The following is a 115,343-nucleotide window of genomic DNA, read 5'->3' as shown; positions in this document are numbered from 1 at the left end:
GTCTGGGCAACCCTCGGAGAGAGCCCGCCATGAGCGAGAACGAACGCCGCATCTACAAGCCCAGCCGCCAGCCGGTCCTGTTCCAGCCGATCGCCTTCCGCTCGGTCACCGCGCGCAACCGGATCATGCTCTCGCCGATGTGCCAGTATTCGGCCGAGGACGGCATGCCGAACGAGTGGCATGTCGCCCACCTCACGGCGCGTGCGGCGGGCGGCGTCGGCATCCTGTGCGTCGAGGCGACCCACGTCTCGCCCGAGGGGCGGATCACCCCCAACTGCCTCGGCCTGTGGAACGACGACCAGCGCGACGCGCTCGCACGCATCGCCGCCATGGCGCGGCGCCTCGGCGCCGTGCCGGCGATCCAGATCGGGCATGCGGGGCGCAAGGCCTCCGTCTCGCGGCCCTGGGAGGGCACGAAGCCCATCCCCGTCGGCGCCGGCGGGTGGGAGACGATCGGCCCCTCGGCGCTGCCCCAATCGCCGGACGCGCCGCCGCCGCGCGCCATGGACCTCGGCGAGATCGCGCGCGTGACCGAAGACTTCCGCCTCGCGGCGCGGCGCGCGCGCGACGCGGGGTTCGCCGTGCTCGAGGTCCACGCCGCCCACGGCTACCTGCTGCACGCCTTCCTCTCGCCGCTCTCGAACGCGCGCGAGGACGCCTATGGCGGGCCGCTCGAGAACCGCGCCCGCTTCCTGATGGAGGTGCTCGACGCCGTGCGCTCCGAATGGCCAAACGACCTGCCGCTCTTCGTGCGCATCTCCGCGACGGACTGGGTCGAGGGCGGGCTGACGATCGCGGATTCGGTGGCGCTCGCGCGGCGGCTCGCCGCCCGCGGCGACGTCGACCTGATCGACTGCTCCTCCGGCGGCGTCTCCGCGGCGCAGCGCATCCACCCCTATCCGGGCTATCAGGTCCCCTTCGCCGAGCGCATCCGCCGCGAGACCGGGATCGCGACCGGGGCGGTGGGGCTGATCTCGGCGCCGCAGCAGGCCGAGGAGATCGTGGCCGGCGGGCGCGCCGATCTCGTCGTCCTCGGCCGGGTGATGCTGTTCGACCCGAACTGGCCCCTCCACGCCGCGAACGCCCTGCGCGCGGAGGGCGTGAGCTGGCCGGTCCAGTACGAGCGCGCCAACATCTTCTGACCGGGCGCGGACCGCCGACGCTCATCGCGCCGGGAGCAGGAACACGTCGGCGGTGCGGCTCGCGACGCCGCTCGCCGGGTCCCTCGCGACGATCGCGACGTCGCGCGCGGTCTCCGCCGGAGCGCTGGCGACGAGCCGCAGCGTCCGCCGCGCGCCGGGCTCGAGCGCGACGCGGTTGCCCGCCTCGGCGCCGGCCACCGTCACCTCGGCCCCGGGCAGGCCCTCGATCGCGAGCACGACGGTGCGCGCCGCGAGAGACCGGTTCGCCAGCGTCACCGCATAGCCGTTGCGCACCCGCCCGTCGCTGAGGAGGACGGCCGCGGGATTGCGGTCGTGGACGGAGACGACGGCGAGGTCGGTGCGCGTCGCCAGGGTGCCGACCATCGCGCCGGCGATGGCGAGGATGCCCGCCGCGAGCGCGAGCGTCTTCGGACGCAGGAGGCGCCAGCGCGGAGCGGGCGCCCCGGCGCGCTCGGCCTCGATCGCCTCCCACGGCGCGTAGGCGATCAGGCCGCGCGGGCGCGAGATCCGGGCCATGACGCCGTCGCAGGCGTCGACGCACAGGCCGCAATTGATGCAGGCGAAGTTCGGGCCCTCGCGAATGTCGATGCCGATGGGGCAGACGGCGACGCATTGGGCGCAATCGACGCAATCGCCGGCCGGGTCGCCCTTGGCCCGACGCTCCAGCGCGCGCTTGGCCGGAAGGCGCGGCTCGCCGCGCGCGTCGCGATAGGCGACGCAGAGCGCCTTCGGGTCGAAGATGGCGTTCTGCAGCCGCGGCCAGGGGCACATCCAGGTACAGACCTGCTCGCGAGCGTGACCGGCGAGGACATAGGTGGTCAGCGTCAGCGCCGCGACGGCGCCGTAGGCCGCCGCCGGGGCCGCGCCGGTGGCGAGGCCGACGAGGAGCGTCGGCGCATCGACGAAATAGAGCGCGAAGGCGCCGCCGGTCATGACCGCGACGAGGAGCCAGAGCGCGTGCTTCGCTCCGATCTCGACGACGCGGCGCAGCGTCGTCGGCCCTTCGCGCTTGCGCAGCCGCTCGCGGCGATCGCCCTCGATGCGCCGCTCGATCAGGAGGAAGAGGTCGGTCCACACCGTCTGCGGGCAGAGATAGCCGCACCACAGACGCCCCGCGAGGGCGTTGACGAGGACGAGCCCGAGCGTGGCGGCCACGAGGACGCCCGTCACCAGGACGACGTCGCTCGGCCACAGCTCGAGGCCGAAGAGATAGGCGCGCACATGGGCGAGGTCGAGGAGGACGGCCTGGTCCGGCTGTCCGGGGCCGCGGTCCCAGCGCAGCAGCGGCAGGGCGTAGTAGAGCCCGAGGCAGGCGACGAGCATGCCCCACTTGATCCGGCGATAGCGGCCCGAGACCGCCTGCGGCGTCACCCGCCCGCGCATTCCCTCCGCCTTCGGCTTGCCGAGGCGGGCGGCGCGCGCCGCATGCGAGACGTCGAGAGCGACCATGACGGCCTCCTGAAAAGGGGTATTTTCTATGCCTGTTTTTGGCCGTCCGCCCACGACGCGCCAAGTCCGGGGGAGCCCTTAGGACGCGACGGCGGCGTCGAGCCCGAGCTTCGCGCGCATCGCCGGCCCGCGCCCGGCGAGATCGGCGAGCGTCAGGCGGTCGAGCTCGGCGAAGAAGGCGTCGAGCGCCCGCGCCAGCGCGCCGGTCAGCCGGCAGGCGCCGGCGAGGGCGCAGGAGGCGGGGCCCTCGCCCAGGCACTCGACGAGGGCGACGTCCTCCTCGAGCGCGCGCACCACGCCGCCCATCCGGACGCTCCGGGGGTCGACCGCGAGCCGCAGCCCACCGGCGCGCCCGCGCACGCCGGCGACGAGCCCCATGCCGACCAGCGTCTGCGCGACCTTGCGCAGGTGGTTCTCCGAGACGCGGTGACGCCGCGCCAGCTCCTCGATCGAGACGACGCGGCCCTCGAGGACGGCGAGCGTCATCAGCACGCGCAGGGCGTAGTCGGTGTGCAGGGTGAGCTTCATCGCGACGCGTCCGTGAAAACAAGTATCGACAATACCTGTTTCGACGCGTAGATGCAAAGGTGCATCCGCAATGCCTTTTTTCGGAGGGCGCCGTGACCGATACGCGCATCCGGCTCGTCGAGCCGAAGGCCGAGATCTCGGAGGCGGACGTCACCCGCCTGGTGCACGTCTTCTATGGTCGCGTGCGCGCGGACGCCGTGCTCGGCCCGGTCTTCGAGGCGCGCCTCGCCGGGCGCTGGGACGGACATCTGGCGAGGATGGTGGACTTCTGGTCCTCGGTGGCGCGCGGCACCGGCCGCTACCAGGGCAAGCCGCACCTCGCGCATCGCGGCATGGGCCTCGACGCGGCGATCTTCGCGCGCTGGCTCGCCCTGTTCGAGGAGACGGCGCGCGACGTCTGCGCGCCGGACGCCGCCGCGTTCTTCGTCGACCGCGCGCACCGTATCGCGGACAGCCTGATGATCGGGCTCGGCATCGGTCCGAAGGCGCTGCGCCTGCCGGGCTGACGCGCGCCCCTCAGACCACGGCGCCGGCCTCGAAGAAGAAGGCGTTGGGGCAGAAGTCCGGCGCCTCGTCCCCCGGCGTCTCGAGGTAGGCGCGGCAGGCCTCGGTGCGGCGGCAGAAGACGCAGCGCCGCGCCGCGAGCGCGAAGGCGAGCGGATGCTCGCCCGCGCGGGCGGTATCGTAGCCGACGCGATCGCACATGCGCCGGAAGCTGTCGGCGTTGGCCTCGGTGCGGGCGGTCAGGGTCGCGAGCATGAATCACCTCCGATCGTCGCGCGCATCCTAGCGCCCTGGCGCGGGAGCGAATTGCGCTGGCGCAACGTGCCGGGAGTCGGAGGCGAGGCGCTCGCGCGGTCCGGCGCGGCCGCGGCGCATCGGCTGGGAGCCGGCGCAGCGTCCGCCGGGCGCGCCAGCACGCCCGCGCGAGCGTCTCCTCGTCCAGGCCCGCATAGCCCGGATCGGCCTCGTGCAGGGCGCAAGGCGCCGAGGACGGCTCTGCGACGGGGTCGTCGGAACGCCACCTGCAACGCGCCATCGGTTCGACCCTCCCCCACACTGTACTTGATAATTGTCAATCCACGGATCTCCGGGAATCCCAGCTGCGAAACCCTCTCTCGCCCCGGAAAAACGTCGTCAGACGAAGCTGAGACCTAAGGAGCGTTCCTTAGGTAGGAGCGCGATCGGCCTTCGGAAGGTTCCTTTGCTTGATGGAAGTCAAGTCTGGAGCCGTGCGCCCCGTGACATTCTCCGCGCATCCTGGACCCCAGAGGACTTCCGTCCTGCGCGGAGCTCGCCCATGCACCTGATGCTCGCCTACGACCACTCGCGCAACGCGCGCATCGCCCTCGAGGCGGTGAAGGCGCTGTTCGCCGAGGCCAAGCCCGAGGTCACCCTGATCTCCGTCATCGAGGACGTCGGCTCCTCGACGAGCGCGACGGACGAGCTGTTCGAGGAGCAGTACCGCGAGCAGCGCGCCGGCGCGGAGGCCGCCGCGGCGGAGCTCACCGCCGCCGGGCTCGAGACCCGCGTCCTCATCGCCGAGGGCGACGCGCGCAAGATGATCCTGCGGGCGACGCAGGAGCGCCGGCCCGACCTCCTCGTCATGGCGCGCCACAGCCACAAGCCGGACCGGGGCTTCTTCGCCGCGAAGCTCGACGCCTTCGTGGAGGAGTTCGACCACATGACCTTCGGGTCGGTGAGCGCCTTCCTGGCCCGGCGCGTCCAGTGCCCGCTGATGATCGTTCCCGCCCCCTGACGACACGCCGCGCACGTCCGTGCGCGCTCGCCGCCTTTCCCAAAGGCGAGGTCTTTCCGAGGTCAAGTTTTTCCGAGGTAAAGCTCGATGAAAGTCTCAGACGTCTTCCGGTTCAAGAGCCGGGACATCCGGGCGCTCCACCTCACCTGGATCGCCTTCTTCATCTCCTTCTACGTCTGGTTCAACATGGCGCCGCTGGCCTCCAGCATGCTGCGCTCGGTGGACTGGCTGACGGCGGAGGACCTCAAGCTCTTCGCCATCGCCAACGTGGCGCTGACCATCCCGGCGCGCATCATCGTCGGCATGGCGCTCGACCGCTTCGGCCCGCGCCGCGTGTTCTCAATCCTGATGGTCGTCATGGCGATCCCGGCGCTCGCCTTCGCCTTCGGCGATACGCGCGAGCAGCTCTTCGTCTCGCGGCTCGTCCTCTCCTCGATCGGCGCGAGCTTCGTCGTCGGCATCCACATGGTCGCGCTCTGGTTCAAGCCGCGCGACATCGGCTTCGCCGAGGGCCTCTATGCGGGCTGGGGCAATTTCGGCTCCGCCGCCGCGGCGATGACGCTCCCCACAATCGCGCTGACCCTCTTCGGCGGCGACGACGGCTGGCGCTGGGCGATCGCGATCTCGGGCCTGGTGATGGCCGCCTACGGCGTCTTCTACTGGTTCGCGCTCTCCGACGGCCCGAACCCGGAGAGCCACCGCAAGCCGCGCAAGGCGGCCGCGCTCGAGGTCAGCACCTGGAGCGACCTCGTGCTGCTCGTGCTCTTCACGGTGCCGATGGTCGGCATCCTCGCGATCCTCGTCTGGCGCACCCAGAACCTCGGCTATCTCGACACCATGACCGCGAGCTTCGTCTACGCCGCGATCATCGTCGTGATCCTCTACCAGATCGTCCAGGTTCTGCGTGTCAACGTGCCGATCCTCAGGAAGGGCGTGCCCGCCGACGACCGCTATCCCTTCAAGTCCGTCGCCGCGCTCAACACGACCTACTTCGCCAATTTCGGCGCCGAGCTCGCCGTCGTGTCGATGCTGCCGCTGTTCTTCGAGCAGACCTGGGGGCTCAATGCGGCCGTCGCCGGCGTGATCGCCGCCTCCTTCGCCTTCGTGAACCTGTTCGCCCGGCCGATGGGCGGGCTCGTCTCCGACCGGTTCGGGAACCGCAAGTTCGTGATGCTGTCCTACATGCTCGGCATCGCGGTGGGCTTCGGCCTGATGGGCCTGATGAACTCGAGCTGGCCGCTCGTCATCGCCATCGCGATCACGATCTTCTGCTCCTTCTTCGTGCAGGGCGCGGAGGGCGCGACCTTCGGCATCATTCCCTCGATCAAGCGCCGGGTCACCGGCCAGATCTCGGGCATGGCCGGCGCCTACGGCAATGTCGGCGCGGTCTTCTACCTCTTCGTCTTCACGATGGTCACGCCGAGCCAGTTCTTCCTCATCATCGCGGCCGGCGCCCTGATCTCGTGGGTCGTCTGCCTGATGTGGCTGAAGGAGCCGGAGGGCGGCTTCGGGGACGAGTACGTCATCTCCTCCGTCGACGAGGCGATCGCGCTGGAGGCGCGCCGCCGCCGGGAGGCCGAAGCCGAGCTCGCCCTCGTCTTCGCCGGCTCCCAGAAGGTGGACGTCGTCGAGAAGGGCGAAGGCCTCACCGTGACCGCCCGCTTCGGCAGCCTCGACGATTTGCGCTCGGCGCTCGCCCGGCTCTCCGCTCGCGGGCCCGCCATCACCGCCCCCGCCGAATGACCCCGCGCCGTCGGAGCGCCCCGGCGCTCCGACGGGCACGCCACCCCGATCGAAAGGAACCGGACCCATGTCCGTCGCAGCCACCCCTGTGAAGCCGCAGGACCAGCAATCGGGCCCCGAGACGCGCGGAACCCGGCTTTCGCGCTGGGAGCCGGAGAACGAGGCCTTCTGGGCCTCCGGCGGCTCGCGCCTCGCCTGGCGCACGCTCACAATCACCACCGCGAACCTGATCCTCGCCTTCGTGATCTGGTTCCTGGTCTCGGCGCTGGTCGTGCGCCTCCCCGCGATCGGCTTTCAGCTGACGACGAGCCAGCTGTTCTGGCTCGCGGCCATGCCGGGCCTCGCCGGCGGGACGCTGCGCCTCGTGCACATGTTCCTCGTGCCGATCTACGGCACCCGCGCCGTGGTGGGCTGGTCGACGCTCTCGCTGCTGCTGCCGGCCTTGGGGTGGTTCTTCGCGGTGCAGAACCCGCAGACTCCCTACGTCGTGCTGATGGGTCTCGCCTTCCTGGCCGGCCTCGGCGGCGGGAACTTCTCGTCCTTCATGCCCTCGACCTCCCTGTTCTTCCCCAAGCGCCTGCAGGGCACCGCGCTCGCCATCCAGGCCGGCATCGGGAATTTCGGCGTGTCCGTCGTCCAGTTCGTCACGCCCTGGATCATCACGGTGGCGCTCTTCGGCGGGGCGACCGTCCTCGGCGAGGCGCAGGTGCTCACCAGGAACGGCGTCGAGACGCCGGTCTACCTGCAGAACGCCACCGCGGTGTTCATCCCCTTCATCGCGATCTTCGGCCTCTCCGCGCTCGCCTTCCTCAAGAGCGTGCCGGTCAAGGCGAACATCCGCGAGCAGATGGACATCTTCGGCTCGCGCCACACCTGGTCGATGACGAGCCTCTACATGATGACGTTCGGCGCCTTCGCCGGGCTCGCGGGCACCTTCCCGCTGCTCATCGCCAAGTGCTACGGCGGCCTCGAGAACGCGCCCGACCCGCTCGCCTGGGCCTTCCTCGGCCCGCTCGTCGGCTCGGCTCTGCGCGTCGTCGGCGGCCCGATCTCCGACCGGTTCGGCGGAGCGAAGGTGACGCAGGTTGCCGGGCTCGGCATGGTCGCCTGCGCGGCGACGGTGCCGATGTTCACGACGCCGGACTCGATGGCGCAGTTCCCGTTCTTCGTCGGCGCGATGCTCGGCCTGTTCGCCTTCTCGGGCGTCGGCAACGCCTCGACCTTCAAGCAGATGCCGATGATCTTCCCGCCGCGCCAGGCGGGCGGCGTGATCGGCTTCACGGCGGCGATCGCGGCCTACGGCCCCTTCGTCTTCGGCATGATGTTCGCCGGCGCCTTCGCCGCCTACGGCAACCCGAACGTCGTCTTCTACGGGCTCGCCGTCTTCTTCGCCTTCAACGTCGTCCTGAACTGGTGGATGTACGCCCGCCGGAACGCCGCGACGCCCTGCTGAGGCGCCGCCGGAGGGGGGCGCCCCCCTCCGGACAGGGCCTCGCGCCCGCGCATTCGAGACCCCTTCGAGACGAGGCTCCTTCGAGACGAGACTCCCGCGCCCGCGGCGCGCCGTCCGAGCCTCGCCAGAGACACCCCAGAGGACCATCCCATGAGCCACTTCCTCGACCGGCTGACCTTCTTCACCCGCAAGGACGAAGCCTTCTCGGACGGCCACGGCATCACCACCCGCGAGGACCGCGGCTGGGAGGACGGCTACCGCAAGCGCTGGCAGCACGACAAGGTCGTGCGCTCCACCCACGGCGTGAACTGCACGGGCTCGTGCTCGTGGAAGATCTACGTCAAGGGCGGGATCGTCACCTGGGAGACGCAGCAGACGGACTACCCGCGCACGCGGCCCGAGCTGCCCAACCACGAGCCTCGCGGCTGCGCCCGCGGCGCCTCCTATTCCTGGTATCTCTACTCGGCCAACCGGGTGAAGCACCCGCTGGTGCGCGGCCGGCTCCTGCGCCTGTGGCGCGAGGCGCGCGCGGTGCGCACGCCGGTCGCCGCCTGGGCCTCGATCCAGGAGGATCCGGCCAAGCGCAAGTCCTACACCTCGATCCGCGGTCACGGCGGCTTCGTCCGCGCGACCTGGGACGAGGTCAACGAGATGATCGCGGCGGCGAACGCCTACACGGTCAAGACCTACGGGCCGGACCGCGTCTTCGGCTTCTCGCCGATCCCGGCCATGTCGATGGTCAGCTACGCCGCCGGCGCGCGCTACCTGTCGCTGATGGGCGGCGTCTGCATGTCGTTCTACGACTGGTATTGCGACCTGCCGCCGGCCTCGCCGCAGACCTGGGGCGAGCAGACCGACGTGCCCGAGAGCGCGGACTGGTACAATGCCGGCTTCCTGATCCTGTGGGGCTCGAACGTGCCCCAGACCCGCACGCCCGACGCCCACTTCTACACCGAGGTGCGCTACCGCGGCGCGAAGTCGGTGGTGATCTGCCCCGACTACTCGGAAGCCTCGAAGTTCGCCGACATGTGGGTGTCGGTGAAGCAGGGCACCGACGCGGCGCTCGGCATGGCCATGGGCCACGTCATCCTCAAGGAGTTCCACGTCGACCGGCAGGTCCCGTACTTCGTCGACTACGCCAAGCGCTACACCGACATGCCGATGCTGGTGCGGCTCGTGCGCCAGGCGGACGGCAAGCTCGTGCCCGAGCGCTTCCTGCGCGCCTCGGACCTCGACGGCGGGATGGGCGAGACCAACAATCCCGAGTGGAAGACGCTCGCCCTCGACGAGACCACCGGCGAGCTCGTCGTGCCCAACGGCTCGGTCGGCTTCCGCTGGGGCGAGACGGGCAAGTGGAACCTCGAGGCCAAGCGCGCCGACGGCGCGCCGGTGGACCTGCGCCTCTCGCTCGCCGGCGCCGAGGATACGTTCGAGGAGGTCGCCTTCCCCTATTTCGGCAACATCGCGCACGAGCACTTCGCGAGCGACGCGCACGCGAGCGTGCTCGAGCGCCGCATCCCGGTAAAGACGCTGCAGACGGCAGAGGGCGAGGCGCTCGTCGCCACCGTCTACGACCTGTTCCTGGCGAATTACGGCGTCGACCGCGGCTTCGGCGGCGAGAACGTCGCGAAGACCTTCGACGACGACGCGCCGTATTCCCCCGCCTGGGCGGAGGCCATCACCGGCGTGCCGCGCGACCAGATCGTCACGGTGGCGCGCGAGTTCGCCCGCAACGCCGAGAAGACCAATGGGCGCTCGATGATCATCATCGGGGCTGCGATGAACCATTGGTACCACATGGACATGAACTACCGGTCCGCCATCAACATGCTGGTGATGTGCGGCTGCGTGGGGCAGTCCGGGGGCGGCTGGTCGCATTACGTGGGCCAGGAGAAGCTCAGGCCGCAGAGCGGCTGGGCGCCGCTCGCCTTCGGGCTCGACTGGGGCCGCCCGCCCCGCCAGCAGAACTCGACCTCGGCCTTCTACGCCCACACCGACCAGTGGCGCTACGAGCAGCTCGACGTCGCCGAGATCCTCTCGCCGACCGCGCCCGCCGGCCCGTGGGACGGCGCGATCATCGACTACAACATCCGCGCCGAGCGCATGGGCTGGCTGCCCTCCGCGCCGCAGCTCGAGAAGAACCCGCTCACCGTCGCCAAGAAGGCCGCCGAGGCCGGGCTCGCGCCGAAGGACTACGTCGCCAAGGCGCTCAAGGACGGCGAGCTGCGCCTCTCCTGCGAGGACCCGGACAACCCGAGGAACTGGCCGCGCAACCTGTTCGTCTGGCGCTCGAACCTGCTCGGCTCGTCCGGCAAGGGCCACGAATACTTCCTCAAGCACCTGCTCGGCACCAAGCACGGGCTGCTCGGCAAGGATCTCGGCGCCGAGGGCAAGCGCAAGTCCAAGGAGGTCGTGTGGCGCGACGAGGCGCCGGAGGGCAAGCTCGACCTCCTGGTCACGCTCGACTTCCGCATGTCGACGACCTGCGTCTACTCGGACATCGTGCTCCCCACCGCCTCCTGGTACGAGAAGGACGACCTCAACACCTCCGACATGCACCCCTTCATCCACCCGCTCACCGCGGCGGTGGACCCGGTCTGGGAGAGCCGCACCGACTGGAACATCTACAAGGGCCTGGCGGAGAAGTTCTCCGAGGTCGCGCCGGAGGTGCTCGGCGTCGAGACGGACGTGGTGCTCACCCCCATCCTGCACGACACCCCCGGCGAGATCGCGCAGCCCTTCGACGTCGCCGACTGGAAGACCGGCGCCATCGACCCGATCCCGGGGCGTACCATGCCGCAGGTGACGGTCGTCGAGCGCGACTACCCGAACCTCTACGCCCGCTTCACCGCGCTCGGCCCGCTGATGACGAAGGTCGGCAACGGCGGCAAGGGCATGGCCTGGAACACAGAGCACGAGGTCGAGGCCTTGAAGGCGCTCAACGGCGTGGTCGAGAGCGGGCCGACAAAGGGGCTCGCGAAGATCGAGACCGCCATCGACGCCTGCGAGGTGCTCCTCATGCTCGCGCCGGAGACGAACGGCGAGGTCGCGGTCAAGGCCTGGGAATCGCTCCAGACGTTCACGGGCCGCGAGCACGCGCATCTCGCGCTCCCGAAGGAGGACGAGAAGATCCGCTTCCGCGACGTGGTCGCCCAGCCGCGCAAGATCATCTCCTCGCCGATCTGGTCGGGCCTCGAATCCGAGAAGGTCTGCTACAACGCCGGCTACACGAACGTCCACGAGCTGATCCCGTGGCGGACGCTCACCGGCCGCCAGCAGCTCTACCAGGATCACCTGTGGATGCGCGCCTTCGGCGAGGGCTTCTGCGTCTACCGCCCGCCGATCGACATGAAGACGGTCGCTCCCGTGAAGGGCCGCGGGGCGGACGGCGCGCCGGAGATCGTGCTCAACTTCATCACGCCGCACCAGAAGTGGGGCATCCACTCGACCTATTCCGACAACCTGATGATGCTCACGCTGAACCGGGGCGGGCCGGTCGTGTGGATCTCCGAGACCGACGCCAAGGCGGCCGGCATCGCCGACAACGACTGGATCGAGGTCTACAACGCCAACGGCGCGATCTCGGCGCGCGCGGTCGTCTCCCAGCGCGTCAAGGACGGCATGTGCATGATGTACCATGCCCAGGAGAAGATCGTGAACACGCCGGGGTCGACCCTCACCGGCCAGCGCGGCGGCATTCACAACTCGGTCACGCGCGCGGTCTTGAAGCCCACGCACATGATCGGCGGCTACGCCCAGCTCTCCTACGGCTTCAACTACTACGGCACGGTGGGCGCCAACCGCGACGAGTTCGTGGTGATCCGCAAGATGGCGAAGGTGGACTGGCTCGACGACGAGCCGGTTCCGGCCGTCGCCGCGGAGTGACGCCGTCGCCTCGGCGCCCGCGCGCGACGCGGGCTCCGGGGCCGCCCTTAGGGGCTCGATCCGAGTGTCGCCTGGACCCGCTCCAGGCTACCGAAATCCTCGACAGATCAAGCGCTTCGAGAGCCGTATTCGGCCCGCCGCGCGAGGGGACAAGACGATGAAGATCCGCGCTCAGATCGCGATGGTTCTCAACCTCGACAAGTGCATCGGCTGCCACACCTGCTCGGTGACCTGCAAGAACGTCTGGACGAACCGGGAAGGCATGGAATACGCCTGGTTCAACAACGTCGAGACCAAGCCCGGCATCGGCTATCCGAAGGACTGGGAGAACCAGGGCAAGTGGAAGGGCGGCTGGCGCCGCAAGGCGTCGGGCGAGATCGAGCCGCGCATCGGCTCGAAATGGCGGGTTCTCGCGAACATCTTCGCCAACCCCGACCTGCCCGAGATCGACGACTATTACGAGCCCTTCGATTTCGACTACGAGCACCTCCAGACCGCCCCCGAGGGCCGCGCCTTCCCGACCGCGCGCCCGCGCTCGAAGATCACCGGCGAGCGGATGCAGAAGATCGAGTGGGGCCCGAACTGGGAGGAGATCCTCTCCGGCGAGTTCTCGAAGCGCTCCAAGGACGCGAATTTCGAGGGCGTCGAGAAGGAGATCTACGGCCAGTTCGAGAACACCTTCATGATGTACCTGCCGAGGCTGTGCGAGCACTGCCTCAACCCGACCTGCGCCGCCGCCTGCCCGTCGGGCGCGATCTACAAGCGCGAGGAGGACGGCGTCGTCCTGATCGACCAGGACAAGTGCCGCGGCTGGCGCATGTGCGTCTCGGGCTGCCCCTACAAGAAGATCTACTTCAACTGGGAGAGCGGCAAGTCGGAGAAGTGCACGCTCTGCTACCCGCGCCTCGAGGCGGGCCAGCCGACCGTCTGCTCGGAGACCTGCGTCGGGCGCATCCGCTATCTCGGCGTCGTCCTCTACGACGCCGACCGCATCGAGGAGGCGGCGTCCACCCCCGACGAGGGCGATCTCTACGACGCGCAGATGAAGGTCTTCCTCGACCCGAACGACCCGCGCGTGATCGCCCAGGCCCGCGAAGAGGGCATCCCGGACGCCTGGCTCGAGGCCGCCAGGCGCTCGCCCGTCTGGAAGATGGCCATGGAGTGGAAGATCGCCTTCCCGCTCCACCCCGAGTACCGCACGCTCCCCATGGTCTGGTACGTGCCGCCGCTCTCGCCGATCCAGTCGGCCGCGGAAGCCGGCAAGATCGGCGTCGACGGCGAGATGCCGGACGTCAAGAACCTGCGCATCCCCGTGCGCTATCTCGCGAACCTCCTGACCGCGGGCCGCGAGGAGCCGGTGGTGACCGGCCTCGAGCGCATGCTCGCCATGCGCGCCTACATGCGCGCCAAGACGATCGACGGCGTGCTGGACGAGGCCATCGCCGGCAAGGTCGGCCTCTCGGGCGCGCAGATCGAGGAGATGTACCGGATCATGGCGATCGCGAACTACGAGGATCGCTTCGTGATCCCGACGTCGCATCGCGAGGCCGGCCTGGAGGACGCCTACGACCTGCGCGGCTCGTGCGGCTTCTCCTTCGGCAACGGCTGCTCGGGCGGCGACACCACGACGGGCCTGTTCGGCGCCAAGCGCCGCAAGGAGCCCAAGACCCCGATGGAGGTCGCCTGAGGGCGGCCGGACGGGAAGGAACACGACCATGCTCACCCTGAAGGCGCTTTCCGCGCTCCTCACCTACCCCAGCCGAGAGCTCGTGCGTGCGATCCCCGCCATCCGCGAGGCGATCGCCGTCGCGGGCGCGCTCGACGGCTACGCCATGGCGGCGCTCGAGCCGCTCCTCGCGAGCCTCTCCCGCGAGGACCTCTACGATCTGGAGGAGCGCTACGTGCTCCTCTTCGATCGCACGCGCGCGCATTCGCTGAACCTCTTCGAGCACGTCCACGGCGAGAGCCGCGACCGCGGCCAGGCGATGGTGGATCTCCAGGCGCTCTACGAGGGCGCCGGCTTCTCCATCGACGCCGCCGAGCTGCCGGACTACCTGCCGCTCTTCCTCGAATACGCCTCGACCCTGCCCGAGGCGGAGGCGCGCGCGCTCCTCGCCGAGCCGGCCCACGTCTTCGAGGCCCTGCGCGAGCGCCTCGCCCGCAAGGAGAGCCCTTACGCCGCGGTCTTCGCCGCCTTGGTGGCGCTTGCCGCGCAGGCGCCGGAGGCCTCCTCCTTCGAGGCGCTCGCCGAGATCGAGGAGACGGACCCGAACGACCTCGAGGCCCTCGACCGCGTCTGGGAGGAGGAGGAGGTCCGCTTCGGCCCCGGCGCGGCGACCGCCGAATGCGGGGTCGACAGCCTCGCCGCGAAGGTGCGCCAGGCGCGCCGTCCGGCGCCCGGGCTCGAGACGCCGGCCATGATGGGCCCGCGCACCGTCTTCACCCATTCCTCCGCAACCGACCGCGCCTGAGGAGGCCAGAGCCATGGAGACCTCGCTCAATCACATCCTCTTCGGATGGTTTCCCTATCTCGCGCTGACGGTCTTCCTCGTCGGCTCGCTGCTGCGGTTCGACCGGGAGCAGTACACCTGGAAAGCGAGCTCGAGCCAGCTCCTGCGCCGCAAGCAGCTGGTGCTCGGCTCGGTACTTTTCCACGTCGGCATCCTGGTGCTCTTCCTCGGTCACGCCGCCGGGCTCCTCACCCCCGCCTTCATCTTCGAGGCGGTGGGGATCTCGAAGTCCTTCAAGCAGGGCATGGCGATCGTGGTGGGCGGCATCGCTGGCCTCGCGACGCTGGTCGGCATCTCGCTGCTCACGCATCGGCGCCTGTTCGATCCGCGCATCCGCGCGGCCTCGTCACCCGCCGACACCGCGATCCTGCTGATCATCTTCGCCCAGCTGCTGCTCGGGCTGGCCACGATCCCGCTCTCGCTCGGCCACATGGACGGGTACGAGATGCTCAAGTTCATGACCTGGTCGCAAGGCATCCTGACGCTGCAGCCCGGCGTCTCGGCGGTGGTCGCGAACGTGCACCCGATCTTCAAGGCGCACCTCCTGCTCGGCATGACGATCTTCCTCGTCTTCCCCTTCACCCGCCTCGTCCACATCTGGTCCGCCCCGGTCTGGTATCTCGGCCGGCGCGGCTACCAGGTGGTCCGCACCAAGAAGCCGGCGCCCGCGAAGCAGCCGGCCCCGGCGGCGCGCCCCGCGCCCGCCCGTCCCGTCCCCGCGGCCCAGCCCGCCGAGTGACGGCCCTCGCGCCGGCCCGGATGCTGCCGTCCGGGCCGGCTCTTTCCCATCTCCGCTCGCCCCCGAGGAGCGCTCCCATGTCCGCCTGCTCCGTCCGCCAGATCCCCAATGCCCCGCGCCGCCCGATCCGCGTCGGCGGCAAGACCCTCTCCCACGCCATGATCGCCCGCGAGGTGCAGAACCACCCGGCGCTCAGCCCGGTCGCGGCCTGGAAGCAGGCGGCGCTCGCCCTCGTCCTGCGCGAGGCGCTGGCCCAGGAGGCCGACCGCCTCGGGGTCGTGGGCGTCCCCCGTGCGGATGCGCAGGGCCGCCGCGAGACACAGGGCGAGGCCGACCAGCGCGCCCTCGTCGAGCGCGAGGTGGTCACCCCGGAGCCGACCGAGGACGAGTGCCGGCGCTATTACGAGACCCATCGCGAGCGCTTCCGCGCGCCGACCCTCTACGAGGCCGCCCACGTCCTGATCGGCGCGCCGCGGGAGAACGACGCCGCCTTCGCCGCCGCGCTGGAGAAGGCGCGCATGCTCGCGGCGCATCTGAAGGAGCGCCCCGGCGACCTCTCCGATCTGGCGCGGCTGCATTCCACCTGCCCCTCGGCGGAGGAGGGCGGCCATCTCGGCCAGGTCCGCCAGGGCGAGACCACGCCCGAGTTCGAGGCCGCCATGGACGCGCTCGCCCCCGGCGCGGTGTCCGATCCCGTCGAGACCCGCTACGGCGTCCACGTCGTGCGCCTCGACCGCAGGATCGCGGGCGCGATCCTCCCCTTCGAGGCCGTCGCGGCGCGCATCGGAGCGTACCTGCGCGAGGCCGTGCGCCGGCGCGCCGAGGCGCAATACGTCGCCCGTCTCCTCGCCCGAAGCGGCGTCGAGGGCCTCGAGATCCCCGCGCCCGGCGCGCTCAACGTGCATTGAGGAGACGGCCATGCTGCTCGGAGACCTCATCGCTCGCCTCGACGACGAGGTGGTCGCGCTCGAAGCCCTCCTCGGGCTCGGCGACCTCGCGCTCCTCGCCGAGGTCGAGACCGCCGCCGCCTGCGTCGGGCTCACGGCCGGCGCCTTCGCCGCCCAGGCGGTCGGCCTGTTCGCGTCGGGCGCGAGCGACGACGACTGGGTGACGCTCATCGGTTCGATCGGCCGCGCCGAAGACCCCGGGGCCGCGTGCCTGAAAGGCATGCTCGCCTATGCGCTCCGGCCCGCGCCGGCCGCGCCCGCCTGCGGGCACGCGGGCTGAGGGCGATCTCATGTCCTGCCCCGCCCTCTCGCCGCTGATCGACGGGCACGCACGGCGCGTCACCTACCTGCGCGTCTCGGTGACGGATCGCTGCGACCTGCGCTGCGTCTACTGCATGTCGGAGGCGATGACCTTCCTGCCCAAGCGCGAGCTGCTCTCGCTGGAAGAGCTCGACCGGCTGTGCTCGGCCTTCGTCGCCCGCGGCGTGCGCAAGCTGCGCTTCACCGGCGGCGAGCCGCTGGTGCGCCGCGACCTGATCGACCTGATCGGCGGCCTCTCGCGCCATCTCGACTCCGGCGCGCTCGACGAGATCACCCTCACCACCAACGGTACGCTGCTCGCCCGCCACGCCGAGGCGCTGGCGGAGCGCGGCGTGCGACGCATCAACGTCTCGCTGGATACGCTCTGCCCCGAGCGCTATCGCGCCATCACTCGCTGGGGCTCCCTCGACAAGATCCTCGCCGGCCTCGACGCCGCGCAGGAAGCCGGGCTTTCGGTGAAGCTCAACGCGGTCGCGCTGCAGGATTCCGACGAGGGCGAGATCGAGCGGCTCATGCGCTTCGCCCACGGGCGCTCCATGGATTTGACGCTGATCGAGGTGATGCCGCTCGGCGATGTCGGCGCCCACCGGGCCGACCAGTATCTCTCGCTCGAGGCCGTGAAGGCGCGCCTCGCCGCGCGCTACACGCTGGAGCCGATCGCGCACCGTACCGGCGGGCCGGCGCGCTATGTCCGCGTCGCCGAGACGGGCGGGCGGCTCGGCTTCATCACGCCTCTGTCCCATAATTTCTGCGAGAGCTGCAACCGCGTGCGGGTCACCTGCACCGGCCAGCTCTTCACCTGCCTCGGCCACGAGGGCGCCCACGACCTGCGCGCGGCGCTTCGCGGCTCGGAGGGCGATGCGCGGCTGCATGCGGCGATCGACGCCGCGATCGCGAGAAAGCCGAAGGGCCACGACTTCGTGGTCGAGCGGGGACGCGCGCCGACGCTCTCCCGCCATATGAGCGTCACGGGAGGCTGAGCATGGCCGAGACGACGCACCGCCCCGCCCGCATCGGCATCCTCACCGTCTCCGATCGCGCCAGCGCCGGGACCTACGAGGACGCGAGCGGGCCGGCCATCCGCGCCGCGCTCGACGAGATGCTGGCGACGCCCTTCGAGCCGATCGCGCGCCTTGTGCCGGACGGCGTCGAGAGCGTGCGCGCGGCCATCGTCGCCCTCGTCGACGCGGGCGGCTGCGATCTCGTCCTGACCACCGGCGGCACCGGCCCCGCCCCGCGCGACCTCACGCCGGAGGCGACGAAGGCCGCCTGCGAGAAGCTCCTCCCCGGCTTCGGCGAGCTGATGCGCGCGAAGAGCCTCGAGCGCGTGCCGACCGCCATCCTGTCACGCCAGACGGCCGGAATCCGCGGCCGCGCGCTCGTGATCAACCTGCCCGGCAAGCCGTCCTCGATCCGCACGACGCTGCTCGCGGTGATGCCCGCCGTGCCCTATTGCCTCGACCTGATCGGCGCGGCGCGGATCGAGACCCGGCCGGACGTGGTGACGGCGTTCCGGCCGGCGTCGGCCGGGTGACGCGCCGGAGGGCGCGAGGATCAGCCCTCGGCGATGCGCGCCAGCGCGACGCGGTCGCGCAGCGCGATGCGCCGGCGCCCGCCGGCGACGATCCCGTCCCGCTCCCAGGCGCTGAGGATGCGGCTCACCGTGTGGAGCGTCGAGCCGGTCATCTCCGCCACGTCCTGGCGCGAGAGCGGGAAGTCGATCTCGACGCCCTCCGCTCCGGCCCTTCCGGAGCGCTCGGCCAGCCGCAGCAGCGCATGCGCGATGCGCTGCTCCACGGGCTCCGTGGCGAGCTCGACGACGCGGGCATGCGCATCCTGCAGGCGCCCGCCGACGGTCTGGAGCGCGTTCGCGGCGAAGGCGGGGTTCAGCGCGAGGAGCCGCGGCCAGGCGCGCGTCGGCCAGGCGGCCGCGGTGCTGTCGACGATGGACGTGGCCGTCGCGGGATAGGTGGTGCGGCCGACCGCCGGCGCGATCCCGAAGAGGTCGCCCGGCGTGACGAAGCGCACCACGACCTGCTGCCCGTCCGACGTGAGCTTCGTCACCCGCAGCCGCCCGTCGATCAGCACGAAGAAGGCGTGCGCCTCCTCCTCCTGCGCGAAGACGGTCGCGTCCTTCGCATACCGCGCGGTCCGCCCGGCGGCGAGGATCTCCGCGAGCGCCCCCTCGTCCACGCCCGCGAAGAGGGGCATGGCGGCGAGCCGGGCGCGATCGGTCGGCGTCATGGGCGGGCTCCGTTCGGCGGCGTCCTGCCGCCGTCCCGGTGTAGCACCGCGCCGCGCGCGAGGTCGAGCGAGCTTGCGCCAGGACAACGACCGCCGCGCGCCCGCGCGCGAGCCTCGTCCACCACGGCAACGACGAGCCAGACCATGGCTTCGATCCCCCGCACCCGCGCCAGCGCCGGCCCGGCTCTCTTCTCCTGCGGCTTTCGCCCCTTCTTCCTCCTCGGCGCGATCCAGGCGGGGCTCGCCATGCTCCTGTGGGTGCCGGCCCATCTCGGCGCGATCGCCCTGCCCACGGCGTTCTCGCCCCTCGACTGGCATGTCCACGAGATGCTCTACGGCTTCGTCCCCGCCGTCGCCACGGGCTTCCTGCTCACCGCGATCCCAAACTGGACCGGGCGCCTGCCGCTCCAGGGCGCGCCCCTCGCCGGCCTCGTCGTCGCCTGGCTCGCGGGGCGCGTCGCGGTGGCCGCGTCCGCGACGATCGGCTGGCAGGCCGCGATGGCCGTCGACGTCCTCTTCCTCGCCCTCGTCGCGGCGGCCTGCGCACGGGAGATCGTCGCCGGACGCAACTGGCGCAACCTGAAGGTCCTCGCGCCCCTCGTCCTGCTCGGCGTCGGCAACGCCGTCTTCCATCTGGAGGCGGGCCTCGCCGGCGCGGCGGAGCACGGCCCGCGGCTGGGGATCGCGGCGACGATCCTGCTCGTCATGCTCATCGGCGGGCGAATCGTCCCGAGCTTCACCCGCAACTGGCTCGCCCGGGAGAATCCCGGCCGGCTGCCCGCCCCGTTCGGTCGCTTCGACGCCGTCTCCCTGATCGCCGCGGTCGGCGCGCTGGCGCTGTGGATCGCGGCGCCCGAGGCGGCCGTCACCGGCGCGGCGCTGATCCTCGCGGGGCTCGGCCAGGCGGCGCGTCTCGCCCGCTGGGCCGGGGACAGGACCGCGCGCGAGCCGCTCGTCGCGATCCTGCACGCGGCCTATGCCTTCGTGCCGCTCGGCTTCCTGCTCGTCGGCCTCGCCGCCTTCGGCCTCGTCGTGCCGAGCGCCGGCATCCACGCCTGGACCGGCGGCGCCGTGGGCGCGATGACGCTCGCGGTGATGACCCGCGCCACGCGCGGGCATACGGGCCGCCCGCTCGTCGCCGACCTCGGCACCGCGTTCCTCTACGGGCTCGTGATCGCCGGCGCGCTGGCGCGGATCGCGGCGAGCCTCGCGCCGGGTCACGCCGTCGCCCTCCTGCATCTCGGCGGGGCGGCCTTCGCCGCCGCCTTCCTCGGCTTCGCGCTGGTCTACGGCCCGCTCCTGGTGCGCCCGCGACGCGCGGCCTGAACGCGCCGTCCGCCCGGAGCGTTGGCGCCGTACAGGCACGCCACCCGCCGGCCCATCACCCGGAGATCTCGCATGACCACCGATCCGAAGACCCTGCCCTCGGGCGCCGGCGACGTCGCAGCCGCCTATCCGCGCGTCTGGGACGCCTACGCCGCGCTCGGCCGGGCGACGAGCGAGGCGGGACCGATCGACGGCCGCACGGCCCGGCTCGTGAAGCTCGCCCTCGCCATCGGCGCGCTCTCCGAAGGCGCGGTGCATTCCCACACGCGCCGCGCGCTCGAGGAGGGAATCGAGCCCGCGGCCTTGAAGCAGGTCGCCTTGATGGCGATCCCGACCATGGGCTTCCCCCAGGGGGTCCGCGCCCTCACCTGGATCGAGGACGTGACCGATCCCGGGTGACCCGCCGGACCGGCATGGGCGCCGCGGGGCTTGCAAAGGCCGGAAAACGGAAGAACAGATAGCGGGCGACGAACGAGCCAGGGAACGCGCCGGTCTCCATGCGCCCTCACGACAGCCCCGAAATCCGGCATCTGCCGCTGTTCCGCGACATGCTTCAGGCGAGCTACGACGCGCTCATGCACAGCACGCAGACGGAGCGCTTCGCCGCAGGCGGCGAGCTGATTCGCCAAGGCGACCCGGCCGATTTCCTGCACGTGGTGCTGGAAGGCGCGGTGGAGCTCTACGCGCGATGGGAGGGGCGCGAGACCACGATGGCGGTCGTGCGGCCCGTGGGCACCTTCATCCTCGCCGCCTGCATCCGGGATGCGCCCTACCTGATGTCGGCGCGCATTCTCGAGCCGGCGCGCGTGATGCGCATCCCGGCCTCGGACCTGCGCGCCGTCTTCCGGCGCGACCCGGAATTCGCCGTCTCCGTGATCCAGGAGCTCGCCGGCGCCTATCGCGCCGTCGTGCGCCACGCCAAGGGCCTGAAGCTGCGCACCTCGCGCGAGCGCATCGCCTCCTACCTCCTGCGTCAGTCGCGGCAGGCGGGCGACGCCGACAGCTTCGTCCTGCCGGTCGAGAAGCGGCTCCTCGCGAGCTATCTCGGCATGACGCCGGAGAATTTCAGCCGCGCGCTGCGCGCGCTGGAGCCCGAGGGCCTGCGGCTCGACGGCCTGCGCGTCACGATCACCGACCGCGCCAGGCTGATGGACGTGGCCCGGCCCGACTGGCTGATCGACGGGCCCGACCCCGAAGGCGCGAGCGCCGGCGCCAGCCTGCCGCCGGTGGCCGCTCCCGGCTGAGCCGCGCGGGCGCGTCGAGCGCTCAGGACCGCGCGGCCTCGCCGACGCCCGCCATCGCCCGCGCGCCCCGCTCGGCGGCCGCCGCGACGTCCCGGAACAGGAGCTTGAGCTCGCGGTAGACGCTCGCGTCCGGCTCGGCCAGGGGAACGTCGTCGAGCTCCGCCAGCAGCGCGAGCAGCAGCCCGATCCGCTCGCGCGCGTCGCGACCCTCGACCAGCGCCTGCCGGCGCGCCCGCTTCTCCTCCAGATCCGAGAAGCGCGTCAGCGCGCCGTCGAGACGCGCCTTGCAGTCGCAGCCGAGATCGAGGCCGGCGACGACGGCGCGGAGCCGGCTCAACGTCTGCCCCGCCTCGTCGGCGGGTCGCGATCGCGCGGCGAGATCGATCACATTCATCCTTGTCTCCCCTCGATCGGGTCTCGATCGACCCTGCCGCGGGCGGCGGAGCGCGACGTTGCGCTCGCGCAACGACCCCGCCGCGACGGCGGGGTAGGCAGACGGACGGACACGGGAGGAGCGCGTCATGAGCCTGATGGTCGATCTGCGCAGCTGGTGGGCGAGCCGCACGGCCCCGCAACCCCTCCGGTCCCTGAGCCGGGACGAGCGTGACGCGCTCGCGCGCGACGTGGGGCTCGACGTCGACGGCCTGGAGCGCATCGCCGCCCGCGGCCCGCAGGCCGGCCGCGAGCTCGGCCGCATGCTCGCGGCGCTGGGGATCGACGCCGAGGCCGTCCGGCGGCGCGACCGCGTGCTGATGCGCGACATGAGCGCCACCTGCTCGCGCTGCCTCAGCGTGCGCGCCTGCCGTCGGCACCTCGACCGCGGCGTCGCCCGCGCGGTCTACCAGCACGTCTGCCCGAACGCGGCCTCCCTCGCCCATCTCGAAGCGCGGTCGTGGTGGGGCGCGCCCGACGGCGAGAGCCGGCCCGGCTGACGCCTGCGCGTGGCGAACGCCTCGGCGGAACCGCGGGATCTCAGGACGGCGCGAAGGGGGACGGGCGCCCGAGCGATGGAGCTCCGCGTCGAGCAACGGCCGTGCCGCTCGAATGCGGATGTTGCGCTGCAGCAATCTACGATAATACAGCAGCCGGACCGGCGTAATACCCTGCTTCGGAAGTCCCGCTCGAACATGGGTCGGGCAAATACGGGAATTGGGTTTATCATGTAAACGTTAGACGCAGTAATTGCTTCAATTTTACTGAGGGTTGCTGCCCAATTCCGTGGCAAAAATATGGTTGATGAACGATCCGAGGCCGCTTTATCGGTCAACGCCGAATCGGGCGGCGATGGAAACGTGATGAGTTTCAAGAGCATGACCCAGGTGCAGATCATGGCGAAAAAACGATCACGGCAGACAATTGACTCTCGTGTAATAAATTCAGAACCATAAAAACGGATGCGGCAAAACCGGCAGCAAAAAGCATTGACGCAGCTAACGGATGTTGGGTGCGCGCGGCTTTCCGTTGCCAGTTCAGAGGTGCGACTATGCTGCGCTCGGTCGCGGTGGCTGTTACGGTGCTCGTCGGCGCCGTACTGACCTTCTTACTGTTTCAACCCGTCGGAACCGAGGCACAGTTCGCCATCGGGATCATCACGCTGTTGCTGATGCTAGCGATCAGATCGCTCGATTCGCAAGGGCTGTTTCGCCAGCTCTTCATGGTTGCCGGCGTCGTCCTGATCGGCCGCTACGTCTACTGGCGAGCGACGACGACCCTGCCGTCGACCGCGCAGGTTCCGGACTTCATCTTCGGGTCGCTGCTCTTCGCGGCGGAGATGTTCTGCATCCTGCTGTTCGCGCTCAACCTGTTCGTGATCATGCGCCCGTTGAAGCGCCCGCCGGCGCCGCGGCCGCGCCCGGACGACGCGCCGAGCGTGGACGTGTTCGTGCCGTCGCTGAACGAGAGCGTGGACCTGCTCGCCGCCACCCTCGCCTCGGCGAGGCGGATGGACTATCCGGCCGACAAGCTGACGGTCTACCTGCTCGACGACGGCGGCACCGACGAGAAGCTCGCCGATCCGGACCCCGCGATCGCCGAGGCCGCGGCCGAGCGCCGGCGCACCCTGCAGGCGCTGTGCGCGGATCTCGACGTCGTCTACCTCACCCGCGAGCGCAACGTCAGCGCCAAGGCCGGCAACCTGACGAACGGCCTCGCGCAGTCGCGCGGCGAGCTCGTGGCGATCTTCGACGCCGACCATGCGCCGTCCCGCGACTTCCTGATGAAGACCGTGGGTCACTTCGCCGGGGAGGAGAAGCTCTTCCTGGTGCAGACGCCCCACGCCTTCCTCAATCCCGACCCGATCGAGCGCAACCTGTCGACCTTCTCCCGGATGCCGTCCGAGAACGAGATGTTCTACGCCGTCATCCAGAACGGGCTCGACAAGTGGAACGCGGCCTTCTTCTGCGGCTCGGCCGCCGTGGTGCGGCGCGCGGCGCTGGAGGAGGCCGGCGGGTTCTCGGGCACCTCGATCACCGAGGATTGCGAGACCGCGCTCGACCTGCACGCCCGCGGCTGGAAGAGCGCCTATGTCGACGAGCCTCTGATCGCCGGGCTGCAGCCCGACACGCTCGCCGCCTTCATCGGCCAGCGCTCGCGCTGGTGCCGCGGCATGCTGCAGATCCTCATCATGAAGAACCCGCTCTTCGTGCGCGGGCTCACGGCGGCGCAGCGGATCTGCTACCTCTCCAGCGCGATGTTCTGGCTGTTCCCGATCCCGCGCGCGGTGTTCCTGATCTCGCCGCTGTTGTACATCTTCTTCGGCCTGCAGATCTACGACGCCACCGTCCAGGACTTCGTCGCCTACACCCTCGTCTACCTCGGCGCCGCCGTGACGATGCAGAGCTACGCCTACGGCCGCTTCCGCTGGCCCTGGATCAGCGAGCTCTACGAATACGTCCAGACCGTCTACCTGCTCCCGGCCATCGCCAGCGTCGTCGTCAACCCGCGCCGGCCGAAGTTCAACGTCACCGCCAAGGGCGTCACCATCGAGGACGACGTCCTCTCCGGGCTCGCCTGGCCCTACTTCCTGATCTTCGGCGTGCTCGCCGCGGGCGTCGTCGTGACCGGCGTGCGCCTGCAGACCGAGCCCGACGCGAGCGGCCTCCTGACCATCGTCGGCGCCTGGAACCTCTTCAACCTCGTCATCGCGGCGATCGCGCTCGGCGTGGTCAGCGAGCGGCGCGAGCGGCGCAGCCGCCAGCGCGTTCCCGCGTCCCGCAAGGCGCGTTTCGAGGCCGGCATCGCCCCGGTTCAGGTCATGCTCGAGGACGTCTCGCTCGGGGGCGTGCGGTTCCGTCCGCTCGGCCCCGTCAAGGACGCGGCGACACTCCAGGGCGCGGGCGCGATCGTGCTGACGAGCGACGGCTCGCTCGCCGAGACGACGCTGCCGGTGCGCATCGCCAACGTCCAGACGGTCGCTGGACGGCGCGTCTACGGCGCCGCCTTCGAGACGCTCTCGGCGCGCGACTACATGGCGATCGCGGGGCTGATGTACGCCGATCTCGGCCCGCTCGAGGCCTTCCAGGCGACCCGCCGCCGGGCGCGCGGCATCCTCCTCACCGCCGCGCGGATGGCGGTTTGGTCGCTGCGCGAGACCTGGCGCGGCTTCGTCTACGCCCTCGCGAAGCGCGCGCCGAAGACGCGCGGCGAGGCGGCCTGACCGTCCCGTGCGGCCGCGCCGGCGCGCCCCGCGCGGCCGCACGCTCCCGACCACGACCCGCCACGATCCGATCCCCGCACGGGAGAGACCCGCATGCGCACCTTCACCCTCGTCTCGATCCTCGCCGTCGCGGCCTGGACGGCGCCCGCCACGGCACAGACGACGACGTCCATCCCGCCGGCGGCGCCGCTCGCCGTTCCGGCGCTCGCGCCCGATCTCGCGGGCCCCGCCCGGGACTGGCGCCGCCGCCTCGGCGGAACGCCCGACGACCTCCTCTTCACCGGCGAGGCCGACACCCGCATCCTGCCCGTCTTCCTCACGCCCGGCGAGGCGAGCCGTCCGACGCGGCTCGAGATCGCGACGGTGAGCGCCATCTCGGCGAGCCCGGACGTCTCGCGGATCACGGTGTCGATCAACGGCGCGCTGCTCGGCGAGCGGCCCGTCCGCGGCTTCGACGCGCCCGAGACGCTGGGGTTCGACATCGCGCCCGGGCTGCTGCAGCCCGGCTACAACGCCGTTCGCGTCGACGTGCGCCAGACGCATCGCGTCGACTGCTCGCTGGAGGCGACCTACGAGCTTTGGACGCGGATCGTGCCGGAGGGGACGGGCTTCGTGTTCGACGGCGCGCCGAGCCGCATTCTCGACCTCGGCGCCCTCGCCGCCGTTCCCGCCGGCGCCGACGGGCGCACCGAGATCCGCCTGCGGACCGGCGACGCGCGCGATCCAGCGAGCCTCGACAGGCTCGCCCGCGCCGCCCAGGCGCTCGCCGTCGCGGGGCGCTACGCGGAGCCGGTGGTCTCGCTCGGGTCGGGCCGCGTCGAGACGCCGGGCGTCGACCTCGTCGTCGCCACGCGGGACCGCCTGCGCGGCCTCGGCCTCGGCGCTCCGGCGGCTCCCGGCCCGAGCGTGGCGCTCGTCGACGACGCGCGGACGGGGCGGCTCACGCTCGTCGTGACCGGCGCGAACGCCGACGAGCTCGACGACGCGCTCACCCTGTTCGAGCGCCGCGCGCTGAACCTCGCGCCGGTCGGCTCGCCCGCCGGCCTCGCCGCGCTCGACGCTTCGCCGCGCCGCCTCGAAGGCGGCGAGACGCTGCGCCTGACGGAGATCGGCCTCGACCCGCGCCCCTTCGCCGGCCGCTTCTTCCGAGCCGAGGCGGACGTGATCCTCCCGGCGGACTTCTACGCCGCCGACTACGATCGCATGACGCTCGCCCTCGACGCCGCCTACGCCCCGGGCCTCGCATCGGGGTCGGCGCTGGTCGTGCGCGTCAACGGCGCGGCGGTGGCGAGCGTCGCCATGGCCAACCCGCGCGGGGACGTGCTGCGCGATCGCGAGGTGCATCTGCCGCTGAAGGCGTTCAAGCCGGGCCACAACGTCATCGCCTTCGAGGCGAGCACCGCCGCGCGCGCCGACGAGGCCTGCCTGCCGGAGACGATCGGGCGGGGGCAGGACCGCTTCGTGCTCTCCCCGACGAGCACGCTGCGCGTGCCCCGGCTCGCGCGCATCGGCAGCCTGCCGGACATCGCCGGGCTCTCGGCCGGCTCGCTCGGCCTGCTCGCCGGGCGCGAGGGGCTGACCGTCTCGGTGCCGGGCGGCGACCGAGACGCGATCGCCGCCGCCATGACCGTCCTCGTGCAGAGCGCGGCGACCTCCCGGCGCACCACCCCGGTGCGGATCGGCTTCCAGACGCCGGCTCCCGGCGCCGGACACATGCTCGTGGTCGGTCCGATCGATCGCATCGGCGACCAGGTCCTCGCGGCGGCGGACCTCCCCGCGGCCCGGATGCGCAGCGTCTGGGCCGCGGAGGCCGCGCCCGCCACGTCGCGACGCGTCCCGCAGGGTCCCGCCCTCCCGGTTCGCGTCGCCTCGGCCGGGGAGGCGGTGCTGCTCGACCTCGGCGCACCGGCGCAGCCCTCGATCGCGCCCGACCCGGCGCCCGCCGACCCGGCGCAGGCGAGCCTTCTCGACGCGGGACGTCTCGATCTCGGGCTCGGCGACGACCCGCGCCTCGGATGGCTCGTCGCGCCCGTCGAGGCGGGCGTGGAGCGCCTTCTGCGGGTCGCGGCCGTCGACCTGCCGCAGCTCGGCCTCGCGCGCGCCGCCCCGCCGCCGCTGCCGGTCGACGCTTCCGCGACGCTCGTCGTCGCCCAGGGCGCGGCCCGGCAGGGCGGCTACGCCGACGCGGTCCGCGCCGCCGGCTTCGACCTCGCCGCCCTGAACGGGATCGGCGACCCATCCGGGACCGGGCTCCTGCCGCGGGCGAGCTCGGTGACGGTGATCACCGCGGCCGACGGCGCGACGCTGCGCGAGGGCGTCGCGGCGTTCTTCGGAAGCGGCGCGGCGCAGGAGCTGGTCGGCCAGGCGGCGATGTTCCAGGGCGAGGAGGCGCGGGTCGCCTCCCGGGTCGCGCCCGCGGACGTGCTGGTCGAGACGCAGGCCTTCTCCGCCGGGAACGCGCGACTCGTGCTCGCCGGTTGGCTGTCGCGCAACACGGCGGTCTATCTCGGCGTGCTCGCCGCGCTCGGCCTCGCCCTGTCGATCGCGGCCTACGCGGCGGTCCGGCTCTCGGGGGTGCGGAACTGATGGCCGGCTTCGCTCGCATCGCGACGCGGCGCCTCGCCGCCGGCCTCGCCCTCGCCGCCGGGCTCGTCGCCGCCGGCTCCGGCGAGGCGGCCGCCGCCCCACCCGCGCCCTGGCTCGTCGCCGCCTGGGAGGCCTACGCCGCGCGCTTCGTCGAGGACGGCCGCGTCGTCGACGACGCCAACGGCATCACCCACAGCGAGGGGCAGGGCTACGCCATGCTCATCGCGGTGCGCGCCGGCGACCGCGCCGGCTTCGACCGGATCTGGGACTGGACCCGCCGCTCGCTGATGATCCGGGAGGACGGGCTCGTCGCCTGGCGCTGGGAGGAGGGCGAGAGCCCCGGCGTCACCGACCCCAACAACGCGACCGACGGCGACGTCCTCGTCGCCTGGGCGCTCCTCGAGGCGGCGGAGCGCTGGCGCGTTCCGGCCTACGCCGAGGCCGCGCGGGCGCTCGCCGTCGCCGTCGGCGAGGCCACGCTGATCGAGACGCCCTACGGTCTCTCCATGCTCCCCGGCGCCGCCGGCTTTCGCGCCGGCGACCAGCCGGACGGACCGATCGCCAACCTGTCCTACTGGGTGTTCCCGGCTTTCGACCGGCTCGCCGGCATCGCGCCGGAATATCCCTGGGCCGCGTTGGAGGAGACCGGGCTCTCGCTCATCGCGCAGGCGCGCTTCGGCCCTCTGCGCCTGCCGCCGGACTGGATCGCGCTCGGCGGGGAGACCCTCGCCCCGGCGGACGGGTTCGCGCCGCTCTTCGGCTACAACGGCATCCGCATCCCGCTCTACCTCGCCTGGGCGGGCAGCGGCGGGCGCGAGCATCTCGCCATGTTCGCGGGAATGTGGAGCGAGCGCGACGACATCGGCCCCTTCGAGATCGACGTCGCCACCGGCGCCGCGACCGAGGAGATGGGCGGAGACGGCTACAAGGCGATCGCCGCCTTCGTCGGCTGCGCGCTCCAGGGCCGCCCGCTTCCGGAGCGGCTCCGCAGCGTGCCGATGCAGAAATACTACCCCACCACCCTGCATATCCTGACGCTCATCGCTATCGAGGAAAGGTTCCCGCAATGTCTGTGACGCGCTACGTCATCACGGCCGTCGCGCTGTTGTGCTCGACGACCGTCCCGGCGTCGAACGCGACCTGGGACGGCTTCGCCTCGGGGATCCCCGGGGCGCAGACCGGGCTCCAGCCGACCGCGCCCGCCCGACCGGCGCCGGCGCCCGGCCGGCTCGCCCCGGAGCCGGCGCCCGCGGCCCTGCTCGCCCCGCCCGCCGCGTCGGCTCGCGCCCCGGCGCCGGCCCAGCTCCCCCAGGGCGATCCCGCCGCCATCTTCTCGCTCGACACGCCGGGCGATCCGGTCGCGGCGGCCGAGACGTCCGAGACGTCCGAGCCGGCGCGGCCCTCCGGCCCGGACGACCGGGCGCTGCGCTTCTACGCCTCGCAGGGCGACATGGCGCGCGTCGCCGCCGAGATCCGCCGCATCCGCCTCGCTCATCCCGGCTGGGAGCCGCCGACCGACCTGTTCGAGCCCGGCCGCGACGACGCGCTCGAGCGTCCGCTCTGGGCGCTGCTCGAGGCCGAGCGCTACGTCGAGATCCGCCAGGCTGTGGCGCGTATCCGGGCCGAGCGGCCGAGCTGGCGGCCCTCGCACGCCTTCGCCGCGCAATACGAGGAGCGGGTGGCGCGCGCGACCATCGTCGCCGCCTCCGAGGCCGGCGCCCACGCCCGCGTCGTCCAGGCCGCGCAGGCGGCGCCGAACGTGCTCGCCTGCCGCAACATGGACCTGCTCTGGCGTGTCGGCGAGGCGCTGGCGCGCACGGGAGACGCGGCGCGCGCGGAGAGCCTCTACGCCTTCGTCCTGCGTTCGTGCCCCGATCCGCAGGAGCGGGTCGCGACCGTGCAGAAGGCCTCCGCGACGCTCGACGGCGCGGCCGTCGACCGGCTCGCCGCGCTCGGCGCCGCCCGCGCCGACGGCGCCGGGGAGTTCGACGAGGTGGTCTACGGCATCGTGATGGGCCGCGTCGGCGAGGCCACGGCCGATCCGCTCGGCGCGCGCGCCGATCCGCAGGACCTGCAGCGCCTTTCGGACTGGGCCGCACGCCGGCGCGACGGCGCCGGCATGGAGGTGCTCGGCTGGTACCACCACGTCGTCGAGAAGGACCACGCGACCGCCGCGGGCTTCTTCCGCGAGGCGATGTCCTACGAGCGCCGCCCCAAGGCGATCGAGGGCTACGCGCTGGCGCTGCGCGCGAGCGGGCGCGTCCGCGAGGCGGAGGAGGTGACGCACGAATGGCGCGGCGCCGATCCGCTGATCGAGAAGCTCTACGTCGAGATCCTGGCCGACCAGCTCACCCGGCCGGACGTGATCGACTTCCCGCGCGATCGGCTCCTGCGCTTCGAGGCGGCCGTGCTGGAGACCGAGAACGCCTACGGCGCCCAGGCGATCGGCTGGCTCTACTACAAGATGGAGGACGTCGAGGAAGCGCGGCGCTGGTTCACCATCGCCCACGACATCGCGCCCGACGACGTGAACACGTTCGGCCTCGCTCTGACCGCCCACGAGCTGGAGGACAGGGAGGCGGTGCTCTCGCTCGCGCGGCGCTACGGCGATCGCTACCCCGAGGTCGCGGAAGTGGCGACCTGGACGCGCGAGGCGCGGCCGGCGCCGCAGACCCGGCGCACCGCGCGCCGCTCCGGCGACGTCGGCGGCGGCGCGGCGGCGCGGGCGGTGGCGCTCTACGAGTCCGGTCGCTACGACGCCGCCGTGCGGGCGCTCGACACCGGCGGCGCGTCCGTGCGGCGCGACCACGGCCTGCAGGTGCTGCGCGGATGGGCGCTCTACAATTCCGGCAATTACGAGGAAGCCCGCCGGCAGTTCGCCCGGACGCACGAGCAGCGCCCGACCCGCGACACGCTGTACGGCATGCATTTCGCGCAAGAGAAGCAGCTGCCCACCGAGTGACGTGCTCGAGGAGTCGTGACCCGTGACCCTGCATCCCGTCGGCGCGGCCGAGCAGGAGGAGGCCCGCCGCCTCGTGCGCGAGGCGCTGGACCCGCATTCCTCCGACAAGCTCGTCGCCCTCGTCTCGCGCCTGCTCGCCGAGGCGCGGGCGGCGAACCAGGCCGCCCTGCGCGACGAGCTCACCGGGCTCGGCAACCGTCGCGCCCTGCACGAGGCCCTGCGGCAGGGCCTCGCGGCGGCGCGGCGCTACGGCGCTGCGCTGTCCCTGGTCCTCGTCGACCTCGACGGCTTCAAGGCGCTCAACGACCGCCACGGGCACGCGGCCGGCGACGCGGCCCTGCAGGCCGTCGCCCGGGCGATCCGAGAGGAGATCCGCGCCGAGGTCGATCTCGCCGCGCGGGTCGGCGGCGACGAGTTCGCCATCGTTCTGCCGCAGACCGACGCGGCCGGGGCCGAGGTCGTCGGCGCGCGCGTGACGCGGCGGATCGCGGCGCTGGCGCGCGTCGGCGGACCGCCGGTCGGAGCCAGCTTCGGGTCCGCCACGCTCGACCTCGAGGACGACGCGGCGACGCTCCTCGCCCGCGCCGACGCGGCGCTCTACCGCGCCAAGGCAGCCAGGCCGCAGCGTCCGAGGCGCGCGGGCGACGCACCGCCCGCCGCGCCGATCCGGGGCGACGGCCGGGGGAAGCCGATCTCCACGCGGGGAGACGACGCAGCCGATAGTGCGGGTTGAGAAGATCTTTGGCGGACAGGGCGGGATTCGAACCCGCGATACGGTTTCCCGTATACACACTTTCCAGGCGTGCGCCTTAAACCACTCGGCCACCTGTCCACGCCGCGGCGGCGGAGCCGTCGTCGGAGGCCGCTACATATATCGGGTGCGGCTTGCGACGCAAGCCCTTCCGCGCGCCGTCGAAACGACGGGAATTGGAGCGGATTCGGACATTTTCGCTGTTGCGCGTCGCGCCCGTCCGGGTAAGGCTGCGGGCGACCTGTTTCGAGTTCGCGAGATTTGCTTCATGATGCGTTTCCTGGTTCGAATCGTCGGCCTTCTGCTCGTCGCCGCCGGCTTCGTCGGCATCGTGATCGACGGCACGCGCTCGATCGCCAATCACGAGATCGCCTTCACCCCTCTGGGCGAGGTGCTGTTCCAGCTCTTCCCGCAGACCTTCCCGACGATCGAGCCGGCGATCACGCGCCACGTCTCGCCCGTCCTGTGGGACCCGGTGCTCTTGACGATCCTGCTCTGGCCGGCCTCCATCGTGTCCTTCGTGCTCGGCGCGATCCTGCTCTGGCTGTCGCAGAAGCGCCCCGAGCCCGTCGGCTACCTCACGGAGCGGTGAGGCCGCCGGCCCTCGACCGGGCGGGGGCGCGGCCCCATATCGGTGGCGACAGCCGACAGGAGGCGCGCCCCATGTTCTTCATGCGCAAGAAGACCACGATCCCGACCCCGGCCGAGGCCCTGCCCGGCCGAGACGCCCCGATCCCCACCGCCGAGCGTCACTATGTCTCCGGCCGGCCGCTGCAGGGCCCCTACCCCGACGGGATGCGGCAGGCCGTCTTCGGGCTCGGCTGCTTCTGGGGCGCCGAGCGGGCCTTCTGGACGCTGCCGGGCGTCTGGGTCACCGCCGTGGGCTACGCCGCCGGCCACACGCCGAACCCGACCTACGAGGAGGTCTGCTCCGGCATGACCGGCCACAACGAGGTCGTGCTCGTGGTCTACGACCCGAACGAGATCTCCTACGAGCGCCTGCTGAAGACCTTCTTCGAGAGCCACGACCCGACCCAGGGCATGCGCCAGGGCAACGACGTCGGCACCCAGTACCGCTCCGGCGTCTACGTCTTCGACGAGGCGCAGCGGACGGCCGCCGAAGCGGCCCGCGCCGTCTACCACGCGGCTCTGCAGGAGAAGGGCTTCCCGACGGTGACCACCGAGATCCGCGAGGCGGGACCGTTCTACTTCGCCGAGGACTACCACCAGCAATATCTCGCCAAGAACCCGGGCGGCTATTGCGGCCTGGGCGGCACCGGCGTGTCCTGCCCGGTGGGGGTGATCGCGCGCAGCGAGGCGTGAGGGGCGGGCGACCTCCCCTCTCCATCGGGGAGAGGGGGAATCCCGTCGCGCTCCTCGTCACGCAGCCCGGACGCCAGAGACCCGGAAACGCCGTTCGCCGCCGCCGGGCTTCACCCCATCGTCCGATCCAGCGTCTCCAGATAGCGGCCCACCTTCGCCCGCCCCTCCTGCGTCAGGCGCACCAGCACCCGGCGGCCGTCGCCGGGGTCGCGGCGGCGCTCGATCAGGCCGGCGGCGGCCATGTCGTCGAGCCGGCGCAAGGCGGTCGTGGTCGAGACGCCCGAGATCAGGCACAGGCTCGTCACCGGCACCTCCTGCCCGCGCGACGCGGCGTTGGCGAGATCGAGCAGCATTTCCCAGACCGGGTCCTCGAACAGGTCCGGCCCGAAGATGCGCTTGCGCTCCTTGCGGATGGCCAGCACCGTGGCGAGACGGTCGCCGGGGGTGGCGCGCGCGGGCTCCGCGACGGGGGCCGACGCTCCCGCGTCGTCGCGGCGCGCCGCCGCGACGCGCAGCGCGGCCGCGATCTCGTTGGCGTCCACCGGCTTCTGCAGGAAATCCACGGCCTCGACGCGCAGGGCGGCGACCGCGCGCTCCAACGTCGCCTCGCCGGTGAGGACGACCGTCGGCAGCGGGCGCTCTCGGCGCCGGTTGCGCAGCTTGCGCAGGAGCTCGAGCCCATCGATCCGCGGCAGGCCGACATCCACCACGGCGACGTCGATGGCCGGGTCGCGCTCCACCGCGGCGAGCGCCTGCGCCGCGTCGCCCGCGCACACGCAGACGACGCCGAGCCGGCCGAGGCCGTCGGCCAGCTCCTCCAGGAAATCGGCGTCGTCGTCGACGAGCAACGCCGTAATCGTCGCCTGATCGCCCGTCATGGCATCCCCCACCCTCGTCGCTTCGTCGCTCGGTCGCCGCAGCCGGGCGAGCAGCGTAGGCGGCGATCCTCAAGATATGGTTGCGTCACGTCCGGCGCGCGCCGAGGGCGAGCGCCGCGATGAGCTCCGCTTCCGGGAACGGCTTGCGCAGCACGGCGGTCGCGCCCGCGTCCAGCGCGTGCGCCGCGCCCGCCTCGCCCTCGTGGCCGGTCATCACCACGAAGATGCGGTCGCGCCGGGCGCACGGGTCGCAGCGGGCCGCACGCATCAGCGCGAGGCCGTCGAGCCCGGGCATGCGCCAGTCCGTCAGGATGCGGTCGATCTCCGGCCGCCGCGCCAGCAGCTCCAGCGCGCGGCGCGGGTCGCTCTCGCCGATCGCGGGAAGGCCCCGGCGCTCGAGCAGCTCCAGGATCTCCTCGAGAAGGTCGGCTTCGTCGTCGACGACCAGAATCACGCGCGCGCCCTCCTCATGCGGCGTCGCGCGCGTCGGCGCCCGAGGCCAGGATCGGCGCCGCCACCTCGAAGCGCGCGCCGCCGTCGATGTCGGCGTGCGCGATCCGTCCGCCCATGTCGACGACGATCTTGCGCGCCAGCGCCAGGCCGAGCCCGGTTCCCTCGCCCGGCGCCTTGGTGGTGACGAAGGCGTCGAACGGGCGCTCGGCGATCTCCGGGGCGAGGCCGCCGGCATTGTCGGCGACGACGATGCGCAGCCAGCCGTCCGCGACCTCGGCCGCGATGCGCACGCACGGCGCCGGCGCGGCGGGCGCGCGCGTCTCCGGCGGGCCGAAGGCGTCGCAGGCGTTGACGAGGAGATTGACGATCACCTGCTCGAACAGCGTCTGGTCGCCGGCGACCGACAGGCCGCGCGCCGCCTCGATGGAGAGGGCGAGCGGCACCTCCGCCTGCTGGAACTGCTCCGCCACCGCGCCGGCGGCGAGCTCGATCGCCTCCTGCGGCGAGAACGGCGTGCGCGGCCGCTCCGCGTCGCGCCGCACGAGGCGGCGGATCTGCTCGGTGATGCGTCGCGCCCGGTCGACCTGCGCGTCGATGCGCGCGAGCTTCGCGCGCACCCGCGCCGGCTCCGCGCCCTCGTCGATGAGCGCCAGCGCGTTGGAGGAGGCCATCTTCATCGTGGCCAGCGGCTGGTTGATCTCGTGCACGATCGCCGCCGCCATCTCGCCGATGGCCGCGAGGGTCGAGGCCTGGAGCGCCTGGCGCTCCGCGTTGCGGCTGCGCGTCGTCTCGACCAGCGCGTAGAGGGTCTGCTCGCGCCCGTTCCAGACGACGCGGCTCTGCATGACGTTGCAGCTGATCAGCCCGCCGCCGGGATGGCGCAGCGTCGCCGGCACGAAGGCCTCGCGCACGCCCGCCTGCACGAAGGCCCGGGCCGCGACGGCGCGGCGGCACTGGCCGACGGCCGCCCGCCAGGCGCTGGCGCGCGGATCGGCCTCGATCAGCTCGGCGGCGCTGCGATTGATGAAGACCACCGCGTCTGTATGCGGGTCCGCGACGACGAAGGCGACGGGCGCCGCCTCGACGATGCGGCGCAGGCTCGCCTCGTTCTCCGCCGCCTCGGCGCGGGCCACGCGCATCTGCTCGAGCCCGCGCTCGGCCCGGCTCACCTGCAGGAGCAGCATCAGCACCAGCACCGCGCCGGAGGCGACGAGGGAGCCGAGCGGCAGGAACGCCGCCGCCTCGCGCAGCTCGCCCTCCCGGCGATAGAGCCGCTCGTTGTAGGCGATCGTCTGCTGGAGCATGCGCTGCAGGTCGACCCCGAACGGCTCCAGCCGCGCGCGCCAGTCCGTCAGCCGCACGCCGATCGCCGGATCGTCGGCGTCGAGAGCGTAGAGCTCGTCGAGGACGGCCTCCACCTCGACCTCGAGCCGCCGGGCCATCTCCGGCACGCCGGGCAGCTGGCTCAGGAAGTCGCCCTCGTCCGAATGCGTGATCAGCGGCGCGCGCGAGAGCAGGATCTCGAGGCGCAGCGACAGCTCTCCCAGGCGCGCGGCCGAGGGCGCCTCGAGCGCGAGGTCGAGGACGCCCAGGCTCTTCACGTGCTCGAGCTGCGCCTGGTAGGCGGTCCAGCCCGAGGCGCGGATCGTCTCGGTGAGGAGCGCCTTCTGCTCGATCTGGCGCACGTAGACCGCCGCGGTCGCGGCGATGAAGAAGCCGCAGGCCGCGATCAGCGCGACGACGAGGGCGAGGCGCCCGGGACGACGCACGCGTCCGACGCTCACGGCCCGTCCACCACGAAGGCGATGCGCCGCACCTGCCAGATCATGCGGGCGTGGTAGCGCTGCGTCTGCAGGGCCGGGTCGGAATCGAGCGGGTACACCAGCCAGAACGGGCCGCGGTCGCGCACCCGCATGCGCGCGCCGTCGGCGCGGGAGGCCAGGACGACGTCGTAGGCGGCCCAGTCTTCCGCGGGGACGTCGATCGAATAGTCGTTGAGCGCCTGGAGCCGCGCCTCCACCACCTCGCCGCCCTCGAGCGCCGCGAGCGCGGCCAGCGTCGGGCCGGAGAAGCGCACCACCCCTTGCGTCCAGGGCGTCGACGTGGCGATCTCGACGGCGCCGAGCGCCTCCGCCTCGTCGGTGGAGAGGGTACGGCGCGCCTGCTCGGCTCCGCTGCGGTCGATCCAGACGAGCTCGAGCCCCGCGGCCCCGGCCGGCGCGGCGGACGCGGCGAGCAGAACGAGAACGGCTGTCGCGAGGGCGCGCAGCCGTGCGAGAGATGCGATCATGCGTGCGAAGCTCCGTTCGCCCCGCCGGCGGGGATGCGCGGGGAGCCGAGTGCGTTCATGTTTCTTGCGCGAAGAAAGCAGGAAAACCTTGCGGAATTCACCGCCGCACCTCTCCGAAACGGCGAGAAGGCGGCCCGATCCGTTCCATTTCGGATCGATCGGCCGGGCACGACAGGGAGCGTTCGATGATCCTCGACGATTTCGCCGAGAGCGAGGGCCGCGGCTGGCGGCTGATCTCGGACCCGGTCATGGGCGGCGTCTCGGAGGGGACGGCCCGGATCGAGACGGTGGCCGGCCGACGCGCCCTGCGCATGCGCGGGCGCGTCAGCCTGGAGAACGAGGGGGGCTTCGTGCAGATCGCCCGGGATCTCGCCGAGGACGGCGGGACGGTCGACCTCTCCGCCTACGCCGGGCTGGAGCTCGACGTGCTGGGCGCGGGCGAGGAATACGGCGCGCATCTGCGCACGGCCGACGTCGCGCGCCCGTGGCAGAGCTGGCGCGCCGTCTTCCGCGCCGAGCCGGGCTGGCGGCGCCTGCGCCTGCCCTTCGCCGAGTTCCGCCCGCATCGGATCGACGCGCCCCTCGACCTGACGCGGGCGCGCCGCCTCGGCCTCGTCGCCATCGGCCGCGCCTTCGAGGCCGACCTCGCGCTCGCCCGGGTGGCCGTCTACGCCTGACGTCTCAGCCGTGGAACGGGAAGCGGTCGAGGGGGATGCGCAGGACGCGCCGGCCCTTCGCGTCGGGCTCGGGCAGGCGCATGCCGTTCATGTTGACCTGCAGCGCCATGAGCATCCGGTCCGGCAGCGGCAGGGTGGCGTCGCGCTCGGAGCGGATGCGCACGAACTCGGCCTTCGACGGATTGCCGGCGAAATGCTTGTTCGCGGCCTTGTGCTCGGCCACCGTCGCCTCGCCTGCCGGGTCGCGCCCGCCGGGCTGGTAGTCGTGGCCGACGAAGAGCCGCGTGTCGTCCGGCAAGGCCAGGATCGCCATGATCGAATCGTAGAGCTCGCCCGCGTCCCCGCCGGGGAAGTCGGCGCGCGACGAGCCGGAATCGGGCATCATCAGCGTATCGTGCACGAAGGCGGCGTCGCCGACGACATAGGTGATCGAGGCGACCGTATGCCCGGTCGAGAGCATCACCCGCCCTTTCAGCGCGCCGATCTCGAAGGTGTCCCCGTCGGCGAAGAGCCGGTCCCATTGCGAGCCGTCGGCGGGGAAGCCGTCCATGGCGTAGAGGTCGCGCCAGATCTCCTGCACGCGCTTGACCCGCTCGCCGATGGCGATCGGCGCGCCGGTGCGCTCCTTGAGATAGGCCGCCGCCGAAAGGTGATCGGCGTGCGGATGGGTGTCGAGGATCCAGGCGAGGGAGAGACCCGTCTCGTCGACATAGGCCAGGATGTCGTCGGCGAGCGCGGTGCGGGTCGCCGCCGCCCGCGGATCGAGCTCGAGCACGGGATCGACGATCGCCGCCGTCCTCGTCTGCGGGCAGGAGACGACGTATTGCAGCGAGCCGGTGGCCGCGTCGTAGAAGGGCTGGACGTCGGGGCTGCCGGGGCCGCGGGAAGGCGAGTGCGGGAGGCGCATTGGGGGGGGCTCCTCGGTTTGTGTATGAACGTATCATGATATGCGCACGTAAGGGCGCGCCGTCAACGCGTGCAAGTGCCGACGGTTCTCCGCGCGGCCGAGGCCGCCTTCACGATGCGACGATAGCCCGCCCGTTCGGAAAGGCGCGCATTTTCGCGAGCACGGCCCGTCGCCTGTGCTAAGGAGCCGGCGACCTCATCGGAGCCGCCGAGGCTCGGACCGAGACGAAGACCATGACCGAGACCCTGCGCCTCGCCCCCGCCGACCTCGACCGCGCCGCCGCCCTGCTGCGCGCGGGGCGGGTCGTCGCCTTCCCGACCGAGACCGTCTACGGCCTCGGGGCGGACGCGACCGATCCGGAGGCGGTGGTGCGCATCTACGCGGCGAAGGAGCGCCCGCGCTTCAACCCTCTGATCGCGCACGTGCCGGATGCGGCGTCGGCGATGCGCGAGGGCGTCTTCGACGAGGCGGCGCGCGCCCTGGCGCAGGCCTTCTGGCCCGGTCCGCTGACCCTCGTCGTCCCGCGCGCGACGGAGGGGCGGGTCTGCGACGTCGCCCGCGCCGGGCTGGAGACGGTCGCCCTGCGCGTGCCGGCGCATCCGCTGGCCGAGCGCCTTCTCGCCGCGGCGGCGCGCCCGATCGTGGCGCCCTCGGCGAACCGGTCCGGCAGGGTGAGCCCCACGGCGGCCGAGCACGTCCTCGCCGATCTCGACGGACGCATCGCCGCGGTCCTGGACGGGGGCGAGACCGAGGTCGGTGTGGAATCGACCATCGTCGCCTGCACCGGCGGCGCGCCGCGGCTGCTGCGGCCGGGCGGCGTGCCGCGCGCGGCGCTGGAACGCGTGCTGGGGCGTTCGCTCGAGGGCGCCGGCCCCGGCATCCAGGCGCCCGGCATGCTCGCCTCGCACTACGCGCCCGCCGCGCGCGTGCGCCTCGACGTCGCGGCGATCCGTCCCGGCGAGGCGGCCCTGCTGTTCGGCCCGACGCCGCCGGCCGGCGTCGAGACCGCCGCGGCCCGGCTCAATCTCAGCGAGCGCGGCGACCTGGCCGAGGCCGCCGCCCGCCTGTTCTCGTTCCTGCGCCGCCTCGACGCCGCGGGCGTCGAGACCATCGCCGTCGCGCCGATCCCCGCCGACGGGCTCGGCGAGGCGATCCGCGACCGGCTCGCCCGCGCGGCGGCGGAGCGCTGACGCCGTTCGAAGCGGCCCGCCGATGCATGAATACGAAGGCTCTTCGACAATGCACAACGCTCATTGCCGAGAACGCGAACGACGTCCCCGCGGCGTCTTCTATGCATACGTGCATCCACTCTAGATTCGGCCGCGTTCCATGCTAGGGTGATTTCCGCCCGATTTTCGACGAGGCTCCCGTGCCCCAGACCCGCCTTTCGAACGCCCCGCGCCGGGTCATGCTGCTGACCGGCGCCAGCCGCGGCATCGGCCATGCCACGGTCAAGCGCTTCTCCGCCGCCGGCTGGCGCGTCATCACGGCGTCGCGCCACGCCTTCCCGGAGAACTGCCCCTGGGAGATGGGCCCCGAGGACCACCTCCAGGTCGATCTCTCCAGCGCCGAGGACACGATGCGCGCCATCGCCGACGTGCGCACGCGGCTCGAGGCCGAGGGCTCGATGCTGCACGCGCTCGTCAACAATGCCGGCATCTCGCCCAAGGGCCCCGGCGGCGCGCGCCTCTCCGCCCTCGACACGCCCTACGACACCTGGGCTCACGTCTTCCAGGTGAACCTGTTCGCCACCGTGCTGCTGGCGCAGGGCCTCAAGGCCGAGCTCGCCGAGGCCAAGGGCTCGGTCGTCAACGTCACCTCGATCGCCGGCTCGAACGTCCACCCCTTCGCCGGCGCCGCCTACGCCACCTCCAAGGCCGCGCTCGCCGCGCTCACCCGCGAGCTCGCCGGCGATTTCGGCCCGCTCGGGGTGCGCGTGAACGCCATCTCGCCGGGCGAGATCGACACCTCGATCCTCTCGCCCGGCACCGAGAAGATCGTCGAGCAGATCCCCATGCGCCGGCTCGGCACCCCCGACGAGGTGGCCAAGGCCATCTACTTCCTGTGCACCGACGCGTCCTCCTACGTGAACGGCGCGGAGCTGCACATCAACGGCGGCCAGCACGTCTGATCGGCCCCGCGCCGCCCGGCCCCTCGGGAACGGGCCGGCCTCCTCTCACGTTCGCCTCCCGCGAGAGCGTCGTCCCGCCGACGGGAATCCGGTCGGCGGAGGAGACGAGGCTCTGGGGACAGCCCCGGGTGCGCCCGTCCCGATCCCGTCGGGTCGGTAGAGCGCTCCGGGGATCGGGTGGGAGCGACCGTGCGCGATCTCGTCGCCATTCTCGTCGTCGGCCTCCTCGCCGCGGCGCTCGCCGGGGCGGCGGCGCTCGTCGAGCGCCAGGCGCGCGCGGTGAGCGCGCCGCAGGCGACGCCGTTCCTCGGCGGCGGCGCGCCGCAGACCCACGCCTGGCAGCGCTTCCACCTGCGCACCTATCCGATGACGCTGCTCTTCATCGCCTTCGAGATGGAGATGATGTTCATGTACCCCTGGGCGGTCGTGTACGTCGCCGAGGGCATGACGGCGATGGTCGAGATGGGGATGTTCCTCGCCATCCTCGCGCTCGGAATCGTCTACGGCTGGCGCGAGGGCGCCTTTCGCTGGCAATGAGCCTCCTCGCGCGCCTCGCCGGCGCCGCGCCGGTCCCGATCTTCCCCGCCATCGGCCGCGACGGGCTCGCCCGCGCCGAGCGGCTGTTCCTGTCGGGCGACCTGCAGCGGGCGCAGAGCCCGCGGCAGGCGGCTGCGCTCGTCGTCGTCGGCGCGCTGCGCGCGGAGGACGGCCCCGACCTCGCCCGCCTGCACGACCAGCTGCCGCATCCCCGCGCGACGCTCGCCTGGGGCGACGCCGCGCCGATCGCGCCGGGCGGACGCGCGCCGGAGACCGTCGCCGCCGGCGACGATCCGACGCCGGCGCTCGTGGCGCTCCATCGCGATCTCGTCGCCGGCCGCCGCGCGAGCGAGCCCGACCTCCTGCCGGACGAGCCGCCCAACCCCTGGCGCGGCCGCGGCGACTGGGGCCAGGGCGGCGAGGGCATGATGGGCGGCACGCCCTACGGCCGGCCGATGCCCATGACCGACGAGGACCTGCGCGACGGGCTGATGCTCGACGCCTACACGGCCCCGCTCGGCCCGTTCCTGCCGAGCCTGCCGCCGGGCCTCGTGCTGGAGACGACGCTCCAGGGCGATGTGATCCAGTCTGCCGCGGTGCGCCGCCCGCCTCACCGCCAGGCCGAGCCCGCCGGCCCGGCGGCGGCGCGGCTGCGGATCGCGCGGCTGGTCCGGCTCATGGGGCTCGACGCCGTGGCCGAGCGGCTCGTGCGCGAGGCGCTCGCCGGGCGCAGCGGCGACGCCCTCGCCCGCCGGCTCGCGCGCCACGGCGTCCTCGCCGCGATCCCGCCGGGGCTCGGAACGCTCGGGGGCCGCGACGTGCGCGACCGCCTCGCCGCCTGGTGCGCCGAAGCGGCCGGCGCGCCGCCCGCCCCCGGGCCGGAGGTCGTCGACGCGCGGCTCGTCGATCTGCTGCCCGGCCTCGAATGGCACGAGGCGACCCTCGTCGCGGCGAGCTTCGACCCGGCGGCTCTGATCCGCCTGTGCCCGCGCGCGCCGCGCGACGACGACGCGCTCGACGAGGAGGAGACGGCGGCATGATCCCCGTCCTCGCGATCCTCGGCCTGTTCGCCCTCCTCCTCGCCGGCGCGGCGGCGGCCGCCGTGCTCGACCGCCTCGCCTACGCCCTCGCCGCCGGCCGGCCGCTTTCGGGCGAGGCGGCCGCGCCCTTCCGCGCCGCGGCGGCGCAGCTCGCCCGCCAGCGCATCGCGACCGAGCGCCCCGACGCCGTCGGCGCGGCGCTCGCGCCCGCGGCCTACCTGGCGCTGGCGGCGATCGGGATGAGCGTCGTCCCCCTCGCGGAGGGCGTCGCCGTCGTCGAGATCGAGACCGGCATCGTGCTCTGGGGCGCCTGCGAGGCGCTCACGATCGTCGTCGTCTTCCTCCACGGCTGGTCCGCCAACGCGCCGCTGCCGCTGATCGGCGCCTATCGCTACGTCGCGATCGGCCTGCCCGCCATGCTGCTGTCCATGTTCGTCCTCATCGGCGTCGCGCTGCCGGCGCAGAGCCTTTCGGTGATCGAGGTGGTGCGCGCGCAGGAGGACGTCTGGAACGTCGTGCGCCAGCCGCTCGGGCTCGTGCTGTTCCTGATGCTCGGCCTCACGCTCTCGCTGCGCGGCCCGTTCGACTACGCCGATCCGGCCGATCTCGCCGGCGGCACCTCGGCGGACGCGTCAGGTCCGGCCTACGCCGTCTGGCGGCTCGCGCGGCTGTGCATGCTGGTCTCGGTCTCCGCCATGGCGAGCGCGGCCTTCCTGGGCGGGCCGCTCGGGCCCTGGCTGCCGGGCCCTCTCTGGCTCGCGCTGAAGATGCTGGTCGTGCTCGCGATCCTGATCGCCGCCGGGCGGCTTCTCGCGCGCACGCCGCCGGCGCGGATGCTCACGCTGATCTGGGTCGTGCTCCTGCCGCTCGCCTTCCTGCAGCTCGCGATCGCCGGCGTGGGGGCCCTGCCGTGACCCTCGACGACGTCCTCTTCCTCGCCCTCTCGGCGATCGCGCTCCTCAGCGGCTGGCGGGTCTTCGTCACCGACTCGATGGTGCGCGCCTCATTCCTCCTGATGACCTCGTTCATCGCCGTGGGGCTCGCCATGCTGCTGATGGCCGCGCCGTATCTCGGCATCGCGACGATCTTCATGATGGCCGTCGAGATGATGGTGATGGCGCTGTTCATGGTCGCGTTCATGATGAACCCGGCCGGCCTCAACCCGATGAGCATGGTGCACCAGCACCTTTTCGCCGTCGCCGCCGGAACGATCGCCTTCCTCGGCCTCGCCGCCGCGATCCTCGCGAGCGACCTGCCCTCGGACCCGGTCGACCCCGCCCGGCCCGTCGTCGCCGATCTCGGCCACGAGCTGCTCGGCGGCTCGATGCTGATCTTCGAGACGGCGGGCGTGACCCTGCTCGCCACCATGATCGGCGCCGTCGCCCTCTCGTCGCGGCGCGGCCGCTTCGGGGACGCGCAGGAGGGCGCGCGTCCCCCGGGCCTCGAGCCGGGCGGCGAGCCCGCGGGGCGCCGCCCCGACGAGGGCGGCGGCGACCATCACCATCATCACCACGATCGAGGCCGCCCGCGATGACGCTGACCACGATCCTCCTCGTCGCCGCCGGCCTCGTCGGCATCGGGCTCTACGGCGCGCTCTCCCAGCAGAGCTTCGTCATGCTGATGATGGGGCTCGAATTGATGCTCAACGGCGCGCTCCTCGCGGTCGTCGGCTTCTGGTCCCTCGCGCTCGGCGGGGAGCCGAAGGGGCAGCTCCTCGCCGTCATCGTCATGGCGGTGATGGCGGTGGAGATGGCGCTCGGCTTCGCCCTCGTCGTCGCCGTCTATCGACGCCGCAAGACGGACACGATCGAGGGGCTGACGACGTTGAAGGAGTGATGCCGTTCTCCCTCGCCCTCCTGCCGGCCCTCGCCGGCCTCGCGCTGATCCTCGTACGGCTCGAGAGCCGCACGGCGCTCGCCTGGAGCGCCGGCGCGGCGCTCGGCGCGACGCTGGCGCTGGCGATCGCCGCCGCGGCGGCGGGCTGGAGCGGGCGCCTGGCCTGGAGCGACGCGCTCGTGCTCGAGGCCGCGCTGACGCCCGGATCCGCGCTCGTCGCGATCCTGGTGCCGGCCATCGCGCTCCCCGTCGTCGTCTACGCGGCCTTCCACGAGGCGCGAGCCGGGCTCGCGCGGCTCGTCGGGCTCCTCCTCGTCTTCGTCGGCGGCATGGAGCTCCTCGTCGTCGCGGCGGACTTCCTCACGCTGCTGATCGGCTGGGAGATCGTCGGCGCGCTCTCCTGGGCGTTGATCGGGCACGACTGGCGCGAGGCCGAGAACCCGGCCTCGGGCCTCTACGCCTTCGTCGCGACGCGGCTGGGCGATCTCGGGCTCATCCTCGCGGCGATCGCGCTCTTTGCCGGGACGGGCTCGTTCGCCTATGCCGACCTCGCCGCGCTGGACGAGGCGACCCTGACCCTCATCGCCTTCGGAATCCTCCTCTCGGCCGCGGCGAAGGCGGGGCAGGTCCCGTTCTCGCCCTGGCTGTTCCGGGCGATGGCGGGGCCGACCTCGGTCTCGGCCCTCCTCCATGCCGCGACCATGGTCGCCGCGGGGGCGTACATCCTGGCGCGGCTGCAGCCGTCCCTCGCCGCGGCGCCCGGCTTCTCGCAGGCGACGCTCGCGATCGGGCTCGTCACGGCGTTCGCGGGCGGGATCGTCGCCGTGCTGCAGAACCATGCGAAGAGGCTTCTGGCGGCCTCCACCTCCGCCCAGTTCGGGCTGATGCTGGTCGCGGTCGGCGCGGGCTATCCCGGGGTCGCGCTCCTGCACCTCGCCGCGCACGCCGCCTTCAAGGCGCTTCTGTTCCTCGCGGCCGGCACCGCCGGTGAGCGGGTCGGGAGCTTCGCCCTCGACCGGATGGGGCTCGGCCGCGCGCTGCCGGGCGTCGCCGTCGCCGCCGCGATCGGGGCGGCGGCGCTCGCCGCGATCCCGCCGCTCGGCGCGGCCTGGACCAAGGAGGAGATCGTCGCCGCCGCGGGCCACGCCGACCCGCTCCTCGCCGGCGCCGTGATGCTGGCGGGCGCGCTCTCGGCGGCCTATGGCGCGCGTTTCCTCCTCCTCGCCTACGGCCCGGCGGAGAACCCGCCAGGGGGCCCGGCGCCGTCGCGAACGGAGGTCGCCGCGGCCTGGGCGCTCGCGCTCGCCTCCGTCGCCCTCGGCGTGCTGTGGCTCCCCGGCGCGCACGAGCCGCTCGCGACCGCGCTCGGCGCGGACCTGCCGCGGGGCGCCGCCTGGGAGGCGGCGCTCTCCCTCGTCCTCGTCGCGGCGGGCCTTCTCGCCGGGCGGGCGCTCGCCCGCACGACGCCTGCGCTCGGCACGCGCGGCGCGCCGGCCGCCGCCGCGGCGTGGCTCGGCCTGCCGGCGCTGATCGACGCCGCGCTGGTCCGCCCCTTCCTCGCCCTCGCCGACGCCGCGGATCGGGTCGACCGCGCCGTGCTCGACGCGATCCCCGGTGGCGCGGCACGAACCGGGCGCCGCCTGCGCGACGGGCTGGCCGCCCTGGACCGGCGGCGCGTCGACGCCGCTCCGCGCGGGATCGCCGGTCTCGGTCGCGCCGCCGCGGCCGCCCTCGCCCGCGCCGACGGCCGGGTCGTCGACGCCGGCATCCGCGCCACCGCCGCGCTGGCGCAGGCCTTCGCCGGGCTGTCCGACCGCATCGGCGAGCGGCTCGCCGACGGGCTGCCCACCGGCGCGACCCGCCTCGCCCTCCTCGGCGGACGCGACGCCCGGCGGCTGCACACGGGCCTGTCGCATCACTATTACGCGCTCGGCGTCGCCGGCGCGGCCGTCCTCGTCCTCCTTCTCCTGGTGCTCGCCTGACATGCCGACCTTCGCGATCCTCGCCCCGCTCGTCGCCGCCCTCGCGCTCGCCCTCGCGGGCGGCGTCGGCAAGGCGCGCGCGCGGCTCCTCGCGACGGTCTCGGCCGCGCTGCCGCTCATCGCGCTGATCGTCGTCTGGGCGCGCTTCGACGCCTCCCCCGAGGCGCCCGCCTTCCAGAGCGTGCTCGCGGTCCCCTGGGTGCCGACGCTCGACGTCGCCTGGCGGGTCGGCGTCGACGGCATGTCGCTGGCGCTCGCCCTGATGAGCGCGCTCCTGTTCGTCGCCGCGATCGCCTGGCCGGCCGACACGCAGGGACGCCACCGGGCCTACTATGCCTGGCTCCTGTTCCTGGAGGGCGTCTCGCTCGGCCTGTTCCTGACGCTCGACCTGCTCGTCTTCTACGTCTTCTTCGACCTGTCGCTGGTGGGCATGTACTTCCTCATCGGCCGCTTCGGGCACGGGGAGGCGCAGGCGGCGGCGCTGAAGTTCTTCGTCTACACGCTCGCCGGCTCGCTGGCGCTGCTGCTCGCCATCCTCGGCCTCGTGCTCGCCGGCGACGCGCCGAGCTTCGACATGCGCGCGCTGATCGCCGCCCAGCCGCTGGCGGGCGCCTCGCCGCTCGCGGCGGGGCTCGTCCTTCTCGGCTTCGTCGTCGGCTTCGGGATCAAGACGCCGCTCTTTCCCGTGCACACCTGGCTGCCGCCCGCCCATGTCGACGCGCCGGGGCCCGCCTCCGCCATCCTCGCCGGCGTCCTCCTGAAGATGGGGACCTACGGCCTCGCGCGCATTCCGCTCTCGATGATGCGCGAGACCTTCTCGGCCTGGGCGCTGTGGATCGGCGTCCTCGCGGTGGTCTCGATCCTGTGGGGCGCGCTCGTCGCCTTCGCGCAACAGAACCTCAAGCGCCGGATCGCCTACACCTCGGTGAACCACATGGGCTACGCCGTGCTCGGCATCGCGGCCGCGGGCGCCGCCGCGCAGGGCGCGCCCGAGGCCCGGGAGATCGCGCTCACCGGCGCGGTGATCGAGATGGTGGCGCACGGCCTGATCACGGGGGCCTTGTTCCTGATCGCCGGCTCGTTCTGGCTGCGCACGCAGGACTACGACCTGGGTGCCTATGGCGGGCTCGCGGGCGTCGCGCCGCGGCTGACCGCGGCGACGATCCTCGCCGCCTTCGCCTCGCTCGGCCTGCCGGGGCTCGCGGGCTTCGTCGCCGAGTTCCAGATCTTCGCCGGCACCTTCGCCGTGCACCCCTGGCTCGCCGCCATCGGCCTCCTCGGCATCCTGATCACGGCGGCGCTCTTCCTCGACATGGTGCAGAAGCTCTTCTTCGGCCCCCTGCCGGAGACGCGCCGCGGCTTTTCCGATCTCGGGCGCGCGGAGACGGCGGTGCTCGCCGCGCTCCTCGCCCTCGTCGTCGTCATCGGCGTCTATCCGCGCTGGCTGATCGCCATGATCGCGCCCGCCGCCTCCGCCATCGTGGGGCGGTGAGCCATGCCCGTCGGCGACATCTTCCCCGAGCTGGCGCTGGTCGTCGGCGCGGGGCTGGTCGTCCTCCTCGCCTCCTTCGCGCCGCTCGGCGCGCAGCGCTGGTGCGCCGCTCTCGCCGGCCTGACGCTCGCGATCTCGGCCGCGCTGCTCTCGCGCCAGATCGGCGCGGAGCGCCTCACCTTCCAGGGCGTCTGGGCGATCGACGACGCGAGCGTCGCCGCGCGGCTCGCGATCCTCGCCGCGACGGGCTTCGTCGTCCTCCTCACGCCCGCCTGGCTCGCCAGCGACAAGCGCCACGGCGAGCATTACGCGATCCTGCTCTTCGCGGCGCTCGGCGCCATGGCGCTCGCCGGCGCGGCGGACCTGCTCCAGCTGGTCATGGCGGTGCTGCTCTCGTCCGTCACCGGCTACACGCTCGCCGCCTGGCACCGCGACTGGCCGCTCTCGGTCGAGGCGGGGATGAAGTACTTCCTCGTCGGCGCGCTCGCCAACGTGGTGCTGGTGCTGGGCGTGATCCTCGTCTTCGGCCTCACCGGGGAGAGCGGCGTCTCGGGCCTCGCCGCGGCGCTCGCCGACCCCGCCCGCGCCTCGCCGCTGCTCACGCTCGGCCTCGCCCTCGTCGTCGCCGGCCTCGCCTTCAAGCTCGCCGCCGTGCCGCTCCACGCCTGGCTCCCCGACGTCGCGGAGGGCGCGCCCGCGCCGGCGGCGGCCTTCCTGACGGTGGCGCCGAAGATCGGCGCGGCGGTCGCCCTCGCGCGGCTCGTCGACCTCCTCCCGCCGGACGGGGACGCGCTGCGCCCGCTCATCGCGATCCTCGCCGCGGCGACGATGACGCTCGGCAATCTCGCGGCGCTCCGACAGGAGGACGTGCGCCGGCTGATCGGCTGGTCCTCCGTCTCGCAATCCGGCTACGCGCTGATGGCGATCGCGGTCGTCAGCGTCGGCGCGGGCGCGACGGGGGCGCTGATCGGCTTCCTGCTGGCCTACGCGGCGGCGAACCTCGCCGCCTTCGCCGTGGTGGCGCATCTGCGCGGCCTCACCGAGCGGGCGCATTATGCGGGGCTTCTCTCAGAGCGCCCGCTCGTCGGGGCGACGCTGGTGATCGCCTTCCTGTCGCTGGTGGGCGTGCCGCCGCTCGCCGGCTTCTTCGGCAAGCTCGGCCTGTTTCTGGTGACGATCGAGGGCGGCCATGCCTGGCTCGCGGTGGTCGCGGCGGCGAACACGGCGCTGTCGCTGGCCTATTACCTGCGCGTCGTCGCGCCGATGGCCTTCGGCGAGCCGAAGCGCCCGCGCGCGACCCTGTCCCGTGGGAGCGCGCTCGCGGTCGGGCTCGGCGCGGCGCTCGTCGTCGGCCTCGGCCTCGCGGCGGAGCCGTGGCAGAACGCGCTCGCCGGCGCGCGGCTGCTGCCGTAGGCGGGCGCTCGCGCGGCGCATCGCAGACGGCGCGCAGCGCCGAGATCATCGGCCGCGCCGGGTGAGGGCGCGACCGAGCGGCGCTCGAGGGGCTCAGTAGTCGTAGTCGCGCTTGTAGGTGCGCAGCCGGTCGATGCTCTCCGGATGGAAGCCGTGCTGCGGCGCCTGGCTGCGCGCCGAGAGCTGCGCGGCGTTGGACGCGAACACGTTGGGGTCGCGCAGCCGGTTGTAGTAGGACTCGATCGGCTCCCAGCCGGCGACGAGCGGCTTGTCCTCGCTCATCTTGATGTAGGTGTCGACCGTGTCCATGCTGCGCTGGTCGCCGAACATCGGCGGCAGGCCGGACATGATCCAGCTGAAGGCGCTCGGGCCCGCGCCGTGGGCGTTCATCAGCAGGAAGGTGCCGGTCACCGGCTCCTCGCGCCCGTCCGGATGCACGAAGCGGGTGTCGGGCACGCCCAGCAGCGATTCCGAGCCGCCGAAGCGCATCATGATCGTGCGATTCTTCACCCGCGGCCGGTTCTGGTAGTCGCCGTGGTTGCCGATGATCTCGGCGTCGTCGGTGAACTCGACCGTGTAGTCGTCGATCTGGTTGAGCTGGATCTTGGCCAGCGACGCGAGCAGGAAGGTCTGGTCGCTCTCCGGCCGATCGGCGAGGAAGCGCTTCACGGCCTCGTCGCGCGGATAGTGGTTCTCCTCGGTCCACATCACGGTGAGCTGCGTGACCTGGCATTTCTCCGCGTCGGTGAGGTCGTAGTACATGGTCGAGCGCGCGTTGGTGTGCCCGCCCGGCCCGGAGGAGGGCGTGCGCCCGCCGTTGGTGAAGCGATGGCGCATCTCCCAGGTGCCCTGGAAGCTGCGCGCCACCTTCTTGGCGCTGAGCGGGATCGGCGACATCAGCCCGGCCATGCCGAGCGTGGTGAAGCCCTGGAAGGAGCGCCGCACCTCCTCCTCGCTCATCGGCGTGTTGCGCGCCGCGTCGGCGAAGAGCTTGTTCAGCGAGGCGCGCACGCGCGTATTGCGCGAGGCCGTCGGGCGCTGCGTGAACAGCCGCATGTAGGCGTTGGTCGCCTTGGTCAGGATCGGCGCGAGAATCTGATAGCGCTCGAAGGCGGTCAGGTTGCTCGGCTCGAACTTGGAACTGAGATCGTTGACAATGGTCGCTACCATCGACCCCTCCCCCTGGTGACGTGATCGTGCCGGGACGCGGTCCGCGGCGGTGATGTCGACTCGTGGAGTGCGGCTGTTTCCCCATTTCCTTGTAGGAGCAACCCGAAGGGCGCGCTTGTCGCATTTTGCGCGGGGCCGGCGACCGACGCGACCCCGGTCGCGGAGCATGCGAGAGCCGCCGCGCCGCGTCGACCGGCGACCTGTCGCAGCCGAGGCGCACCCGCAGCCGCCTCGACGGCGCGATGACGACCGCCTTCGCAGCAAGCCTCTGGCCTGTATGCGCTTTCTCGCCAGCAGCCCGGGCTCCGGGCCGCTGGCGCGCGGCGGCTGCTGCGCCGCGGCACGCGAGGCGGCGACGGCTCGCCGCCGTGGGCGGACGCGGCATGGGCCGCCACCCGCGCCGCATGTCGCCGTGATCGCTCCGTGAGTTCCAGCGCACCGCGCCGGGTTCGCCGCTCGGCAACCTGCCCTCGCTTCGTCGGCGCGTTCCGGGAGGATCCGCGCGCGTCGGCGGTTCCGTCGATCGAGTGGCCAGCGTCGGTTTCCCGCATCCCGCTTTCATCCAATCGAGGCCGGCGACGGCCGAAACGAGGCACGTCATGCTCAAGAGCAGAGATCTTCCCGCACACGCGCCGAGCGAAACCTCCGACTACGCGGAGCTGATGCTGCGGACGCTCGACGATTACCGGTTCCCCGCGCACCTGCACGGCAGCTACGATCCCGCCATCCAGCGCGAGATCGACGCGTCGGTCGCCGCCTTCCGGGACGCCTCCGGGCGCTACAACAAGCGGCGCGTCCAGCGCATCCTGGTCAACGACAAGCCGCTGCGCGGCAAGCGCAACGTCGCCGTCAAGACCGACCAGCAGATCTGGGCGCAGGTGCGCAAGGCCAAGCCCGACATCGACTTCATCGAGGACCGCATCCTCGCCCTCGAGCCCGGCCGCGGCCGCATCTCGGCGTTGATCGCCCTGCGCAAGCTCCTCGACCGCGCCCCCGCGCGCATCGAGGCCTTCCTGGGCCGGCTCGCGGAGGACCGCACGCTCGGCGATCCCGATCTCGCCGAATGGGCGCGCATCTCGCTGCAGGAGCTCGCCCTGATGCAGGGCGCCGCGTCCGCGGACGTCCTGGGCCGCGCCGTGTCCGACCGGCCGGTGCGCTACACGGCGGGCCGGGTCTTCGACGTGACGATGCCGCTCTTCTTCGAGTGTCGCGCCATCACCCAGCTCGGCCGGCTCGAGATCGAGACCCAGATCTCGCCGCTGTGGTTCACCGAGATCTTCGGCGACGCCATGGCGATGATTCGGGCGCGCAGCTTCTCCAACCGGCTGGTGCTCGAGAAGGAGGTCTCGAACCTGCATCCCGACGGCTCGATGCACTACGAGCACTTCCCCTTCTTCGGCGAGACGCGCGAGCTCACGCCCTCGGTGCACGAGCACAATTACTGGGCCTCCGTGCAGCGGCCGTTCTACGCCTCCGGCAAGGTCGAGGACGTCGACGACGCGCATCCGGTCTATCGCGACAACGCGATGACCTTCTTCCGGCTCGCGCGCACCTTCACGCACGCGCGCTACGCGGTCGAGGACAAGCCGATGCCCGAATCGGTGCGCGGCCTGTTCTTCGGCTTCGGCCACGCCGAGCCCGAGCTGCTGATCAAGAAGGCCGGCAATCTCGGCGTCGGCGATTTCCAGATCTCGCCGCGGATCAACCCGCATACGGGCGAGCCGGCCAACACGATCTTCTTCGGCACCTTCTTCGGCAAGCTGCAGGGCCTGCCCGGGACCGGGGAGATCGCGCTCAACGAGAAGCCGGTCCATTGCGACGCCGAGGGCCGCCTCGACTATCACGGCGACGGCTCCATGGCGCCCGACCCGATCCGTCCCGACGACTGGCACTGATCGGCGGGGCCGGGCGGCGCGCGCCGCCCGGCCCTCCCGCCCGAGGAACCGCGCGATGCTCAGCCTCACCGACCAGCAGGACGCCCGTCTCCCGCGCGCGGAGCGTCTCCCCGAGCCCGAGCCGCTCGGGCCCTCGATCCAGGTCCCGCGCACCGAGGACCTGGTGCGCGCCGCGATCGCACACATGCGCGCCAACCTTTCGGACCGGCACACGCTCGGCACGCTCGCCGAGATCGCCGGCTGCAGCCCGTTCACCCTGATCCGCCTGTTCCGGCGCCTGACCGGGATCACGCCCATGCGCTTTCTCACGAGCCTGCGGCTCGCGGAGGCGAAGCGGCTCCTTCTCACCACCGAGGAAGGCGTCATCCACGTCTGCTACGAAGTCGGCTACGAAAGCCTCGGCAGCTTCAACAACCGGTTCCGGGCGCTGACCGGGCTCACGCCGTCGGACCTGCGCCAGCGCCTGCGCGGGCTCGATCCGGACGCGCTGCGCGACCGTGCGAGCGAGACCGGCGTCCTCGAGGCGGTGGCGATCTATCGGACCGGGGCGCCCTTCGCCGAGCTCGTCGCCTGCGCGCCGGCGGAGCGGCTGTGCGAGAGCCTCGTGCGAAGCGGCCGCTACGAGGCGGTGCGCTTCGCGGTGCCCTTCGACCCGGACCCGCGCCGGCTCCTCCTCCAGAGCCGCGCCCTGCGCTCGCCCTGCCTGCCGCTGGCGCGGCTGCCGCTCGGCACGCCGATCGCGACGCTTCGGCCGGTCGACGAGCTCGACCCGCCGGTGCTGCCCGTGATCGCCGCCGCGGCGAGCCTGCCGGACGGACGGGGCCTGCCCGCCCGTCGCGCCGCATGAGCGTTCCCGAGCCCATGGGCGGCACGGCGGAGGCCGACCGGGCCCGCTACGCCGTCGCCCGGCAGGAGGCGATCTACGACGGCGCCGACGCGCCGGTCTGGCGCAAGGCCATCTACGACCTGCTCCACGAGGGCTGGGAGCTCGCCTGCATCGGCGGCCTGCCCTTCCTGCGCGACATGGCCGGGCGCGCCGGGCTCGGGCCGGGCGCCCGCGCCCTCGAGCTCGGATGCGGGGCGGGCGCGGCCTGCCGCTACCTCGCGCGGCTGACCGGCTGCGATGTCGTCGGGATCGAGCGCAACGCCGCCCAGCTCGCCCGCGCCGAAGCGCGGCGGGGGGACGCGCCCGAGGCCGCGCGCCTGCGTTTCCGCGCGGGAGACGTCGCGGACGCCCCGCCGGACGAGGCGCCCGTCGACTGCGTCTTCCTGCTCGACACGCTGAGCCTCCTGCCCGATCCCCTTCCCGCCCTGAGGGCCGCGCGCGCCCTCGTCCGGCCGGGAGGCGGCCTGTTCGTCGCGGATCTCGGCGCGACGCCGCTGACCGCGCCGGACGTCCTCGCGGCCGCCCACGCCGAGGACGGCTTCTCGAGCCTGCTCGACTGCGCCCGCTTCCGGGATCTCCTCGCCGCGGCCGGCTTCGCGGAGAGCGCGGCGCGCGACCGGACGGACCAGGCGGCCGACGGCTTCGGCCGCGTCCTCGCCTGGCTCGACGGTCCCGGCACGGCCGATCCGGAGATCGCGCCGGAGGCCCGCGAGGCCTGGCGCGAGACCACGGCGTTCTACCTGCGCGCTTTCGAGACGCGTCAGCTGGAATATCGCTGGTGGTCGGCCCGGGCCGCCTGAGCGCCTGCGCGCCTCACGGCGAGAAGGCGTCCTCGGCGTCCTCCGGCAGCAGGTCGAGGAAGCTGTAGACCGGGCAGAACCGGTCGTGCGGACCGAAATAGGCGAGCGCGTGCCGACGGATCGTGCCGTCCTCGCCGCGCACGAAGGTGGAGGTCCCCGGGGTCAGACTGCCGTCGCTCGGGTCGACGAAGCCCGTCCGCGCGAAGAAGTCCGTCCCCGACGCGTCGGCCATGCGGAAGCGCCAGCCTCTCCGCCGGCTCGTCGCCTGCTGCGTCGCGACAGGGTCGTGGTTGAGCATGGCGACGGCCGCGCTCTTCTCGAGATACGGCAGGAGCCCGTTCAGGCCGTCGGCCCACATCGTGCAATAGCGGCACGCGGCGCCCATGTTGTGGATCACGATCAGCCGCTCGCGGTCGCCGAAGAGATCGGCGAGGGAGACCGGGCCCTCCCATCCCCGGAAGACGTGGTTCTCGACCGTCTCGCCGCGCACGGAGGCGCGCAGCGCGCGCACCTTCGCCTCGAGCCGGCCGAGCTCGTCCTCGAGCGTGTAGAGTTGCGCACTCGCGTCCTGGATCGTCATGAGCCTCGTCCTCCTCGCCTCGCCTGCGCGCGAATCGGGAGCGTGCGCAGGCCGCGCAGGCCGGTCGAGCCGGCGCGCACGACCGGCGTCTCGTCGCGCGCGAGCGCCGTCGTATGCTGCAGCAGAAGCCGCAACGCCGCCAGCGCCTCCATCCGCGCGAGCGCGGCGCCGGGGCAGGAATGCCGCCCGCGGCCGAAGGAGAGGTGCGGGTTCGGCGTGCGCCCGACGTCGAGCCGATCGGGATCGGCGAACACCGCGGGATCGCGGTTGGCCGCGCCGATGACGATGCCCACGGGATCGCCCGGCGAGAGCGTCGCGCCGCCGAGCCGCAGCGGCTCCATCACGAAGCGGAACGTCATCTGCGAGGAGGAATCGAAGCGCGACAGCTCCTCGATCGCCCGCGGCCACGAGGCCGGCTCGGCGCGCAGCCGGGCCTGCGCCGCGGGATGATCCAGCAGCGCGAGCATGCCGTTGCCGATCAGGTTCACCGTCGTCTCGTGGCCCGCGAACAGGACGAGCGCGCAATTGGCCACGAGCTCGGCCTCGCCGTCCGGGCGCCCGTCCGTCGCGGCGACGAGACGCCCCAGAAGGTCGTCGCCGCCGACGGCCCGGCGCCGGGCGATCGCCGCGCGCAGATGGGCCTCGAGCTCCTCGGCCGCCCGCGCCGCCGCGGCCCGCAGGGCGTCGGCGTCCGCGTCGCGCTTCAGGTCGATGCCGGCGAGCAGCGCCTTCGAGGTGCGGGCGATCAGCGGGTAGTCGGCCTCGTCGAGGCCGAGCATGCGGGCGACGACCAGGGCGGGAAGCGGAAAGGCCACGTCGGCGATCAGGTCGAAGCGCCCCTTCCGCAGGGCCGCGCCGACGAGCGCCTCCGCGATCGCCTGAACCTGCGGCGCGAGGGCTGCGAGCGCCGCGTCGGTGAAGGCGGGCATCAAGGCCCGGCGCAGCCGCGTGTGGTCGGGAGGGTCGCGGAAGATCATCCAGCGCGAGACCATGGCGTCGAAGGCGGCGTGGGCCGGGTCCGGCGGCGGCAGGGCGTCGGGGCCGTAGACCCGCGCCGGCTCCAGCACCAGCCGGTCGTCGGTCAGCGCGGCGGCGGCCTCGGCGTGGCCGAGCACGTACCAGCAGCCGGGCGCCCGCTCGTCCGGAGCGACGCCCCACTGCACCGGCCCGCGCGCGCGCCAGGCGGCGTAGTGCGGGTAGGGGTTCTCGGCGAAGCCGCGGGCGAACGGGTCGAAAGACGGCTCGTCGCACGCGCGGCGCGGTGACGGGGCGACACTCATGCCGCCGAGGCTAGGCGTCCCCGACGCGCCGCGCTTCTCCGACATTGCGGACCTCCCCGCCGGCGGCAATCTCAAATAAGCCGCTGCGCGCAGGCCGCTGCTAACGTTCCAGCCCTGCGCCGGCCCTCCGGCGCGCGTGAGCGGAGAGCGGCGAATGGACGGCGGGAACGCCTTCCGAGGGGCGAGCGGCGGCGCGGCCGGGGAGAGGCTCGACGACGGCTTCCGGCGCTGCGCCGCGCGGGCGCCGGCCGCACCGGCGCTCCTGGCGGGCGAGACCGTCGTGACCTACGGCGCGCTCGAATCCCTGGCGAACGCGGGCGCGCGCGCCCTCGCCGAGCGCGGCCTCGCACCGGACGCGCCGGTGGCGATCACCCTCGACGATCCGCAGGCGCGCATCGTGGCGATCCTCGCCGTCCTGCGCGCCGGCGGCGCCCCGCTCGTGCTCGATCCGGACACGCCCGCGGCGGTGCGCGCCGAAATCCGCGCCCAGGCCGGGGCGGCGCTTCCGATCGACGCGCCGCTGCCGAGCGCGCCGGGCGAGGCCCCGGCGCCGCCCGCGTCCGGCCTCGCCTACGTCGTCCACACCTCGGGCTCCACCGGCCGCCCGAAATGCGTGGCGATGCCGCACGCCGCGATCGCCCCGCTGATCGCCTGGCAGATCGCGCGCGACGCCCTCGCGCCCGGCGCGCGGACGCTGGCCTGCGCCGCGCCGGCCTTCGACGTCTCCTATCAGGAGCTGTTCGCCACCCTCGGCGCCGGCGGCTGCCTCGTTCTCGTCGACGGCGAGACGCGCCGGCGCCCGGCGGCGCTGCTCGAGACGCTCGTCTCGCGCGGCGTCGAGCGGATCTTCGTCACGCCGACCCTCCTCCACGCCCTCGCCGCGGCGGCGCGGGAGCGCGGGCTCGCGCCCACCCGTCTCGCCGAGGTGGTCGTCGCGGGCGAGGCGCTGCATCTCACGCCCGCCCTGCGCGGCTTCTTCGCCGCGCTGCCCGGCTGCCGGCTGTCGAACCAGTACGGCCCGTGCGAGACCCACGTCGCCACCGCCCATACGCTCGACGGCCCGGCCGCCGCCTGGCCGGAGCGCCCGCCCATCGGCGCCGCCATCGCGGGGCGGAGCGTCGCCCTCCTCGACGCGCGCGGACGCCCGGTCGCGGACGGCGCGGAGGGCGAGATCTGGATCGGCGGGGTCGGCCCCGCGCGCTCCTATCTCGTCGAGGGCGCGCCGGCGCCGGACGAGGCGATGCGCGGCCCCGGCTTCGGGGCGATCCCCGGGCGGCCCGGCGCGCGCGCCTACCGCACCGGCGACATCGCCGTGCGCGGCGCGGACGGGCTCCTGCGCTTCGTGGGGCGGCGCGACGACGAGGTGAAGATCCGCGGCGTGCGCCTCGCCCTCGCCGATGCGGATGCGCGCCTCGCCGCCGCCCCGGGCGTGCGCGCCGCGGCGACGGCGGCCTTCCCCGACGGGCGCGGCTCGCGCCGGCTCGTCGGCTATGTCGTGCTCGCCCCCGGCGGCGACCGCTCCGCCGCCCTCGCGGCGATCCGGTCGCATCTCGACCGCACGGCGCCCCGAGCGCTGCGGCCCTCGCTCCTCACCGTCGTCGACGCCCTGCCGACCACCGCGAGCGGCAAGCTCGACCGCAAGGCGCTCCCCCCGCCGCGGGGCGACCAGGGCGCGGCGGACGCGCCCGCGAGCGCGCCGGGCGAGGGGATCGAGGCGCTCGTCCTCGCCGAGATGCGCCGCCTCCTCGGTGCGCCCGCTCTCGGCCCGGGCGACGATTTCGTCGCGGCGGGCGGCGACAGCCTTCTGGCGGCGCGCCTCGTCGACGCCCTCGCCGCGCGGCTCGGGCGGCCGCTCTCGCTCGCGCTGCTGCAGGGGGGCGCGAGCGCCGAAGCGCTGGCCGCCGCCCTCGGACGCGCCGACGACGACGCGACCGCCGCGGAGCCGTCGCCCGCGCCGAGCGCGCCGCTCACCGCGCTTCAGCGCGCCTATCTCTTCGCCCGCGATCCGGACGTGCCGCTCGGCGGCGTCGCCGCGCGCATCGTCTGCGAGCGCGACCTCGCCGACCTCGATCCCGCCCGCGCCCGCGCCGCGCTCGACGCGCTCGTCGCCCGGCATCGGGGTCTGCGCACGGTCGTCGACGCCGACGGACGCCGCCGCGTCCTCGCGGATCCGCCCGGCGTTCCCGTCGCCGTCGCCGACCTGCGCGGCCTCGACGCCATGGCCCGGGAGGCGCGGCTCGCGGAGCTGCGCGCCGACGTCGCCGACAGCCTCCCGCCCGCGGGCGAGTGGCCGCTCTTCCAGATCGCGCTCGCACGCCTGGACGAGGCGACCTGGCGCTGCCTCGCGAGCGTCGAGCTGATCCTCGGCGACATGCGCTTCCTGCGCCGGCTCGCCCGCGACCTCGTCGCGCTCTACGACGGCCGGGAGATCGCCGCGCCGGACCCCGCGCCGGACCCCGCGCCCGACGCCGCACCCGCCCCGCGCCCCCCGGTCCGCACCGGGCGCGAGCCCCCCGCGGCGCTCTTCCCAGCGCCGGACCTGCCCCGCGCCGCCTCCGACGCCGCGCTGACTCCGCCGCGCATGCGACGGCTCTCCGGCCGGCTCGCGCCCGCCGCCTGGGCGGCGTTCCAGGCGAAGGCCGCGGCGGCGCGGGTGACGCCGACGGCGGCGCTGGCCGCCGCCTATGCGGAGACGCTCGCGCGCTTCGCCCGCGTCCCGCGCTTCACCCTCAACCTGCCGAGCCTCGGCGCCGGCGCCGTCCGCCACGGCGACAGCGACGACGCGAGCGGCGTCGCGCTCCTCCCCCTCGACCTCGCCGAGCCCGCTTCCTTCGCGACGCGCGCCGCGGCGGTCCAGCGGGCGCTCTGGGCCGCGCTCGCGGAGGACCCGGACGACCCCGCCCGCCCGGCGCGGCTCGCCGCCGGCGGGCTGCAGCCGATCGTGTTCACGAGCCTGCTCGGCCTCGATCTCGACGGTCCGGAGGCGACGCTGCTCGGCTGGTCGGAGGCGAGAAGCGGCGGCGTCGTGCGCACGCCGCAGACGCTGATCGACCACCATCTCGGGGCCGTCGGCGGCGCCCTGCGCTTCAACTGGGACGTCGTCGAGGGCGCCTTTCCGGAGGGCCTCCCGGAGGCCATGCACGAGGCCTATCGCGACCTCCTCGAACGCCTCGCTGAGGCGGACTGGACGACGCTCGACGCCCGCGCCGTCCCCGATCACGCAGGCGCGCCGGCGCTCGAGCCGCCGATCGCCGGCGCGCCGCGCGCGGGCGAGACCCTCGCCGCGCGCCTCGACGATGCCGGTCGCGATCCCGCGCGTCCCGCCCTCGTCGCGCCGGGCCTACGGCTCGATCGCGCCGGCCTCGCCGCACGGGTGGCCGCGATCGCGCGGGCCTGCGCCGCGGCGAGGGTGAGCGCGGGCGACCTCGTCGGGATCGCCGCCGAGCGCGGGGCGGCGGGGCCGCTCGCGGCCATCGCGCTCGCGCGGATCGGGGCGGCCTACCTCCCCCTCGATCTCGCCTGGCCGGCGGACCGGATCGCGCGCGTGTGCGCCGATTCCGGCCTGCGCGCCTGCCTCGCGACGTCTCGCGCCGCCGCGAGCGGCGTCCTCCCGGACGGCCTCGCGCGCATCCCGATCGCGGCGGCGGACCCGCCCGGCGCCGCGGCCGCCCCCCCGCCGGACTCCGCGCGCCCCGAGGCGCTCGCCTACGTGATCACGACCTCGGGCTCGACCGGCGCGCCCAAGGGCGTCGCCGTGGCGCATCGCGCGGCGCTCGGCACGATCGCCGACGTCGCGGCGCGGATCGCGCTCGGCGAGGACGATCGCGTCCTCGGCGTCTCCGCCATGGGCTTCGACCTCTCGGTCTTCGACATTTTCGGCGCCCTGCGGGCCGGCGCGACGCTGGTCGCGCCCGACGAGGCGCGCCTGCGCGATCCCGCCGCCCTCCTCGCGCTGATGCGGGAGGAGGCGGTCACGGTCTGGAACTCGGCGCCGCTGGTGCTCGAGGCGCTCGTCGCCCATGCCGAGGCGGCGGGCGGCCGCCTGCCGGCGAGCCTGCGCGTCGTCATGCTGAGCGGCGACTGGATCCCGCGCGCGCTGCCCGCCCGCATTCGGGCGCTGGCGGAGGGGCCGGTACGCCTCGTCTCCCTGGGCGGGGCGACGGAGGCGGGCATCTGGTCCGTCTGGCACGAGATCGGCGAGGCGGCGGATCCCGCCTGGCCCAGCGTGCCCTACGGCCGGCCTCTCGGCGGCCAATCCGCGCTGGTTCTCGACGAGGCCCTGTTCCCGCGCCCCGATTGGGTCCCCGGCCCGCTCTACATCGGGGGCGCGAGCCTCGCCGAGGGCTACCACCGCGACCCCGAGCGCACCCGCGAGCGCTTCGTCGTCCACCCGCGCACCGGCGCGCGCCTCTACCGCACCGGGGACCTCGCCCGCATGCGCCCCGGCGGGCTGATCGAGCTGCTCGGCCGGGAGGACCGGCAGGTCAAGATCCTCGGCCAGCGGGTCGAGCCCGGCGAGGTCGAGGCGGCGCTGCAGAGCCATCCCGCGGTGCGCGCGGCCGTCGTCACGCCCCGCCGCGAGGGGCGCGGCGTGACGGGTCTCGACGTCATCGTGCACGTCCGCGCCGAGGCGATGGCCGACGGCCCCGCCCTCGAAGCCGCCCTCGCGGCGCGCCTGCGCGCCGCCCTGCCGGCGGCGATGATCCCGGCCGCTCTCACGCTCCGCGACGCGCCGCCGCTGACGGCGAACGGAAAGCTCGACCGCGCCGCCCTCGCTGCCCCGGAGACCGCGCCCGAGCGCGCACCGGAGAGCGCACGGGAGACCTCACGAGAGACCTGGCGCGCGCGCATCCGCGCGGCCGTCACCGCCCTCGGCGCGCGGGAGGCGCCGGACGAGGCGTCCTTCTTCGAGACGGGACTGACCTCTCTCGACCTGCTGCGCCTGCGCGACGGGCTCGCCCGCGACGCCGGCGCGACGCTTTCGGTCGCCGATCTCTTCGCGCATCCGAGCGTGGCCGCCCTCGCCGCCCGGTGCGCGGCGCACGCGCCCGCCGCCGCGACACGGCCGGCGCCGCGCCCGCGCGCCACCCGCGGCGACGACCGCGCCGTCGCGATCGTCGGCCTGTCCTGCCGCTTTCCCGGCGCGGACGGACCCGAGTCCTTCTGGGAGGCGCTGCGCGAGGGCCGCGATCTGGTGCGCCGCTTCACGCCCGACGCGCTCGCCGCCACCCGCGACGCCGCGCTGGCCCGCCGACGCGACTACGTCCCGGCGCGCCCCGTCCTCGACGGGGCGGAGACCTTCGACGCCGGCTATTTCGGCGTGTCGCCCTTCGAGGCCGAGCGCATGGACCCGCAGCACCGGCTGATGCTGGAGCTCGCCGTCGACGCGCTGGAGCATGCCGGGCTCGCGCCGGGGGACGCCCTGCGCATCGGCGTCTTCGCCGGCGCCAACGAGAGCGCGTACCTGGCGCGCCTGCGGGCGGGCGTGCGCCAGGAGAGCGCGGAGGGCATGGCGCTGCGCGTCGCCACCGACCGCGACTACCTCGCCACCCGCGTGTCCTGGAAGCTCGGCCTCACCGGGCCGAGCCTCACCGTCCAGACCGCCTGCTCGACCTCCCTCGTCGCGGTCCACCTCGCCTGCCAGAGCCTGATCCTCGGCGAATGCGACGCGGCGCTCGCCGGGGGCGTGGCGCTGCAGGTCCCGCACGACGCCGGCTACCTCTGGCAGCCCGGCGGCTATTCCTCGCGCGACGGCGTCTGCCGGCCCTATTCCGCCGATTGCGACGGCACCGTGTTCGGCTCCGGCGGCGGCCTCGTCGCGCTGCGCCGGCTCGCCGACGCCATCGCCGACGGCGACGCCGTCCTCGCCGTGATCGCGGGCAGCGCCATCGCCAACGACGGCGCGGCGCGCGCCGGCTTCGCCGCGCCCGGCGTCGACGGCCAGGCGCGCACGATCGCCGCCGCCCTCGCCGCGGCCGGCGTCGCGCCGGCGCGGATCGGCCTCGTCGAGGGCCACGGCACCGGCACGCCGCTCGGCGACCCGATCGAGGTCGCGGCGCTGACGCGGGCCTATGCCGAGGCGGGCGGCGCGCGCAACGTGGCGCTGGGCTCGGTGAAGGGCAATCTCGGCCACCTCGACACCGCCGCCGGCATCGCGGGCCTGATCAAGCTCGCCCTCGCCCGCGACGCCGGCGTGCTGCCCCCGAGCCTGCACGCCGAGCGGCCGAACCCGGAGATCGGGTTCGCGCGCACGCCCTTCTTCGCCAACGCGCGGGCGAGGCCCTGGCCGAAGGACAAGCCCTTCGCCGGTCTGAGCTCCTTCGGCATCGGCGGCACCAACGCGCACGCGATCCTCGGCCCCGCGCCGGAGCCGGCGACGCCGGCCGACGTGGCGCAGGACGGCCCCGCTCTCCTCGTGCTCTCGGCGCGCGACCCGGAAGCGCTGGCGGCGTCCGCGGACCGCATGGCGGCCTGGCTGCGCGGCCCCGGGCGTGCGCTGCCGTTGCCGGCGGTCGCGGCCTGCGCCGCGCGGCGGCGCCTGCACCATCCCGAGCGCCTCGCCCTCGCCGCGCCGGACGCCTCCGCCGCGGCGGAGGCGCTCGCCGCCTGGGCGACGGGCGCGCCCGCGACTTCGCGCGTGCGCCGCGACAGGGCCCGGACCGACGCGCCGGCGCCGGTCCTCGTCTTTCCCGGCCAGGGCGCGCAGAGCCCCGGCATGGGGCGCGGTCTCGTCGACCTTCCGGGCTTCGCGGAGGCCCTCGCGGAGATCGAGGCGACGAGCGGACCCGTGGCCGGCCTGCCGCTCGCCGCCCTGCTGACGCGGGACGACGCCGCCCCCGCCCTGGCGAGGCCCGGCCCGGCGCTGATGGCGAGCGTCGCCATGCAGCTCGGCCTCGCCGCCGCGTGGCGGGCGCTCGGCCTCATCCCGGCCGCCGTGGTGGGCTGGAGCCTCGGCGAGATCGCCGCCGCCCATGCCGCCGGCGCCCTCGATCTCGACCAGGCGACCCGCGTCGCCACGGCGCGGGCGGCCGCGCTCGAGGCCCATCCCGCACCCGGCGCCATGGCGCAGCTTCCGCTCGCGGCGGAGGCGGCGCGCGCGCTCCTCGCGGGGAGCGAGGCGCGGGCCGTCCGCGACGGCGCGCTCTGGCTCGCCGCCGAGACCGCGCCCGAAACCTGCCTCGTCGCCGGCGCGGAAGCGCCCATGCGCCGCCTCCTCGACGCCTGCGCCGCGCGCGGGATCGAGGCGCGGCTCGTGCCCAACGGCGACTTCGCCAGCCACGGACCCGCCGTCGCGCCCGCGGCCGCCGCCCTCGAGGCCGCCCTCGCCGGGCTCGCGCCGACGCCGCCGCGCATCCCCTTCCACGGCGCCGTCGAGGGCCGCGCGGGCGAGACCCGGCTCGACGCGCGCTACTGGGCCGACAACCTGCGCCGGCCCGTCCGGCTCGCGCCCGTCCTCGCCGACCTCGTCGGCGCCGGCCACGCCACCTTCGTCGACTGCGCCCCGCGCCCGATGAGCGCCGCCCCGCTCCAGGCCGCGGCCGACGCGCGGGGGACCACGATCGCGGTCCTCGCCTCGGCGGAGCGCGGCGCCGGCCGCCTGCCCTTCCTCGACAGCCTCGCGCGGCTCCATGTCGCCGGGTTCGCGCCCGACTGGCGGGCGCTCCATCCCGATCCCGTCCCGGCGCTGCGCCTGCCGGCCTATCCCTGGCGGCGGCGCCGCTACCGGCTGGAGGACGCCCCTCCAGCGCCTGCCGCGCCCTCGGCCGGCCCGTCGCCGGATCGTCCGCTTCTCGGCGCGCGCCTCTCCTCGCCCGCGCTCGCGGGGACCGTCTTCGAGGCGCGGCTGTCGGCGCAGACGTCTTGGCTCGCCGATCATCGGGTCGGCGGATCCGTGGTCCTGCCCTTCGCGGCGGCCTGCGAGATGCTCGCCGCCGCCGCCCCCGATCCGGCCCGCGGGCTCGAGGCGGTCGAGGCGGAAGCGCCGCTCGTGCTCGACGCGCCGATGCGGGTGCAGACGGTGGTCGCGGGCGACACGGTCTCCCTCCACGCCGCGCCCGCCGACGCCGACCCGCCGGCCTGGCGGCGCATCGCCACGGCGCGGATCGCGGCCGGGCCGGCCGCCTGCGAAGCGCCCCGGGCCGAGACGCCCCGGGCCGAGACGCCACGGGCCGAGACGCCACGGGCCGAGCCGGGCGCGGGCGACGACGTCCCCCTCGCGCCGCTCTACGCGGCGCTGGCGGAGGAGGGCGTCGCGCTCGGCCCGGACTACCGCCGCCTCGCGCGCCTGAACCGGGACGCCGCGGGCGGCGCCGAGGGCGCGCTCGCGCCGGCGGAGGGCGACGCCGCCCTCGCGCCCGCCCGCCATCCGGCCCTCCTCGACGCCGCGATCCTCGCCGCCGGCCACGCGCTCACGGGCTCGCGCGCCGGCGGGCCGATCGTCCCCGTGGCCGCGCGGCGGGTCTTGCTCGTGCCGGGCGCGGCTCCGGTCCTCTGCCGCGCCCGCCCCGCGCGGGCCGCCGCGCCCGACGAGACCGCGGCCGATCTCGTCCTCCTCGACGCCGCCGGGGCGGTGACGGGCCGGATCGAGGGCCTCGTCTTCCGCCGCGCCGCCGGCCTCGCCGTGAGCGCTCCGTGGCTGCGCCGGATCGCCTGGACCGCGAGCGAACCCGGCGACGGCGCGCCCGACATCGCCGGCCGCAGCCTCGTCGTCGCCGGCGAGGGCCCTCGCGCGGCGGCGCTCGCCGCCCGCGCCGCGGCGCGCGGCGCGCGCGTTCTCGCCTTCGATCGGGCGAGCCCGGCGGAGCGCGCGGCCGCGCCGATCCTCGACCTGCGCGCCCTCGACGCGCGCGACGGCGACGACGCCGATGCGCCGTGCCTCGGCGTGCTCGACCTGATCCGCGCGCACGCCGAGGCGGGCCTGCGCCGAACCGCGCCGCTCCTCGTCGTGACGCGCGGCGCCCAGCTCGTACGCGCCGACGATCCCGCGCCGGCGGCCGGCCAGGCGAGCCTCTGGGGCCTGGTGCGCACGGCGCTGCACGAGCATCCCGAGCTCGCGCTCGGCCTCGTCGATCTCCCGCGCGCGCCGACGCCGGCCTGCCTCGACGCCCTCCTCGCCCTCGCCGCCGGGCCCGCCGCGCCGCCCCAGGCCGCCCTGCGCGACGGCCGGCGGCTGACGCCGGAGCTCGCCGCCGTCCCGCTTCCGAACGACGGCGCCGAACCCTTCCGCACGCGCGGGACCTGGCTCGTGACGGGCGGCACCGGCGGGCTCGGCCCGCATCTCGGCGCCTGGCTCGCGGGCTGCGGCGCGGACGCGGTCGTCCTCGCCGGACGGCGCGACCCGGCGACGGTCGACCTCTCCGCCGCCGGCGCGCTGGCGCAGCGGATCCGCGTGCGCCGCGTCGACGCCGCCGACGCGGCCGAGGTCGGCGCGCTCCTCGCGGAGATCGACGCCACGCTGCCGCCGCTCGCGGGCGTGATCCACGCCGCGCTCGCCCTCGACGACCGGCTTCTGGTCGACCAGACGCCCGCCTCGCTGCGCACCGCCCTCAGCGCCAAGCTCGACGGCGCGCGCGTCCTGGACGCCGCGACGCGCGCGCGCTCCCTCGACCGATTCGTCCTGTTCTCCTCCGTGGCCGGCACGCTCGGCGCGCCGGGCCAGGCGAACTACGCCGCCGCCAGCGCCGGGGTCGACGCGATCGCCGAGGCGCGCCGCCGGGCCGGGCTGCCGGCGCTCGCCGTCGCCTTCGGGCCCTGGTCCTATCCGGGCTCGCCCTCCGCCGGCCGCGACGAGGCGGGCGCCTACGAGGCGGTGAGCCTCGCCGAGGGTCTCGATCGGCTCGGGCGGCTGATGGCCGCGCCGCCGGCGGCGCACGTCGTCGTCGGCGGCTTCGCGCCGCGCCTCGCGCGCGCCTTCGCGCCGGCCGCCTCGCCGGCGACGCCTCCCCTCGCCCGCCGGCCCGCGCCGCCGCGCGACGCCGTCGCCCTCGCGGACGACCTCGCCGCGCGGGTCGCCCGGCGCACCGGCCTCGCGCCCGCCGAGATCCCCCGCGAGCGAACCCTCGCCGCGCTCGGCCTCGATTCGCTCGCCGTGCTGGAGCTGCGCAACGAGCTCGCCGAGGATCTCGGCCTCGTCGTCGCCCCGCGCCGGCTGATCGCCGCCCCCGGCCTCGCCGCCATCGCGCAGGCGCTGGCGGGCGAGACGGCCCCGGCCGATCCGGGCGACGTCGACGCGCTCACCGACGAGGAGGTGGCGCGCGCCCTCGACGCCGTCCTCGCCGAGACGGCGGAGACGTGACATGCCGCCCCTCGCCGCCCCCGCCACCGCCGAGGACCGCCGCGCGCTGCTCAAGCGTCTCCTCGCCGCGCGCGACCGCGAGGCCGGGGCGCGGCCCGCGCCCGCGATCGTCCCCGATCCGCAGAACCGGTTCGCGCCCTTCCCGCTCACCGAGATCCAGGAGGCCTACTGGCTCGGCCGCCGCCCCGGCTTCCCCCTCGGCGGCGTCGGCATCCACGGCTATTTCGAGATCGACTGCCGCGATCTCGACCTGCCCCGGCTCGAGGCCGCCTGGAACGCGGCGATCGCCCGCCACGACATGATGCGCGCCGTCGTCCTCCCGGACGGGACGGCGCGGATCATGCCCACGGCGCCGACCTACCGGATCGCCGTCGAGGACCTGAGCGGCGCCGCGCCCGACGCCCGCGCCGCCCGCCTCGCCGCCCTGCGCGAGGGGATGGCGCATCGCGTCTACGACGTCGCGCGCTGGCCGCTCTTCGAGATCCGCGCCGTGCGGCTCGACGCGCGCACCACCCGCCTCCTCTACGGCGAGGACGCGATCCATCTCGACCTCGCGGGCAGCGCCCTCGTCGCGCGGGACTGGGTGGCGCTCTATCGGGGCGAGGCGCTGCCGGCGCCGCCGACGCTCGGCTATCGCGACGTCGCCCTCGCCCTCGACGCGCGCCGCGGCGAGGCCGAGCACGCCCGCGCCCTCGCCGCCTGGCGGGCGCGCCTGCCCGATCTGCCCGATCCGCCGGCCCTGCCCCGGAAGACGCCGGACACGGCGCTCGCCATGCGCTTCGCGCGCAGGACCCTGCGGCTCGCGCCGGCGGACTGGGCCGCCTTCAAGAGCCGCGCCGCCGCGCGCGACCTCACCGCCTCGGACGCGCTGCTGACCGCCTATGCCGACGTGCTGGGCGCCTGGAGCGAGACGCCGCGCTTCCTCCTCAACGTCACGGTCCAGAACCGCCCGCCGCTTCACCCCGAGATCGACCGCGTCGCCGGGGACTTCACCTCCTTCACCCTGCTCGACGTCGAGACGGGCGGAGACGTGGCCTTCCACGCGCGGGCCACGCGCCACCGCGACCGGCTCTGGGAGCGCCTCGCCGACGGCGCCGTCTCGGGCGTGACCCTGCTGCGCGAGCGCGCCGCCCTCGCCGGGACGGACACGGCGCTCGCGCCCTTCGTCTACACGAGCGCGCTCGGGACGCCCGGCTATCGCGCGCTCGAGGCGCTCGGCGCCCTCGTGCACGAGGTGACGCAGACGCCGCAGGTGCTCCTCGATCAGCAGGCGCTCGAGGTCGAGGGCGCGCTCGCCCTGAGCTGGGACGTGGTCGAGGACGCGTTCCCCGATGGCGTGATCGAGGCCGCCTTCGGCGCGCTGGAGCGCCTCCTGCGCGACCTCGCCGGCGCGGACGCCGCCTGGGAGCGGGGCGGGCCCCTGCCGCTCCCCCCCGACCAGCGGGCGGCGCGCCGCGCGCTCGACGACACCGCGGGCCCGTTCCCGCGGGCGCGGCTCGAGGAGCTGTTCGCGCGCACCGCCGCCCGCCGCGGCGATGCGCCCGCGCTCCTCGACGCCGACGGCGCGCTCTCCTTCGCCGCGCTCCACGATCGCGCCCGCGCGCTCGCGGGCGCGCTGCAGGAGGCGGGGATCGGCGCCGAGACGCCCGTGGCGATCGCCCTGCCGAGGGGCCGCGACCAGATCGTCGCCGTCCTCGCCACGCTGATCGCCGGCGCGCCCTATTGCGCCTGCGATCTCTCCGCCCCCGCCGCGCGCGTGGCGGCGATGCTCGCCCGCGCCGGCTGCCGGCACGCCATCGTCGATCCCGCGGCCCCGTTGGCGACGCTCCCCGCCACGGTCGCGGCCTGCCCGGTGGACGGCGCCGGGCCGCCGCCGCGCGCGGAGATCCCGCGCAGCGAGATCGCCTACGTCCTGTTCACCTCCGGCTCGACCGGGCGGCCCAAGGCGGTGCCGATCCGCCACGCCGCGGTGGTCAACCGCATGGACGAGGTGGTCGCCCGCTTCGGGCTCGGCCCCTCTGATCGCGGCCTCGCCCTCACCGCCCTCCACCACGACCTCTCGGTCTTCGACCTGTTCGGCCTGATGGCGATCGCCGGCGGCGCGCTCGTCCTGCCGCCCGCCGCGGCGGCCGGGCCGGGCGATCCGCGCGCGTGGGCGCAGGCGATGGCGCGCCACGGCGTCGGCGTCTGGAACAGCGTGCCGGCCTTCCTGGAGATGCTGCTCGCGGCGCGGCCGGAGCCGGAAGCCCTCGCCGGCCTGCGCCGGGTGTTCCTGTCGGGAGACTTCATCCCGCTTTCGCTGCCGGAGGCGCTCGCCCGACGGGCGCCGCAGGCGCGGGTGGTCTCCCTCGGCGGGCCCACCGAGACCTGCGTGTGGGACGTCTGCCACCCGATCGAGGGTCCGCTCGACCCCGCCTGGCCGAGCGTCCCCTACGGCCGGCCCATGCGCAACGCGCGCTATTCCGTGCGCCGGGCGGACCTGTCCGAATGCCCGGACTGGGTCGCGGGCGAATTGTGCATCGCCGGCGTCGGGCTCTCGCCGGGCTACCTCGATCCCGAGCCGCAGGACGCCGCCCGCTTCGTCGCCGATCCCGCGAGCGGCGAGCGGCTCTACCGATCCGGCGACCGCGGCCGCATCCGGCCCGGCGGGCTCGTCGAGATCCTCGGCCGCGCCGACCGCGAGGTGAAGATCGCGGGCCATCGCCTGGCGCTCGGGGACGTCGAGGCGGCGCTGCGGCGCTGCGAGGGCGTCGGCGCCGCGGTCGCCTTCGCCCACGAGACGCAGGCCGGCGGCCGCGTCCTCGCCGCGGCGGTGACGCCAGCCGCGGATGCGGCGCGGCGCGAGACGCTCGCCGTGCCGAGGCCGGCCGGGCCGCCCCGCGACGGCGTGCGCCGCAGCGCCCGCGTCTTCGGCCGGCGCGCGCTCCCGGCGGCGGCGCTCGCCCGGCTCCTCTCCGCGTTCCGCCCGCGCGCCGCGCCCGACGGCGCGCAGGAGCCCTGCGGGGACGGCGGCGCCGGCCACCTGCATCCCTCGGCCGGCGGCCTCGACGCGGTGATCCCCCTCGTCCATGTCCGCGAGGACCGCGTCGCCGGCCTCGCCGCCGGGCTCTACCGGCTCGATCGCGCCGCCGGCCGGCTGGCGCGCCTCGGCGGGCCGGCGCGCCTCGATCCCGCCGGCCACGCGGAGCGCAACCGGTCGCTGGCCGCCGACGCCGCCGCGACGCTGATCCTCGCCGCCGATCGCGGCGCGCTGGAGGACGCCTACGGCGCCGTCTGGCGCGATCTCGCGCTTCTCGAAGCCGGCTACATGGGCCAGCTCGCGGCGCAGGCCGCCGCCGAGGCCGCAATCGCGCTGTGCCCGCTGGGCGGGCTCGACCTCGCCGCTTCGGGCCTCGCCCTGCCGGACGGCCTCGTTCTCGCGCACGCCCTGCTGCTGGGGACCGATCCGGCCGCGCCCGCCAGCGCCGCCGCCCTCGAGGCCGGCGTCCTCGACCTCGCCGCCCTGCGCGCGGAGCTGGCCGAGACGCTGCCGCCGCACGCCGTCCCCGCGATCCTGCTCGCGCTGCCGACCCTGCCCCTCACCGTCAACGGCAAGCCGGACGCCTCCGCCCTCGCGCGCCTCGCCGAGGAGAGCCGCGGCGGCGCCGAGCGGCCGGCCGCCGACGCGTGGTCGCCGCCGGAGCGCGCGCCCCCGCGCGCCGCCGCGCCCGCCGCCGTCGCGGCGGACGTCCGCGCGGCCGTCGCCGACGTGCTCGGCCTCGCCGACCCGCCGCCGGAGCGGCCCCTGCGCGAGCTCGGCGCGACCTCCGTCGACCTCGTGCGCATCCATGCCCGGCTCCTCGAAGCCGGCTACCCGCTTCCCGTGACCGACCTCTTCGCGCATCCGAGCCTCGCCGCCCTCGTCGCGCATCTCGGCGGCGCGCCGGCCGCGCCGGAGGCCGGGGAGAGCGCCGGGGCCGCGGCGCGCGGGGCGACCCGACGGGAGGCGCTGGCGCACCGCAACGGGAGGAGAGGCGATGCTTGACCCGGATCTGCACGACCCGCGCGCCGACATCGCCATCGTCGGCCTCGCCTGCCGCTTCCCCGGCGCGCCCGACCCGGAACGCTACGCCCGGCTCGTGCTCGAGGGCGGGACGGGCCTGCGCGACCTCACGCCGGCGGAGCTGCGCGCGGACGGCGTGCCCGCGGCCGTCCGCGGCGATCCCGCCTATGTCGCCCGCGGCGGGCCGCTCGAGCACATCGACCTGTTCGACGCCGGCTTCTTCGCGCTCACGCCCCGCGAGGCGGAGCGCATGGACCCGCAGCACCGCCTCGCCCTGGAGCTCGCCGTCGAGGCGCTGGAGGACGCGGGGCTGCCGTTCGGCGCGGGCCAGGCGGTCGGCGTCTTCGCCGGCTGCAGCAACCCGAACTACCTGCTCTTCAACGTCGCGCAGGCCGACGCGCGCTGGTTCGGCACGCCGGACTACGTCGAGAGCATGATCGCCACCGATCGCGACTATCTCGCGACGCGCATCTCCTACCGGCTCCACCTCACCGGCCCGAGCCTCACCGTGCAGACGGCCTGCTCGAGCGCGCTCGTGGCGGTGCACCTCGCCTGCCAGTCGCTGCTCCTCGGCGAGTGCGACGCCGCGCTCGCGGGGGGCGTGTCGGTGCAGGTGCCGCACCGGTTCGGCTATCGCTGGCAGGAAGGCGGCTACGGATCGCGCGACGGCGTCTGCCGGCCCTATTCCGCGGAGGGCGGCGGGACCGTGTTCACCTCCGGCGGCGGGCTCGTCGCCCTGCGCCGGCTGTCCGACGCCGTCGCCGAGGGCGACGCGATCCTCGCCGTGGTGAAGGGCACGGGCGTCGCCAACGACGGGGCGGCGCGCTCCGGCTTCACGGCGCCCGGGGTCGACGGCCAGGCGCGCACGATCGCCGCCGCCCTCGCCGCCGCCGGCGTCGCGCCGGCGCGGATCGGCCTCGTCGAGGGCCACGGCACCGGCACGCCGCTCGGCGACCCGATCGAGGTCGCGGCCTTGACGCGGGCCTATGCCGAGGCCGGCGGCGCGCGCAACGTGGCGCTCGGCTCGGTGAAGGGCAATATCGGCCATCTCGACACCGCCGCCGGCATCGCGGGCCTGATCAAGCTCGCCCTCGCCCGCGACGCCGGCGTGCTGCCCCCGAGCCTGCACGCCGAGCGAACCAACCCGCGGATCGCCTTCGCCGAGACGCCCTTCTACGTCAACACCCGAAGCCGCCCCTGGCCGAAGGACAAGCCCTTCGCCGGTCTGAGCTCCTTCGGCATCGGCGGCACCAACGCGCACGCGATCGTCGGCCCGGCCCCGCATGCGGCGTCGCCCGCGGCGAAGGCCGCCGACGGCCCCGCCCTCCTCGTCCTCTCCGCGCGCAGCCCGGAGGCCCTCGAGGCCGCGGCGGAGCGCACCGCCGCCTGGCTGCGCGGCCCGGGGCGGGATCTCCCCTTCCCGGCGATCGCCGCCTGCGCCGCGCGCCGGCGCGCGCGCCATCCCGAGCGCCTCGCCCTCGCCGCGCCGGACGCCGACGCCGCCGCGCAGGCGCTCGAGGCCCGGCGCACGGGGGCGGCCACGCCGATCCGCGCGCGCCGCGGCCGCGCGGCGCCGGACGCCCCGTCTCCCGTCTGGATCTTCCCCGGCCAGGGCGGGCAGGCGCCCGGCATGGGCCGCGGCCTCGTCGACCTGCCCGGCGTCGCCGAGACCCTCGCGCGGATCGAGGCGGTGAGCGGGCCCGTGGCCGGCCGCTCGCTCGTCGCGCTGCTGACGGAGGAGGAGGCCGCGGACGCGCTGGCGCGGCCCGGGCCCGTGGTGATGGCCTGCTTCGCCCTGCAGGCGGGCCTCGCCGCCGCCTGGCGGGCGCTCGGGCTCGCCCCGGCGGCGGTGGCCGGCTGGAGCCTCGGCGAGATCGCGGCCGCGCACGTCGCCGGCGCGCTCGATCTCGAGCAGGCGACGCGCATCGCCGTCGCCCGCGCCGCCGCCTTCGAGGCGCATCCCTCGCCGGGGCTGATGGCGCAGCTCTCCGTCGACGCCGGCGAGGCCGAGGCGCTCCTCGCCGCCTGCGCTCCCGACGACGTCGCCGCGGGGCGGATCTGGCTCGCCGCCGAGACCGCGCCCGGCGCCTGCCTCGTGGCCGGCGCGCACGCCGCCGTGCGCGGGCTCTGCGAAACGCTCGCGGCGCGCGGCGAAACGCACGCGTCGCGCGGCGAAACGCTCGCGGCGCGCGGCATCGAGGCGCGGATCGTCCCGACCGGCGGCGTCGCCGGGCACGGGCCGTCGATGGAGCCCGCCGCCGCCGCGCTCGAAGCCGCCCTCGCGGACCTCGCGCCGGCGCCGCCGCGCATCCCCTTCCACGGCGCCGTCGAGGGCCGCGCCGGCGAGACGCGGCTCGATGCGGGCTACTGGGCGCAGAACATGCGGCGCCCCGTCCGCCTCGCCCCGGTCCTCGCCGGCCTCGTTTCGGCGGGGCACGCCCGCTTCCTCGACATCGCGCCGCGCCCGGCCAGCGCCGGCCCCCTCGACGCCGCCGCACGCGCGGCCGGAGCGGGCGTGACGGTCCTTCCCTCCGCGGAGCGGGATGCGGGGCGGCTCGCCTTCCTCGACAGCCTCGCGCGGCTGCACGTCGCGGGCTTCGAGCCGGATTGGCGGGCGCTGCACCCCGGTCCCGTCCCGGCCCTGCGCCTGCCCGCCTATCCCTGGCAGCGCGCGCGTCACTGGGTCGAGCGCGCCCCCGCGGCCCCGATCGTCGCCGCGCCGGCCGACGGCGCGAGCGGACGCGACGCGGCGATCGCCCGCCTCCTGGGGCGCCGGCTCACCTCCTCGCTCGGCGACGGCACGGTGTACCGCGAGGGCGTCTTCGACCCGCAGGCCGACCCGATCCTGGCCGACCACCGCGTCGGAGGCCTCGTCGTCCTGCCCGGGGCGACGATCTGCGACATGGTCCTGGCCGCGGCGTCCGAGCTGCCGGAACCGATCGCGGGCCTCGCCGACGTCGTCTTCGAGGACGCGATCGTCGCGTCCCCGGCGGCCGGGGTCGCGCTCCAGCTCGCGCTCACCCCCGCGCCGGAGGGATATTCCTTCCGCCTCGCCCGCGGCGGCGCGCCGGGGGACCCGAGCCCCGTCTGGCGCCGCGCCGCTTCGGGCCGCGTGCGCGTCGGGCGCCGAACGGCCCCGCCGGCGCCGCCGCCCCCGCCGCTCGACCTCGAGGACGTGGTCGAGGCGGACGACCTCTACCCGGCCCTGGCCCGAAGCGGCGTCGCCTACGGCCCCGCCTTCCGGCTGATCGAGCGGGTCGCCGTCCATGGCGCGGGGCTCGAGGCGCAGGCCCGCGCCTCGGCCGAGGCCGACGCGCGGGCGGGCGCGCCGCCGGGGCCGGCCCACGCCTTCCCGCTCCTCGACGCCGCGCTCCAGACCCTCGCCGCCGATCCGGCCGAGCGGACGGCGCGCATGCCCACCCATATCGCCCGGCTCGACCTCCACGCCGGCGCGGAGGCGCCGCCGCCGCTCCTCGCCATCGCCGCGAGCCGCGCGCGCGAGGCGCCGGGCCGCGCCGCGATCCTGCGAGCGGACGGCGCGCCGCTCCTCGTCCTGGACGGGATCGAGGCCGCCGCCGTCGCGGGCGACGCGCACGACGACGGCGCCTGGCTGCACGTCCCGGCCTGGCGGGCGCTGGAGGCCGCCGCGGCGCCGGCCGTCCCGGAGGGCGTCTTCGCGCTCCTCGGCGGCCCGGACGCGCTCGCCGACGCCCTCGCCGCCCGGCTGGCGCAGGCCGGCGCGCGGCCCGTGCGCATCGCGACGCCGGACGATCCGGCCGACGCCACGGCCTGGCGCGCCGCCCTCGCCCCGCTCGGCGCGGAGCCGGCGCACTGCCTCGACCTCGCCGGGCCCGAGACGGACGGGGCCTCCCCCGGCGACGCCGCGGCCGAGGCCTGCGCCGCGCTCCTCGCCCGCTCCGCGCTGCTGCGCGCCCTCGCGGCGCACCGCGCGCCCGTGCGCCTCTCCGCCATCCTGCCCGGCGCGACCGAGGCGTCCCCCGTCCTCGCCGGTCCGGCCCCGGTCGCGGCGGCGCTCTGGGGCTTCTACCGCACGCTCGCCGTCGAGCATCCCGAGATCGCCCCGCGCTGCGTCGACGTCGATGCGCAGGCCGACGCGGAGGCGATCCTCGCCGCGGTTCTGCGCGCCGAGGAGCCGGAGCTCGCGATCCGGGCCGGGCGGCTCCTCGCGCCGCGGCTCGAGCCCGCCGGCCGCGCGCCCGCCGCGCCGGCGCGCCTGCGCGCCGACGGGACCTGGCTCGTCGCCGGAGGAACCGGCGCGCTCGCTCCGGCGGTTCTGCGCGCCCTCGCCGCCCGCGGCGTACGCGACGTCGTCGTCGCCGCCCGCACGCCCCCGCGCGTCCCGCTCGCGGTCGCGGGCGCCCGCGTCGCCTTCCACCGGCTCGATCTCGAGGACCCCGCGTCCGTCCACGCCGCCATCGCCGAGATCGTCCGCGCCCACGGCCCGCTGCGCGGCGTCGTGCACATGGCGGGGCGCGTCCGCGACGGCTTCGCCGACCGGCTCGCGGCGGCGGACGTCGCCGCGGCGCTGGCGCCCAAGATCGCGGGCGCGCTCGCCCTCGACGCCGCCACCCGCGGCTGCGACCTCGACGGCTTCGTGCTGTTCTCGTCCGCCGCCGCCCTCGTCGGCGCGCCGGGACAGGGCGCCCACGCCGCCGCCAACGAGGCGCTCGCCCGCCTCGCCGCGCACCGCGCCGCGCGCGGGCTGCCGGCGCGGGTCGTCGACTGGGGCCCGTGGGCGGACGCCCTGCCGGACCCCGCGCAGGAAGCGGCGCATCGCGCCATGGGCATGGACCCGATCGAGGCGGCGCGCGGCGCACGCCTCCTCGCCGCCCCGCTCGACCCCGGCCCGACCCGTCTCGCCGTCTTCCGTTTCGACCCCGCACGCTGGCGCGCGCGCTTCCCGAGCCTCGCCCTGCCGCCGCTTCTCGCCGCCCCCGCGCCCGCGCCGGCCGAGGCCGTCGCGGCGCCCGGGCTCGCCGGCCTCGATCCGGCCGCGCGCGCCCGGCGCGTCGCGGAGGTGGTGCGCGCCGAGCTCGGCGCCATCCTCGGCCGCGCGCCGGACACGCTCGACGCCGACGCGCCCTTCGCCGAGGAGAACCTGTCCTCGATGATGGCGCTCGAGCTGCGCAGCCGGCTCGAGGCGGCGCTCGGCCTCGTCATCCCCACGACGGCGATCTGGCGCCACCCGACGCTCGCGCGCCTCGCCGACGCCCTCGCGGGAGACGCCGCGTAATGAGCGCGCCCGTCGCCATCGTCGGCGCCGCCTGCCGTCTCCCCGGCGGCTGCGACACGCCGCGCCTGTTCTGGGAGGCGCTGCGCGCCGGCCGCCGGCTGTCGACGCGCGACGCGTTCGGCCCGCGCCTCTCCGCGGCCGCGGCGGCGACGGTCGCGGCCGGCCCGGCCGACGCCGTCCGCCTCGCCGAGATCGACCTGTTCGACGCCGCCTTCTTCGGCATCTCCCCCCGCGAGGCGATGCGGACGGACCCGCAGCACCGGCTCTTCCTCGAGACCGCGATCGCCGCCCTCGACGCCGCCGGGCAGCCGCGCGAGGCGCTCGCCGGGACGCCCGTCGGCGTCTTCCTCGGCATCGCCTCGGGCGACTACGCCTGGCTGCCCGAGGCCATGGCGGCGGGCGCGGACGTGCATTCCGCGGCCGGCGGCGGCCCCGTCTTCGCCGCCAACCGGCTCTCGCACGCCCTCGACCTGCGCGGCCCCTCCCTCGCGATCGACGCGACCTGCGCCTCCTCGCTCGTCGCGGTCCATCTCGCCTGCCGCTCTCTGCGGGAGGGGGAGAGCGCGCTCGCGCTCGCGGGAGGCGTCAACCTCGTCCTCTCGGACGCGGTCGCCTCCGCGGCGGCGCAATCGGTGCCCTTCGCCGCGGACGGGCTGTGCAAGACCTTCGCCGCCGACGCCGACGGCACGGTGCGCGGCGAGGGCTGCGTGGTCCTCGTGCTCAAGCGCCTCGCCGAGGCGCGGGCCGACGGCGACCCGATCCTCGCCGTGATCCTCGGCAGCGCCGTCAACCACGACGGCCGCGCCAGCGCGCTCACCGCCCCGAACCCGGCCGCGCAGGCCGCGCTGATCCGCGCCGCCTGCGCCGACGCGGGGGTCGCGCCCGAGGACGTCGCCTATCTCGAGGCGCACGGCACCGGCACCGTGCTCGGCGACGCCATCGAGATCGAGGCGGCGGCGGAGGCCCTCGCCGGCGCGGCGCGGCGGCGCGCCCCCTGCCGGATCGGCTCGGTGAAGGCCGCCTTCGGCCATCTGGAGGCGGCCGCCGGCGCGGCCGGGCTGCTGCGCGCCGCTCTCTCGCTCGCCGAGGGGCGGCTCGCGCCGCATCCCCTCGCCGGCGCGCCGCATCCCGGCCTCGCCGCCCATGCCGAGACCCTGGCGCTCGCCCGCGCCGGCGACGCGCTCGGGCCCGCGGACCGGGCCGGCGTGAGCGCCTTCAGCCTGGGCGGCGCCAACGCCCACGTCGTGCTCGGTCCCGCGCCGGATCGCCCGCCCCGCGCGCCGCCGCCGGAGGGACCGCGGATCGTGCCCGTCTCGGCCCGCTCTCCCGGAGCGCTCGCGACCGCGATCGCCGACCTGCGCGCGGCCCTCGACGCCCCGCCCCTCGTCGACGCCGCGCTCGCCGACATCGCCCACACCGCCTGCCGGCGGAGGAGCCGGCATCCGCATCGCCGCGCCTTCGTCGCGGACACGCGCGCCGAGCTCGCCCGGCAGCTCGCCCTCGCGCGTCCGCCCGAGGAGCCGCGCCCGCGCGTCCGCCCCGGCGAGGGCCTGGTCCTGGTCTTCCCCGGCCACGGCTCGCAATGGGCGGGCATGGCGCGCGGCCTCGCGGCGCGCGAACCCGCCTTCGCCGCGACGCTCGCGCGGCTCGACGCCCTGTTCGCCCCGCGTCTCGGCTGGTCCGTCGCGGCGGCGCTGGAGGAGGCCGACGCGCCCGCCATGGCCCGCGCCGAGATCGGCCAGCCGGCGCTGCTGGCGGTGCAGCTCGGCCTCGCCGCGCTCCTGCGCGCGAAGGGCCTCGTCCCGCAGGGCGTCCTGGGCTACAGCGCCGGCGAGCTCGCGGCCATGGTCGTCGCCGGCATGCTCGACGAGGCGGACGCCGTGCGCATCGCCGCGACGCGCGCGACCGGCCTCGCCGCCGCCGAGCCCCCCGGCGCCGGCGGCATGCTCGCCGTGCGCACGCCGCCCGACACCGTCCCCGCGCTGATCGCCGAGACCGGCGGCGCCTGCGCGTTGGCCGCGGTCTGCGGGCCGGAGACGGTGATCCTGTCGGGCCCCCGCGCCGCCCTCGATCGCCTCGCCGAGCGTCTCGAGCGCCGCGACGTGCTCGCCCTCGACGCGGGCGTGCCCTACGCCTTCCACCATCCGGCCATGGCCGAAGCGGCGGACCGGATGGTCGCCCGGCTCGGCGCGCGGGACGTCGCCTGGCGCGCGCCGACGATCCCGGTCTATTCCAGCGTCCGCGGCCGCGCGCTGGCGCTCGGCGATCTCGGCCCCGCCTATTGGCGCGACGGCGCCTGCGCGACCCTGCGCTTCGATCGCGCGGTGACCGCCGCGCTGGCGGACGGGGCGCGGACCTTCCTCGAGGTCGGCCCCTCCGCGGCGCTCACCTCCGACGTGCGCGACGGCGTGCGCGCCGCCGGCGCACCGGCGCGGGCGATCGCCGGCCTGCGCCGGGGCGTGCCCGCGGCCCGCGCCCTCGCCCTCGCGGCGGCGGAGCTGTTCGAGGCAGGCGCCGTCGACGACCTCGCGCCCTTCGACCCGGATGGCGGCGCCGTCGTCCCGCTGCCGACGACGGCCTTCGAGCGCCGGTCGTTCTGGTGGCCGCCGCTCCCGGTCGAGACCCCGGCGCCGACGCCGCCCGCCGCGGGCGAGCCGGCGCCCCCCGCGCCGGACCCGAAGGCCTACGGCCTCGCCTGGCGTCCCGCGCCCGCGGAGCCGCCGGCCTTCGACGCCGCCGCCCTGCCCCTCGCCGCCATCGACGCCGCCTGCGCCGCCGCGAGCGCCCGCGCCGGCCAGGACGCCTACGCCGCCGCCGAGCCGACGATCGACGCCGCCTGCGCCGCCTACGCGGCCCGCGCCCTCGTTTCGCTCGGGGCCTCGCTCGCGCCGGACGCGCGCGTGCCGGTCGACGCCCTGGCGACGCGGCTTCGGCTCGACACCCCCGCGCGGCGCCTGCTCGAGCGGCTCGCGGGCGTGCTGGAAGAGGACGGCGTCCTCGCCCGCGAGCCCGACGCGTGGCGCGCGACGGGCCGCGCGCCGCATCCCGATCCGGACGGCGCCCTCGCCGCGCTGATCCCGACCCTGCCGCAGGCCCGCCACGAGCTCGCGCTCCTCGCCCGCTGCGGCCCGCGCCTCGCCGACGTCCTCGCCGGGCGCGTCGACCCGCTGACGCTGATCTTTCCCGACGGCGACGCGGGAACAGCCGCGGCGATCTTCTCGGAGGCGGGCAGCGCGCAGGTGGGCAACGTCCTCCTCGTCGAGGCGGTCTCGGCCGTGCTCGCGGGCCGGTCCGCCGGCGCGCCCCTGCGCGTGCTCGAGATCGGCGCCGGCACCGGCGGGGCGACGGCGGCGCTGCGCCCGCTGCTGGAGCGGCCGGGCGCGAGCGTCCTCGCGACCGACGTCTCCCGCACGCTCCTGCGCCACGCCGCCGCCCGCTTCGAGGGCTGGCGGGGCTTCTCGACGGAGCGGCTCGACATCGCCCGCGACCCCGCCGGGCAGGGCTTCGCCGCACGGCGCTTCGACCTCGTCGTCTGCGCCAACGTCCTGCACGCGACGCCCGACGTCGCGGCGGCGCTCGCCCACGCCCGCGGGCTCCTCGCGCCAGGCGGCGCCCTCGTCCTGCTCGAGCTGACGCAGCCCCAGCGGCTCGTCGATCTCACCTTCGGCCTCACCCGGGACTGGTGGGGCTTCGCCGACACGCGGCTGCGGCCCGGCCACCCGCTGCTGGCGCGCGAGACCTGGCGGGGCGCGCTGGCCGAGGCGGGCCTCCCGCGGGTCGCGATCGCGCCGGAAGATCCGGCCCTTTCGGCGCGGGCCGGTCTCTCCGTTCTCGTCGCCACCGAGGCTCCGGCGTCCGCGGCGGCGGCCGGCGAGCGCTGGCTCGTGCTCGGCGGCGACGAGGAGACCGCGACGGCGGTGGCGCAGGCGCTCGGCCGGCTCGGCCGAGACGCGGTGCGCGGCGGCGCGGAGCGGCTCGGCGGCGCGATCGACGGGCTCGTCGACCTGCGCCTCCTCGGCCCGCGCCTCGACGCCGCCGCGCCGCCGCAGGCGCTGCTCGACGCCCTGCGGCCGCGGGCCCAGGCCCTGTTCGAGACCGCCCGCGCGCTGGCGCGCCGGGAGGGACGGCCGCCGCGCCTTCTCGCCCTCACGGCGGGCGCGCTCGCCGTCGACTCCGCGGACGCCGCGCCCGATCCGGCCCAGGCGGCCTTGCGCGCGAGCCTCGAGGCGCTCGCCGCCGAGCATCCCGACTGGCCGCTCCTCGCCCTCGACGTCGGCGGCCGGGCGCCGGGCGCCGTCGCCGCGGCGGTGGCGGAGGCGCTGGCGCGACCGGGCGACGCGCCGTTCCGCGCCTCCCGGCGCGGCGCGCTGTGGACGCCGGAACTCGTGCGTCTGCCGGCGGCGCCGCGCGGGCCCGTACGGGTCGACCCCGTGCGCGCCCACCTCGTCGCCGGCGGGCTCGGCGCGCTCGGCCTCGATATCGCCGAGCGTCTCGTCGCCCGCGGCGCGCGCCGGCTCGTCCTCGCCCAGCGCGGCGACGGGGACGCCGCAGCGCTCGCGCGGGTCGCGCGCCTGCGCGAGGCGGGCGTCGACGTCGAGATCGCCCGCGTCGACCTCGCCGACCCGGATGCCGCCACGGCCTTCGCCGCGCGCCTCGCGGACGCGCGGCCGGGCGTCGCGGGGATCGTCCACGCGGCGGGCGTGTTCGACGACGCGCTCGTCATCGGCCAGGACTGGCCGCGCTTCCTGCGGGCGCTCGCGCCCAAGGCCGTCGGCGCGGCGGCGCTCCTGCGCGGCCTCGCCGGACGCGCGCTCGACCACGTCGTCCTGTCGTCGTCGGTGGCGAACCTGCTCGACCCCGCCGGCCTCTCCAACTACGCCGCCGGCAACGCGGCGCTCGCCGCCCTCGCCGAGGCCGCGCGGCGCGAGGGCGTGAACGCCACCTGCATCGCCTGGGGCGGATGGACCGGCCTCGGCATGGCGACGCGCCAGAGCGCCCGCTGGCTCGAGCGCTGGCGCGCGCGCGGCGTCGCGGGGCTCGGGCCGGACGACACCGACAGCGCCCTCGACCGGGCGCTCGCCGGCGCCGCCCCGGCCTTCCTCGCCGTCGCCGACGTCGACTGGTCGCGCTGCGCGGCCCATCTGCCCGCCCCGCAGCGCGCCCTCGTCGCCGCGCTCGCCCGCGAGCGGGTTTCGTCCGCCGGGCCGCCGACGGAGAGCGCGGCGCCGGCCCCGGCGCCCGCCCTGGACGTCGCCGCCCTGCCGCCGGCGCTGAGGCGCGAGCGCGTGCGCGGCGAGGTGCGCCGGCGCTGCCTCGCCATGCTGGAGCTGCCGGATCACTTCGATCTCGAGCCGGACCTGCCCCTCGCCGATCTCGGCCTCGATTCGCTGCTGGCGCTGGAGCTGCGGGCCGATCTCGGCGCGGCGTTCGGGCTCGACCTGCCGACGACGCTGCTGTTCGACTGCCCCTCGCTCGCGGCCCTGACGGACCATATCGCCGGGCGCGCCGCCGCCTGACCCGTCAGGCCGACGCCGCCACGCCCTCCACCAGCGCGTCGACCTCGCTCTCCGTGGTGAGGTAGTGCACGCACAGGCGCAGGCACGCGGGATGGACATGCGCCTTGGCCACGATCCCGCGGCGCTCCAGCGCGCGGGCGAGGTCGGCGGGGGCGCGCTCCGCGGCGCGCAGGGAGACGATCCCGCCCGGACCGCCGGCGAGAACCGCGATCCGCGGCCCGAGCCCGGCGAGCCCCGCCCGCAGCCGCGCGCCGAGCCGCGCGATCCGCCCGGCGCGCGCGGGGAGCGGCGCGAAGCCGTCGGCGACGCGCAGGGCGACGCGCAGGCCCGCCATCGAGGCGACGGCGCCCGTGCCGCTCTCGAAACGCCTCGCGTCGGCGGCGAGGACGACGTCCTCCTGCGCCTCGGAATAGGCCGCCGCGCGCCAGCCGACGAGGCTCGGCGCGAGGCGGGCCGGGCCCGGCCCGAGGATCAGGCAGCCGACGCCGTCCGGACCGCCGAGCCATTTCTGGCCCGTGCCGGCGTAGAGGTCGACGTCGGCGTCCCCCAAAGCGACCGGGATCGCCCCGAGCGCCTGCGCGCCGTCGATCGCGAGCGCCGCCTCGGGCGCGGGCCCGTCGCGGACGACGCGCGCGATCTCGGGGAGGTCGAGGACGCGCCCGGTCGCCCAGTCGACGTGGCTGAGCACCACGAGCCGCGTCTGCGGCCGCAGGGCGTCGGCGAGGCCGGCGGGCCAGCCCTCGGCGTTCGGGTCGACCTCGTCGCAGGCGATCCCGAAGCGCGCCGCCGCCTGTCGCGCGACGAGGCGCGTCCCGGGCGGCTCGTGCGCGCCGATCACGAGGCGCTCGCCCGGCCGCCACGCGACGCCCCAGACCGCCGCGGCGATGGCGTGGGAGACGTTCTCGACCAGCGCCACGCGCTCGGGCGCGACACCGGCGAGGCCGGCGAGGGCGCCACGCAGGGCCGCGATCTCCCGCGCGACGAGGGCCGCGCCGAGGCGCGAGGCCGGGCCCACCGCCTGAAGGCTCTCCAGCACGTCCCCCACCGCGGCGATCGCCTCGCGCGCCATCGGGCCGCGCGCCCCGAAATCGGCGTAGACGCCCTCCTGCGCCAGCGCCGGAAAGGCGCGGCGATGGCGCGCGAGGGCTTGCGCGTCGACGCTCACGCCGCGGCGTCCTCGGCGAGCCGCGTCGCGATCCGCGCCGCGAGCCGTACGAGGCTCGGCTCCCGGAAGAAGTCGATCAGCGGCAACGTGCGGCCGAGCGTGCGGCCGAGCCGCTCGCGCACCTCGACGATCATGATCGAATCGAGCCCGTTGCGCTCGAGCGACGCCTCCCCGTCGAGCGCCGCCGGATCGCACAGGAGCGCGGCGGCGACGCTCGCCCGCAGGGCCCCGGCGACGTCGCCCGGCGCGGCGGGGCGGGACGTGTCCGCGTCGGGCTCCGGTGCGGCGCGCGATGCGCAGGAGGCGGCGGCCAGGACCTCGCGGAAGAGCGCGCGCCGGGCGCCGTCCGGCGTCGCCGCGGCCCAGGCCCGCCAGTCGGCCGGCGCGAGGTAGGCGGACGCGACGTCCGCGGCCGCGAGGGCCTCCATCGTGGCGAAGGCCGCCTCGGGGTCGAGGGGCGTCAGGCCGCCCGCGGCGAGGCGGGCGTCGACGCCGAGCGCCGCGGCGCGGCCGATGCCGGCGAAAGCGCCGAAGCCGAGGCTCGTGGCGGGCAGCCCCTGCGCCCGGCGCCAGGCGGCGAGCCGATCGAGCGCGGCGCTCTCCGCGGCGTGCGGGCCCTGCCCCGGCGGCCCGAACAGGCTCGCCGCGGAGGAGAGCAGCACGAAGGCGTCGAGCGCCCGCCCGCGCGTCTGCGCGTGCAGGGCGAGCGCGCCGGCGACCTTGGCCCGCCAGGCGGCGGCGAAGCCGTGCTCGTCCTGCGTCGCGAGGAGCCCGTCCGCCAGGGCTCCCGCCGCATGGAACACCCCGCGCAGGGCGACGCCCTCCCGCTCGGCCGCGGCCACGGCGGAGGCGACGACCGCCCGATCCGCGACGTCCCCGGCGCGGGCGACGAGATCCGTCCCCGAAGCCCGCGCCGCGGCGGCGAGCGGCGCGAGACCCGCCGCCTCGGGCGGCGTGCGCGCCAGCAGAACCACCCGCCCGGCGCCCGCCGCGATCAGCCGGCGGACGAGCCGTCGGCCGACGCCGCCGGACCAGCCCGTGACCAGGTAGGCGGCGTCCGAGCGGATCGCGAGCGGCGCTCCGGCCGGGGGAGGCGACTCGACGAGGCGCAGGCCGGCGAGTCCCGCGCCGGTGACCCGCAGGGCGTCCTCGTCGCCGCTCCCGAGCAGAATCGCGGCGAGCGCGGCCGCCGCCGCGTCGTCCGGGCAGGCCCGCGCGAGATCGCACGAGCCGCCCCAGAGGCCGGGCTCCTCCGCGCGCCAGACGGCGCCGAGACCCCACAGCGCGGCTTCGCCGACGGCTTCGGTCGCCGCGTCCGCGTCGTGCGCGCCCCTCGTGACGATCCAGGTCCGCAGGCCCGCTCCGGCGCGGTCCGACAGGAGCCGCAGCAGGTCCGGCGCCGTCGCGAGGCGCGGACCGAGCGCGGCCGGGTCGACATCCGCCGCCGTCTCCGCCTCGGGCAGGAGCGCGAGGCGCGTCGCCGCGCGCCAGGTCTCCCCCGGCAGCGCGGCGAGCGCATCGGGCAGGGCGGCGGCGCAGGCGTCGACGCGCGCGACCGGACGCCCCGCCTCCCGCAGCGCCGCGGCGAGCGCCTCCCCGAGCGCCCCGCCGCCGGCGAGGAGGACGATCCCGCCGCCCGGCTCCGCAGCCGGCGGCGGGATCGGGCGCGGCTCGAGCCGCGCCGTCCGCAGCCGTGCCGGCGCCGCCGCGGGGCGCGCGATGAGGCCCGTCGCCTCGAGCAGCGCCGTCCCGTCCGGCGCGGAGAGCGCGAGATCGCCGGCCGCGACCGTCTCCTGCGGCTCCGAGCGGATCGCGGCGGCGACGCGCACCGCCTGCGGCAGCGCCCGGCGCACCACGAGCCGCGCGAGGCTCTGGATCATCAGCCCGCGCGCGGCTCCCGCCTGCGCGTCCTCGGCGGCGGCGAAGCTCTGCAGCGCGGCGTCGAGAAGCGCCGGATGCATCCGATAGCCCTGCGCCTCGCCCTCCGGGAGCGCCGCCTCCGCCGCGATCAGCCCGTCCGCGATCGCGACGCGGCGCAACCCGGAGAACAGCGGCCCGTAGGCGATGCCCGCCTGCGCGAGCCGCGCGCGCAGCGCCTGCGGGTCGACCTCCCGGGCGGCCTCCGGCGGCTGCGGCGCCGCGGTCGCCGCCTCGCCCGGCGGGGCGAAGGCGATCCCGCCATGGGCGATGCGCACCCACTCCCCCGCCGCCTCGGCGTGGATCGAGAAGCGCACCGGCGCGCCGCCCCGCGTCTCCAGGTGCGTCTGCACCCGCACCGTCTCGCCCTCGGCGAGGACGAGGGGGCGTTCGAAGACGACGTCCTCCAGGACGAGCGCGCGCCCGCGCCGGTCGTCCCAGGCGGCCGCGACGGCGAGCTCGAGGCTCGCCGCACCCGGCAGCACCGCCGCGCCGCCGATCCGATGCTGCGCGGCGAGCGGGTGCGCCGCCGCGATCCGGCTCTCGTACACCCGGGTCGTTCCCGCGAGCGACAGCCGCTCCCCGAGCAGCGGATGGGCCGGCGCGCCCTCGCCGGCGAGGAGATCCGCGAGCCTGCGCGCGATGCGCGGGGCCGCGGGCTCGCCGAGCCCCGCCGTGAGCGCGATCAGGTCGTCCGCCTGCGCCGGCGTCAGGTCCGGCGGGCGCAACAGCAGGATCGACGTCTCCTGCGCGCCGAGCTTGCGCTTGAAGCGGCGCTGGCGCGCGAACGCGCTCTGCGGGTCGGCGTCCCCCGCCTCCCCCGGCGCCCCGCGATAGCTGCCTCCGAGCGAGAGCGCCCGCGCCCCCTCCGCCGCGAGCATCCGCACGCAATCCACGACCAGCGTCTCGGTGCAGCCCGGCGGCGTGCGGGAATCGTGGAACTCGAGGTCGAGCAGCCAGCCCGTTCCCGCGCCGAAGCGCGTCAGCAGCACGAGCGCCACGATCCGCCCGTCCCGGCGCGCCACGACGAAGCGCCCGTGCGCGGGCGTCTCGCCGCGCCGGATCGCGGCGCGCACGGCCTGCGCCGCCGGCACGGGGCGGGGCCGCGCCGCGCGCCAGCCGTCGATCAGCGCGAGCGCATCGGCGTCGTCGGCGTCGTCGCGGCCCGGGGACCAGTCCTGCGTGCGCCCGCCCCCGTCGGCCGCATAGCGGCGCAGCCGCGCGCGCAGGCGCTTCAGCCCCGGCGCGTCGAGGTCGAAGCCGGCGAGCGGCGCGATCCGGTGGCTCGCCCCCGCCTCGAGCGCGAGGAACCCGTCGAGCCCCGCCGCCGCCGGCGCGTCGACGAGAAGGCAGGGCGCGAGCCCCAGCCGCGCGCAATCCGCCCGCAGCCGCGCCACCTCCTCGGCGAAGCGCGCTTCCGGCCCGAGCCAGGCGAAGGCGAGGACGACGCCGCCGCGCCGCGCGAGCCAGAAGGCGCAGGCGCCGTCGGCGGAGAGCAGGACGAAGGGCGCGAGCCGCGCCATGTTCGCGGCGCGCACGCCCGCCTCGTCGTGGCGCGCGATCACGGTGGAGAGCGCCGTCTCGTCGCGCGACGCGGCGTCCGGCTCCGGCTGCGCCGCTTCCGCCGTCGCCGTCGCCGGCGCGGGCGGCGCGAGCTGGTCGATCCAGTGCCGCTCGCGCTGCCAGGGGTAGCTCGGCCAGGGGCTCCAGGCGCCCTCCTCGGGATGGAGCGCCGCCCAGTCGAGCGCGCGCCCGGCCCGGTAGAGCCCGGCGACGAGCCGGCCCAGGCTCTCCGCCGGCTCCCTGTCGGGATGCAGCGTCTCCAGCGCCGCTCCCGCGAGACCCGCCCGCTCGAGCGCCCCGCGCAGCGCCGGCAGCAGCAGCGGCTTGGGCGCGACCTCGACGAGGTCGCGCGCGCCCGCCGCGATCAGGCCCTCGAGCGCCCGATCGAAGCGCACCGGCGCGACGAGATTGTGCCCCCAATAGGCCGCGTCGAGGCTGCGGCCGGGCCGCACGTCCCCGTCGAGCGCCGAGACGAAGGCCGCCTCGCCGTCCCGCGGCGCGAGATCGGCGAGCGCGGCCTCGAGCCGCTCCGCCAAGGGCGCGACGACGGGGGAATGCCCCGCGACGCCGCCGGTGCGCAGGGCGCGGCAATGCACGCCCGCGCTCTCGAGCCGCGCCGTCAGGTCCCGCACCGGCGCGCTGGCGCCCGAGACGACGCAGGAGCCCGGCCCGTTCACCGCCGCGACCGAGACCGCGAGCCCCGCCTCCGCGATGGCGCGCGCGGCCTCCTCCGCCCCGATCTCGACGGCGACCATCAGCCCGCGCCCGCCCACCTCGCCGAGGAGCCGGCTGCGCACCAGGGCGAGGCGCGTGGCCTGCGCGAGGGTCAAGGCCCCGGCGGCGCAGGCCGCGGCGATCTCGCCCATGGAATGGCCCGCGACCGCCGCAGGCTGGAGCCCCCATGCCGCGAGCTGGCGAAACAGCGCGATCTGCGCCGCGAAGACGCAGACCTGCGTCGTCTCGATCGCCCCGTCCGGCCCGCCCGCCTCCGACGCCATCGCCGCGAGCGGCGACCAGCCCGCTTGCTGCGCGACGAGCGCGTCGATCTCGGCGAGGCAGGCGCGCGCCTGCGGGTAGGCGGCGAGCGCCGCGCCCATGCCGATCCACATCGATCCCTGGCCGGAGAAGACGAAGGCGAGGGCCCCGGTCTCGTCGCGGGCCCGCGCCCGGGCGTCCCGCGCCTCCGCGGCCCGGCGCTGGAGATCGGCCGCGAGGCCCTGCGCGTCCGCGCCGACGGCGCACAGCCGGAACAGATGATGCGCCCGGCGCAGGGCCGTCGCCCGGCACAGGGCGGCGGCCTCGGCGTCGGAGGCGCCCTCCAGCCGACGCGCGAAGGCCTCGGCGAGCGCCGCGAGGGCGCCGGGGGCGCGGGCCGAGACCGGCAGGACCAGCCCGCCGGTGAGCGCCGGCTCCGCCGCGCGCGCCGGGACGGCCGGCGGCGGGGCGAGCACCACGTGGGCGTTCGTGCCGCTGAAGCCGAAGGAGCTCACCGCCGCGAGCGCCGGCGCGCCGTCCGGGCCGCGCGTCGGCCAGGGCCGCGCGGCCGTCGGGACGTCGAGCCGCAGGGCCTCCCAGTCGACCACCGCGTTGCGCACCCGCAGGTTCGGCTGCGGGGGAACGGTCCCGGATTGGAGCGCGAGCACGGCCTTGATCAGCCCGGCGATCCCGGCGGCGGCCTCGAGATGCCCGATGTTCCCCTTCACGGCCCCGAGCCGCAACGGCTCGCGCCGCCCGGGCGCGCGGCCGTAGACGGCGCCGAGGGCGTTGGCTTCGATCGGGTCGCCGAGCCGCGTTCCGGTGCCGTGGGTCTCGACGTAGCCGACGGCCTGCGGCGCGACACGCGCATCGGCGAGGGCGGCGCGGATCGCCGCCTCCTGCGCCGCGCCGTTCGGGGCGGTGAGCCCGGCGCTGCGCCCGTCCTGGTTCACGGCGCTGCCGCGGATCACCGCGAGCACCCGATCGCCGTCGCGCATCGCGTCCGGCAGGCGCTTGAGCGCCACGAGCCCGCAGCCCTCGCCGCGGACATAGCCGTCGGCGGCGTCGTCGAAGGGCCGGCAGGCCGGCTCGCGCGAGACCGCGCCGACCTGCGAGAAGTAGATCCCCACCGCCGGGGAGAGCGCCACGTTCACCCCGCCGGCGAGGCACAGGTCCGCCTCGCCCTGCCGCAACGCGCCGACCGCCAGATGGACCGCGACGAGGGAGGACGAGCAGGCCGTCTCCACCGAGATCGCCGGGCCGGCGAGATCGAAGGCGTAGGCGATGCGCCCGGCGGCGACGCTCAGCGCGGTGCCGGTGCCGTAATACTTGTCCATGGCGGCGTAGTCGTCGCCGACCCCGGCGAGCGTGGCGTACTCGCTGCCGCAGATGCCGACATAGACCCCCGTCCGGCTGCCCGCGAGCCGATCCGGGCTCAGCCCGCCGTTCTCGAGCGCCTCCGCGGCGACCTCGAGCAGGAGGCGCTGCTGCGGGTCGAGGCTCTTGGCCTCGCGCGGGCTGATGCGGAAATAGGCCGCGTCGAACAGGTCGATCCCGTCGAGGAAGGCGCCCCAGCGCGTCGCCGCCTTGCCGGGCCGGCCGTGGGCCGGCGCGTAGTAGCGCGCCGCGTCCCAGCGCTCGGGCGGGATCTCGCGCACGGCGTCGGCGCCCGCCTGCAGCATGGCCCAGAAGGCGGGCGCGTCGGGCGCGCCCGGCAGGCGGCAGGCGAGGCCGACGATCGCGATGTCGCGGCCGTCGGCGGCATCGGGCGTCGGATCCCCGGCGCGGGGCCGTTCGTGGCGCATGGCGAGCCCCCTTCCTCGCGCCCACCGGCGCGTCCTGGGAAGGTTAGGCGCGCGCGGCGCGGCGGACTTGTCGGAGATTGCGCGCCCCCCCGCGCCGGCGCGCCGCTATCCTCGGCCGAGATCCTGCGGAGGAGAGACGCGATGATGACGCCCCGTGACGCCTTCGCCCGCCTGCGCGCCCTCGAAGGCCGCTGGCACGGGCATTCCAGCGACGGCAAGACGATCCACCTCAGCTACGAGGTGACGGGCAAGCACAGCGCGGTGATCGAGCGCTACCGGCACTTCTTCAAGGGCAAGCTGATGGAGGACGAGATGGTGACCGTCTACCATCTCGACGGCGAGGAGCTGGTGCTGACCCATTACTGCACGCTCGGCAACCAGCCGCACATGCGCGCCGAGCTGGAGGGAGACGACACCGTCGCCTTCCGGTACGTCGGCGCCTCGAACCTGAGCCATCCCGACGCATTGCGCATGACGGGCTTGACGTTCCGCTTCGAGGACGACGATCATTTCACGCAGACGTGGTACTGGGACGGAAAGAAGTGCCACATCCGTCCCGAGAACCGTTCGGACGACTACGACGACATCCCCGACGACGGGCTCGGCGCCGACGTCTTCCAGCTGGAGCGGGTGCCGACCGGCGTCAGCCTGGAGGACATTCACGCTCATGGCGCGACGTGAGAACAAGACCCTGCCCACCGACGCCGACGTGGGCGCCTTCATCGAGGCGGTGCCGAACAAGGGCCGGCGCGAGGACGCCCGGCTCCTGCTCGACATGATGCGCCGGGTCACCGGCGAGGAGCCGGTGATGTGGGGCCCCTCGATCGTCGGCTTCGGCGAGACCACCTACGCCTTCGCCGACGGCGGCGAGGGCCGGGCGCCCGGCCTCGCCTTCTCCCCCCGCTCGAACCGCATGGTGCTCTACCTGCCGCTGTCGCGGCCGGAGGTGCAGGAGAAGCTCCCGCGGCTCGGCCCCCACGACACCGGCGTCACCTGCCTCTACCTGAAGCGGCTCGACAAGCTCGATCTCGGCGTGCTCGAGGAGATCGTCACGGCCTCGAAGCCGAAGGCGGGCGGCGGTGGCGCCGCCGCCGCCGGAGGCTGAGCCGTGGGCGCCGCGGCCGAGCCGGGAGCGCGCCTCCTGGCGCAGCTCAACGTGGCCGCTTCGCTCTACGATTTCGACGATCCGCGCATGGCGGACTTCCTCAAGGCGGTCGCGCTGGTCAACGGCGCGGCCGACCGCAGCCCGGGCTTCGTCTGGCGCCTGCCGGACCCGTCGGGGCGCATGAATTCCGGCCCGGACCCGCGCACCATCGTCAATCTCTCCGTCTGGGAGACGCTCGGGGACCTGCGCGCCTATCTCGAGCGGACCGTGCACCGCGTGGTCCGCGCCCGGCGCGCCGCATGGTTCGCGCCCCCGCAGGCGCCGCATGCGGTGATGTGGTGGATCGCGCCGGATCACCGGCCGAGCCTGGAGGAAGGCCTCGCCCGCCTCGCCCGCCTGCGCGAGGAAGGCGCCGGGCCGGACGCCTTCGATTTCGCCTACGCGCTTCGCCGCTGACGCGCCGCCCTCAGCGACGGCCGACGCCGCGCAGCCTCGTCACGAGCCGTCGCCAGAACCCGGCCGGCGCCGGCGGGCTCTCCGGCGGCGCGCCGTCCGCCGGCGCCGCGCCGGCGAGCGCCCGGCGCACGATCTCGAAGGCCTGCTCGGGATCGGCGACCGGCAGGTGCGGGTCGTCCGGGCCGAGGGACTGGCTCCACACCGCCCCGCGCCATTGGCTCGGCCCGGTCTCGCTGCGCTCGTACCAGAACCGGAGCAGGAAGGACTGGGCGTCCTCCGGTCGCACGGGGTTCATCGGCTCGTCCCCCATTGGTGACGCCCGAGCTTAGCGGCGGTCGACCCCGGGGAGATCACGGCGGGATCACCCGGCTAGCAGGTGGTCGCCTCGCCGAAATAGGAGCCGGCATAGGCGCCGAGATTCTCGAAGATCGCGCCGGAGACGATGTCGTGATGCAGCCGCCTCGTGTCCGGCATGGGCTCGATGCCGAGATCCGCCTTCAGCAGGCCGCGCAGGCGCTGGTAGGCGTGGATGGCGTCGGCGCGCTGGCCGTTGAGGACGAGGAGCAGCATCACCTCGCGCTGGACGCTCTCGCGCAGCGGGTCGAGCGCCAGGATCCGCCGCCCGCAATCGAGGGCGTTCTCGTGCAGGCCGCGCCGGGCCGCCGCGCGCATCAGCTCCAGCGTCGAGCGCACGAACAGGCAGTGCAGCCGCTCGCGCTCCTGGAGCACCCAGTCGCCGTCGTCGCCGTCGAGGAACGGCCCGCGATAGCGCGCCACCGCGTCGCCGACCTCGTCCTCGTCGCGCGCGCTCAAGGGGCCGGCGCCGCGCCCGCCCACCGCACGGCGGAAGGCGCTCTCCAGGGCGTGGGTGTCGACCTCGATGAAGTCCGCCGGCTCCAGCACGACGTCGTCGCCGATGGTGACGAGCCGGTTCGCGCCCTTGGCGCCGGAACGGTCGAGCATCTTGCGGATGCGCCAGACCGCCGTGTTGAGCGCCGAGCGCGCCTTCTCCGGCTCGAGCTCGCCCCAGAACAGGTCCGCCAGCCGCTCGCGACGATGCGTCTGGCCCATGAACTCGAAGAGGAAGCAGGCGAGGAGCCGTCCGGCCGGACCGAGATCCGTCCTCACCATCGCCTGGTCGACCGTGAACGCAGCCCCACCCAGCAGAGTGACTCTCAGCATGGTTGCCCTCCCATGCGGTGTGTCTTGCGGATTCTTGTGTGCTGAGACGCGACAATCAACCACAGCTGAAAAGGCCTTGATCACGACACAATCACGGTAGCGTCACTCGCGCCATACGCACAACCACTGAGTAACCATATTATGCTATCTCAAGGCGTGTTGCGCATGGCCTGGAGCGAAGGCCAGCACCGACCGGCGCACCGCCCGATCGGCCTTCGCGCCTCATTGGCAAACGACGCGGCGGGCCTGTATAGGAGCGGCTCGCAAATCGGCCGGAACGCTCGCCCTCGATGAATTATCGCCACGCGTACCACGCGGGGAACCACACCGAAATGCTGAAGCACGCGACGCTGGTCGCCGTGCTCGCGCATCTCGGCCGCAAGGAGAAGCCGTTCTTCGTGCTCGACACCCATGCGGGGATCGGCGGCTACGACCTGCGCTCGGAGGAGGCGGGCAAGACCGGCGAGGCCGAGGGCGGCATCCTGCGCGTCGCCCGCGCCGACCCGCCGGCGGCGCGGGACTATCTCGCCCTCGTGCGCGGCTTCGATCCGGGCGGGGCGCTGCGCTTCTATCCCGGCTCGCCCGAGATCGTCCGGCGGACGATGCGCCCGCAGGACCGGCTCGTCGCCTGCGAACTGCACCCCGCCGACGTCGAGATCCTGCGCGCCGCCCTGCGCGACGACCCGCGCGTCGCCGTGCACCATCGCGACGGCTACGAGGCGATCGGCGCCTTCGTGCCGCCGCCGGAGCGGCGCGGGCTCGTCTTCGTCGATCCGCCCTTCGAGAAGCGCGACGAGGCGGACAGGCTCGGCCGGGCGCTGGCCAAGGCCGTGCGCAAGTGGCCGACGGGAACCTACATCGCCTGGTATCCGCTCAAGGACCCGGACGTCCCCGCCCGGATCGCCGCGCCGCTGGCGCAGACCGGTGTCGAGACGCTGCGGGTCGAGCTGGCTTTGCGCCCCCTCGACGGCACGCTGGTCGGCGGCGGGCTCGCGATCGTCAACCCGCCCTACACGCTGCCCGATTTCCTCGACGCGCTCGGGCCGCAGCTCCTCGACGCCTTCGGCGCGCGGGCGACGGGCGCCTTTCGCCGCGACTGGATCGTGCCCCCCGCCTGAGCGCGCCCACGCCGCGCATGTCGTTTTCACGCTAGCGCGCGCCGCTCCGGCGCGATCGCGCCCGCGCGCGCCGTCGTAGGACGAAAACAGTCCTCGGGAGGCGAGCGCATGAAGATCCTGGTGCCTGTCAAGCGGGTGGTCGACTACAACGTGAAGATCCGGGTGAAGCCCGACGGGTCCGGCGTCGACCTCGCCAACGTGAAGATGTCGATGAACCCCTTCGACGAGATCGCCGTCGAGGAGGCGATCCGGCTCAAGGAGAAGGGCGTCGCCACCGAGGTCGTGGCGGTGTCGATCGGGCCGCAGCAATCGGCCGAGACGATCCGCACGGCGCTCGCCATGGGCGCGGACCGGGGCATCCTGGTCAAGACCGACGGCGTGGTCGAGCCGCTCGCGGTGGCGAAGCTGCTGAAGGCGATCGTCGGCAACGAGAGCCCTGACCTGGTGATCATGGGCAAGCAGGCGATCGACGACGATTGCAACCAGACCGGCCAGATGCTCGCCGCGCTGCTGGGCTGGGCCCAGGGCACCTTCGCCTCGAAGGTGGAGCCCGCCGAGGGCACGATCGACGTCACGCGCGAGGTCGACGGCGGCCTCCAGACGGTCTCGCTGAAGCTCCCCGCCATCGTCACGACGGACCTGCGCCTCAACGAGCCGCGCTACGCGTCGCTGCCCAACATCATGAAGGCCAAGAAGAAGCCGCTCGAGGAGACGACGCCCGACGCGCTCGGCGTCGACGTCGCCCCGCGGCTCACCGTGGTGAAGACGACGGAGCCGCCCAAGCGCGAGGCCGGCGTCAAGGTCGGCTCGGTCGCCGAGCTCGTCGGCAAGCTCAAGAACGAAGCGGGAGTGCTCTGACCATGGCGATCCTCGTCCTCGCCGAACACGACAACGCGACCCTCAAGGACGCGACCCACAAGACGCTCGCCGCCGCCCGCGAGATCGGCTCGCCCGTGCACGTGCTGGTCGCGGGCTCCGGCGCCGGCGCCGTCGCCGAGGCGGCGGCGACGCTGGAGGGCGTCGAGACCGTGCTCCACGCCGATGCGCCCGCCTACGAGCGGTTTCTCGCCGAGCCGCTCGCCGCGCTGATCGTCGCGCTGGCCGAGCGCTACGACGCGCTCGTCGCGCCGGCCTCGACCACGGGCAAGAACGTCATGCCCCGCGTCGCGGCGCTCATCGACGTGATGCAGGTCTCCGACATCGTGAAGGTGGTCGCCCCCGACACGTTCGAGCGGCCGATCTACGCCGGCAACGCGCTCCAGACCGTCACCTGCGCCGAGCCGAAGAAGGTGATCACGGTGCGCACCGCCTCCTTCCAGGCGGTGGGGACCGGGGGCTCCGCGAAGGTCGAGCAGGTCCCGGCCGCCGAGGATCCGGGCCTGTCGACCTTCAAGGGCGAGGAGATCGCCCATTCCGACCGGCCCGAGCTGACGTCGGCCAAGATCATCATCTCCGGCGGCCGCTCGCTCGGCTCGACGGAGAATTTCAAGACCTATATCGAGCCCATCGCCGACACGCTCGGCGCGGCCATGGGCGCCTCGCGCGCCGCGGTCGACGCGGGCTACGCGCCCAACGACTGGCAGGTCGGCCAGACCGGCAAGGTCGTCGCGCCCGACCTCTACATCGCGGTGGGCATCTCCGGCGCCATCCAGCACCTCGCCGGCATGAAGGATTCGCGCGTCATCGTCGCCATCAACAAGGACGAGGAAGCCCCGATCTTCCAGGTGGCCGATTACGGCCTCGTGGGGGATCTGTTCGAGATCGCCCCCGAAATGGCGAAGGTCCTCTCCGATGCCGGCTGAGACGGCGCGCCACCCCCAGATCCCCGGCGCGCGCATCATCGACGGCCGCGCCGTGGCCGCGGGCCTGCGCGCCCGCCTCGCCGAGGCGATCGCGGCCGCGCCCTTCGCGCCGCGCCTCGACGTGATCCTCGTCGGCGCGGACCCGGCGAGCGCGGTCTACGTCAAGGCCAAGGAGAAGGCGGCCCGCGAGGCCGGCATGGTCTCGCAGATCCACCGCCTGCCCGCCGAGACCGGCCAGGCGGAGCTGCTCGCCCTGATCGCCCGCCTCAACGCCGACGCCACGGTCGACGGCATCCTGGTGCAGCTGCCGCTGCCGGCGCAGATCGACCAGGTGGCGGTGATCGAGGCGATCGACCCGGCCAAGGACGTCGACGGCTTCACGCTGACGAACGTTGGCCGTCTCGCCGCCGGCCTGCCGGGGCTCGTCCCCTGCACGCCCAGGGGCTGCATGGTGCTGCTGCGCGAGACGCTCGGAGACCTGCGCGGCAAGCGCGCCGTCGTCGTCGGCCGCTCGGCCATCGTCGGCCGGCCGATGGCGCAGCTCCTCGTCCAGGCGGACTGCACCGTCGCCATCGCCCATTCCCGCTCCGCCGATCCGGCGGGCGAGTGCCGCACGGCCGACATCGTGGTCGCCGCCGCCGGCCGGGCCGGGCTCGTGACGGCGGACTGGATCGGGCCAGGCGCCGCCGTCATCGACGTCGGCATCAACCGGCTCGCCGACGGGCGCCTAGTCGGTGACGTCGCCTTCGAGAAGGTCGCGGCGATCGCCGGCGCGATCACGCCGGTCCCCGGCGGCGTCGGCCCGATGACGATCGCCTGCCTGCTCGAGAACACCCTCGAGGCCGCCCGTCGCCGCCGCGGCCTGCCGCTCGCCGCAGCGGCCGAGTGACCCCTTCAAGCACGAGGAACGCGCCCATGAACACCCATACCGCTCCCGCCGCCCTCGCCGCCGCCGAGGCGCCCCGGGCCACCGGCTTCGCCGACCCGGTCTTCGCCGCGCTCGACGCCGAGCTGACCCGCCAGCGCGACCAGATCGAGCTGATCGCGTCGGAGAACATCGTCTCCGAGGCGGTGCTCGCGGCGCAGGGCTCCGTCTTCACCAACAAGTACGCCGAGGGCTATCCCGGCCGGCGCTATTACGGCGGCTGCGAGCATGCCGACACCGTCGAGGCGCTCGCCATCGAGCGCGTCTGCCGGCTCTTCGGCGCGGGCTTCGCCAACGTCCAGCCCCATTCGGGCGCGCAGGCGAACGCGGCCGTGTTCCTGGCCCTGCTCCAGCCGGGCGACACCTTCCTCGGCATGTCCCTCGCCGCCGGCGGCCACCTCACCCACGGCGCGCCGCCGACGCTCTCCGGCAAGTGGTTCAAGCCGGTCCAGTACGGCGTGCGCCGCGAGGACGGGCTGATCGACTACGAGGAGGTCGAGCGCCTCGCCCGCGAGCACGAGCCGAAGCTGATCATCGCCGGCGGCTCGTCCTATCCGCGCGTCATCGACTTCGCCCGTTTCCGCGCCATCGCCGATGCGGTCGGGGCGCTGTTCATGGTCGACATGGCGCATTACGCCGGCCTCGTCGCCGCGGGCGTCTACCCCTCGCCGATGCCCCACGCCCACGTCGTCACCACGACGACGCACAAGACCCTGCGCGGGCCCCGTGGCGGCGTGATCCTGACGAACGACGCGGATCTGGCCAAGAAGTTCAACTCCGCGGTGTTCCCGGGCGCCCAGGGCGGCCCGCTGATGCACGTCGTCGCCGCCAAGGCGGTCGCCTTCGGCGAGGCGCTGGAGCCGTCCTTCAAGACCTACGCGGCGCGCGTGATCGGCAACGCGAGGGCGCTCGCCGCGCGGCTCGTCGAGCACGGCGCGGCCATCGTCTCGGGGGGCACCGACAGCCATATCGTGCTCGTCGACCTGCGCCCGCTGCGCGTCACCGGCAAGGCGGCGGAAGCGGCGCTCGAGCGCGCGGGGCTGACCTGCAACAAGAACGGCATCCCCTTCGATCCGGAGAAGCCGGCGATCACCTCGGGCATCCGTCTGGGCACGCCGGCGGGCACCACCCGCGGCTTCGGCGAGGCCGAGTTCCGCACGGTGGCGGACCTCATCGCCCGCGTCCTCGTCGGCCTCGCCGAGGCGGGCGAGGAGGGCAATGCCGAGAACGAGGCGGCCGTGCGCGCCGAGGTGAAGGCGCTCTGCGACCGCTTCCCGCTCTATCCCGGGCTGTGACGTCCCCCAAAGCCCGGCGGCGGTCGCCGCCGCCGGGCCCGTAAACGTCGGGTCAAGGCAAGAACCCGTCGCCTCCATCCGCGTATTCCCCGAAGTTTGTCTGTCTAATCTTCTCCAAGCACGCGTCCGACGTGCGCAGACCAATCGTCCGGCAAAGCCGGGCATCTCGTCTCTTCTGGAGGGAAGAATGGCAAACCTCGGTCCCGGTGACGGGCGTGAGGCGGGCTCGCACGAGCACGGCTACGTCGTCGGTCAAGACAACATCCAAAGGCGGTTCGGCCCCTTCGAGGTCGACGTCCACAACCCGGTCTTCATCATTTCCGGGCTCGTCTCGGTCCTGTTCGTGGTCTTCACGCTCGCCTTCCAGGAGGAAGCCGCGAGCTTCTTCGGCTGGCTGCGGCCGACGCTGACCTCGGCCTTCGACTGGTTCTTCCTCGCGGCGGCCAACGTCTTCGTCGTGGTCTGCCTCGTCCTCGTGGTCTCGCCCTACGGCAAGGTGCGCCTCGGCGGCGCCGACGCGAAGCCGGATTTCGGGCTCCTGCCCTGGTTCAGCATGCTGTTCGCGGCGGGCATGGGCATCGGCCTGATGTTCTACGGCGTGGCCGAGCCGATCTCGCACTATTCCGCCGCCGTCGCCCCCGATGCGGGCACGGCCGCGAGCTGGGCGCCGCTCGCGGGCGCGCCCAACGATCCGGCCGAGGCGATGCGCCTCTCCATGGCGGCCTCGATCTACCATTGGGGCCTGCACCCCTGGGCGATCTACGCCGTGCTCGGCCTCGCGCTCGCGCTCTTCGCCTTCAACCGCGGCCTGCCGCTGACGGTGCGCTCGATCTTCTACCCGATCCTCGGCAAGCGGATCTGGGGCTGGCCGGGCCACGTCATCGACATCCTCGCCGTGTTCGCGACGCTGTTCGGGCTCGCCACCTCGCTGGGCTTCGGCGCGGAGCAGGCCTCGGCCGGCATCGAGTTCCTGTTCGGCGTGCCGGCGACGGAAGGCACCAAGGTGCTGCTGATCATCGGCATCACCCTCGTCGCGCTCCTGTCGGTGGTGCTCGGCCTCGAGGTCGGCGTGCGCCGGCTCTCGGAGCTCAACATCACGCTCGCGGCGCTGCTGATGCTGTTCATGATCGTGATGGGCCCCACCGCCCTGATCCTGACCGGCTTCGTCGACAACCTCGTCGCCTATATCGAGTACCTGCCGGCGCTGGCGAACCCCGTCGGCCGCGAGGACGCGAACTTCGCCCAGGGCTGGACCTCGTTCTACTGGGCCTGGTGGATCTCCTGGTCGCCCTTCGTCGGCATGTTCATCGCGCGGGTCTCGCGCGGGCGCACCGTGCGCGAGTTCATCACCTGCACGCTGCTGATCCCCTCGCTCGTCACCGTCTTGTGGATGACGGCGCTCGGCGGCACGGCCATCGACGAGATCGTCGCCCACGGCCGCGCCTTCGTCGCCGACGCGCCGCTCGAGCTGAAGCTGTTCGCGCTGCTCGAGGGCTTCCCGCTCACCGCCGTGACCTCCTTCGTCGGCATCGTGCTGGTGGTGGTGTTCTTCGTCACCTCGTCGGATTCGGGCTCGCTCGTGATCGACTCGATCACCGCCGGCGGCAAGACCGACTCGCCGACGCCCCAGCGGGTGTTCTGGTGCCTGTTCGAGGGCATGGTCGCCATCGCGCTGCTGCTCGGCGGCGGACTCGTGGCGCTCCAGGCCATGGCGGTGTCGACGGGCTTTCCCTTCACCTTCGTCCTGCTCGGCGCCTGCGTCGCGCTGGTGAAGGGGCTGGCCAGCGAGCGCGCCATCCAGCGCAGCCTCGCGCCGAAGCGCGCCAGGGCCTAGGAGGCTGTCCGAGTAATTTTCTGGACGTGGGAATCCGGTCGTGATTCTCTTGTTTCATGAGCACGAGCAAGACGTTTCGCCCCTGGGATGTCGAGCAGAGCTGGCTTCTGCCGCCGTCCATTCACGACTTCGTCCCGCCTGGGCACGCGGCGCACTTCGTGCGCGAGACGGTGCGTGAGGGGCTGGATCTGCGGGATATCCTGAGCGCCTACATCGAGCTGCGAGGCTATCCGCCGTATCATCCGGCGATGATGGTGGCGCTTCTGCTGTACGGCTACAGCCGCGGGGTCTACTCCTCGCGCCAGCTGGCGCGAGCCTGCGAGGAGCGGGTCGACTTCATGGCGGTGACGGGCCTGCAGCGGCCGGACTTCCGCACGATCGCGGACTTCCGCAAGCGCCATCTCAAGGCGCTGGGGCGCCTGTTCGAGCAGGTGCTGCGCCTGTGCCGGGCGGCGGGACTGGTGCAGCTCGGGCACGTCGCTCTGGACGGCACGAAGATCAAGGCGAACGCCTCGCGGCACAAGGCGATGAGCTATGGCCGCATGAAGAGCGCGGAGCCGGCGCTGGCCGATGCGGTGGCGGGCTGGCTCGACCGGGCCGAGACGGCGGACCGCGAGGAGGATGCCGCGCACGGCGAGCGGCGCGGGGACGAGATGCCGGACTGGGCGGCGGACAAGCTGCGCCGGCTGGAGCGGATCCGGGCGGCCAAGGCCGCGCTGGAGGCCGAGGCGGCGGCGCCGGCGGGCGGCGAGGACGAGGACGGCCCCGGTCCCTCCAGCGGCATGCAGGATCGCGGGCGGCCCAAGCGCGCGCCCGACGGCGGCCCGCCGGACAAGGCGCAGCGCAACTTCACCGACCCCGACAGCCGCATCCAGCCGACCCGCGACGGCTTCATCCAGGGCTACAACGCCCAGATCGCCGTCGACGCCGCCCACCAGGTGATCGTCGCCCACCGCCTCCAGAGCAATCCGGGCGACGTCGACGCCCTCGTCCCCCTGGTGGACGCCGTGCGCCGCAATCTCGGAGCCAAGCCCCGCGAGATCTCGGCGGACGCCGGCTTCTGCTCGGAGGCGAACCTCGGCGCCCTGAAGGCGCGCCGCATCCGCGCCTACGTCGCCGTCGGCCGCGCCAAGCACGCCACCGGGGTCCCGGCGACCGAGCGGCGCCTCTCGAAATCACCCCTGACCCGGGCCATGGCCGAGACGCTCGCCCGCGCCGGGCGGCGCAGCCGCTACAGGCTGCGCAAGCAGGTCGTCGAGCCCGTCTTCGGGCAGATCAAGCAGGATCGCGGGATGCGCCAGCTCCTCTTGCGCGGCCTCGGCGCCGTCAGGGCCGAATGGGCGCTCGTCTGCACCGCTCACAACATCGCGAAGCTCGTCGCCGCTCACAACCGACCGAGGCCGGCCGGATGAGACGGGGCGAACGCGTCCCGCGAACGAAACGCACTCGCGTCGCAGAACGAATTAGCTGGACAGCCTCCTAGCGGTCCACCGCGAGCCCGCTCGGGACGGTCTCGGGAATCCCGAGCCGTCCCGCGATCGCGTCCTCGTCGGTCAGGCTCTCGAGGAAGGCGATCAGCGCCGCGACCTCGGCCTCGTCGAGGGCCCCCGCTCCCGCGGGGGCGTCTCGCGAGGCCGCCTCCATGATGGCGGCCGTCTCGGCGACGTCGGCCAGCGGGGCGAAATCGGGCTTCGCCGGCGCGAAGTCCGGCAGCGTCGCGTCGGGGGCGTAGGCCGCGAGCCCCGCCGCCGGATCGGCGTGGAAGCGCAGGAACGCCGCGAGATCCGAATGCCCGCCGGCATGGCCCCAGGGGCCGGTCTCCACCACGTTGCGCAGGGACGGCGTGCGGAAGGCGTAGGCGTCGGCGGGGTCGTTCGTCACCCGCATGCGGCCGACGTCGCGGGCATGGCTCTCGAAGCGCTCCGCCTTGCCGGGGCCGAGCTGCGGGGCGGCCATGGCGTGAAAGCCGTGATCGGTCTGGAACGGGCCCGCATGGCAGGTGGCGCAGCCGGCCTCCCCGTAGAACAGGCGCATCCCCGCCTCCGCCTGCGGCGCGAGCGCGCCCTCCCCGCGCAGATACGCGTCGAAGGGCGAGGCGTCGGCCCGCCATTCGAATTCCACGAAGGCGGCGATGGCGTTCGAGATGTCGGTGAAGGCGATGGGGCGCCCCGCCGCGATCTCCGGATAGGCCGCCTCGAACAGAGCCTGGTATTCCGGGATGGCGGCGACGCGCTCGGAGATCAGGTCCCAGGCCCCGCCCTCGCCGGTGATCAGGCCCTGGCGCACCGCCCGCGAGATCTCGTTCTCGGAATAGTGCCCGGCCATCTCGTCCGGCGAGAGCACCGGGAACATGGTCTGCGCCGAGAGGAGCGTGGCGAAGCCCGTCACCATCTCGTCCTCGAGCGGCGTGCGCAGGCCCGACGGGCGGGAGGGGTCCTCCTCGATGCGCCCGTCGTGGAACATCACCGTGAATTCGTGGGCGCCCAGGTTGAAGAGCGCCGGCGCGTTGCGCGGGATGCGCTGCTCGGGGAGGTTCTGCGGATCGACGACGCGCTCCGGCCCGAGCCCGCGCCCGCCCTCCCCCATGCCGAGCGAGAGCCCGTCGGAGGTGCCGAATTTCGGGTGATGGCAGGTGCCGCAGGAGATGTTGCGGTTGCCCGACAGGATCGGGTCCCAGAACAGCAGCCGGCCGAGCTCGGCCTCCTGGCGGTCGACGGGGCGATAATCGGCGTCGGTCGGCGCGCGCGGGAGGTCGAGCGCGGCGGCGGGGGTGGCTAGGAGGAGAGCGAGGGCGGCGATGCTCACTCCTTCCCTGTAGGGGAAGGTGGACCGACGCGAAGCGGCGGGACGGATGGGGCACGCCGAAGGCGTGTTCCGCGCAGCGGAAATCGGGCCACCCTGCGCCGTCTCGCCCTGCACCGTTTCGGCTTCGCCGAACGCGCCTTCGGCGCGCCCCATCCGTCTCGGCTTCGCCGAGACACCTTCCCCTACAGGGAAGGAGAGCGCGTCGCGGCCTTCATCCATCGCTCGCCCTCTCCTCACACGAAGCGGTTGACCCGGTTCTCCAGCCGCTCCTGCCGGCCAGAGACCGGCTGCGGGTCGATCCCCTCCGCCTCGACGCGCGCGGCGATCGCGGCGAGGTCGGAGGACAGCATCGCCTGCGCCTCCGGCCGGTCCCAGCCGGCGTAGCGCTCGGCGCGCATGCGCTCGAGGCCGCCGTCCTCCAGCATGGCGGCGGCCGCGATCAGCCCGCGGGCGCAGACGTCCATGCCGCCGACATGGGCGGCCACCAGATCGACGGGGTCGAGCGACTGGCGGCGGAGCTTCGCGTCGAAGTTGGTGCCGCCGGTGGTGAAGCCGCCGGCCCGCAGGATCTCGTAATAGGCGAGCGCCACCTCCGGGTGATTGTTCGGGAACTGGTCCGTGTCCCAGCCGGACTGGTAGTCGTTCCGGTTCATGTCGATCGAGCCGAAGACGCCGAGGCTCGCCGCGAGCGCGATCTCGTGCTCGAAGGAATGGCCGGCGAGGATGGCGTGGCCCTGCTCGATGTTGAGCTTCACCTCGCCCTCGAGCCCGAAGCGGCGCAGGAACCCGTAGACCGTGGCGACGTCGTAGTCGTACTGGTGCTTCGTGGGCTCCTGGGGCTTGGGCTCGATCAGGATCGTGCCGGGAAAGCCGATCTTGTGCTTGTACTCGACCACCATCGAAAGAAACCGCCCGGCATGCTCCGCCTCGCGGCCGAGATCGGTGTTGAGCAGCGTCTCGTAGCCCTCGCGCCCGCCCCAGAGCACGTAGTTCTGCCCGCCGAGCTTGTGGGTGGCGTCGATGCAGGATTTCACCGTGGCGGCGGCGTAGGCGAAGACGTCCGGGTCCGGGTTCGTCGCCGCGCCGGCCATGAAGCGGCGGTGCGAGAACAGGTTCGCCGTGCCCCAGAGGAGCTTCGTCCGCGACGATTCCATCTTGCCGGCGAAATAATCGACGATCTCCTCGAGGTTCCGCCGGCTCTCGGCGAAGCTCGCGCCCTCGGGGCGAACGTCCGCGTCGTGGAAGCAGAAGAACGGGACGCCGAGGAGATCGAACAGCTCGAAGGCGACGTCCGCCTTCAGCTTCGCCGCCGCCATTCCGTCCTCGAACCACGGCCGCTCGAAGGTCTGGCCGCCGAACGGGTCGCCGCCCGGCCAGGCGAAGGAATGCCAATAGGCCACCGCGAAGCGCAGGTGGTCCTCGAGCCGCTTGCCCATGACGACCCGGTCCGGGTCGTACCAGCGGAAGGCGAGCTCGGCCTCGCTCTGCGGCCCCTCGTAGCGGACGGGGGCGATCCCGGCGAAGAAGTCGGTCATGACAGGCTCCCGATGGCTCGCGCGGCGGCGCGGTAGCGCGCATGCGCGTCGTCGTAGGCGGCGGTGAGATCGGTGATCGGCGCGATGCGCCGGGCGATCGGCGGAGGCGTCGCGATCTCGGGCCCCGCCCCGGTCGCCGCCATCAGGGCGAGGCGAGCCGCGCCGAAGGCCGCGCCGAAATCCCCGGCGGCGGGGACGTCGACCGGGACGCCCAGCGCCGTCGCGATCGTGGCGAGCCAGGTCTCCGAGCGGCTGCCGCCGCCGAGCGCGATCAGCCGGTCGATGCGCGTGCCGGTGGCCGCGAGGGCGTCGCGGCAGTCCCTGAGCGCGAAGGCGACGCCGTCGAGCACGGCGCGGGTGCCGGCCGCGCGGTTCGTCTCGTGCTCGAGGCCGAGGAACGCGCCGCGGATCGACGCGTCGTTGAGCGGCGTGCGCTCGCCGCCGAGATAGGGCAGGAAGAGGGTGCGCCCCGGCGCCGTGGGCGCGCCCAGCTCTGCGGTGAGGGCGGCGGCGTCCGCGCCGACGAGGCGGGCGTACCAGTTCAGCGCGTCCGTCGCGGCGAGGATGACGCCCATCTGGTGCCAGGCGTTCGGCAGCGCGTGGCAGAAGGTGTGCACCGCCGTTTCGGGGGCGGGCGCGTAGCCCTCCGCCGCGGCGAAGAGCACGCCGGACGTGCCGAGCGAGACGAAGGCCTCGCCGGCTTCGACCACGCCAGCGCCGACGCCCGACGCCGCGTTGTCCCCACCCCCGCCGGCGATGACGACGCCCTCCGGCAGCCCCCAGCGTACGGCGAGGGCGGGGCGGAGCGTGCCGGAGACCTCGGAGCCCTCGACGAGCCGGGGCATGTGCGCCCGCGTCAGCCCCGTCGCGGCGAGGAGGTCGTCCGACCAGTCGCGCGCCCCCGTGTCGAGCCAGCTGGTGCCGGCGGCGTCCGACATCTCCGCGACGTGCTCGCCCGTGAGCCACAGACGCAGATAATCCTTCGGCAGGAGCACCCGCCCGACCTTGGCGAAGGTCGCGGGCTCGTGCGCCGCGACCCAGGCGAGCTTCGGCGCGGTGAAGCCGGGGAAGACGATGTTGCCGGTGATGCGCCGGAAGCGCGGGTCCGCGTCGAGGGCGGCGGCCTCGGCGTGGGCGCGCGTGTCGTTCCACAGGATGCAGGGGCGCAGCACCTCGTCGGCGGCGTCGAGCAGCGTCGCCCCGTGCATCTGGCCCGAAAGCCCGATGCCGCGGACCTCGGAGAGTCCGTGCTTCGCGAGCTGGTCCATCACGCTCTCGGCCGCGGCGAGCCAGTCGGAGGGGTTCTGCTCCGACCAGCCCTCGTGCGGGCGCGAGACCGAGAGCGGGGCGCTCGCCTCGGCGAGGACCGCCTGATCCTCGCCGACGAGGACGCCCTTGAGCCCGGACGTGCCGAGATCGAGCCCGATGACCGTCATGATCCGCCGCTTTCCGTATCCGTCAGGCCGCGAGGTGCTCGGGCTGCTTGCCGGCGATGATCATGCCGAGCAGGTCGTCCTCCGTGACCTCCGCCACGTTCACGATGCCGACGAGCGCGCCGTTCTTCATCACGGCGGCGCGATCGCACAGGGCCTTCACCTGATGGATGTCGTGGTCGATCAGGAAGATGCCGAGCCCCTGGCGCTTGAGCTCGTCGATGAGCTCGGCGACCATCTGCGTCTCCTGCGGGCCGAGCGCCGCCGTGGGCTCGTCCATGATCAGGATCCTGGCGTTGAAGTAGACCGCGCGCGCGATCGCCACCGACTGGCGCTGGCCGCCGGAGAGCGCGGAGACCGGCGCGTTGAACTTGCGGAAGTTCGGGTTGAGCCGGCCCATGATCTTGCGCGTCTCGGCCTCCATCTGCGCCTCGTCGATCATGCCGAGGGCGTTCGTCAGCTCGCGGCCGAGGAAGAGGTTGGCGGAGGCGTCGAGATTGTCGGCGAGCGCCAGCGTCTGGTAGATCGTCTCGATGTTGTAGCGCCTGGCGTCGCGCGGGTTGTTGATCGTCGCCCGCTTGCCGTTGATCAGGATCTCGCCGGAATCCATCTGGTAGGCGCCCGAGAGGCACTTGATCAGCGTCGACTTGCCGGCGCCGTTGTGGCCGAGGAGGCCCACGACCTCGCCGGGATGGAGGTCGACCGTGACGTGGTCGACCGCCTTGATGCCGCCGAAGGCGAGCGAGATGTCGCGCATCTCGACGAGCGGCGTACCGCGATCCGCGCTCATCCCTTCCCTCCCGTGCGTCTGCGATAGATGATGTCGACGAGGACGGCGACGACCAGCACCATGCCCACGACGATGTTCTGGAAGGGTGCGTCGACCCCCACCATCGCCATGCCGGACTGGAGCGACTGCATGATCAGCGCGCCGAGGATCGCGCCGTAGATCGTGCCGACGCCGCCCGACAGCGCCGTGCCGCCGATCACCGCGGCCGCGATGACCCGCAATTCGTCGAGCGTGCCGATGTCGTTCGTGTGGTTCGTCAGGCGCGCCGAGGCGACCACCGCCGAGAGCGCGCAGAGGAAGCCCATCAGCGCGAACACCTTGACGGTGAGCATGCGCGTGTTGATGCCCGACAGCTCGGCCGCGTCGGGATTGCCGCCGGTGGCGAAGACGTAGCGGCCGAAGCGGGTCTTGCGGGCGACGGTCGTGAGGATCACGGCGAGCACGATCAGCAGCAGCACCGAGATCGGGATGCCGTAGCCGAGGCTGAGGCCCTCCGGCAGCGCCTCGCCGCGCTCCTGGAACATGCGCCGCAGCCGCCCCGACGGGATCTCGTAGGCGACCAGCGTCGCGACGAAGCCGAAGATCGCGACGGCGATCAGGCCGGCGATCGCGCCCTCGGCCCAGAACGGCTTCACCGGCATCTCGTGGGCGACCTTGTTGCGCCGCGAGGCGACGAGCGCCCACAGCGCGCCGACCGTCGCCACCAGCGCGAAGGCCCAGGAGAGCGTCTCGCCGAGCGTGCCGTTGATGCCGCCGAAGAGGAGGAAGGTCTCGTTCAGCGGCCCGATCGTCTGGCCGTTGGTCAGGTACCAGGCGACGTTGCGCCAGACCAGGAGCCCGCCCAGCGTGACGATGAAGGCCGGGATCAGCAGGTAGCCGACGAGCCAGCCCTGGAAGGCCCCGATCAGCGTGCCCGTGACGAGCCCGATCACGACGGCGAGGCCCGCCACGATCGGGCTGTTCAGCCCGACGCCCAGCAGGTCCGGCAGGATCGCCGTCTGCGCCATCGCCATGACGGCCGAGCAGGTCGCGAGCAGCGAGCCGACCGAGAGGTCGATGTGGCGGGTGACGATGATGAAGACCATGCCGGTGGCCATGATGGCGACCGAGACGGTCTGGATCGTCAGGTTGAAGATGTTGCGCGGGGTGAGGAAGCGCCCGTCGGTGACGAAGTTGAAGGCGAGCGCGAGGATCACGAAGGCGCCGATCATGCCGAGCAGGCGCGTGTCGATCTCCAGCGCGGCGAACAGGCTCTTCTTCTTCGGCGTCGCGGGCGCGTGGGCCGTGGCGGCGGTCATCGGCGCCTCCTTCGCGGGAGAGGCGCGCTCACGCGGCCCGGACGGCGCCCTCGCTCTCGCGAGGACGCCGGGGGGAGGCCGCGCGGCGCGGGCTCGCTCAGTTGCAGGGCGAGGGGCCGTTCTCGACGCCCTGGCACAGGGCTTCCTTCGAGATCCAGCCCGCGTCGACGACCACGTCCAGGTTCTCCTGGGTGATCGGCATCGGCTCCAGGAACTTGGCCCAGAGCGTCACGCCGCCGGGGGACTGCCACTGCTCGGCGCCCTCGATCTCCGACATCTCGGCGCCGCCCGCGAGCTGCACGGCGATCTCGCCGGCCTCGCGGCCCAGGTCGCGCGCGTCCTTCCAGACGGAGACCGTCTGCGTGCCCTTGGCGATGCGGTTGAGCGCGGCGTGGTCACCGTCCTGGCCCGAAACCGGGACCGTGCCCTCGAGGCCCTGCGCGGTCAGCGCCGCGACGACGCCGCCGGCGGTGCCGTCGTTCGAGGCGACCACCGCGTCGACCTCGTTGTTCTGCGCCGTGAGGATCTGCTCCATGTTGCGCTGGGCGTTGGCGGGGAGCCACTGGTCGGTATAGGCCTCGTCGACGATGACGATGTCGCCGGCGTCGATGGCAGCCTGCAGCACCTCGCCCTGGCCGCCGCGCAGGAAGTCCGCGTTCGGGTCGGTGGGCGAGCCCTTGATCATGACGTAATTGCCCTCGGGCGCCTGCTCCAGCACGGCCCGGGCCTGCATGCGGCCGACCTCGACGTTGTCGAAGGTCAGGTAGAAGGCGCGCGGGTCCTCGATCAGGCGATCGTAGCCGACGACCGGGATGCCCTCGTCGGCGGCGGCCTGCACGGCCGGGCCGATGGCCTGCGCGTCCTGCGCCAGGATGATCAGCGCATCGACGCCCTGGGCGATCAGGCTCTCGATGTCGGAGAGCTGCTTGGCCGAGGACGACTGGGCGTCCGCGGAGATGTACTCGGCGCCGGCGGCCTCGAGCGCGGCCTTGATGGCGGCCTCGTCGGTCTTCCAGCGCTCTTCCTGGAAGTTGGACCAGCTGACCCCGACCCTCAGGTCGTCCTGGGCCTGCGCGGCCGTGGCGAAGCCGGCCGCGGCGATCGCGGCGGCCAGTACGAGTTTGCGCATCGCGTTTCCTCCCAAAGCAGGCGGCCCGTGCGGAGCCGCACCCGGCATTTCGCCGTGACGCGGGGAAGTCTGTCCCGGATAATTTCAGTTGTCAAAATAAAAGTCGCAGGCCATCGTGGGCTCGGGTTCTCGATCTGCACATTTTCATGCCGCAGCGCACAAAATACGGCACTGCGCCGCGAAAACCGAAGTGAAGGTCGCTGTCATTAGTTAGGGATGTGAATTAATGCGGAACTCGGGCGAAGCGATCGTCGCCGCGGCGGCGGAGGAGGAGCGGCAGGGCGTCGGCCCGCTGCTCCAGCCCTTCGCCGAAGCCCTGCGGCCGCTGCGCCAGCAGGTCTTCGAGCGGATCCGCGCCGCCGGGACCCTGCCGCGCGTCCAGATCGCCAAGGATCTCGGCGTCAGCCCCGCATCCGTCTCCGCCATCGCCGCCGAGCTGCTCGAGGCCGGGCTGATCGAGGAGGTCGCCGCCCCGCGCGACGGCGACGCGAGCCGGGGCCGCCCGCCCGTGGCGCTCGGCGTGCGCCCCGGGGCGCGTCACGTGGTCGGCATGAAGCTCTCCGATCGCGAGCACACGGCGGTGGTCGTCGATTTCGCCGGTGGGCGGATCGCCTCCGAAAGCGTCCCCCACCACCCCAGCGAGCGCGATCTCGACGCGCTGCTCGAGGCCGCGGACACCCTGCTCGATCGCGTGACGGACAAGGCCGGCGTCGCCCGCGCCGCCCTGTCGGCCGCCGGCCTCGGCGTGCCGGGCTTCGTCGACGCCGCAGCCGGTCGGGTGCATTGGTCGCCCATCCTGCGCGAGCGTGACGTCGCGCTCGCCGAGGCCGCGCAGGCGCGGCTCGGGCTGCCGGTGCACGTCGACAACGACGCCAACCTCGTGGCGCTGGCCGAGCTCTGGTTCGGCGCCGGGCGCGCCCTCTCCGACTTCGCCGTCGTGACCATCGAGCACGGCGTCGGCATGGGCCTCGTCGTCAACCACCGGCTCTATCGCGGCGCGCGCGGGCTCGGCACGGAGCTCGGCCACACCAAGGTTCATCTCGACGGCGCGCTGTGTCGCTGCGGCCAGCGCGGCTGCCTCGAGGCCTACGTCGCCGACTACGCTCTGGCGCGCGAGGCGACGACGGCGCTCGACTGGACGATGCGCGACGGGCAGCCCATGGGCGTCCTGCTCGAGTCGCTGTTCGACCACGCCAAGGCCGGCAACGGCGCCGCCCGCTCGATCTTCCGCCGCGCCGGGCGCTACCTCGCCATCGGCCTCGCCAACGTGGTCAACCTGTTCGACCCGGACCTGATCATCCTCTCCGGCGAGCGCATGCGCTACGACTACCTCTACGCGGCCGACACGCTGGCCGAGCTCTCCAGCCTCGTCCTCCCGGCGAGCCGTCCGCCCCCGCCCATCGAGGTCCACGCCTGGGGCGACCTGCTCTGGGCCCACGGCGCGGCGGCCCTGGCGCTCTCGGCGGTGACGGAGGGCATGTTGGGGGCGAACGCGGCGAGGGAGGCCGGGTGATGCGACGCACGGCCGCCACCCTCGCGCTCGTTCTCCTCGCCCTCCCCGCCGCCGCCGGGGAGCCGCGCTTCGTCGACCGCGCCGGCGACCTCCCCGCCCCGCACGTCTACGACGGCGCGTGGGAGCATTTCGTCGGCGGCGGCGTCGCGGTGCTCGACTGCAACGCCGACGCCCGGCCCGACCTCTACGTCGCCGGCGGCGCCAACCCGGCGCGGCTTCTCGTCAACGTCACGGAGGCGCCCGGCGCGCCGATCCGCTTCGAGGAGCGCGCCGCGCCGACGCCGACCGGCGTCACCGGCGCCTACCCCCTCGATATCGACGGCGACGGCGCGCTCGACCTCGCCGTGCTGCGGGTCGGGCCGAACCTGCTCCTGAGAGGCGGGCCGGATTGCGGCTTCGCGGACGCGACCGCGCGATGGGGGTTCGAGGCCGGCGATCGCTGGTCCACCGCCTTCTCCGCCACCTGGGAGCCGGGCCGCGCGCGCCCGACGCTCGCCATCGGCAACTACGTCGACCGGGCGGACCCGAAAGGCCCGTTCGAGGCCTGCGACGTCAACGAGCTGCACCGCCCGGCGGGCGACCGATACGGCGCGACCATCCTGCTCGAGCCGGGCTTCTGCGCGCTGTCCATGCTGATCTCCGACTGGAGCCGCGCGGGAAAGCCGGAGCTGCGCGTCTCGAACGACCGGCACTACTACGTCCGCGGCGGCTACGAGCAGATGTGGCGGCTCGAGCCGCTGGAGGAGCGCGTCGCCGCCGACGGCTGGCCGCGGATCTCGCTGTGGGGCATGGGCATCGCCAGCCGCGACGTCACCGGCGACGGCCTGCCGGAGGTGATGCTCACCTCCATGGGCGACCAGCTGATGAAGCTCAACCGCGGCGACGGCTACGAGAACGCGCCCTATTCCATCGGCACCTACGCCCAGCGTCCCTTCCTCGGCGACGACGGCCGGCCCTCCACCGGCTGGCACGCCGAGTTCGGTGACGTCGACAACGACGGGCGCGCCGACCTCTTCATCGCCAAGGGCAACGTCGACCAGATGCCGTCGAACGCCATGAAGGACCCCAACAACCTGCTCATGCAGACGCCGGAGGGGACCTTCGTCGAGCGCGCGGGCGAGGCGGGGATCGCCACGACGGAGCGCGCCCGGGGCGCGGCGCTCGTCGATCTCGACGGCGACGGGCGGCTCGACCTCGTCGTGGTCAATCGCCGCGCGCCTCTGGAGATCTGGCAGAACGCGACGGAGGGGACCGGCGCCTGGCTCGCCGTGACGCCCCGGCAGGCGGGTCCGAACCGCTTCGCGGTGGGGGCTTTCGTCGAGGCGCGCACGGCCCACGGCGTGCAGTCGCAGGAGGTCACCGTGGGCGGCGGCCACGTGAGCGGCCGTGCCGGGCCGCTGCATTTCGGGCTCGGCCCCGCGAAGAGCGCGGAGATCCGCGTGATCTGGCCCGACGGCGCCGCCTCGGCCTGGACCCCGGCCCCGCTCGGGCGACGTCTGGAGGCCTCGCGCGACGACGCCTGGCGCGCGGGCGACCGGCTGCGCCTGCGCTGACGCGCGGGCCGAAATTTATCTTACGTAAGGGAACTGAAAGGAGGACGTGGCATCAGGGGCGTCCGGATCGAACGACGAGGGTGCCGATGGACGGTCTGCAGGACATTCAGACCGAGATGCTGGAGCTGGTGGCGCGCGGGCATCCGGTCCGCGACATCGCGGATCGGCTGTGCCGGCGTGTGGAGGCCTCCGATCCGGCCGTGATCTGCTCCGTCCTGACGGTCGAGGACGGGCGCCTGCGGCCGCTCGCCGGCCCCTCGCTCGCGCCCGCCTACATCGAGGCGATCGACGGCGCGCCGATCGGGCCCGCGGCGGGCTCGTGCGGCACGGCCGCCCATACGGGCGAGGAGGTCGTGGTAACCGACATCGCCTCCGATCCCCTGTGGCGGGACTACAGCCACCACGCCCTCGCCCACGGGCTCCTCGCCTGCTGGTCGCGCCCGATCCTCGCCCGGGACGGGCGCGTGCTCGGCACGTTCGCGCTGTACTATCGCGAGCGGCGCGGCCCCTCGCCGAGCCATCGCGCGGCCATCGAGCGCTGCGTGCAGCTCTGCTCCATCGCCATCGAGCACGACCAGCTCATCGCGCACAATCGCCGCGTCGCCCTGCACGACCGGCTGACCGGCCTTCCGAACCGGACCGCCTTCGAGGAGGATCTCGCCGGGCTCGCGCGGCGCGGCCCCTGCGCCGTCGGGCTCCTGCTCGTCGACGTGGACGGGCTCAAGATCGTCAACGACACCCTCGGCCACGGCGCCGGGGACGCCCTCATCGCCGGCGTGGCCGACGTGCTCTGCGATCTCGGCGACGGCGTGCGGGCCTACCGGATCGGCGGCGACGAGTTCGCCGTCCTGCGCACGCAGGGCGCGAGCGCGCAGGCGCTGCGCAGCGCCGCGTCCGCCGTCTTCACGCGGCTGAGGCGTCTCGGCCGCGACACCGACGCCTTCGGCACCCCTCGGGTCACGATCGGCGGAGCGATCGGGGACGACGTCCACGCGCTGCGCCGCGACGCGGATCTCGCGCTCTACCACGCCAAGGGCCGGCGCCGCGGCAGCTACGTCCTCTTCCGCGAGGGCATGCGCACGGCCATCAGCGCTCGGCTCGAAGCGATCCGCGAGGTCGGCGAGGCGCTCGCGGACGGGCGCATCGTCACCTGGTTCCAGCCGGTCGCGCGTCTCGAGGACGCCCGGATCATCGGCGTGGAGGCGCTGGCGCGGCTGCGCCGGCCCGACGGATCGATCGCCACCGCGGGCGAGTTCCAGGCGGCGCTCGACGACCCCGCCATCGCCGTGGAGCTCACCGACGCGACGCTCCGGAACGTCGCCTCGACCGTCCGGGCCTGGCGCGAGGCCGGCGTTCCGGTGCGCAGCGTCGGCGTGAACGTCACCGCGTTCGATCTCGCGCGCGGCGGTTTCGAGACCCGCCTGGCCCGCGCCTGCGCGCGCCACGACGTGCCGCTCGACGTGATCGTGATCGAGGTCACCGAGAACGTGGTCATGCGCGTCGGAGACCGCACCGTGGCCCGCACCCTCGCCGCCCTGCGCCGGTGCGGCGTGCGCATCGCGCTCGACGATTTCGGCACCGGCTTCGCCTCGCTGACGCACCTGCTGGAGCTTCCCGTCGACATCATCAAGATGGACCGCTCCTTCGTCGCGCAGATGGCCACCGATCCACGGGCGCGGGTGATCGTCGAGACCCTGCACGCCGTGGCGCGCGGCCTCTCGCTGCGGGTCGTCGCGGAAGGCATCGAGACCACGGAGCAGCTGGAGGACCTGCGCGCGCTCGGATGCGAGCACGGCCAGGGCTTCCTGCTCGGGCGTCCGCAGCCGGCGGACCGCGCCGGCGAGCTGATGCGCCGTTTCGGGGCCGACCCCGCGCCGTTGCCCCGCGCGGCCCGCGCGCGCTCGGCCGCCTGAGCCGTCGTCGCCGCGTCTTCTGTGGCGTACGCGCAACAGAGCCCCGATAATCGCGCCCGCTCCGGCGGCCGTCGGACGACCGTGGCCGTTTCGCGTTGCCGCTCGGCGCATCCCCGCTAACGTCGCTGCAAAGGTCGAGCGAATCGGCCGCCGTAGCCGGGGGCGACTTCATGACACACAGCGCGCTGCCGACGCGACCGGGCGTGTCCCGGTCCCTGTTCGTCGCCGTGACCATCGTCGCGGTGCTCGCGCTCGGCGGCTGCGCCTATCTCCAGGCCGAGGTGCAGTCGCTCGAGCAGGAGATCGAGGAGGTGCGCAGCGCCGGCGCCGCCGATCTCGCCGCGCGCGACCAGGAGATCGCCGCGCGCGACCAGGAGATCGCCGCGCTGGAGGCGCGCCTCGCCGAGGCGAGCGCCCGAGCCGCGGTCACCGAGGAGGTCGCCGCGCTCGAAGCCCGCGCCGCCGCCCTGCGCGCGGAGGTCGAGACCCTCGCCGCCCGCCGCGAGGAGCTCGCCGCGGAGGAAGCCGAGATCGCCGAAGCCGTCGAGACCGTGCGCGAGACCCGCGAGGCGCTGGAGAGCGAGCGCGCGGCGGTCGCCGCCGAGCTCGCCGCGCTCGAGGCGCGCGCCCCCGCCCTCGCCGACGAGGCGCAGGCCGCGCGAGAAGCCCTCGCCGCCCGCCGCGCGGAGATCGCCGACGCCGAGAGCGCGCTGGCGACGGCGCAGGCCGACGCCGAGGCCGCCGCCGGCGAGGTCGCGGCGCTGGAGAGCCGCCGCGCGAGCCTAGACGCCGAGATCGCCGCGCTCGACCGCCGCCTCGCCGAGCGGGACGCGCTCGAGGGCGAGATCGGCGCGCTGACCGAGCGGCGCGCCGCGCTCTCCGCGGAGGTCGCCCGGCTCCAGGCCGAGCGCGACGACCTCGATCGACGCATGGCCGCCTCCGCCGACGTCGCCCGCGACCTCAACGCCCTCGAATCCGCCCTCGCCCAGGTCCGCGAGGCGCGCGACGCCACGGCGCGCGAGACCGAGGCGCTGGAAGCGCGCCGCAACGCCCTCGAGGCCCGCCTGTCCGGCGGCGCCGGCGAGCTCGCCGAGCTCGAGACGCGCCTCGCCACCCAGCGCGCGCGCCTCGATCGCATGACCAACCTCGCCCGCCAGGCGCAGGACCAGCTCGTCGACGTGCTGCGCGCGCTGGAGGAGGAGGTCGAGAGCGCCGTCGAGTGAAAGCGCCCTCTTTCCGCTTCCGCCCGCCGCCCCCGTCGCGCTGAAGCGCATCATCTCGTCCACCAACCGGTTTCCACTTGGTGGGATGATGCTCTAGTCATCGACAGCGGCGAACCACGCGAGGAGGCGGCGGACACGGATGGAGAGCCTGGCGGTCTCGAACGTCGCCCTTCTGCTCGGCGCGGCCTTCGTCGTGGCGGGCATCGCGACGAGCCTCGTCGCCTCGCGCTTCGGCGCGCCGTTGCTCTTCCTCTTCCTGTGCCTGGGCATGATCGCCGGCCAGGACGGGCCGGGCGGCATCGTCTTCGACGACTACCGGCTCACCTACATCGTCGGCTCGCTGGCGCTGGCGGTGATCCTGTTCGACGGCGGCCTGCGCACGCGCTTCTCGAGCTTCCGCGGCGTGCTCGCGCCGGCGCTGGCGCTCTCGACGGTGGGCGTCGTGATCACGGCGGGCGTGACCGGCCTCGTCGCCGGCCTGGTGCTCGGGATCGGGCTCGTCGAGGGGCTGCTGGTCGGCGCCATCGTCGCCTCGACGGACGCGGCGGCGGTGTTCTTCCTGATGCGCTCCAAGGGCGTGCAGCTGCGCCGGCGCGTCGCCAACGCCATCGAGATCGAGAGCGCGACCAATGATCCCGTCGCCGTGTTCCTGACCATCGTGCTGGTCGAGCTCGTTCTCGCGCCGCAGACGACGGGCGGGCTGGAGATCGCGCTGATCCTCGGCCAGCAGGCGCTGGTGGGGGCGGCGATCGGCGTCTCGGGCGGGCTCGCGCTCGCCTTCGTCCTCAACCGCGTGAGCCTGCCGCAGGGGCTGCACCCGCTCCTCGTCGTCGCCGCCGCGGTGCTGATCTTCGCCCTCGCCTCGGTGCTGCAGGGCTCGGGCTTCCTCGCCGCCTATCTCGCGGGGCTGATCCTGGGCAATCGCCCGGTGCGCGCCTTCCCGACGATCCTGGCCTTCCACGACGCCACGACCTGGCTCTCGCAGATCGTGATGTTCCTGGTGCTGGGGCTGCTCGTCACCCCCTCGACGCTGGTCGACTACGCCCTGCCGGCGCTGGTCGTCGCGATCTTCCTCATCGTGGTGGGCCGCCCGCTGGCGGTGTGGCTGTGCCTGACGCCCTTCGGCTTCTCGCGGCGCGAGAAGACGTTCGTGTCGTGGGTGGGCCTGCGCGGGGCGGTGTCGATCTTCCTCGCCGCGATCCCGACGCTGGCGGACGTGCCGAACGCGGGCGTGTACTTCAACGTCGCCTTCTTCGTGGTTCTGGTCTCGCTGCTGGTCCAGGGCTGGAGCGTCGCCTGGGCGGCGAACCGGCTGGGGCTCAAGGTCCGCGACGCCCGGCCCGAGATCAAGCGCCTCGAGATCGACCTGCCGGGCCAGCTCGAGCTCGAGCTCGTGGGCTATCCCGTCGCCGAGAACTCGCCGGCGCTGGCCGGCGCGGTCTTCCCGTCCTGGATGCGCACGGTGATGATCGTGCGTCGCGGCGAGGTGCTGACCCCGGAGGCCGCGGGCGAGCTCGAGGCGGGGGACTACGTCTACGTGCTCGCCCCACCCGCGCGCGTGGGGCGGCTCGACCGGCTCTTCGCCCGGCTCGACGGCGCGGCCGCCTTCGGGGTGGGCACCTTCTCCTTCGGCGGCGACGCGGCGATCGAGGACGTGTGCACGCTCTACGGCCTGCACGTGCCGGCCGACCTGAAGGGCCTCACCGTCGCCCAGGGCTTCGCCGAACGCTACGAGGACCGCGTCGACATCGGCGATCGCATCGCCATCGAGCCCGCCTACCTGATGGCCACCGCCGTGCGCGACGACCAGGTCGCCAAGGCGGTGGTGGAATTCGAGGAGGACGCGCGCGAGGCGGCGACGGGGATCGCGGGGCGCGTTGGCGACCGGGTGCGGACGTTCTTCGTCGAGCGGCGGCGGGCGAAGGCCGGGGGGGATGCGGGGGCCGCGGGCGAGGAGGGCGCGCGGGAGGCGCCGGCTGAGTGAGGCGCCCGACCGGTCGCCCGCCCGATCACCCCCTTGCCAATCGCCTGCGCCCCGTGTAAGCACCCGCGTTCATCCCCATCCGCATAACCGGAAGGAGCCGCCATGGCTCGCGTGACCGTCGAAGACTGCATCGACAAGGTCGAGAACCGTTTCGAGCTGGTGCTGCTCGCCAGCCACCGCGCCCGGATGATCTCGTCGGGCGCGCCGCTCACCATCGACCGCGACCGCGACAAGAACCCGGTCGTGGCCCTGCGAGAGGTCGCCGACGAGACCATCCGTCCCGACGACCTGCGCGAGCAGCTGATCCATTCGATGCAGAAGTACGTCGAGGTCGACGAGCCCGAGGCCGAGGCCGTGCCGATGATCGGCGCCCCGGCCGCCGAGGGCGCCGGCGGCGAGGACGGCGAGATCCAGTTCGACCGCATGTCGGAGGAGGACCTCCTGCGCGGCCTCGAGGGCCTGCAGCCGCCGGCGCAGACGGACGACGACGAGGGCTGAGGGCGCGAGAGAGCGTCTTCGCTCGACGGGAATCGAAGAAGCCCGGCCGCGAGGCCGGGCTTCTCGCGTTTCGGAACCGCCGCCCCTCCCCTCACGCCGCGCGCGAGCGGGCGGCGTCGAGGTCGCGCAGGTCGGTGGCGAGCGCCAGGATCTTGTCGCCGTCGAGCTTCTTCGGGTCGATCGGGCCGGAGATGCCGTGGCGAAGATAGACCTCCTCGTGGTCGACGGAGCGGATGGCGGAGCCCATCTCCCAGTTGGAGAAGACGCGCATCTTCGCGGGGCGGCGCTCGACCACCGTGACGTCGCCGTGCCGCCTGTCGCCGATGATGCGGGCGTAGGTCTCCTCGACGTCCTTCTCCTCGCCCTCCAGGATCTGCAGGAAATAGGCCTTGTCGAAGATCAGGTAGCCGGTCACCCCGGCCTCGCCGTTCTTGCGCCGGGCGATCTCGAGGATCTCCCGCAAGTTCGCGAGCTGGCCGCGATCGTCGGCGTGAAGCGTGTTCTTGCTATGGTAGATCAGCTGAACGAGCGCCATATTCTATCTCCTTGGTTGCGAGGCGGTTGTACCCTTCGGGAATTAACGGCT

The 115,343-nt window shown here is 74.4% G+C and carries 82 protein-coding genes and 1 tRNA gene; 58 read left to right on the top strand and 25 right to left on the bottom strand.

Annotated features, from left to right (window positions below; all coding sequences use genetic code 11):
* Positions 1-29 precede the first annotated feature (29 nt).
* Positions 30-1,142, top strand: a complete 1,113-nt coding sequence (locus tag ABL310_RS02480) for an NADH:flavin oxidoreductase/NADH oxidase (RefSeq protein ID WP_349370139.1) — start codon at positions 30-32, stop codon at positions 1,140-1,142.
* Positions 1,143-1,163: 21 nt separating this feature from the next.
* Here ABL310_RS02480 and ccoG read toward each other — a convergent pair whose 3' ends face one another.
* Both ccoG and ABL310_RS02470 read right to left on the bottom strand, forming a co-directional pair.
* On the bottom strand, positions 1,164-2,612 hold the full coding sequence (gene ccoG / locus ABL310_RS02475) for a cytochrome c oxidase accessory protein CcoG (RefSeq protein ID WP_349370138.1): 1,449 nt from the start codon (positions 2,610-2,612) through the stop codon (positions 1,164-1,166).
* A gap of 78 nt (positions 2,613-2,690) precedes the next feature.
* Positions 2,691-3,140 carry an Rrf2 family transcriptional regulator gene (locus ABL310_RS02470; RefSeq protein ID WP_349370137.1) on the bottom strand — a complete coding sequence of 150 codons (450 nt, stop codon included), beginning with the start codon at positions 3,138-3,140 and terminating at the stop codon, positions 2,691-2,693.
* Between the two features lie 92 nt (positions 3,141-3,232).
* On the opposite strand from ABL310_RS02470, the gene ABL310_RS02465 reads away from it, so the two are divergent.
* Entirely contained in the window at positions 3,233-3,646 is a 414-nt protein-coding gene (locus tag ABL310_RS02465) for a group III truncated hemoglobin (RefSeq protein ID WP_349370136.1), read from the top strand.
* 10 nt (positions 3,647-3,656) lie between these two features.
* On the opposite strand, the gene ABL310_RS02460 is transcribed toward ABL310_RS02465, so the two are convergent.
* Complete coding sequence (locus ABL310_RS02460; protein ID WP_349370135.1) at positions 3,657-3,899, bottom strand: DUF6455 family protein; 243 nt, start codon at positions 3,897-3,899, stop codon at positions 3,657-3,659.
* Between the two features lie 541 nt (positions 3,900-4,440).
* Between ABL310_RS02460 and ABL310_RS02455 the strand changes: the two genes are divergently transcribed.
* The 11 genes from ABL310_RS02455 (at position 4,441) to mog (ending at position 18,031) form a co-directional block, all read left to right on the top strand.
* Positions 4,441-4,899: a universal stress protein gene (locus ABL310_RS02455; RefSeq protein WP_349370134.1), complete on the top strand. Its 459-nt coding sequence runs from the start codon at positions 4,441-4,443 to the stop codon at positions 4,897-4,899.
* 87 nt (positions 4,900-4,986) lie between these two features.
* Positions 4,987-6,642, top strand: a complete 1,656-nt coding sequence (locus ABL310_RS02450; protein ID WP_349370133.1) for an MFS transporter — start codon at positions 4,987-4,989, stop codon at positions 6,640-6,642.
* 67 nt (positions 6,643-6,709) lie between these two features.
* Positions 6,710-8,095, top strand: coding sequence for a nitrate/nitrite transporter (locus ABL310_RS02445; protein ID WP_349370132.1), 1,386 nt, complete (start codon positions 6,710-6,712; stop codon positions 8,093-8,095).
* 150 nt (positions 8,096-8,245) lie between these two features.
* Positions 8,246-11,980: a nitrate reductase subunit alpha gene (locus ABL310_RS02440; protein ID WP_349370131.1), complete on the top strand. Its 3,735-nt coding sequence runs from the start codon at positions 8,246-8,248 to the stop codon at positions 11,978-11,980.
* A 157-nt stretch (positions 11,981-12,137) separates the two neighbouring features.
* Positions 12,138-13,667 carry a nitrate reductase subunit beta gene (gene narH, locus ABL310_RS02435; protein WP_349370130.1) on the top strand — a complete coding sequence of 510 codons (1,530 nt, stop codon included), beginning with the start codon at positions 12,138-12,140 and terminating at the stop codon, positions 13,665-13,667.
* Between the two features lie 28 nt (positions 13,668-13,695).
* The gene (narJ, locus tag ABL310_RS02430; RefSeq protein WP_349370129.1) at positions 13,696-14,451 is read left to right on the top strand and encodes a nitrate reductase molybdenum cofactor assembly chaperone; all 756 of its coding nucleotides are present in this window, start codon (positions 13,696-13,698) and stop codon (positions 14,449-14,451) included.
* Positions 14,452-14,464: 13 nt separating this feature from the next.
* Entirely contained in the window at positions 14,465-15,229 is a 765-nt protein-coding gene (gene narI / locus ABL310_RS02425) for a respiratory nitrate reductase subunit gamma (protein WP_349370128.1), read from the top strand.
* Between the two features lie 77 nt (positions 15,230-15,306).
* Positions 15,307-16,137, top strand: coding sequence for a peptidylprolyl isomerase (locus ABL310_RS02420; protein ID WP_349370127.1), 831 nt, complete (start codon positions 15,307-15,309; stop codon positions 16,135-16,137).
* A gap of 10 nt (positions 16,138-16,147) precedes the next feature.
* A complete protein-coding gene (locus ABL310_RS02415) occupies positions 16,148-16,456 on the top strand; it encodes a hypothetical protein (protein ID WP_349370126.1) in 309 nt (102 codons plus the stop codon).
* Between the two features lie 10 nt (positions 16,457-16,466).
* A complete protein-coding gene (gene moaA / locus ABL310_RS02410) occupies positions 16,467-17,477 on the top strand; it encodes a GTP 3',8-cyclase MoaA (RefSeq protein WP_349370125.1) in 1,011 nt (336 codons plus the stop codon).
* A gap of 2 nt (positions 17,478-17,479) precedes the next feature.
* Positions 17,480-18,031 (top strand): molybdopterin adenylyltransferase, encoded by a 552-nt coding sequence (gene mog, locus ABL310_RS02405; protein ID WP_349370124.1) that lies wholly within the window; start codon positions 17,480-17,482, stop codon positions 18,029-18,031.
* Positions 18,032-18,051: 20 nt separating this feature from the next.
* Here the strand turns inward: mog and ABL310_RS02400 are convergent, their stop codons facing one another.
* Positions 18,052-18,741, bottom strand: a complete 690-nt coding sequence (locus ABL310_RS02400) for a Crp/Fnr family transcriptional regulator (RefSeq protein ID WP_349370123.1) — start codon at positions 18,739-18,741, stop codon at positions 18,052-18,054.
* 144 nt (positions 18,742-18,885) lie between these two features.
* Here ABL310_RS02400 and ABL310_RS02395 point away from each other — a divergent pair, with 144 nt between their 5' ends.
* The 3 genes from ABL310_RS02395 to ABL310_RS02385 all read left to right on the top strand — a co-directional run bounded on the left by ABL310_RS02395 (position 18,886) and on the right by ABL310_RS02385 (position 21,311).
* Positions 18,886-20,067, top strand: coding sequence for an NnrS family protein (locus ABL310_RS02395; RefSeq protein ID WP_349370122.1), 1,182 nt, complete (start codon positions 18,886-18,888; stop codon positions 20,065-20,067).
* Positions 20,068-20,139: 72 nt separating this feature from the next.
* Entirely contained in the window at positions 20,140-20,466 is a 327-nt protein-coding gene (locus ABL310_RS02390) for a carboxymuconolactone decarboxylase family protein (protein WP_349370121.1), read from the top strand.
* A gap of 98 nt (positions 20,467-20,564) precedes the next feature.
* Complete coding sequence (locus tag ABL310_RS02385) at positions 20,565-21,311, top strand: cyclic nucleotide-binding domain-containing protein (protein WP_349370120.1); 747 nt, start codon at positions 20,565-20,567, stop codon at positions 21,309-21,311.
* 22 nt (positions 21,312-21,333) lie between these two features.
* Here the strand turns inward: ABL310_RS02385 and ABL310_RS02380 are convergent, their stop codons facing one another.
* Entirely contained in the window at positions 21,334-21,705 is a 372-nt protein-coding gene (locus ABL310_RS02380) for a hypothetical protein (RefSeq protein WP_349370119.1), read from the bottom strand.
* Positions 21,706-21,832: 127 nt separating this feature from the next.
* Here ABL310_RS02380 and ABL310_RS02375 point away from each other — a divergent pair, with 127 nt between their 5' ends.
* From ABL310_RS02375 to ABL310_RS02350, 6 genes are all read left to right on the top strand, one after another.
* Positions 21,833-22,243: a DUF6455 family protein gene (locus ABL310_RS02375; protein WP_349370118.1), complete on the top strand. Its 411-nt coding sequence runs from the start codon at positions 21,833-21,835 to the stop codon at positions 22,241-22,243.
* 551 nt (positions 22,244-22,794) lie between these two features.
* Positions 22,795-24,966: a UDP-forming cellulose synthase catalytic subunit gene (bcsA, locus tag ABL310_RS02370; protein WP_349370117.1), complete on the top strand. Its 2,172-nt coding sequence runs from the start codon at positions 22,795-22,797 to the stop codon at positions 24,964-24,966.
* A gap of 93 nt (positions 24,967-25,059) precedes the next feature.
* Positions 25,060-27,552 carry a cellulose biosynthesis cyclic di-GMP-binding regulatory protein BcsB gene (locus tag ABL310_RS02365; RefSeq protein ID WP_349370116.1) on the top strand — a complete coding sequence of 831 codons (2,493 nt, stop codon included), beginning with the start codon at positions 25,060-25,062 and terminating at the stop codon, positions 27,550-27,552.
* Positions 27,552-28,628, top strand: a complete 1,077-nt coding sequence (locus ABL310_RS02360) for a glycosyl hydrolase family 8 (RefSeq protein ID WP_349370115.1) — start codon at positions 27,552-27,554, stop codon at positions 28,626-28,628. Before ABL310_RS02365 ends, ABL310_RS02360 begins: the two co-directional genes overlap by 1 nt.
* Positions 28,619-30,514, top strand: a complete 1,896-nt coding sequence (locus ABL310_RS02355) for a hypothetical protein (protein WP_349370114.1) — start codon at positions 28,619-28,621, stop codon at positions 30,512-30,514. The genes ABL310_RS02360 and ABL310_RS02355 overlap by 10 nt, the downstream gene beginning before the upstream one ends.
* A 22-nt stretch (positions 30,515-30,536) precedes the next feature.
* Positions 30,537-31,247 (top strand): GGDEF domain-containing protein, encoded by a 711-nt coding sequence (locus tag ABL310_RS02350; RefSeq protein ID WP_349370113.1) that lies wholly within the window; start codon positions 30,537-30,539, stop codon positions 31,245-31,247.
* Between the two features lie 9 nt (positions 31,248-31,256).
* On the opposite strand, the gene ABL310_RS02345 is transcribed toward ABL310_RS02350, so the two are convergent.
* A tRNA-Ser gene (locus ABL310_RS02345) sits at positions 31,257-31,346 on the bottom strand.
* A 187-nt stretch (positions 31,347-31,533) separates the two neighbouring features.
* On the opposite strand from ABL310_RS02345, the gene ABL310_RS02340 reads away from it, so the two are divergent.
* Together ABL310_RS02340 and msrA are read left to right on the top strand one after the other, a co-directional pair.
* Positions 31,534-31,857, top strand: coding sequence for a hypothetical protein (locus ABL310_RS02340; RefSeq protein WP_349370112.1), 324 nt, complete (start codon positions 31,534-31,536; stop codon positions 31,855-31,857).
* A gap of 71 nt (positions 31,858-31,928) precedes the next feature.
* Positions 31,929-32,588, top strand: coding sequence for a peptide-methionine (S)-S-oxide reductase MsrA (gene msrA / locus ABL310_RS02335; protein ID WP_349370111.1), 660 nt, complete (start codon positions 31,929-31,931; stop codon positions 32,586-32,588).
* 110 nt (positions 32,589-32,698) lie between these two features.
* On the opposite strand, the gene ABL310_RS02330 is transcribed toward msrA, so the two are convergent.
* From ABL310_RS02330 to ABL310_RS02315, 4 genes are all read right to left on the bottom strand, one after another.
* Positions 32,699-33,466, bottom strand: coding sequence for a response regulator (locus tag ABL310_RS02330; protein WP_349370110.1), 768 nt, complete (start codon positions 33,464-33,466; stop codon positions 32,699-32,701).
* An 85-nt stretch (positions 33,467-33,551) separates the two neighbouring features.
* The gene (locus tag ABL310_RS02325) at positions 33,552-33,920 is read right to left on the bottom strand and encodes a response regulator (protein ID WP_349370109.1); all 369 of its coding nucleotides are present in this window, start codon (positions 33,918-33,920) and stop codon (positions 33,552-33,554) included.
* Between the two features lie 13 nt (positions 33,921-33,933).
* Entirely contained in the window at positions 33,934-35,703 is a 1,770-nt protein-coding gene (locus ABL310_RS02320) for an ATP-binding protein (protein ID WP_349370108.1), read from the bottom strand.
* Positions 35,700-36,209, bottom strand: a complete 510-nt coding sequence (locus tag ABL310_RS02315) for a hypothetical protein (protein WP_349370107.1) — start codon at positions 36,207-36,209, stop codon at positions 35,700-35,702. Before ABL310_RS02315 ends, ABL310_RS02320 begins: the two co-directional genes overlap by 4 nt.
* Positions 36,210-36,394: 185 nt before the next feature.
* Between ABL310_RS02315 and ABL310_RS02310 the strand changes: the two genes are divergently transcribed.
* Complete coding sequence (locus ABL310_RS02310; RefSeq protein ID WP_349370106.1) at positions 36,395-36,886, top strand: CIA30 family protein; 492 nt, start codon at positions 36,395-36,397, stop codon at positions 36,884-36,886.
* Between the two features lie 4 nt (positions 36,887-36,890).
* Here the strand turns inward: ABL310_RS02310 and ABL310_RS02305 are convergent, their stop codons facing one another.
* Positions 36,891-37,793, bottom strand: coding sequence for an MBL fold metallo-hydrolase (locus ABL310_RS02305; RefSeq protein WP_349370105.1), 903 nt, complete (start codon positions 37,791-37,793; stop codon positions 36,891-36,893).
* A 233-nt stretch (positions 37,794-38,026) separates the two neighbouring features.
* On the opposite strand from ABL310_RS02305, the gene ABL310_RS02300 reads away from it, so the two are divergent.
* From ABL310_RS02300 to ABL310_RS02255, 10 genes are all read left to right on the top strand, one after another.
* The gene (locus ABL310_RS02300) at positions 38,027-38,983 is read left to right on the top strand and encodes an L-threonylcarbamoyladenylate synthase (RefSeq protein ID WP_349370104.1); all 957 of its coding nucleotides are present in this window, start codon (positions 38,027-38,029) and stop codon (positions 38,981-38,983) included.
* 218 nt (positions 38,984-39,201) lie between these two features.
* On the top strand, positions 39,202-39,924 hold the full coding sequence (locus tag ABL310_RS02295; protein ID WP_349372143.1) for an SDR family oxidoreductase: 723 nt from the start codon (positions 39,202-39,204) through the stop codon (positions 39,922-39,924).
* A gap of 189 nt (positions 39,925-40,113) precedes the next feature.
* The gene (locus ABL310_RS02290; protein ID WP_349370103.1) at positions 40,114-40,461 is read left to right on the top strand and encodes an NADH-quinone oxidoreductase subunit A; all 348 of its coding nucleotides are present in this window, start codon (positions 40,114-40,116) and stop codon (positions 40,459-40,461) included.
* Positions 40,458-41,501 (top strand): hypothetical protein, encoded by a 1,044-nt coding sequence (locus tag ABL310_RS02285; RefSeq protein ID WP_349370102.1) that lies wholly within the window; start codon positions 40,458-40,460, stop codon positions 41,499-41,501. The genes ABL310_RS02290 and ABL310_RS02285 overlap by 4 nt, the downstream gene beginning before the upstream one ends.
* Complete coding sequence (locus tag ABL310_RS02280; RefSeq protein WP_349370101.1) at positions 41,498-42,415, top strand: NADH-quinone oxidoreductase subunit H; 918 nt, start codon at positions 41,498-41,500, stop codon at positions 42,413-42,415. The genes ABL310_RS02285 and ABL310_RS02280 overlap by 4 nt, the downstream gene beginning before the upstream one ends.
* Positions 42,412-43,035 carry an NADH-quinone oxidoreductase subunit J gene (locus ABL310_RS02275; RefSeq protein WP_349370100.1) on the top strand — a complete coding sequence of 208 codons (624 nt, stop codon included), beginning with the start codon at positions 42,412-42,414 and terminating at the stop codon, positions 43,033-43,035. Before ABL310_RS02280 ends, ABL310_RS02275 begins: the two co-directional genes overlap by 4 nt.
* A complete protein-coding gene (gene nuoK, locus ABL310_RS02270; protein WP_349370099.1) occupies positions 43,032-43,337 on the top strand; it encodes an NADH-quinone oxidoreductase subunit NuoK in 306 nt (101 codons plus the stop codon). The genes ABL310_RS02275 and nuoK overlap by 4 nt, the downstream gene beginning before the upstream one ends.
* Entirely contained in the window at positions 43,337-45,319 is a 1,983-nt protein-coding gene (locus ABL310_RS02265; RefSeq protein ID WP_349370098.1) for a proton-conducting transporter membrane subunit, read from the top strand. The genes nuoK and ABL310_RS02265 overlap by 1 nt, the downstream gene beginning before the upstream one ends.
* A gap of 1 nt (position 45,320) precedes the next feature.
* Positions 45,321-46,811: an NADH-quinone oxidoreductase subunit M gene (locus ABL310_RS02260; RefSeq protein WP_349370097.1), complete on the top strand. Its 1,491-nt coding sequence runs from the start codon at positions 45,321-45,323 to the stop codon at positions 46,809-46,811.
* Between the two features lie 3 nt (positions 46,812-46,814).
* Positions 46,815-48,224 carry an NADH-quinone oxidoreductase subunit N gene (locus ABL310_RS02255; protein WP_349370096.1) on the top strand — a complete coding sequence of 470 codons (1,410 nt, stop codon included), beginning with the start codon at positions 46,815-46,817 and terminating at the stop codon, positions 48,222-48,224.
* 93 nt (positions 48,225-48,317) lie between these two features.
* Here the strand turns inward: ABL310_RS02255 and ABL310_RS02250 are convergent, their stop codons facing one another.
* Positions 48,318-49,394 carry a hypothetical protein gene (locus ABL310_RS02250; RefSeq protein ID WP_349370095.1) on the bottom strand — a complete coding sequence of 359 codons (1,077 nt, stop codon included), beginning with the start codon at positions 49,392-49,394 and terminating at the stop codon, positions 48,318-48,320.
* 599 nt (positions 49,395-49,993) lie between these two features.
* On the opposite strand from ABL310_RS02250, the gene ABL310_RS02245 reads away from it, so the two are divergent.
* From ABL310_RS02245 to ABL310_RS02235, 3 genes are read left to right on the top strand one after another with little or no spacing between them, the layout of a single operon-like run.
* Positions 49,994-51,289: a hypothetical protein gene (locus ABL310_RS02245; RefSeq protein ID WP_349370094.1), complete on the top strand. Its 1,296-nt coding sequence runs from the start codon at positions 49,994-49,996 to the stop codon at positions 51,287-51,289.
* 55 nt (positions 51,290-51,344) lie between these two features.
* Entirely contained in the window at positions 51,345-52,136 is a 792-nt protein-coding gene (locus ABL310_RS02240; protein ID WP_349370093.1) for an AraC family transcriptional regulator, read from the top strand.
* The gene (locus ABL310_RS02235) at positions 52,133-52,975 is read left to right on the top strand and encodes a class I SAM-dependent methyltransferase (protein ID WP_349370092.1); all 843 of its coding nucleotides are present in this window, start codon (positions 52,133-52,135) and stop codon (positions 52,973-52,975) included. The genes ABL310_RS02240 and ABL310_RS02235 overlap by 4 nt, the downstream gene beginning before the upstream one ends.
* A 13-nt stretch (positions 52,976-52,988) precedes the next feature.
* On the opposite strand, the gene ABL310_RS02230 is transcribed toward ABL310_RS02235, so the two are convergent.
* On the bottom strand, positions 52,989-53,555 hold the full coding sequence (locus tag ABL310_RS02230) for a DUF899 family protein (RefSeq protein WP_349370091.1): 567 nt from the start codon (positions 53,553-53,555) through the stop codon (positions 52,989-52,991).
* The gene (locus tag ABL310_RS02225) at positions 53,552-54,835 is read right to left on the bottom strand and encodes a cytochrome P450 (RefSeq protein WP_349370090.1); all 1,284 of its coding nucleotides are present in this window, start codon (positions 54,833-54,835) and stop codon (positions 53,552-53,554) included. The genes ABL310_RS02230 and ABL310_RS02225 overlap by 4 nt, the downstream gene beginning before the upstream one ends.
* Positions 54,836-54,989: 154 nt before the next feature.
* Here ABL310_RS02225 and ABL310_RS02220 point away from each other — a divergent pair, with 154 nt between their 5' ends.
* From ABL310_RS02220 to ABL310_RS02205, 4 genes are read left to right on the top strand one after another with little or no spacing between them, the layout of a single operon-like run.
* On the top strand, positions 54,990-65,129 hold the full coding sequence (locus ABL310_RS02220; protein WP_349370089.1) for an amino acid adenylation domain-containing protein: 10,140 nt from the start codon (positions 54,990-54,992) through the stop codon (positions 65,127-65,129).
* A 1-nt stretch (position 65,130) separates the two neighbouring features.
* Positions 65,131-69,153, top strand: a complete 4,023-nt coding sequence (locus ABL310_RS02215; RefSeq protein ID WP_349370088.1) for an amino acid adenylation domain-containing protein — start codon at positions 65,131-65,133, stop codon at positions 69,151-69,153.
* Positions 69,146-74,425, top strand: a complete 5,280-nt coding sequence (locus ABL310_RS02210) for an SDR family NAD(P)-dependent oxidoreductase (protein ID WP_349370087.1) — start codon at positions 69,146-69,148, stop codon at positions 74,423-74,425. Before ABL310_RS02215 ends, ABL310_RS02210 begins: the two co-directional genes overlap by 8 nt.
* On the top strand, positions 74,425-79,941 hold the full coding sequence (locus tag ABL310_RS02205) for an SDR family NAD(P)-dependent oxidoreductase (RefSeq protein ID WP_349370086.1): 5,517 nt from the start codon (positions 74,425-74,427) through the stop codon (positions 79,939-79,941). The genes ABL310_RS02210 and ABL310_RS02205 overlap by 1 nt, the downstream gene beginning before the upstream one ends.
* Before the next feature lie 4 nt (positions 79,942-79,945).
* Here ABL310_RS02205 and ABL310_RS02200 read toward each other — a convergent pair whose 3' ends face one another.
* Both ABL310_RS02200 and ABL310_RS02195 read right to left on the bottom strand, forming a co-directional pair.
* Entirely contained in the window at positions 79,946-81,106 is a 1,161-nt protein-coding gene (locus ABL310_RS02200) for an aminotransferase class V-fold PLP-dependent enzyme (RefSeq protein WP_349370085.1), read from the bottom strand.
* Positions 81,103-87,366: an SDR family NAD(P)-dependent oxidoreductase gene (locus tag ABL310_RS02195; protein ID WP_349370084.1), complete on the bottom strand. Its 6,264-nt coding sequence runs from the start codon at positions 87,364-87,366 to the stop codon at positions 81,103-81,105. Before ABL310_RS02195 ends, ABL310_RS02200 begins: the two co-directional genes overlap by 4 nt.
* A 141-nt stretch (positions 87,367-87,507) precedes the next feature.
* Here ABL310_RS02195 and ABL310_RS02190 point away from each other — a divergent pair, with 141 nt between their 5' ends.
* The 3 genes from ABL310_RS02190 to ABL310_RS02180 are packed head-to-tail and all read left to right on the top strand — an operon-like array spanning position 87,508 to position 88,927.
* Entirely contained in the window at positions 87,508-88,047 is a 540-nt protein-coding gene (locus tag ABL310_RS02190; RefSeq protein WP_349370083.1) for a hypothetical protein, read from the top strand.
* On the top strand, positions 88,034-88,471 hold the full coding sequence (locus ABL310_RS02185; protein WP_349370082.1) for a DUF1801 domain-containing protein: 438 nt from the start codon (positions 88,034-88,036) through the stop codon (positions 88,469-88,471). The genes ABL310_RS02190 and ABL310_RS02185 overlap by 14 nt, the downstream gene beginning before the upstream one ends.
* A gap of 3 nt (positions 88,472-88,474) precedes the next feature.
* The gene (locus tag ABL310_RS02180) at positions 88,475-88,927 is read left to right on the top strand and encodes a DUF3291 domain-containing protein (RefSeq protein ID WP_349370081.1); all 453 of its coding nucleotides are present in this window, start codon (positions 88,475-88,477) and stop codon (positions 88,925-88,927) included.
* Between the two features lie 10 nt (positions 88,928-88,937).
* Here ABL310_RS02180 and ABL310_RS02175 read toward each other — a convergent pair whose 3' ends face one another.
* Entirely contained in the window at positions 88,938-89,222 is a 285-nt protein-coding gene (locus ABL310_RS02175) for a hypothetical protein (RefSeq protein WP_349370080.1), read from the bottom strand.
* Between the two features lie 74 nt (positions 89,223-89,296).
* Positions 89,297-90,109 carry a BTAD domain-containing putative transcriptional regulator gene (locus tag ABL310_RS02170; protein ID WP_349370079.1) on the bottom strand — a complete coding sequence of 271 codons (813 nt, stop codon included), beginning with the start codon at positions 90,107-90,109 and terminating at the stop codon, positions 89,297-89,299.
* 332 nt (positions 90,110-90,441) lie between these two features.
* Between ABL310_RS02170 and ABL310_RS02165 the strand changes: the two genes are divergently transcribed.
* The 7 genes from ABL310_RS02165 to ABL310_RS02135 all read left to right on the top strand — a co-directional run bounded on the left by ABL310_RS02165 (position 90,442) and on the right by ABL310_RS02135 (position 98,495).
* On the top strand, positions 90,442-91,227 hold the full coding sequence (locus ABL310_RS02165) for a 23S rRNA (adenine(2030)-N(6))-methyltransferase RlmJ (protein ID WP_349370078.1): 786 nt from the start codon (positions 90,442-90,444) through the stop codon (positions 91,225-91,227).
* Between the two features lie 108 nt (positions 91,228-91,335).
* A complete protein-coding gene (locus tag ABL310_RS02160) occupies positions 91,336-92,085 on the top strand; it encodes an electron transfer flavoprotein subunit beta/FixA family protein (RefSeq protein WP_349370077.1) in 750 nt (249 codons plus the stop codon).
* 2 nt (positions 92,086-92,087) lie between these two features.
* Positions 92,088-93,029, top strand: a complete 942-nt coding sequence (locus ABL310_RS02155; RefSeq protein ID WP_349370076.1) for an electron transfer flavoprotein subunit alpha/FixB family protein — start codon at positions 92,088-92,090, stop codon at positions 93,027-93,029.
* The gene (locus ABL310_RS02150) at positions 93,019-93,918 is read left to right on the top strand and encodes a bifunctional methylenetetrahydrofolate dehydrogenase/methenyltetrahydrofolate cyclohydrolase FolD (RefSeq protein WP_349370075.1); all 900 of its coding nucleotides are present in this window, start codon (positions 93,019-93,021) and stop codon (positions 93,916-93,918) included. The genes ABL310_RS02155 and ABL310_RS02150 overlap by 11 nt, the downstream gene beginning before the upstream one ends.
* Positions 93,919-93,944: 26 nt before the next feature.
* A complete protein-coding gene (gene glyA / locus ABL310_RS02145; RefSeq protein WP_349370074.1) occupies positions 93,945-95,249 on the top strand; it encodes a serine hydroxymethyltransferase in 1,305 nt (434 codons plus the stop codon).
* A 187-nt stretch (positions 95,250-95,436) separates the two neighbouring features.
* A complete protein-coding gene (locus tag ABL310_RS02140) occupies positions 95,437-97,083 on the top strand; it encodes a BCCT family transporter (RefSeq protein WP_349370073.1) in 1,647 nt (548 codons plus the stop codon).
* A gap of 56 nt (positions 97,084-97,139) precedes the next feature.
* The gene (locus ABL310_RS02135; protein ID WP_349368221.1) at positions 97,140-98,495 is read left to right on the top strand and encodes an IS1182 family transposase; all 1,356 of its coding nucleotides are present in this window, start codon (positions 97,140-97,142) and stop codon (positions 98,493-98,495) included.
* A 67-nt stretch (positions 98,496-98,562) separates the two neighbouring features.
* Here ABL310_RS02135 and ABL310_RS02130 read toward each other — a convergent pair whose 3' ends face one another.
* From ABL310_RS02130 to xylF, 6 genes are all read right to left on the bottom strand, one after another.
* Positions 98,563-99,888 carry a cytochrome-c peroxidase gene (locus ABL310_RS02130; protein WP_349370072.1) on the bottom strand — a complete coding sequence of 442 codons (1,326 nt, stop codon included), beginning with the start codon at positions 99,886-99,888 and terminating at the stop codon, positions 98,563-98,565.
* A 233-nt stretch (positions 99,889-100,121) separates the two neighbouring features.
* A complete protein-coding gene (gene xylA / locus ABL310_RS02125) occupies positions 100,122-101,423 on the bottom strand; it encodes a xylose isomerase (protein ID WP_349370071.1) in 1,302 nt (433 codons plus the stop codon).
* The gene (xylB, locus tag ABL310_RS02120; protein WP_349370070.1) at positions 101,420-102,859 is read right to left on the bottom strand and encodes a xylulokinase; all 1,440 of its coding nucleotides are present in this window, start codon (positions 102,857-102,859) and stop codon (positions 101,420-101,422) included. The genes xylA and xylB overlap by 4 nt, the downstream gene beginning before the upstream one ends.
* 22 nt (positions 102,860-102,881) lie before the next feature.
* Positions 102,882-103,646 (bottom strand): ATP-binding cassette domain-containing protein, encoded by a 765-nt coding sequence (locus ABL310_RS02115; RefSeq protein ID WP_349370069.1) that lies wholly within the window; start codon positions 103,644-103,646, stop codon positions 102,882-102,884.
* On the bottom strand, positions 103,643-104,944 hold the full coding sequence (locus ABL310_RS02110) for a sugar ABC transporter permease (RefSeq protein WP_349370068.1): 1,302 nt from the start codon (positions 104,942-104,944) through the stop codon (positions 103,643-103,645). Before ABL310_RS02110 ends, ABL310_RS02115 begins: the two co-directional genes overlap by 4 nt.
* Before the next feature lie 97 nt (positions 104,945-105,041).
* Positions 105,042-106,073, bottom strand: a complete 1,032-nt coding sequence (gene xylF, locus ABL310_RS02105; RefSeq protein ID WP_349370067.1) for a D-xylose ABC transporter substrate-binding protein — start codon at positions 106,071-106,073, stop codon at positions 105,042-105,044.
* A gap of 226 nt (positions 106,074-106,299) precedes the next feature.
* On the opposite strand from xylF, the gene ABL310_RS02100 reads away from it, so the two are divergent.
* The 6 genes from ABL310_RS02100 (at position 106,300) to rpoZ (ending at position 114,757) form a co-directional block, all read left to right on the top strand.
* Positions 106,300-107,586, top strand: a complete 1,287-nt coding sequence (locus tag ABL310_RS02100; RefSeq protein ID WP_349370066.1) for an ROK family transcriptional regulator — start codon at positions 106,300-106,302, stop codon at positions 107,584-107,586.
* Entirely contained in the window at positions 107,586-109,139 is a 1,554-nt protein-coding gene (locus ABL310_RS02095) for a CRTAC1 family protein (protein WP_349370065.1), read from the top strand. The genes ABL310_RS02100 and ABL310_RS02095 overlap by 1 nt, the downstream gene beginning before the upstream one ends.
* A gap of 86 nt (positions 109,140-109,225) precedes the next feature.
* A complete protein-coding gene (locus ABL310_RS02090; protein ID WP_349370064.1) occupies positions 109,226-111,052 on the top strand; it encodes a GGDEF domain-containing protein in 1,827 nt (608 codons plus the stop codon).
* Positions 111,053-111,255: 203 nt separating this feature from the next.
* Positions 111,256-112,275 (top strand): hypothetical protein, encoded by a 1,020-nt coding sequence (locus tag ABL310_RS02085; protein ID WP_349370063.1) that lies wholly within the window; start codon positions 111,256-111,258, stop codon positions 112,273-112,275.
* A 139-nt stretch (positions 112,276-112,414) separates the two neighbouring features.
* A complete protein-coding gene (locus ABL310_RS02080) occupies positions 112,415-114,259 on the top strand; it encodes a potassium/proton antiporter (protein WP_349370062.1) in 1,845 nt (614 codons plus the stop codon).
* A gap of 102 nt (positions 114,260-114,361) precedes the next feature.
* The gene (rpoZ, locus tag ABL310_RS02075; RefSeq protein WP_349370061.1) at positions 114,362-114,757 is read left to right on the top strand and encodes a DNA-directed RNA polymerase subunit omega; all 396 of its coding nucleotides are present in this window, start codon (positions 114,362-114,364) and stop codon (positions 114,755-114,757) included.
* 91 nt (positions 114,758-114,848) lie between these two features.
* On the opposite strand, the gene ABL310_RS02070 is transcribed toward rpoZ, so the two are convergent.
* Complete coding sequence (locus tag ABL310_RS02070; RefSeq protein WP_349370060.1) at positions 114,849-115,292, bottom strand: BLUF domain-containing protein; 444 nt, start codon at positions 115,290-115,292, stop codon at positions 114,849-114,851.
* Between the last annotated feature and the right edge of the window lie 51 nt (positions 115,293-115,343).

The organism is Salinarimonas sp., from assembly GCF_040111675.1.
Classification (GTDB): domain Bacteria; phylum Pseudomonadota; class Alphaproteobacteria; order Rhizobiales; family Beijerinckiaceae; genus Salinarimonas.
This window is presented reverse-complemented; position numbering and strand designations above follow the sequence as displayed.

Bases quoted from the DNA above. Each gene is read 5' to 3' on its own strand.
- ABL310_RS02480 (WP_349370139.1), top strand. From the start codon at position 30: ATGAGCGAGAACGAACGCCGCATCTACAAGCCCAGCCGCCAGCCGGTC.
- ccoG (WP_349370138.1), bottom strand. From the start codon at position 2,612: ATGGTCGCTCTCGACGTCTCGCATGCGGCGCGCGCCGCCCGCCTCGGC.
- ABL310_RS02470 (WP_349370137.1), bottom strand. From the start codon at position 3,140: ATGAAGCTCACCCTGCACACCGACTACGCCCTGCGCGTGCTGATGACG.
- ABL310_RS02460 (WP_349370135.1), bottom strand. From the start codon at position 3,899: ATGCTCGCGACCCTGACCGCCCGCACCGAGGCCAACGCCGACAGCTTC.
- ABL310_RS02455 (WP_349370134.1), top strand. From the start codon at position 4,441: ATGCACCTGATGCTCGCCTACGACCACTCGCGCAACGCGCGCATCGCC.
- ABL310_RS02450 (WP_349370133.1), top strand. From the start codon at position 4,987: ATGAAAGTCTCAGACGTCTTCCGGTTCAAGAGCCGGGACATCCGGGCG.
- ABL310_RS02445 (WP_349370132.1), top strand. From the start codon at position 6,710: ATGTCCGTCGCAGCCACCCCTGTGAAGCCGCAGGACCAGCAATCGGGC.
- ABL310_RS02440 (WP_349370131.1), top strand. From the start codon at position 8,246: ATGAGCCACTTCCTCGACCGGCTGACCTTCTTCACCCGCAAGGACGAA.
- narH (WP_349370130.1), top strand. From the start codon at position 12,138: ATGAAGATCCGCGCTCAGATCGCGATGGTTCTCAACCTCGACAAGTGC.
- narJ (WP_349370129.1), top strand. From the start codon at position 13,696: ATGCTCACCCTGAAGGCGCTTTCCGCGCTCCTCACCTACCCCAGCCGA.
- narI (WP_349370128.1), top strand. From the start codon at position 14,465: ATGGAGACCTCGCTCAATCACATCCTCTTCGGATGGTTTCCCTATCTC.
- ABL310_RS02420 (WP_349370127.1), top strand. From the start codon at position 15,307: ATGTCCGCCTGCTCCGTCCGCCAGATCCCCAATGCCCCGCGCCGCCCG.
- ABL310_RS02415 (WP_349370126.1), top strand. From the start codon at position 16,148: ATGCTGCTCGGAGACCTCATCGCTCGCCTCGACGACGAGGTGGTCGCG.
- moaA (WP_349370125.1), top strand. From the start codon at position 16,467: ATGTCCTGCCCCGCCCTCTCGCCGCTGATCGACGGGCACGCACGGCGC.
- mog (WP_349370124.1), top strand. From the start codon at position 17,480: ATGGCCGAGACGACGCACCGCCCCGCCCGCATCGGCATCCTCACCGTC.
- ABL310_RS02400 (WP_349370123.1), bottom strand. From the start codon at position 18,741: ATGACGCCGACCGATCGCGCCCGGCTCGCCGCCATGCCCCTCTTCGCG.
- ABL310_RS02395 (WP_349370122.1), top strand. From the start codon at position 18,886: ATGGCTTCGATCCCCCGCACCCGCGCCAGCGCCGGCCCGGCTCTCTTC.
- ABL310_RS02390 (WP_349370121.1), top strand. From the start codon at position 20,140: ATGACCACCGATCCGAAGACCCTGCCCTCGGGCGCCGGCGACGTCGCA.
- ABL310_RS02385 (WP_349370120.1), top strand. From the start codon at position 20,565: ATGCGCCCTCACGACAGCCCCGAAATCCGGCATCTGCCGCTGTTCCGC.
- ABL310_RS02380 (WP_349370119.1), bottom strand. From the start codon at position 21,705: ATGAATGTGATCGATCTCGCCGCGCGATCGCGACCCGCCGACGAGGCG.
- ABL310_RS02375 (WP_349370118.1), top strand. From the start codon at position 21,833: ATGAGCCTGATGGTCGATCTGCGCAGCTGGTGGGCGAGCCGCACGGCC.
- bcsA (WP_349370117.1), top strand. From the start codon at position 22,795: ATGCTGCGCTCGGTCGCGGTGGCTGTTACGGTGCTCGTCGGCGCCGTA.
- ABL310_RS02365 (WP_349370116.1), top strand. From the start codon at position 25,060: ATGCGCACCTTCACCCTCGTCTCGATCCTCGCCGTCGCGGCCTGGACG.
- ABL310_RS02360 (WP_349370115.1), top strand. From the start codon at position 27,552: ATGGCCGGCTTCGCTCGCATCGCGACGCGGCGCCTCGCCGCCGGCCTC.
- ABL310_RS02355 (WP_349370114.1), top strand. From the start codon at position 28,619: ATGTCTGTGACGCGCTACGTCATCACGGCCGTCGCGCTGTTGTGCTCG.
- ABL310_RS02340 (WP_349370112.1), top strand. From the start codon at position 31,534: ATGATGCGTTTCCTGGTTCGAATCGTCGGCCTTCTGCTCGTCGCCGCC.
- msrA (WP_349370111.1), top strand. From the start codon at position 31,929: ATGTTCTTCATGCGCAAGAAGACCACGATCCCGACCCCGGCCGAGGCC.
- ABL310_RS02330 (WP_349370110.1), bottom strand. From the start codon at position 33,466: ATGACGGGCGATCAGGCGACGATTACGGCGTTGCTCGTCGACGACGAC.
- ABL310_RS02315 (WP_349370107.1), bottom strand. From the start codon at position 36,209: ATGATCGCATCTCTCGCACGGCTGCGCGCCCTCGCGACAGCCGTTCTC.
- ABL310_RS02310 (WP_349370106.1), top strand. From the start codon at position 36,395: ATGATCCTCGACGATTTCGCCGAGAGCGAGGGCCGCGGCTGGCGGCTG.
- ABL310_RS02305 (WP_349370105.1), bottom strand. From the start codon at position 37,793: ATGCGCCTCCCGCACTCGCCTTCCCGCGGCCCCGGCAGCCCCGACGTC.
- ABL310_RS02300 (WP_349370104.1), top strand. From the start codon at position 38,027: ATGACCGAGACCCTGCGCCTCGCCCCCGCCGACCTCGACCGCGCCGCC.
- ABL310_RS02295 (WP_349372143.1), top strand. From the start codon at position 39,202: ATGCTGCTGACCGGCGCCAGCCGCGGCATCGGCCATGCCACGGTCAAG.
- ABL310_RS02285 (WP_349370102.1), top strand. From the start codon at position 40,458: ATGAGCCTCCTCGCGCGCCTCGCCGGCGCCGCGCCGGTCCCGATCTTC.
- ABL310_RS02280 (WP_349370101.1), top strand. From the start codon at position 41,498: ATGATCCCCGTCCTCGCGATCCTCGGCCTGTTCGCCCTCCTCCTCGCC.
- nuoK (WP_349370099.1), top strand. From the start codon at position 43,032: ATGACGCTGACCACGATCCTCCTCGTCGCCGCCGGCCTCGTCGGCATC.
- ABL310_RS02265 (WP_349370098.1), top strand. From the start codon at position 43,337: ATGCCGTTCTCCCTCGCCCTCCTGCCGGCCCTCGCCGGCCTCGCGCTG.
- ABL310_RS02260 (WP_349370097.1), top strand. From the start codon at position 45,321: ATGCCGACCTTCGCGATCCTCGCCCCGCTCGTCGCCGCCCTCGCGCTC.
- ABL310_RS02255 (WP_349370096.1), top strand. From the start codon at position 46,815: ATGCCCGTCGGCGACATCTTCCCCGAGCTGGCGCTGGTCGTCGGCGCG.
- ABL310_RS02250 (WP_349370095.1), bottom strand. From the start codon at position 49,394: ATGGTAGCGACCATTGTCAACGATCTCAGTTCCAAGTTCGAGCCGAGC.
- ABL310_RS02245 (WP_349370094.1), top strand. From the start codon at position 49,994: ATGCTCAAGAGCAGAGATCTTCCCGCACACGCGCCGAGCGAAACCTCC.
- ABL310_RS02240 (WP_349370093.1), top strand. From the start codon at position 51,345: ATGCTCAGCCTCACCGACCAGCAGGACGCCCGTCTCCCGCGCGCGGAG.
- ABL310_RS02235 (WP_349370092.1), top strand. From the start codon at position 52,133: ATGAGCGTTCCCGAGCCCATGGGCGGCACGGCGGAGGCCGACCGGGCC.
- ABL310_RS02230 (WP_349370091.1), bottom strand. From the start codon at position 53,555: ATGACGATCCAGGACGCGAGTGCGCAACTCTACACGCTCGAGGACGAG.
- ABL310_RS02225 (WP_349370090.1), bottom strand. From the start codon at position 54,835: ATGAGTGTCGCCCCGTCACCGCGCCGCGCGTGCGACGAGCCGTCTTTC.
- ABL310_RS02220 (WP_349370089.1), top strand. From the start codon at position 54,990: ATGGACGGCGGGAACGCCTTCCGAGGGGCGAGCGGCGGCGCGGCCGGG.
- ABL310_RS02215 (WP_349370088.1), top strand. From the start codon at position 65,131: ATGCCGCCCCTCGCCGCCCCCGCCACCGCCGAGGACCGCCGCGCGCTG.
- ABL310_RS02210 (WP_349370087.1), top strand. From the start codon at position 69,146: ATGCTTGACCCGGATCTGCACGACCCGCGCGCCGACATCGCCATCGTC.
- ABL310_RS02205 (WP_349370086.1), top strand. From the start codon at position 74,425: ATGAGCGCGCCCGTCGCCATCGTCGGCGCCGCCTGCCGTCTCCCCGGC.
- ABL310_RS02195 (WP_349370084.1), bottom strand. From the start codon at position 87,366: ATGCGCCACGAACGGCCCCGCGCCGGGGATCCGACGCCCGATGCCGCC.
- ABL310_RS02190 (WP_349370083.1), top strand. From the start codon at position 87,508: ATGATGACGCCCCGTGACGCCTTCGCCCGCCTGCGCGCCCTCGAAGGC.
- ABL310_RS02185 (WP_349370082.1), top strand. From the start codon at position 88,034: ATGGCGCGACGTGAGAACAAGACCCTGCCCACCGACGCCGACGTGGGC.
- ABL310_RS02175 (WP_349370080.1), bottom strand. From the start codon at position 89,222: ATGAACCCCGTGCGACCGGAGGACGCCCAGTCCTTCCTGCTCCGGTTC.
- ABL310_RS02170 (WP_349370079.1), bottom strand. From the start codon at position 90,109: ATGCTGAGAGTCACTCTGCTGGGTGGGGCTGCGTTCACGGTCGACCAG.
- ABL310_RS02165 (WP_349370078.1), top strand. From the start codon at position 90,442: ATGCTGAAGCACGCGACGCTGGTCGCCGTGCTCGCGCATCTCGGCCGC.
- ABL310_RS02160 (WP_349370077.1), top strand. From the start codon at position 91,336: ATGAAGATCCTGGTGCCTGTCAAGCGGGTGGTCGACTACAACGTGAAG.
- ABL310_RS02155 (WP_349370076.1), top strand. From the start codon at position 92,088: ATGGCGATCCTCGTCCTCGCCGAACACGACAACGCGACCCTCAAGGAC.
- ABL310_RS02150 (WP_349370075.1), top strand. From the start codon at position 93,019: ATGCCGGCTGAGACGGCGCGCCACCCCCAGATCCCCGGCGCGCGCATC.
- glyA (WP_349370074.1), top strand. From the start codon at position 93,945: ATGAACACCCATACCGCTCCCGCCGCCCTCGCCGCCGCCGAGGCGCCC.
- ABL310_RS02140 (WP_349370073.1), top strand. From the start codon at position 95,437: ATGGCAAACCTCGGTCCCGGTGACGGGCGTGAGGCGGGCTCGCACGAG.
- ABL310_RS02135 (WP_349368221.1), top strand. From the start codon at position 97,140: ATGAGCACGAGCAAGACGTTTCGCCCCTGGGATGTCGAGCAGAGCTGG.
- xylA (WP_349370071.1), bottom strand. From the start codon at position 101,423: ATGACCGACTTCTTCGCCGGGATCGCCCCCGTCCGCTACGAGGGGCCG.
- xylB (WP_349370070.1), bottom strand. From the start codon at position 102,859: ATGACGGTCATCGGGCTCGATCTCGGCACGTCCGGGCTCAAGGGCGTC.
- ABL310_RS02115 (WP_349370069.1), bottom strand. From the start codon at position 103,646: ATGAGCGCGGATCGCGGTACGCCGCTCGTCGAGATGCGCGACATCTCG.
- ABL310_RS02110 (WP_349370068.1), bottom strand. From the start codon at position 104,944: ATGACCGCCGCCACGGCCCACGCGCCCGCGACGCCGAAGAAGAAGAGC.
- xylF (WP_349370067.1), bottom strand. From the start codon at position 106,073: ATGCGCAAACTCGTACTGGCCGCCGCGATCGCCGCGGCCGGCTTCGCC.
- ABL310_RS02100 (WP_349370066.1), top strand. From the start codon at position 106,300: ATGCGGAACTCGGGCGAAGCGATCGTCGCCGCGGCGGCGGAGGAGGAG.
- ABL310_RS02095 (WP_349370065.1), top strand. From the start codon at position 107,586: ATGCGACGCACGGCCGCCACCCTCGCGCTCGTTCTCCTCGCCCTCCCC.
- ABL310_RS02090 (WP_349370064.1), top strand. From the start codon at position 109,226: ATGGACGGTCTGCAGGACATTCAGACCGAGATGCTGGAGCTGGTGGCG.
- ABL310_RS02080 (WP_349370062.1), top strand. From the start codon at position 112,415: ATGGAGAGCCTGGCGGTCTCGAACGTCGCCCTTCTGCTCGGCGCGGCC.
- rpoZ (WP_349370061.1), top strand. From the start codon at position 114,362: ATGGCTCGCGTGACCGTCGAAGACTGCATCGACAAGGTCGAGAACCGT.
- ABL310_RS02070 (WP_349370060.1), bottom strand. From the start codon at position 115,292: ATGGCGCTCGTTCAGCTGATCTACCATAGCAAGAACACGCTTCACGCC.